General features: G+C 63.4%; 104 protein-coding genes and 2 pseudogenes. 59 read left to right on the top strand and 47 right to left on the bottom strand.

The features are described from left to right. Positions 1–9: 9 nt before the first annotated feature. The 3 genes from TSA1_RS08695 to TSA1_RS08685 all read right to left on the bottom strand — a co-directional run bounded on the left by TSA1_RS08695 (position 10) and on the right by TSA1_RS08685 (position 4358). The gene (locus TSA1_RS08695) at positions 10–1203 is read right to left on the bottom strand and encodes an efflux RND transporter periplasmic adaptor subunit (RefSeq protein WP_100175995.1); all 1194 of its coding nucleotides are present in this window, start codon (positions 1201–1203) and stop codon (positions 10–12) included. A gap of 458 nt (positions 1204–1661) precedes the next feature. Further along, positions 1662–3119: an MFS transporter gene (locus tag TSA1_RS08690; protein WP_161497195.1), complete on the bottom strand. Its 1458-nt coding sequence runs from the start codon at positions 3117–3119 to the stop codon at positions 1662–1664. Positions 3120–3431: 312 nt separating this feature from the next. Further along, entirely contained in the window at positions 3432–4358 is a 927-nt protein-coding gene (locus TSA1_RS08685; protein WP_210421884.1) for a LysR family transcriptional regulator, read from the bottom strand. Between the two features lie 351 nt (positions 4359–4709). Between TSA1_RS08685 and TSA1_RS08680 the strand changes: the two genes are divergently transcribed. Next, positions 4710–5351 (top strand): J domain-containing protein, encoded by a 642-nt coding sequence (locus TSA1_RS08680; protein ID WP_100175993.1) that lies wholly within the window; start codon positions 4710–4712, stop codon positions 5349–5351. Between the two features lie 344 nt (positions 5352–5695). Here TSA1_RS08680 and TSA1_RS08675 read toward each other — a convergent pair whose 3' ends face one another. From TSA1_RS08675 to TSA1_RS08660, 4 genes are all read right to left on the bottom strand, one after another. Next, complete coding sequence (locus TSA1_RS08675) at positions 5696–6760, bottom strand: ATP-grasp domain-containing protein (RefSeq protein WP_145984285.1); 1065 nt, start codon at positions 6758–6760, stop codon at positions 5696–5698. Positions 6761–6781: 21 nt separating this feature from the next. Beyond that, positions 6782–7219: a thioesterase, FlK family gene (locus TSA1_RS08670; RefSeq protein ID WP_100175991.1), complete on the bottom strand. Its 438-nt coding sequence runs from the start codon at positions 7217–7219 to the stop codon at positions 6782–6784. 47 nt (positions 7220–7266) lie between these two features. Then, positions 7267–7638 (bottom strand): hypothetical protein, encoded by a 372-nt coding sequence (locus TSA1_RS08665; RefSeq protein ID WP_145984284.1) that lies wholly within the window; start codon positions 7636–7638, stop codon positions 7267–7269. Positions 7639–7767: 129 nt separating this feature from the next. Next, the gene (locus TSA1_RS08660; protein WP_100175989.1) at positions 7768–8820 is read right to left on the bottom strand and encodes a nucleoside hydrolase; all 1053 of its coding nucleotides are present in this window, start codon (positions 8818–8820) and stop codon (positions 7768–7770) included. Positions 8821–9546: 726 nt separating this feature from the next. Here TSA1_RS08660 and TSA1_RS08655 point away from each other — a divergent pair. From TSA1_RS08655 to TSA1_RS08640, 4 genes are all read left to right on the top strand, one after another. Continuing rightward, entirely contained in the window at positions 9547–10614 is a 1068-nt protein-coding gene (locus TSA1_RS08655) for a hypothetical protein (RefSeq protein WP_100175988.1), read from the top strand. A gap of 18 nt (positions 10615–10632) precedes the next feature. Further along, entirely contained in the window at positions 10633–11499 is an 867-nt protein-coding gene (locus tag TSA1_RS08650) for an aspartate carbamoyltransferase (protein WP_100175987.1), read from the top strand. Between the two features lie 523 nt (positions 11500–12022). After that, a complete protein-coding gene (locus TSA1_RS08645; RefSeq protein WP_100175986.1) occupies positions 12023–13384 on the top strand; it encodes an MATE family efflux transporter in 1362 nt (453 codons plus the stop codon). An 835-nt stretch (positions 13385–14219) separates the two neighbouring features. After that, positions 14220–16232, top strand: coding sequence for a ParB/RepB/Spo0J family partition protein (locus tag TSA1_RS08640; protein WP_174718824.1), 2013 nt, complete (start codon positions 14220–14222; stop codon positions 16230–16232). Positions 16233–16496: 264 nt separating this feature from the next. Here the strand turns inward: TSA1_RS08640 and TSA1_RS38790 are convergent, their stop codons facing one another. After that, positions 16497–16676, bottom strand: a complete 180-nt coding sequence (locus TSA1_RS38790; RefSeq protein WP_145984283.1) for a hypothetical protein — start codon at positions 16674–16676, stop codon at positions 16497–16499. Between the two features lie 266 nt (positions 16677–16942). Between TSA1_RS38790 and TSA1_RS08635 the strand changes: the two genes are divergently transcribed. Both TSA1_RS08635 and TSA1_RS08630 read left to right on the top strand, forming a co-directional pair. Further along, positions 16943–17254, top strand: a complete 312-nt coding sequence (locus TSA1_RS08635) for a DUF736 domain-containing protein (RefSeq protein WP_100181033.1) — start codon at positions 16943–16945, stop codon at positions 17252–17254. A gap of 717 nt (positions 17255–17971) precedes the next feature. Next, a pseudogene (locus TSA1_RS08630) lies at positions 17972–18244 on the top strand (DUF736 family protein); the annotation flags it as partial. An 893-nt stretch (positions 18245–19137) separates the two neighbouring features. Here the strand turns inward: TSA1_RS08630 and TSA1_RS08625 are convergent. The 3 genes from TSA1_RS08625 to TSA1_RS08615 form a co-directional block, all read right to left on the bottom strand. Beyond that, on the bottom strand, positions 19138–19410 hold the full coding sequence (locus tag TSA1_RS08625; protein WP_100175984.1) for a hypothetical protein: 273 nt from the start codon (positions 19408–19410) through the stop codon (positions 19138–19140). A 124-nt stretch (positions 19411–19534) separates the two neighbouring features. After that, entirely contained in the window at positions 19535–20260 is a 726-nt protein-coding gene (locus TSA1_RS08620; RefSeq protein WP_100175983.1) for an SOS response-associated peptidase, read from the bottom strand. Between the two features lie 2 nt (positions 20261–20262). After that, positions 20263–20712, bottom strand: coding sequence for a hypothetical protein (locus TSA1_RS08615; RefSeq protein ID WP_100175982.1), 450 nt, complete (start codon positions 20710–20712; stop codon positions 20263–20265). Between the two features lie 561 nt (positions 20713–21273). Between TSA1_RS08615 and ku the strand changes: the two genes are divergently transcribed. Next, on the top strand, positions 21274–22209 hold the full coding sequence (gene ku / locus TSA1_RS08605) for a non-homologous end joining protein Ku (RefSeq protein WP_100175981.1): 936 nt from the start codon (positions 21274–21276) through the stop codon (positions 22207–22209). A gap of 7 nt (positions 22210–22216) precedes the next feature. On the opposite strand, the gene TSA1_RS08600 is transcribed toward ku, so the two are convergent. After that, positions 22217–22453 carry a helix-turn-helix domain-containing protein gene (locus TSA1_RS08600; RefSeq protein WP_100175980.1) on the bottom strand — a complete coding sequence of 79 codons (237 nt, stop codon included), beginning with the start codon at positions 22451–22453 and terminating at the stop codon, positions 22217–22219. A 95-nt stretch (positions 22454–22548) separates the two neighbouring features. Here TSA1_RS08600 and TSA1_RS39595 point away from each other — a divergent pair, with 95 nt between their 5' ends. The 5 genes from TSA1_RS39595 to TSA1_RS08575 all read left to right on the top strand — a co-directional run bounded on the left by TSA1_RS39595 (position 22549) and on the right by TSA1_RS08575 (position 28578). After that, positions 22549–23004, top strand: coding sequence for a hypothetical protein (locus TSA1_RS39595; RefSeq protein ID WP_174718823.1), 456 nt, complete (start codon positions 22549–22551; stop codon positions 23002–23004). 493 nt (positions 23005–23497) lie between these two features. Further along, positions 23498–24796 carry a T6SS phospholipase effector Tle1-like catalytic domain-containing protein gene (locus TSA1_RS08590; protein WP_100175978.1) on the top strand — a complete coding sequence of 433 codons (1299 nt, stop codon included), beginning with the start codon at positions 23498–23500 and terminating at the stop codon, positions 24794–24796. Positions 24797–25162: 366 nt separating this feature from the next. Further along, positions 25163–25894, top strand: coding sequence for a phosphatidylserine/phosphatidylglycerophosphate/cardiolipin synthase family protein (locus TSA1_RS08585; protein ID WP_245448156.1), 732 nt, complete (start codon positions 25163–25165; stop codon positions 25892–25894). Beyond that, positions 25894–26091, top strand: coding sequence for a DUF2158 domain-containing protein (locus TSA1_RS08580; RefSeq protein ID WP_100175977.1), 198 nt, complete (start codon positions 25894–25896; stop codon positions 26089–26091). The genes TSA1_RS08585 and TSA1_RS08580 overlap by 1 nt, the downstream gene beginning before the upstream one ends. Before the next feature lie 48 nt (positions 26092–26139). Next, on the top strand, positions 26140–28578 hold the full coding sequence (locus tag TSA1_RS08575; protein WP_100175976.1) for a DUF4238 domain-containing protein: 2439 nt from the start codon (positions 26140–26142) through the stop codon (positions 28576–28578). 440 nt (positions 28579–29018) lie between these two features. Here the strand turns inward: TSA1_RS08575 and TSA1_RS08570 are convergent, their stop codons facing one another. Beyond that, entirely contained in the window at positions 29019–29423 is a 405-nt protein-coding gene (locus TSA1_RS08570) for a BP74-related protein (RefSeq protein ID WP_145984282.1), read from the bottom strand. Positions 29424–29754: 331 nt separating this feature from the next. Between TSA1_RS08570 and TSA1_RS08565 the strand changes: the two genes are divergently transcribed. The 3 genes from TSA1_RS08565 (at position 29755) to TSA1_RS41110 (ending at position 31668) form a co-directional block, all read left to right on the top strand. After that, on the top strand, positions 29755–30279 hold the full coding sequence (locus tag TSA1_RS08565) for a hypothetical protein (protein WP_100175974.1): 525 nt from the start codon (positions 29755–29757) through the stop codon (positions 30277–30279). Continuing rightward, on the top strand, positions 30260–30976 hold the full coding sequence (locus TSA1_RS08560) for an AbiV family abortive infection protein (RefSeq protein ID WP_100175973.1): 717 nt from the start codon (positions 30260–30262) through the stop codon (positions 30974–30976). The genes TSA1_RS08565 and TSA1_RS08560 overlap by 20 nt, the downstream gene beginning before the upstream one ends. A 428-nt stretch (positions 30977–31404) precedes the next feature. Further along, positions 31405–31668, top strand: coding sequence for a helix-turn-helix domain-containing protein (locus tag TSA1_RS41110; protein ID WP_100175972.1), 264 nt, complete (start codon positions 31405–31407; stop codon positions 31666–31668). A 46-nt stretch (positions 31669–31714) separates the two neighbouring features. Here TSA1_RS41110 and TSA1_RS08550 read toward each other — a convergent pair whose 3' ends face one another. Beyond that, positions 31715–32041, bottom strand: coding sequence for a nucleotidyltransferase family protein (locus tag TSA1_RS08550; RefSeq protein ID WP_100175971.1), 327 nt, complete (start codon positions 32039–32041; stop codon positions 31715–31717). Positions 32042–32047: 6 nt separating this feature from the next. Next, positions 32048–32269: a hypothetical protein gene (locus TSA1_RS08545; RefSeq protein WP_100175970.1), complete on the bottom strand. Its 222-nt coding sequence runs from the start codon at positions 32267–32269 to the stop codon at positions 32048–32050. A gap of 689 nt (positions 32270–32958) precedes the next feature. On the opposite strand from TSA1_RS08545, the gene TSA1_RS08540 reads away from it, so the two are divergent. From TSA1_RS08540 to TSA1_RS08525, 4 genes are all read left to right on the top strand, one after another. Further along, positions 32959–33381, top strand: coding sequence for a hypothetical protein (locus TSA1_RS08540; RefSeq protein ID WP_100175969.1), 423 nt, complete (start codon positions 32959–32961; stop codon positions 33379–33381). Between the two features lie 123 nt (positions 33382–33504). Then, on the top strand, positions 33505–35382 hold the full coding sequence (gene htpG / locus TSA1_RS08535) for a molecular chaperone HtpG (RefSeq protein WP_100175968.1): 1878 nt from the start codon (positions 33505–33507) through the stop codon (positions 35380–35382). A 128-nt stretch (positions 35383–35510) separates the two neighbouring features. Further along, on the top strand, positions 35511–35792 hold the full coding sequence (locus TSA1_RS08530) for a DUF3551 domain-containing protein (RefSeq protein ID WP_100175967.1): 282 nt from the start codon (positions 35511–35513) through the stop codon (positions 35790–35792). A 7-nt stretch (positions 35793–35799) separates the two neighbouring features. Beyond that, positions 35800–36090 carry a DUF3551 domain-containing protein gene (locus tag TSA1_RS08525; RefSeq protein ID WP_100175966.1) on the top strand — a complete coding sequence of 97 codons (291 nt, stop codon included), beginning with the start codon at positions 35800–35802 and terminating at the stop codon, positions 36088–36090. A 45-nt stretch (positions 36091–36135) separates the two neighbouring features. Here TSA1_RS08525 and TSA1_RS08520 read toward each other — a convergent pair whose 3' ends face one another. Continuing rightward, positions 36136–37116, bottom strand: coding sequence for a Bug family tripartite tricarboxylate transporter substrate binding protein (locus tag TSA1_RS08520; protein WP_100181031.1), 981 nt, complete (start codon positions 37114–37116; stop codon positions 36136–36138). 181 nt (positions 37117–37297) lie between these two features. Between TSA1_RS08520 and TSA1_RS08515 the strand changes: the two genes are divergently transcribed. The 5 genes from TSA1_RS08515 to TSA1_RS08495 all read left to right on the top strand — a co-directional run bounded on the left by TSA1_RS08515 (position 37298) and on the right by TSA1_RS08495 (position 41918). After that, positions 37298–39112: a long-chain-acyl-CoA synthetase gene (locus TSA1_RS08515; protein ID WP_100175965.1), complete on the top strand. Its 1815-nt coding sequence runs from the start codon at positions 37298–37300 to the stop codon at positions 39110–39112. A gap of 140 nt (positions 39113–39252) precedes the next feature. Next, positions 39253–39498 (top strand): acyl carrier protein, encoded by a 246-nt coding sequence (locus TSA1_RS08510; RefSeq protein ID WP_097657361.1) that lies wholly within the window; start codon positions 39253–39255, stop codon positions 39496–39498. After that, positions 39485–40867, top strand: a complete 1383-nt coding sequence (locus TSA1_RS08505) for a class I adenylate-forming enzyme family protein (RefSeq protein ID WP_174718822.1) — start codon at positions 39485–39487, stop codon at positions 40865–40867. Before TSA1_RS08510 ends, TSA1_RS08505 begins: the two co-directional genes overlap by 14 nt. After that, entirely contained in the window at positions 40860–41582 is a 723-nt protein-coding gene (locus TSA1_RS08500; protein ID WP_100175964.1) for an SDR family NAD(P)-dependent oxidoreductase, read from the top strand. Before TSA1_RS08505 ends, TSA1_RS08500 begins: the two co-directional genes overlap by 8 nt. 126 nt (positions 41583–41708) lie before the next feature. Further along, the gene (locus TSA1_RS08495) at positions 41709–41918 is read left to right on the top strand and encodes a hypothetical protein (protein WP_100175963.1); all 210 of its coding nucleotides are present in this window, start codon (positions 41709–41711) and stop codon (positions 41916–41918) included. Positions 41919–41922: 4 nt separating this feature from the next. Here TSA1_RS08495 and TSA1_RS08490 read toward each other — a convergent pair whose 3' ends face one another. After that, a complete protein-coding gene (locus tag TSA1_RS08490; protein WP_100175962.1) occupies positions 41923–42321 on the bottom strand; it encodes a hypothetical protein in 399 nt (132 codons plus the stop codon). A gap of 238 nt (positions 42322–42559) precedes the next feature. On the opposite strand from TSA1_RS08490, the gene TSA1_RS08480 reads away from it, so the two are divergent. Further along, the gene (locus TSA1_RS08480; protein ID WP_100175961.1) at positions 42560–43705 is read left to right on the top strand and encodes a DUF3095 domain-containing protein; all 1146 of its coding nucleotides are present in this window, start codon (positions 42560–42562) and stop codon (positions 43703–43705) included. Between the two features lie 75 nt (positions 43706–43780). Here the strand turns inward: TSA1_RS08480 and TSA1_RS08475 are convergent, their stop codons facing one another. From TSA1_RS08475 to TSA1_RS08465, 3 genes are all read right to left on the bottom strand, one after another. Continuing rightward, complete coding sequence (locus TSA1_RS08475) at positions 43781–44215, bottom strand: DUF2147 domain-containing protein (RefSeq protein WP_100175960.1); 435 nt, start codon at positions 44213–44215, stop codon at positions 43781–43783. Positions 44216–44323: 108 nt separating this feature from the next. Next, positions 44324–45709 (bottom strand): MATE family efflux transporter, encoded by a 1386-nt coding sequence (locus tag TSA1_RS08470; protein WP_100175959.1) that lies wholly within the window; start codon positions 45707–45709, stop codon positions 44324–44326. Positions 45710–45790: 81 nt separating this feature from the next. Then, positions 45791–46318: a GNAT family N-acetyltransferase gene (locus tag TSA1_RS08465; protein ID WP_100175958.1), complete on the bottom strand. Its 528-nt coding sequence runs from the start codon at positions 46316–46318 to the stop codon at positions 45791–45793. Between the two features lie 243 nt (positions 46319–46561). Between TSA1_RS08465 and TSA1_RS08460 the strand changes: the two genes are divergently transcribed. The 11 genes from TSA1_RS08460 to TSA1_RS39590 all read left to right on the top strand — a co-directional run bounded on the left by TSA1_RS08460 (position 46562) and on the right by TSA1_RS39590 (position 54612). Continuing rightward, positions 46562–47158 carry a superoxide dismutase gene (locus tag TSA1_RS08460; protein ID WP_014491764.1) on the top strand — a complete coding sequence of 199 codons (597 nt, stop codon included), beginning with the start codon at positions 46562–46564 and terminating at the stop codon, positions 47156–47158. Between the two features lie 253 nt (positions 47159–47411). Further along, a complete protein-coding gene (locus tag TSA1_RS08455) occupies positions 47412–48023 on the top strand; it encodes a permease (RefSeq protein ID WP_100175957.1) in 612 nt (203 codons plus the stop codon). Further along, positions 48020–48520 (top strand): hypothetical protein, encoded by a 501-nt coding sequence (locus tag TSA1_RS08450; protein ID WP_097657369.1) that lies wholly within the window; start codon positions 48020–48022, stop codon positions 48518–48520. The genes TSA1_RS08455 and TSA1_RS08450 overlap by 4 nt, the downstream gene beginning before the upstream one ends. A gap of 62 nt (positions 48521–48582) precedes the next feature. Further along, positions 48583–48813 carry a hypothetical protein gene (locus TSA1_RS40600; RefSeq protein ID WP_100175956.1) on the top strand — a complete coding sequence of 77 codons (231 nt, stop codon included), beginning with the start codon at positions 48583–48585 and terminating at the stop codon, positions 48811–48813. A 2-nt stretch (positions 48814–48815) separates the two neighbouring features. Next, on the top strand, positions 48816–49571 hold the full coding sequence (locus tag TSA1_RS08440) for a metal ABC transporter ATP-binding protein (protein ID WP_174718821.1): 756 nt from the start codon (positions 48816–48818) through the stop codon (positions 49569–49571). Positions 49572–49577: 6 nt separating this feature from the next. After that, entirely contained in the window at positions 49578–50447 is an 870-nt protein-coding gene (locus TSA1_RS08435; protein WP_100175954.1) for a metal ABC transporter permease, read from the top strand. A gap of 2 nt (positions 50448–50449) precedes the next feature. Further along, positions 50450–51313 carry a metal ABC transporter solute-binding protein, Zn/Mn family gene (locus TSA1_RS08430; RefSeq protein ID WP_100175953.1) on the top strand — a complete coding sequence of 288 codons (864 nt, stop codon included), beginning with the start codon at positions 50450–50452 and terminating at the stop codon, positions 51311–51313. 55 nt (positions 51314–51368) lie between these two features. Beyond that, positions 51369–52409, top strand: a complete 1041-nt coding sequence (locus TSA1_RS08425; RefSeq protein WP_100175952.1) for a CobW family GTP-binding protein — start codon at positions 51369–51371, stop codon at positions 52407–52409. Then, positions 52409–53431, top strand: a complete 1023-nt coding sequence (locus TSA1_RS08420) for a WD40 repeat domain-containing protein (RefSeq protein WP_174718820.1) — start codon at positions 52409–52411, stop codon at positions 53429–53431. Before TSA1_RS08425 ends, TSA1_RS08420 begins: the two co-directional genes overlap by 1 nt. 30 nt (positions 53432–53461) lie before the next feature. Then, positions 53462–54178, top strand: a complete 717-nt coding sequence (locus tag TSA1_RS08415; RefSeq protein ID WP_100175950.1) for an MgtC/SapB family protein — start codon at positions 53462–53464, stop codon at positions 54176–54178. A 101-nt stretch (positions 54179–54279) separates the two neighbouring features. Beyond that, positions 54280–54612 (top strand): hypothetical protein, encoded by a 333-nt coding sequence (locus TSA1_RS39590; RefSeq protein WP_174719289.1) that lies wholly within the window; start codon positions 54280–54282, stop codon positions 54610–54612. A gap of 172 nt (positions 54613–54784) precedes the next feature. On the opposite strand, the gene TSA1_RS08405 is transcribed toward TSA1_RS39590, so the two are convergent. The 5 genes from TSA1_RS08405 to TSA1_RS08380 all read right to left on the bottom strand — a co-directional run bounded on the left by TSA1_RS08405 (position 54785) and on the right by TSA1_RS08380 (position 59606). Beyond that, positions 54785–56227, bottom strand: a complete 1443-nt coding sequence (locus TSA1_RS08405; RefSeq protein WP_100175949.1) for a homospermidine synthase — start codon at positions 56225–56227, stop codon at positions 54785–54787. Positions 56228–56291: 64 nt separating this feature from the next. Further along, positions 56292–56681 carry a RidA family protein gene (locus TSA1_RS08400; RefSeq protein ID WP_100175948.1) on the bottom strand — a complete coding sequence of 130 codons (390 nt, stop codon included), beginning with the start codon at positions 56679–56681 and terminating at the stop codon, positions 56292–56294. Positions 56682–56814: 133 nt separating this feature from the next. Continuing rightward, positions 56815–57402: a GNAT family N-acetyltransferase gene (locus TSA1_RS08395; protein ID WP_100175947.1), complete on the bottom strand. Its 588-nt coding sequence runs from the start codon at positions 57400–57402 to the stop codon at positions 56815–56817. A gap of 134 nt (positions 57403–57536) precedes the next feature. Then, positions 57537–58679 (bottom strand): type III PLP-dependent enzyme, encoded by a 1143-nt coding sequence (locus tag TSA1_RS08390; RefSeq protein ID WP_100175946.1) that lies wholly within the window; start codon positions 58677–58679, stop codon positions 57537–57539. A 672-nt stretch (positions 58680–59351) separates the two neighbouring features. After that, positions 59352–59606 carry a hypothetical protein gene (locus tag TSA1_RS08380; RefSeq protein WP_100175945.1) on the bottom strand — a complete coding sequence of 85 codons (255 nt, stop codon included), beginning with the start codon at positions 59604–59606 and terminating at the stop codon, positions 59352–59354. Positions 59607–59745: 139 nt separating this feature from the next. On the opposite strand from TSA1_RS08380, the gene TSA1_RS08375 reads away from it, so the two are divergent. The 3 genes from TSA1_RS08375 to TSA1_RS08365 are packed head-to-tail and all read left to right on the top strand — an operon-like array spanning position 59746 to position 63586. Continuing rightward, complete coding sequence (locus tag TSA1_RS08375) at positions 59746–61827, top strand: M3 family metallopeptidase (RefSeq protein ID WP_100175944.1); 2082 nt, start codon at positions 59746–59748, stop codon at positions 61825–61827. Next, positions 61827–62468: a DUF1007 family protein gene (locus TSA1_RS08370; RefSeq protein WP_245448154.1), complete on the top strand. Its 642-nt coding sequence runs from the start codon at positions 61827–61829 to the stop codon at positions 62466–62468. The genes TSA1_RS08375 and TSA1_RS08370 overlap by 1 nt, the downstream gene beginning before the upstream one ends. After that, positions 62465–63586 carry a nickel/cobalt transporter gene (locus tag TSA1_RS08365; RefSeq protein WP_174718819.1) on the top strand — a complete coding sequence of 374 codons (1122 nt, stop codon included), beginning with the start codon at positions 62465–62467 and terminating at the stop codon, positions 63584–63586. The genes TSA1_RS08370 and TSA1_RS08365 overlap by 4 nt, the downstream gene beginning before the upstream one ends. 209 nt (positions 63587–63795) lie before the next feature. Here TSA1_RS08365 and TSA1_RS08360 read toward each other — a convergent pair whose 3' ends face one another. Beyond that, complete coding sequence (locus TSA1_RS08360; RefSeq protein WP_100175942.1) at positions 63796–64194, bottom strand: MAPEG family protein; 399 nt, start codon at positions 64192–64194, stop codon at positions 63796–63798. Positions 64195–64276: 82 nt separating this feature from the next. On the opposite strand from TSA1_RS08360, the gene hemH reads away from it, so the two are divergent. From hemH to TSA1_RS08340, 4 genes are all read left to right on the top strand, one after another. Then, entirely contained in the window at positions 64277–65314 is a 1038-nt protein-coding gene (gene hemH, locus TSA1_RS08355; protein ID WP_100175941.1) for a ferrochelatase, read from the top strand. Between the two features lie 10 nt (positions 65315–65324). Then, positions 65325–66293, top strand: coding sequence for an ABC transporter substrate-binding protein (locus TSA1_RS08350; RefSeq protein ID WP_100175940.1), 969 nt, complete (start codon positions 65325–65327; stop codon positions 66291–66293). Positions 66294–66525: 232 nt separating this feature from the next. Then, positions 66526–67521 (top strand): SPFH domain-containing protein, encoded by a 996-nt coding sequence (locus TSA1_RS08345; protein ID WP_100175939.1) that lies wholly within the window; start codon positions 66526–66528, stop codon positions 67519–67521. 55 nt (positions 67522–67576) lie between these two features. Then, complete coding sequence (locus TSA1_RS08340; protein WP_100175938.1) at positions 67577–68020, top strand: NfeD family protein; 444 nt, start codon at positions 67577–67579, stop codon at positions 68018–68020. Positions 68021–68110: 90 nt separating this feature from the next. Here the strand turns inward: TSA1_RS08340 and TSA1_RS08335 are convergent, their stop codons facing one another. After that, positions 68111–68500, bottom strand: coding sequence for a winged helix-turn-helix transcriptional regulator (locus tag TSA1_RS08335; protein ID WP_100175937.1), 390 nt, complete (start codon positions 68498–68500; stop codon positions 68111–68113). A gap of 72 nt (positions 68501–68572) precedes the next feature. Between TSA1_RS08335 and TSA1_RS08330 the strand changes: the two genes are divergently transcribed. Continuing rightward, positions 68573–69130, top strand: coding sequence for a carboxymuconolactone decarboxylase family protein (locus TSA1_RS08330; protein ID WP_100175936.1), 558 nt, complete (start codon positions 68573–68575; stop codon positions 69128–69130). 152 nt (positions 69131–69282) lie between these two features. On the opposite strand, the gene TSA1_RS08325 is transcribed toward TSA1_RS08330, so the two are convergent. Continuing rightward, on the bottom strand, positions 69283–70290 hold the full coding sequence (locus tag TSA1_RS08325) for a KpsF/GutQ family sugar-phosphate isomerase (protein ID WP_100175935.1): 1008 nt from the start codon (positions 70288–70290) through the stop codon (positions 69283–69285). Between the two features lie 193 nt (positions 70291–70483). Between TSA1_RS08325 and TSA1_RS08320 the strand changes: the two genes are divergently transcribed. Beyond that, positions 70484–72241, top strand: a complete 1758-nt coding sequence (locus TSA1_RS08320; protein WP_100175934.1) for an outer membrane beta-barrel protein — start codon at positions 70484–70486, stop codon at positions 72239–72241. Between the two features lie 168 nt (positions 72242–72409). Here the strand turns inward: TSA1_RS08320 and TSA1_RS08315 are convergent, their stop codons facing one another. Further along, a complete protein-coding gene (locus TSA1_RS08315; protein WP_100175933.1) occupies positions 72410–73861 on the bottom strand; it encodes a glutamate synthase subunit beta in 1452 nt (483 codons plus the stop codon). A gap of 157 nt (positions 73862–74018) precedes the next feature. Further along, positions 74019–78764, bottom strand: a complete 4746-nt coding sequence (gene gltB, locus TSA1_RS08310; RefSeq protein WP_100175932.1) for a glutamate synthase large subunit — start codon at positions 78762–78764, stop codon at positions 74019–74021. Between the two features lie 492 nt (positions 78765–79256). Here gltB and TSA1_RS08305 point away from each other — a divergent pair, with 492 nt between their 5' ends. Next, positions 79257–80060: a hypothetical protein gene (locus tag TSA1_RS08305; RefSeq protein ID WP_100175931.1), complete on the top strand. Its 804-nt coding sequence runs from the start codon at positions 79257–79259 to the stop codon at positions 80058–80060. Between the two features lie 143 nt (positions 80061–80203). Here the strand turns inward: TSA1_RS08305 and TSA1_RS08300 are convergent, their stop codons facing one another. Next, a complete protein-coding gene (locus TSA1_RS08300; RefSeq protein ID WP_100175930.1) occupies positions 80204–80974 on the bottom strand; it encodes an alpha/beta fold hydrolase in 771 nt (256 codons plus the stop codon). A 230-nt stretch (positions 80975–81204) separates the two neighbouring features. Continuing rightward, on the bottom strand, positions 81205–81675 hold the full coding sequence (locus TSA1_RS08295) for an Hsp20 family protein (RefSeq protein WP_174718818.1): 471 nt from the start codon (positions 81673–81675) through the stop codon (positions 81205–81207). 219 nt (positions 81676–81894) lie between these two features. Here TSA1_RS08295 and TSA1_RS08290 point away from each other — a divergent pair, with 219 nt between their 5' ends. Then, a complete protein-coding gene (locus TSA1_RS08290; protein WP_100175928.1) occupies positions 81895–82842 on the top strand; it encodes an alpha/beta hydrolase in 948 nt (315 codons plus the stop codon). Between the two features lie 134 nt (positions 82843–82976). Here TSA1_RS08290 and TSA1_RS08285 read toward each other — a convergent pair whose 3' ends face one another. Together TSA1_RS08285 and TSA1_RS08280 are read right to left on the bottom strand one after the other, a co-directional pair. Further along, positions 82977–85736 (bottom strand): di-heme-cytochrome C peroxidase, encoded by a 2760-nt coding sequence (locus TSA1_RS08285; protein WP_100175927.1) that lies wholly within the window; start codon positions 85734–85736, stop codon positions 82977–82979. A gap of 192 nt (positions 85737–85928) precedes the next feature. Next, on the bottom strand, positions 85929–87725 hold the full coding sequence (locus TSA1_RS08280; RefSeq protein WP_174718817.1) for an adenylate/guanylate cyclase domain-containing protein: 1797 nt from the start codon (positions 87723–87725) through the stop codon (positions 85929–85931). A 218-nt stretch (positions 87726–87943) separates the two neighbouring features. Here TSA1_RS08280 and TSA1_RS08275 point away from each other — a divergent pair, with 218 nt between their 5' ends. Together TSA1_RS08275 and TSA1_RS08270 are read left to right on the top strand one after the other, a co-directional pair. Beyond that, positions 87944–88576 carry a LysE family translocator gene (locus TSA1_RS08275; protein ID WP_100175925.1) on the top strand — a complete coding sequence of 211 codons (633 nt, stop codon included), beginning with the start codon at positions 87944–87946 and terminating at the stop codon, positions 88574–88576. 67 nt (positions 88577–88643) lie between these two features. Then, on the top strand, positions 88644–89054 hold the full coding sequence (locus tag TSA1_RS08270; protein ID WP_100175924.1) for a GFA family protein: 411 nt from the start codon (positions 88644–88646) through the stop codon (positions 89052–89054). A gap of 357 nt (positions 89055–89411) precedes the next feature. Here the strand turns inward: TSA1_RS08270 and TSA1_RS08265 are convergent, their stop codons facing one another. Continuing rightward, the gene (locus TSA1_RS08265; protein ID WP_100175923.1) at positions 89412–91124 is read right to left on the bottom strand and encodes an SGNH/GDSL hydrolase family protein; all 1713 of its coding nucleotides are present in this window, start codon (positions 91122–91124) and stop codon (positions 89412–89414) included. A gap of 170 nt (positions 91125–91294) precedes the next feature. After that, positions 91295–92680 carry a lytic murein transglycosylase gene (locus TSA1_RS08260; RefSeq protein WP_174718816.1) on the bottom strand — a complete coding sequence of 462 codons (1386 nt, stop codon included), beginning with the start codon at positions 92678–92680 and terminating at the stop codon, positions 91295–91297. Positions 92681–92885: 205 nt separating this feature from the next. On the opposite strand from TSA1_RS08260, the gene galU reads away from it, so the two are divergent. Next, the gene (galU, locus tag TSA1_RS08255) at positions 92886–93761 is read left to right on the top strand and encodes a UTP--glucose-1-phosphate uridylyltransferase GalU (RefSeq protein WP_100175922.1); all 876 of its coding nucleotides are present in this window, start codon (positions 92886–92888) and stop codon (positions 93759–93761) included. Between the two features lie 134 nt (positions 93762–93895). On the opposite strand, the gene TSA1_RS08250 is transcribed toward galU, so the two are convergent. Continuing rightward, positions 93896–95392 (bottom strand): sensor domain-containing diguanylate cyclase, encoded by a 1497-nt coding sequence (locus tag TSA1_RS08250; protein ID WP_100175921.1) that lies wholly within the window; start codon positions 95390–95392, stop codon positions 93896–93898. Between the two features lie 154 nt (positions 95393–95546). Between TSA1_RS08250 and TSA1_RS08245 the strand changes: the two genes are divergently transcribed. Continuing rightward, positions 95547–95810 (top strand): DUF7662 domain-containing protein, encoded by a 264-nt coding sequence (locus TSA1_RS08245; RefSeq protein WP_174718815.1) that lies wholly within the window; start codon positions 95547–95549, stop codon positions 95808–95810. 40 nt (positions 95811–95850) lie between these two features. Here TSA1_RS08245 and TSA1_RS08240 read toward each other — a convergent pair whose 3' ends face one another. Next, entirely contained in the window at positions 95851–98727 is a 2877-nt protein-coding gene (locus TSA1_RS08240) for an EAL domain-containing protein (protein ID WP_174718814.1), read from the bottom strand. Positions 98728–98866: 139 nt separating this feature from the next. Beyond that, positions 98867–99865 (bottom strand): NAD(P)H-quinone oxidoreductase, encoded by a 999-nt coding sequence (locus TSA1_RS08235; protein ID WP_100175919.1) that lies wholly within the window; start codon positions 99863–99865, stop codon positions 98867–98869. Positions 99866–99981: 116 nt separating this feature from the next. Between TSA1_RS08235 and TSA1_RS08230 the strand changes: the two genes are divergently transcribed. Next, a complete protein-coding gene (locus TSA1_RS08230) occupies positions 99982–100173 on the top strand; it encodes a DUF1192 domain-containing protein (protein ID WP_100175918.1) in 192 nt (63 codons plus the stop codon). A gap of 579 nt (positions 100174–100752) precedes the next feature. After that, positions 100753–101262 carry a protease adaptor protein RcdA gene (gene rcdA, locus TSA1_RS08220; protein ID WP_100175917.1) on the top strand — a complete coding sequence of 170 codons (510 nt, stop codon included), beginning with the start codon at positions 100753–100755 and terminating at the stop codon, positions 101260–101262. 240 nt (positions 101263–101502) lie between these two features. Here rcdA and rpmE read toward each other — a convergent pair whose 3' ends face one another. Next, positions 101503–101730 (bottom strand): 50S ribosomal protein L31, encoded by a 228-nt coding sequence (rpmE, locus tag TSA1_RS08215; RefSeq protein WP_097659924.1) that lies wholly within the window; start codon positions 101728–101730, stop codon positions 101503–101505. Positions 101731–101927: 197 nt separating this feature from the next. Between rpmE and TSA1_RS08210 the strand changes: the two genes are divergently transcribed. Continuing rightward, a complete protein-coding gene (locus tag TSA1_RS08210) occupies positions 101928–103778 on the top strand; it encodes an ABC transporter ATP-binding protein/permease (RefSeq protein WP_100175916.1) in 1851 nt (616 codons plus the stop codon). 10 nt (positions 103779–103788) lie between these two features. Here the strand turns inward: TSA1_RS08210 and TSA1_RS08205 are convergent, their stop codons facing one another. The 4 genes from TSA1_RS08205 to TSA1_RS08190 all read right to left on the bottom strand — a co-directional run bounded on the left by TSA1_RS08205 (position 103789) and on the right by TSA1_RS08190 (position 106584). Continuing rightward, complete coding sequence (locus TSA1_RS08205) at positions 103789–104013, bottom strand: hypothetical protein (protein ID WP_100175915.1); 225 nt, start codon at positions 104011–104013, stop codon at positions 103789–103791. A gap of 72 nt (positions 104014–104085) precedes the next feature. Next, positions 104086–104532 (bottom strand): GNAT family N-acetyltransferase, encoded by a 447-nt coding sequence (locus tag TSA1_RS08200; RefSeq protein ID WP_100175914.1) that lies wholly within the window; start codon positions 104530–104532, stop codon positions 104086–104088. Further along, positions 104532–105560: a peptidoglycan -binding protein gene (locus tag TSA1_RS08195; protein WP_100175913.1), complete on the bottom strand. Its 1029-nt coding sequence runs from the start codon at positions 105558–105560 to the stop codon at positions 104532–104534. Before TSA1_RS08195 ends, TSA1_RS08200 begins: the two co-directional genes overlap by 1 nt. Before the next feature lie 4 nt (positions 105561–105564). Beyond that, complete coding sequence (locus TSA1_RS08190; protein WP_174718813.1) at positions 105565–106584, bottom strand: flagellar motor protein MotA; 1020 nt, start codon at positions 106582–106584, stop codon at positions 105565–105567. A 169-nt stretch (positions 106585–106753) separates the two neighbouring features. On the opposite strand from TSA1_RS08190, the gene TSA1_RS08185 reads away from it, so the two are divergent. Further along, positions 106754–107776, top strand: a complete 1023-nt coding sequence (locus TSA1_RS08185; RefSeq protein ID WP_174718812.1) for an SAM-dependent methyltransferase — start codon at positions 106754–106756, stop codon at positions 107774–107776. 2 nt (positions 107777–107778) lie between these two features. Here TSA1_RS08185 and TSA1_RS08180 read toward each other — a convergent pair whose 3' ends face one another. After that, positions 107779–108120 (bottom strand): addiction module antidote protein, encoded by a 342-nt coding sequence (locus TSA1_RS08180; protein WP_100175910.1) that lies wholly within the window; start codon positions 108118–108120, stop codon positions 107779–107781. A gap of 4 nt (positions 108121–108124) precedes the next feature. Continuing rightward, entirely contained in the window at positions 108125–108418 is a 294-nt protein-coding gene (locus tag TSA1_RS08175) for a type II toxin-antitoxin system RelE/ParE family toxin (RefSeq protein ID WP_100175909.1), read from the bottom strand. 62 nt (positions 108419–108480) lie between these two features. Between TSA1_RS08175 and TSA1_RS41015 the strand changes: the two are divergent. The 3 genes and pseudogenes from TSA1_RS41015 to TSA1_RS08160 form a co-directional block, all read left to right on the top strand. After that, a pseudogene (locus TSA1_RS41015) lies at positions 108481–108588 on the top strand (SAM-dependent methyltransferase); the annotation flags it as partial. Between the two features lie 233 nt (positions 108589–108821). Beyond that, positions 108822–110015 (top strand): efflux RND transporter periplasmic adaptor subunit, encoded by a 1194-nt coding sequence (locus tag TSA1_RS08165; RefSeq protein ID WP_100175908.1) that lies wholly within the window; start codon positions 108822–108824, stop codon positions 110013–110015. Between the two features lie 6 nt (positions 110016–110021). Beyond that, on the top strand, positions 110022–113177 hold the full coding sequence (locus TSA1_RS08160; protein ID WP_100175907.1) for a multidrug efflux RND transporter permease subunit: 3156 nt from the start codon (positions 110022–110024) through the stop codon (positions 113175–113177). A 134-nt stretch (positions 113178–113311) separates the two neighbouring features. On the opposite strand, the gene TSA1_RS08155 is transcribed toward TSA1_RS08160, so the two are convergent. Beyond that, complete coding sequence (locus TSA1_RS08155) at positions 113312–114196, bottom strand: tyrosine-type recombinase/integrase (RefSeq protein WP_100181027.1); 885 nt, start codon at positions 114194–114196, stop codon at positions 113312–113314. Between the last annotated feature and the right edge of the window lie 32 nt (positions 114197–114228).

The raw sequence follows: 114228 nt of genomic DNA, 5'->3' as shown, positions 1-114228 counted from the left end.
GCCATAGTCTTAGTAACGCGGCGCTTGTGCCGGGATGGCCGGGGCCGGATCGGTCGAGATCGCGACCGCCGTGCCCGACTGCAGTTTGAGCTGACCGACGGCGACGACACGGTCGCCCGCGGTCAGGCCGCGGATGATTTCGACCCGGCCGCCGACACGGTTACCTGTCTGCACGAAGGTGCGTTCTGCAGAGAGCGTAGTTTTGCCGTCCTCTGCCGTCTTCTCCTTGATCAGGAAGACAGAGTCACCGTAGAGCGTATAGTCGATCGCGGTCTCTGGAACGGTGACCACCGCCGCCTTGTCAGGCAGTACCACTGTGGTGGTCGCGAACATGCCAGGCTTGAGGATCTTATCCGGATTGGCAATCATCGCCTGCACGCGAATGTTGCGTGTGTCGGTGGCGATCTGCGGCTCGATGGTCGTTATCTTGCCCTCGAAGTCGCGGCCAGGATAGGCGTCGACCCTGATGCGTACGATCTGCCCGACCTGGAGCGCGGCGCTGTCCTTTTCCGTCACGGTGAAGTTGATATAGAGCATCGACAGATCGGTCAGCGACACGATCTGACTGCCGGCCGTGAGATACTGGCCGACCTCCACCTTGCGGACGCCGAGCTCGCCGTCGAACGGCGCGCGCACCAGCTTCTGCGAGATGATCGCTTCGGTCTTGGCGATGCCGGCGTTGGCTTGATCAAACGCGCCCTGTGCCTGATCAACGGTAACCTGCGGGCCAAACTGGCGCGCTGCGAGTTGCTTGGCGCGATCGAGTGAGAGCTGCGCCACCGTTGCCTGCGCTTTGAAGTTGGCCAGGTCGGCCTGCTCGGGGCCGTCGAACAACTGCAACAGGGGCGTGCCCTCTTTCATGCTGGCGCCCGCGGTGAACATGATATCAGTGATGCGGCCATTCACGTCCGAGGTAACGTTGACCTGATGCACGGCGGATAGATCGCCCACCGCGGTTAGGAGGTTCGGAATGACTTCGGACTTGGCCTCGGCGATGCTCACCATCGATGGCGGCGGCTTGTTATTGGCGAAGAAACTTGCGATCATTTTGCTTCGGAAGGCATTGAAACCGACTAGGCCTCCGACCAGCAGCACCAGCAACAGGCTGACGATGATGAACCAGCGCGCCATCCGGACCGGACGGACGTGCGGCTTCTCGTTAATCGCCTGTCCGGAGATGTTGGCCTCATTCACGATGTTCATATGATGCCCTTTCCGAGGCTACGAGCTGCCGGAAATTCGGTGGCGTTTTGCGGGCGAGATGCAGCCGTCGCAGTTTCGTGTCCTATTCGAGGTCATCCACGCTGTACGTGGACAAGCCGGATGCGATCGAACGCCCTACATCGGATAGGGGGCGTTTGCCGCGTTGATCCGCCGTCGTTGCGAGACGGTGCCGGTGGCGAATACCGAGCTCACCCCGACAACGCCCCGGCCATTTCAACGACTGGCCGGGACGTTAGCGTTGGTCTCGCCCGACTGGAGCCGGTAAGCCACCCGCTAATCTCCGGTGGAAACCGCAGGCGGTGAATACCGGTATCTCGCGAGTCTCGTCGTCAAGTAAATGCATCTGACTGCCCGCACTCACGCTGTTGCGATGACCACGATCGATTACCAAAAGGCTGGCTCCGTGACAGTCATCAACGCCGCCAGCCGATCGACCGTCAGTCCGCAACCGCTGCTACCGGGACGTCGCCCACCTCGCTCGACAGCTTGATGGTCGCCTCCGACTGAGAAGCCGGGAAACGATTTGGCATGACCAGGGAAGCGAGAATCGCCAGCGATCCGAACAGCGTCGTGCCCCAGAAAATTCGTTCCGCAGAGGAGGCAAAGACCGATTGGTAGAGGCCGAGCAAGCTGGATTTGACATCATTGATTCCGGAGCCCTGCAATGCGGCGACACTGTCAAGTTGCAGCTTCAGGAAGTACCCGATGATGGCAACGCCGATTGCTCCGCCCAACGCTCGCACCATGATCGGTGTGGCCGTCCCAATGCCGATATGCTCCCGAGGCGCGGTGCGTTGAGAGACAACCGTGACAAGAGGAAGAAGGAGACCGATCCCCAAACCCACCGGGAAGGTGCAGATTGACAGGACGTAGGGCTCGGTCGCGAAATGGCCAAAGAAGAGAGCAACGCCACAAGATCCCAACACCACAAGGCCACCACCTGCGAGCGCGGTCCCCCTGATCCTGCCCGAGGCCCGGAGCGCTCGTCCGCCAATCACTGCAGCAAGCGTAATTCCCAACATCAGTGGGAAAAGGTGCAAAGCCGATCCAAGCGGCGTCTCCTGTAGTGCCGTTTGCAGGTACAGCGGCAAAAACACTACAGCTGCAAAAAGAGCCACCCCGCCGACCAAGCTGACAACCGTCGCAGCGCAGAAAACACGGTCGGAAAAAAGGACCAGCGGCAAAATCGGATTCTTAGCCCTGGCTTCGATGAACAAGAACGTCAGCAGAAGAATTGCAGACAACGCGACCAGGATGGGTGTGCTGACGATGCTCGTGGCTCCGGTCGGGTCATAGCGGGTCGCTAGCAACGTGCAAGCCAGGCCGCTGGCCAGAAGGGCTGCCCCGAGGAAGTCGATACGCTTCGCGCTTTCCGCAGTTGAACGGGGAAAGCGCCTCGCGAGTATCGCGATCGCGATCGCAGCTCCGGGGACGTTGATGAAGAATGCCCAACGCCACGAAAGAGTCTGTACCAGCGCGCCGCCGATCAGCGGACCAAACATCGTTGCAAGACCGTATGACGCGGCGAGCAGGGCCTGGTACTTTGGACGCGTATCGGCTGGATAGAGATCCACGAGGCCGAGCATCGTGAGGGTAAGCAGGCCGCCAGCGCCAGCGCCCTGAACCGCTCTCGCCAGGATGAGTTGACCCATGGTGGCGCTGAAACCGCACAGCAGCGAACCGACAAGGAAGAAGGTCACGGCTGTCACGAGAATGGGCTTTCGGCCATAGACGTCCGCAGCCTTGCCATAGAGCGGGATCACCACGACAGAGGCGATGAGGTACGAAGAGAAAATCCAGGAGAGTTGTCCGCCTCCCGATAGATCACGCGCGATCACCGGGAGCGCCGACCCCAGAATGGTCTGATCGAGCGCACCCAGCACCAAGATCAACATGAAAGTCGCAAGCAGCAGGGAGGATGAAGATCGCATATTTTCCACTTTTCGCTTTCCCGGGAGTCGCCAAGAGCGCTCTCATGCCGGGAGTAGTGGATTTTGTAAATTGCAATCTTTGGAACAAGAAGTTGCATTAGCTGCAACAACTCAGGCGCACGAGAAAGTCTAATCCAAGCAGAGGGTTATTTGGCCGGCGGCGCCGCGAAAGCTGCTAGGATTAGGCACGCGCGACCGGCGCATTTTTCTGTGCCAGAGATGGGTTGCAGAGGCAAATCGCTGCAATCGCGATTGCCTCTTCATTGCAGACCGCCCTTACAACGCAGGCCCGGGACGTCGCTGCCAGTTGGCATCTCCCAACACCGACCGAAAGCAGTTCCGCAATGCTGCGTGAGCTGGATCGGCCGTGTTGCGTGGATGCCACGCCAGCAGCATCGGCACCTTCGGCAATTTGAGCGGCAGATCAAACACTTCCAGACCAATGAAAGCCTGCATCGAAGTAGCCATGGGTTCGACCGCTGTGGCAACCAACTGGGTTCGTGCCGCGACGACGAGCGCTCCATGTGAGCTGTGCACCGTCATGGCGACGAACCGAGGGAGCTTCAATTTAGCCAACGCCAAATCGACAGGGGCCAATTCGGGATGAGGAGTTGTAACTCCAACGTGCCTTTCAGCAGCGAAGCGTTTGGCGGTCATCTTTCCTTTGAGAAGTGGATGCCCAATCGAGACCGCGCCCACGAGATTCTGTTCAGTCAACAGTTCCGTCTCGACCTCCGGATCCTTCTTCTGGATAGATCCGATATCAAGATCGACCCGCCCCTCTCGCAGCGCACTAACACCACCGTAACCTTCGGAAAGAAACTGTATGCTCGCCGCCGGCATGACCTCCTGAAGCGCGATGCTGAACTGAGCCCCAAATGCAACCGAAACACCGTCGGGTGCACGAACAGTAAACAGGCGATTGACTCGCGCAAGCCCAGCGTCGATTTTCGGCGCAAATATAACGTTCGCTTGCGCTAGCAATCTATGAACGGGGTCTTTGAGCTCGAGTGCGCGAGGGGTGGGCACGAGCTGGCGGCCCGCACGGACCAGAATTGGATCGTCGATCAGCTTGCGGATTCTCGCCAGGGTATGGCTCATCGCAGGAGTGCTGAGATGCATACGTTGCGCGGCGTCCGTCACGCTGGCTGTGCTGAGGAGAGCGTCGAGCGCTGCCAGCAAGTTTAAGTCGTAGGATTTCACCGTCGCGCGTCCTGAACTGGTGGGTTGATGTCGACGAGAGCTATCGCCAAAAGGATAACGTTATCAAGCCTTATCGGCCAAGTGTCTTCTTCCCTGCCGGAAGCCTCAGGTCGCGAGCCCCAGCATGATATCGGCCACCGCTTGGGCCGATCGCACACAGAGGCGGTCGCACAGCGCGTCGAGGCCTTCCTGCAAGAAACTTTGACGCTACCGATTCCGGCCTTGATGCTACCTGTGGTGTTAATGTATCGGTGCCTATTCGATGGCAATGTAGTTCGTCGCCCGCGCGTCGGGAAAGCGAGGCAGTCGCGATGTCCGCACGTGAAGCTCCTTGCGCAACCAAGGTCAGCCATGCCGATTAATAACTCAAAGTTCTTCGACTCCATTCGCATCACGCGCAATAAGCCCCGGGTGCAGACCAGGGAAGAATCCACGATGTGCGAACGGCCCGAGTGCCAGAACAAGGGGCCGCATCGAGCGCCCAAGGGCCGCGGCAACGGCAAGGAATACTGGCACTTCTGTCTTGATCATGTCCGTGAGTACAACCAGTCGTATAATTTCTTCCAGGGCATGGATGACGACGCGGTCGCGCGCTATCAGAAGGATGCGCTGACGGGGCACCGGCCGACCTGGAAGACCGGCGTTAACTCGAATGCGACGAACGGCGAGGGCAGCGCCCAGGCCGATCTGGATGCCGCGTTCGATCTGTTCAGCGAACTCAATGGCCGTGGTCGCTGGCGGCCGGGTCCCGGCGTCCATGCCGGTCGGGCCAAGCTCGAAGCCCGAAAAATCTTCAATGCCGAGCGCAAGGCGCTGCAAGTGATGGGGCTCGGTGCCGAGGCGACGCTGCGAGACGTCAAGGCGAAGTACAAGGCGCTGGTGAAGCAGCATCATCCCGACGCCAATGGCGGTGACCGCTCCTCCGAGGATCGCCTGATCGAAATCATCAAGGCATACAACTATCTCAAGACCGTGGTGCGCGACGCTCGCTGATTGCGCTCGTTGCGACGGCGGTGGGAAAGTGCCGTTACCGTGTTGCGGTTTGCGCAACGGCGCGCTTGCGTAAGAGGTCGGTGACGCCGGGTCTACGAGACTGCCGTTGCGGATCGGCCCGGTGACGACGCTGCGTGCCGAGCGGGCGGCGCGGATATTCCTCATCGAGAAGCCAGAATTCTTGATCAAGAAGCTGCGGCAGAACCGGTTCGGGCAATCCTCGGGGTACATTTCAGTCCAAACGATTTCTCCCACAGTCTACAGACGCCGCCGGATGGCTCTGGGTGCGCCCAAAATACATTCGTCAGATCCTGGTGAAGAGGGGCGCGTTCTTTCGGTGGGCCTTAGCGATGCTCCAACACGTCCAGCACAGCATTCGCGTGTTCTCGCAATCCCGCGAGGGAGCTGTTCGTAACCGTGATTCTAGATGACACCTGCACGTCGCCGATTCGTAGCAACCGATGCTTTTGCGAAGCAGAGATGTAGCTCCTTAGAGGGTACTCTATCGACACGCATTCCTTCACGGAGCCTAGATCATGGGGGTAGCGGAGCCCGAGGCATTCGGCCGCAAGAAACTCGAAGGCATTCACTCCGTCAGCTGCCATCGACATTCGGAGAGACGCCGCAAGTCGCGGATTGATTTCAACCAGAAACAAATCCTCCCCGGTGTCTATATACTCGATCTCGACCAGGCATTTCCCATCTATGGCGTCAACGATATCTCTGCTGACTCGCTCAATCCTGCCAACGTCGACATTTGCGAAGCGATGGCCAGGACACACCCTCCGGCGCGCAGCGGCGTGAACCAGGGGGCGGGCGTTCACACCTTTGTAGACCGTTGGATAGAAATGAGCCCGCCCTCCCGCGCCGACAACGTTGACGGACAGCTCATGCCCGATGACGAATGGTTGAAGAATATAGCTTGTGTCGTATTCACTCTCGACAAAAGCGCCGAGCCCTTCTTCAGACTCGAACACAGCTATGCCTCTGCCCTCTGTTTCGCCAATCTTCTTGGCAATTATAGCCCGCCCCGGCCTGCGCCGAATCCACATTTGCGCCTCATGGGCGTCAAACTCCGGAAGCGGCTCAACTCCGGAAACGCCTTCGGCGATGGATGCCATCTTCCTCTTGTCGAAAGCCAAGCTGGCAGCGCTTAAACTCTGTGCGATCGAGTTGCGCCATCTGGGAGCGATTTCAGCGTCGCGCTGTGTCGTGAGATGATGACTGACAAAGATGATCCCGTCGAACTGCCCATCCTGCAGCTCTTCTGGCATTGCGACATCGATGTCCCACGTGCACACAAATGGCTCGTACGCCGCCGACTCGAGTGAGGGGAGGATCCAGGACAACCAGGTTTGCGTTCCGAGCACAAACAGCACGCGCGGTTTTCGAGAGTTGAGAGCAGACATCTTTATCTTCCCCGCCAAAGCCTAGATTGTGAGCGCGCTTCTTGCCTGTTGCCTGTCGCGCAACGCGCCGCGCTCAACGATGAGGCGGCTTTGGTCGGCAACCACAGCGAGCTGCGTTCCCAAGTCAACGGCCACGTGCAGATGGATCATAAGCGACGTCGGGTCGCGGACACATTGTGCGCGGATTCGAACTTGATCACCGTGTCGCACACAGGACAGCTGCCGGACCGACAAACTGACCCCTACGCTTTCCTCGGCGCTGTCGAGAACGCCCCCGGCGGTCGCCTTGCAGGCCGCCTCGATGTAGGACGACAAACTCGCGAGGGAGAGCATTTCATCCCCAGTTTCCGCGTCGTCGAAGGAGGCAGCCGTAACCTTGAATTCGGCCGCGTTCTCTGTGCGGCCGCCCAGGGACGAATTCGAGGCCTTGGAAGTATCTCTTGTTGTCTTGCCGTGCACTGATGGTCTCCTGACTCGAAGCTCGGTGGGATCTCGCGCAGCGCCAATCATTGCTTGGCAATAAAGCCGGTCCTGTTATCTGGACGAATGAAGAGACCACCCTCCTTGAGCAAACGCTCCAGTTTGTCAGCCGCGGGGAGGTTGGACGCGCCTCGCTCCGTCAAGACGATCACGTCAAATTCGGCTGGAAAGTAGGGCAGCGGCTCCCCTTCCTTGACTGCGGTGAATTGGCAACGGTCATAGACCCCTCTTTTGTAGGCTTCGAGGTAGGCGGCAGCAACCGCGGTATGACTGGCGCCGACTGCGCTCAGGAGATGTCCCGCTTCTGCTAGGCTCAGATACGAACTCGCGTCTCCCAGGGGTGGGAGCAGAATGGAAAGCGTCGTTGGACCAAAGCGCTCAAGCAGCAGTTCGTGCAATGCGCTCCGGGTTGGTTGTGGGCCCGTACCCTGCGGCCTTCGCCCCAGTGAGCCGGCGACGTACTGCTGCTTCAGAGCCTTCGAATCTGTCATCACTCTGCCCACCTGATTTCGTCGGCTATGGTTGCTTCAAAAGCCGCCTTGTACGGCGTCTAACGTATATGGGAGAGATTCAAGGAAATGGCTCACGTCGCCGGTGGCTCTGCCCTCCAGACCGTCCAGTTTCGAAAGCAGGGCCGTAGCGGCTCGTTTGGCGTCGATATCGGTCACGATATTGATCGATGATCGTGAATTCCAGGACGTGACGCAGCCTCCTGCATATGACCCAGACTGGACGACGTCGACAGTCGCTGGCTTGGCATCGACCATAATATCGTTATCCATCAGCGCCAGTGCGACGAGATGGTCACATAGGGGCATTGTGGGCCCATGCTGTCGGATGAGGCGGCCAAAGTCTTCGGAGAAGACGCGAGACAGTCGCTGTCGTGGTGATTGGACGTTGCTCGCCAATTCCGGGTCGGATCTCAGCTTCCGGCAGGTTTCATAGGGAAAGAGCAGGGCGTTGCAGCCCGATTGCATAATGCTTGATGCGGCAACCGGATCGTACCAGAAATTGAAGTCGATCTTTGGATCCGCAGAATTGAGCTCGATGTTGCCGCCCATGATCCAAAGGGTGAGCGATCGACGTCTGTCTTCGCTCAGGCTGTCCAGCGCTGTCGCCAGATTTGTCAAAGGAGCGAGGCAGACAATCGTTGTTATGGCTGCGTCCTGCAACAGAATCTCGCTCAGATTTGAGTGGACGTTGCCTGAGAGCTGGTGATCTCTGGGGACCAGCCGGGGCCGCGAGGCCTTCCCGTGAGATCCGATAAAATTTGTGCGTCCGTCAGCAAGCCGTTGCTGCGCGTCGACCCGCCGCGGCTGAAAGTATTCGTGGCCAATCCCCGCGGCTATTGGTACCGCCTGCAAACCACAGAGACCTGCAACCGCTAAAATATTGACGAGCACTTCCTCGGCAAAGGTATTCCCCGCAGCACAAGACAAACCGGATATTTGAAGCCGCTCATCCGAAAGCAGAAGCAGAAGCGCTTGAAAATCGTCGCTTGCGAAGTTGAGGTCTGTATCGACTAGAACTCTCGACATAGCGGGCGCCTGATCCAGATTCGAAACGATGCGTTCGCGCAACAGAACGGATCAGCTCACGTGAATTTCTCGGAATGGCCCCTTCGAGATCGATGGCACTGCAACGACGTGCCGTCTTGGTCGCATGCACTGACTATGAGAGAGCACGGCAGAACTCACTTCCAGAACTTGATCTCACGAGTTCAAACACAACCTTAGATGACTTTCAAGGGGAGGTTGCATATTTCTCAGTTGGCGCTTGGCAACAGACGGAAATCTGCGCAACAATATGCAGGTCCGTATGGCGCACTGAAAGTGCGCAAACAGATTTTGCGGAATTTTGACGAGCTTGATGTGCCGATTATCGAGCGCTCAAGAACACCAGTCTCTTTGCGTTCGGCGCGTCGCAAAAAATTCGTTTGCAACCAAAGAAGGTGTTATTTACTGTCACACCCTGTCGGCGACGTTTCTTAGTTGCTCCGATGCGAGAGAAGGAACGTGCTGATTATGGGTCTGCCGTCGTCGTCGGTGTTTGCATTCAAGCGGTGGGTTGGCCAATTCAGGTCGCGGGCGCGAAATGCTCCAAATGAAGATGGCACGTCCCTGATCGAAGCCGTCGCAATCGCGAGTGTGCCTGATGTGCTTCTTGGTGCTGCGGTCCTTTTGAGTGGCTCGTCGTTCATTGGCCCTTCTGCTAGCTCTCGGTCGCGATCGCGCTCCGGGCCTGCGGTCGCGATTGCGAATTCAGGTTAGGCCAGTGTCCTCTCGGATGTCGAGTTAAGTTGGTCGATGGAAGGGCATGCTGTGATCCTAACCGAAGAGTTGTTTCTGGCGGGAATGAGACTGAAATCCGCGCCTCGGCTTGCGGGTGACGTAGCCAAAAGGCTTTCTGAAATCGAGAGTACGGAGGCGTATTCGCGCTGGGCAGGTTCTGCCCAACAAGCTGCACCATTTCGCATCGAAGACCCGCTCCACACGAACGCGCTGGAGGCAATCGGGCTCGTTGTTGATGGCCGGCTGCGCGTCAGAGTCAACCGCATGCATGACCGTCTGTTTGTGACGGATGGCGTTTGGGTCGACCCACGCTGGCGAGTATTTCCGTTCTGCGACGAGAGCGAAACGTTACTGGCTCACGCCTCGCCAAACATAGGCTGGCCCGACTGGACGTTGGACCTTGCCGCGGGGTGTGGTCACAATATGCTTGGCTTTGACGGCGCCGATCGTCGGATTGGGTTCGATGTAAATCCGCGTGCGCTTGCTTATGCAGTCATTAATCGATCGCTCAACGGGATAGATGCGAAGCGACAGGGGTTCGGTCTCAACGATATTTGCGACGGGATACCCGCCTGCATTGGAAACGGGCTTGACGGTCGTGTGCTGATACTTGCGAACATGCCTTTTGGCCTGGCGCCGGATCGCGATGCCTTGCCACTGACCTCCAACGGCGGCCCTTCCGGCGCCAGCTTGCAGATCGCCACGTTCCTCGCCGTCCGAGATCTGGCTGCCGCCAAGCCAACGCTCGATATTCGCGCTTGCCTCATGGGGTTGACCGTGGGGGATCACAGGACGGACCGTTGGGAAATCGTAGAGAAGGCACGCGAATGTTTCGGTGCCGATCGCGTAACTTGGACGCTTCTCAAGGGCGAGAAGGTATTTCGGGTCAATGGCATCCGCGAGCTGGACAATCCGGTTCCTCTCAGGGGGGCCTTGCCGCGCATTACGGAATGTACCCTTTACGTGAAGGATGCCGAACGAAGCGAACAACGCGCAGCCTACGAAAGGCTCGCCCTTCAGCACGAAGAGATGGGAAATCCTGATATTTCGTACGGAATTGTCGACGTTCGACTGAATCGATAGCAGCGAGAAAGAGGCACAATGCGACATCTTTTGTCCGTCCACGATCTCTCTATTGACGAGATCATGGCGCTTACGAATCCGATCGACAACACCAGTCCTCCGGACGAAAGATTGCGCGGAACTCTGGCATTTCTGTTTGCCCAGCCGAGCCTGCGAACAATGTCGAGCTTTGCAGCTGCAGGTACCAGGATTGGATTGGCGCCCATACAAGTGACAGCGACCGGAGATGCGCTGAAGGATAACACGGACTTCCACGACGAGATTGTTCAACTGAGCCTGACGTCAACGTGCGTCGTTGTACGGGCTTCCAAGGCGCTTGAGCGTGATGCTCTGTCGAGTTGTAAGGCGCCCGTAGTCAATGCCGGCGACGGACGAAATGAGCACCCGACACAGACGATGAACGACATCGCCGTGATGCGGCAAATCGGCCTTGAAGGAGCGACTGTCGCCCTGATAGGCAATCTTAGGAACCAGCGAACGACACATTCTCTCGCGATCGCACTCCAACGGCTTGGAATCAAGTTGCGGCTGGTCAGCCCCACCGAACTGCGGCTGCCGGATCAATATGTCAAAGGAGACGTGGAGATCGTCCACACGGAGAAGCGGCCGGAGGTGGACGAGCTCGTCCGCGACGCGGACTTCGTCTACATGCCGCCACTCGGATATTGGGGGGCAGCAGATATTGACTATTCCCCTGCTTACGGGTTCGATCTTGCTCGTGCGCAAAAGGTACTGAAGCCCACAGCGCGCCTCATGCATCCTTTTCCTCGGTTCGCTGAACTGGACAAGAGCTTGGATGGGAGCTCTTTCGACGCTTATCGGTTGCAGACTATGGTTGGACCTGTGATCAGAGAAAGAATCTTGCGAATGTTGCTTGGATGGTGACGCTGCGCACTAGACGGTCGGCGCAAGACGGAGGGGACGACGTCTACTTCGTTGGGGTGCCGAGATACATGATGTTGGTGGTGCGGCGCGCGAGCAGCTGCTTTTGCGGTGCCGGTGATCACACGGGCGGATGTTACGTCGATAGATCCCATGGCGGGTCGGGAGGACGGTTCGCTGTCATGTGATGTGTTGGGCGCATTCCAGAAAATCCGGGACATCCAGCCCGATCAATACGACGCCGTCGAAACCAACGGCCGCGTGGCGCCGATTCCTGGAGCCCCGGTTTGGCGGTTAAATGCCATGGGAATCGATCCTCGCCGAAATTCAGCCAGGTCGAGCATCGGACCTCGGGGGCACGGAGTGCTGAGGCCATAGGTTCTGCTCATGCTTCCGGTGTGCCACGGCAGGCCCGGGGAGCGCTGGGTGCTGCCGCTGCATCCCTCGCGCAAGGATCGGGCGGGAGGTTGATCAGCGTGACGAACGGAACACAGATTTGGACGGCTAGGTGGGAAAGTGTTGGGGCATGGTCGATGGACTTGTGTTGATTCAGTCCAAGCTGAAGCGAGATGCCAATCGGCGGATCTGGCGCGTTGCCGGCCCTGCCATGCTGGCCAACATATCGGGCGCGTTGGTCAGCATCGTTGATATCTGGGCCATCGGCCACCTCGGTAGTGAAGCGCCGCTGGCTGGCTTGGCAGTCGGCGCGTTCTTTATGATCAACCTCTATGTGTTGTTCAGCTTTCTCTATATGAGCACCGTCGGATTTGTTGCTCAATCCTTCGGATTGGGTCTACGCCGAAAAATCATAGAAGTGACGATGCGCGCCGCCGTCATGGCTGCTGGGTTAGGTTTACTTTTCGTGCTCCTGTCGCCTGTTATTCGGGAAGTGACTGTCAGAGTTTGGAATCCCTCGCCAGAAGCGGCCGAGGCTGCTTCCACCTATCTCCGGATTAGGATGCTTAGCGCGCCGGCAATCTTCGTTAGCATGACGGCTAAAGGATTCCTGATCGGCACCCAACGAGCCCGCATTTCTCTATGCCTCGATCTTTTCCTGAATGCTCTAAATACCTTGCTGACCGTGACATTTGTCATGGGGCTGGGATGGGGCGTTGCTGGGGCGGCAACCGGTAATCTAATTGCCGAATGGGGCGCCGCAGTCGCAGCGGTCGTGTGGCTGGGCTACCTGATTCGCCCAGCCCGCGTGATGGCCACGGTTCGACGCGTCGGATTTTGGCGCGTCGGTCTCTTCCGTGAGCAGGCATCAGTCAATACTTTCCTGTTTATGCGAACCCTGTTTGTCCAGACCGTGTTTGCGATGATGTCAGTGTCTGGTGCGCGCTTGGGTGACGAAGTGTTGGCCGCCAACCACGTTCTGCTTCAGCTCGTCTTTGTTGCGACATTAGCGATCGTAGGTATGAGCAGCGCGACCCAGACATTGGTCGGTGAGGCCAAAGGAGCGGGTAACCGCGCCCTTTTTCACTTCTGGTCGGCACGGACGGCACTCTGGTCCTTCGTAGTCGCAATGGCCATGACGCTTGCCTACGGTATAGGTGGTGGAGCGATCATTGCAGCATTTACCAATGTCGAGGGCGTGCGTGCTGCTGCTGACCAACAGCTTCACCTGGTCGCCTTATGGCCGGTGCTGGCGGTGTGGAGCTATCAGTTGGATGGGATATTCATCGGAGCAACCTCCGCCAAACCAATGGTATGGGGCGCCGGTGCGGGAGCCTCGGTCTTTGTTGTGGCGCAATGGTTGCTCGTTCCCCCATTGGGCAACGAGGGCTTGTGGATCGCCTTCATCCTGTTTTTCATAGTTCGCGGGCTGGTGTTAGCCGCTTGTTACGCACGGCTAGCTAACAAGATTGCGCTTGTTGCGAGGGCATGACGCATTGCATAGGAAGCAGGTGCTGACGGGCAACAATTATCGCAGCATTCCCAATGCCTATTTGGCGATCCATGCGTGCTTGATAGCAATAGGAAAACACACTATCCGGCGCAGCCGCGTTGTCCGCTTGTTTGAAAGTTGACGGAATCTGATGCGGCTATAGTGCTTCGCACGGTGAGCGTTATTGCCCCTGCAGAGCAATCCAGCGCACTTCGACCTCGTCATCGTCGGCGGCTGGCGCGTGCGGCAATGGCCGCACCGGGCTCTCGTGAACCGAGCCGCGTCGCGTCTCGGCCTTCGGCTTCGATCCCTCGCGCAAGCACATATAATGTGTCGCTCGCCGGAGGCACTCGCTCGCGGGCCCCGCCGGCATTCCATGCCGGCGTCGCTATCACTGTCCCGCGTTCGGGTGCCTTGTTAACCGGTCTCGCGACTGCACTCGGTCCCGGGTCCCGCCGCTACGCGTCGGCGCTATGCTGACCCTCCTGCGGGTGCCTCCTTTGATTTTCTCACTCTTCCCTTGTTCTCACCCGCGCTGATTTGCTCAACCGGATCTAATGGGCTCCGCCCCTCGCGCGCGCCAGGGTAAAGCGCCGGCTGTCGCCGGCGCCGCCCCGAGCGGTCTCCCCGGTCTTCCGCGCTTTCGCTGGTCCTTCACTCTCTCGAACGGCTGACATGCGCCCGTGCAGACCCGCTCTTGCGAGCGGCCCTTTCGGGCGGGTGATCCCCCTCCGCTCGGGTCGCCCTGGCACTTGCTACCCCCGGTCTCGCCGACGGGCAGGGGTGCAGGCGCGGAGTGCGCGCTGCACCCATGGAAGCAAAAGGAAGAATGATCATGTCGGCTAAATCAGTTGAAATCGTTCCTGCGAGCGGGACGGAGGTTCTCATTCCGCTCAACAAGCTGAAGAAGTCCCCGAACAATGCGCGCAAGACGCCACATAGCGAGGCGGCGATCGAGGCCTGCGCGGCGAGTATCGCCACGAAAGGCATCTTGCAAAATCTGGTGGTACAGCCGGAATTGGACGGAGAGGGAACGGCCACGGGGTTCTATCTCGTGACCGTCGGCGAGGGCAGGCGGCTTGCCCAGCTTTTGCGGGTCAAGCGGAAGGAGATCAGGAAGACCGAGCCGATCCGCTGCGTTATCGACACCGCGAATGACCCCCACGAGATCAGCCTGGACGAGAACGTCACCCGGGAAAACATGCATCCCGCCGACCAGTTCGAGGCGTTCCGGAAGCTCGCAGACGAGCGGGGTTTCGGTGCGGAGGAGATCGCCGCGCGCTTCGGGGTGACGCCGCATGTGGTGCGGCAACGCCTTCGGTTGGGTGCGGTTTCTCCCAAACTGATCCAACTGTATCGCGAGGGCGATCTGACCCTTGAGCAGTTGATGGCCTTTGCCATCACCGACGATCAGGCGCGGCAGGAAGGCGTCTATGAGCGCCTGTCCTACGACCGCGATGCCAGCACCATCCGCCGTCTGCTCACCGAAACTCATGTCGCGGCAACGGATCGACGCGCACGATTTGTCGGACTCGAGGCCTATATCGAGGCAGGCGGTACGGTCCTGCGCGACCTCTTCACCGAGGATCGCGGCGGCTATCTGGAGGACGTGGCACTGCTCGATTTGCTGGTGACGGCACGGCTTGGCCGGGAGGCGGATGGGTTGCGGGCGGCCGAGGGATGGAAGTGGACGGAGCCCCACCTCGACTTCCCGCATGCTCACGGCATGCGTCGGGCCTACCCGCATCCGGTCGAGCTTTCGGCGGAAGATCAGACCGCCCTTCAGGCCGTTCAAACCGAGTTCGACGAGCTGACCGAACAGCATCAAACGGCCGAGGAACTGCCTGACGAGGTGGATGCCCGTTTCGGTGAACTGGAGACTCAGATCGAGCAGTTTGAGGCGAAACGGCTGGCTTACGATCCCGGTGATGTCGTGCGCGGCGGCGCGTTCGTGATCCTTAATCACGACGGCACTGTCCGGATCGAACGCGGCTTCATCCGCCCCGAGGACGAGAAATCCCACGCGGAAGCGGGGCAGGAAGGCGACGGACAAGCATCGGATGAGGAGGGTGGCGGGGACGATCAAGCCACGCGTGATGGTGAAGCAGAGGAGGAAGAAAACGAGGAAGAAGAGGAGGAACAACGGCTGTCCGATACGCTCATTCGTGACCTCACCGCGCATCGCACCTTGGGGCTGCGTCTCAATCTGAGTGAGCAGCCAGACGTCGCCATCGTGGCGGCCACCCACGCGCTCGCCGCGCAAATCTTCTATATCGGGGCCAACGCCCATGTGGCCGGCATTCAACCGGTCAAGATGGATTTGGCCACGCATGCGCCCGGAATCGAGGACACCCCGGCTGGAAAAGAATGGTCGGATCGCCATGCCAATTGGGTGAGGCAAATCCCCCGGGACGTCGCCGGGCTGTGGGAATTCGTGGCCGAACTCGATCACGATAGTCGCATGGCGCTGTTCGCACATTGCACAGCATTGACGGTCAATGCGGTCAAATTGCCATTTGACCTCCGGCCGCGCGCCTTGGCGGCGGCCAGCCGTTTGGCCGGAGCCGTCGCCCTCGACATGACCGGATACTGGCGGCCGACGGTGCAGAGCTATCTCGGCCGGGTCACCAAGGCGGGCATCCTTGAGGCCGTCCGCGAAGGCGTCAGCGCGGAAGCCGCCGAACGCATCTCGGGTATGAAGAAGGCCGAGATGGCAGCTGCCGCCGAGCAGCTGCTGGCGCCAACCGGCTGGCTGCCGTCTTTGCTGCGGACGGCCTGGACGGCAGCTCAGGTCGGTGCGCCAGACGGGGCGCAGGGATATGATTTTTGTTCACAAGCTGCTGAGTAAGAGGTGAGCCGGGGTCGCAACGTCGGCCCCGGCACGCATCAAATTCCGGCCGCGCCCCTGACGGCTTGCGGCCGGTTCGGTCGAAGCAAAGTGGCGACCACCCGCGCTAGTTCCTTTCTCAAATGAGGGCCATGATCCGATCGATCCGCGCCGTTTGCCGCACCCGGGGTGGATGTCTTGCATCTTCTTTTGCAGGGACGAAGCGATCAGGCCGGGGGCTTTGATCGTGTCCGGACTGCATGTTGCGGCAGCGCAATCGGGCGATCAATTCTGGCCGGAGCCGTCGTTTGCTGATGCGAAAATGCGGTCGGGTTCGCTTGGTTTGTCCGGTCGTCGTTCTTGCGCTTGATGGGCAGACGTTGGCTTTCTTTCTGATCGATCCCGCCGTTTTCCAATGCTGTGATGGGCGGTGGCAGCCATGATCATCGCCGTCAGTTCGGTCATGGGCTCGCGTCCAACGCCCCCTCGATTGGCTGATCAGGCCCGAGGGACGGCAAGAGCCTCGATCGCCTTCCCGCAACAGCTCACGCCTGCTTTTTTCCCCTGCCGCCAAGCGGCGGCATTCCTCGCGCAAGACAAAAAAGCAGGCTTTCGCCGTCCTCCGCTGGCGCTGCGGGCCTTCCGGCTGCGGGCCGATCGCTCCCCGGGCCAAGGATCGCTATCGAGGTTGCGATAGGCGCGGCCCGAACAACAGACAGACGGAGATGACCATGGCGACCATCGGCACTTTCACCGCTTCGGACAACGGCTACACCGGCTCGATCAAGACGCTGACGCTGAACATCAAGGCCAAGTTCACGATGTCCGAAAAGGACAATGACAAGGCTCCCGACTACCGGATTCTCGCAGGGAGCATCGAGTTCGGCGCCGCCTGGAAGAAGACGGTTCGCGACAGCGACCGCGAATATCTCTCGGTCAAGCTCGACGATCCGAGCTTCCCGGCTCCGATCTACGCCTCGCTGGTCAAGGTCGAAGGCGAGGCGGATTTCAGCCTGATCTGGTCGCGCCGCAGCGGCGACTGATCGCTTCGGATCAACGGCCCCGCCTCCTCGGAGGCGGGGTTTTTTTGCGATTTCTGCGCCGCTTTGAAGAATGGCAGAACGGGCATTTTCTTCTTCAAAGACAGGCGCGCCCCTGGGGATTTGCGGTCCACTTCACGCACGTTTTGCGGTTAGAGGTGCGGATTTCGACAAGCTTTTTGGCTTCATTTTCGTTGGGCGGTTCGCGAGCTCAATAGCCGTGTGAGCGGCCGACTGAGTGCGGTGCATTCGACTTATTGGCCGGCACCAGGACCAGGTCTCAGATGTGAAACCGGGCCGCTGTCGAAGCAAAGTAATCTGGTCTGGTCGCGAGAAGCTCGAGGTGATGCTTACGTCGAAGCGTTGCCCAAAGCGCTGCTTTGCACGGTGACCGGTGCCTTGCGGCAAGGCGTAGCTCCTCCGCCCGAAGGGGCGATTCCCTGCTTGTGGCGCTACGACCTATGGCAGCCGTCCCCCATCCGAAACCCTCGCACGCTGCCTTTTTTCCCCGCCGGCAGGCCGGCTCCTCGCGGCCGCTTCGCTGCAAGAAAGGAGCGGGCTCGGGTGCGCCGCTGCGCTTCGCCCCAGGGGTTCGGATGCGGGCCGGCTGCCATGACGGTCTCGCCATCGCAGGGCATCGGCGCCTTGTGGCAACGAAGGAGACAGACCATGACCGCGATCGGATTCGTGACCCGCACAACTTAGGGCGGCTTCAGGGGCCAGCTCAAATTGCTGCCAGTCTGCGCCGACATCGACATCGTGCCGAACCGCGACAAGTCCGCCGATACTTCGCCGGACTTCCGCATCTTCGCCCAAGGGCTCGAGGTCGGATCCGGTCGGATTTTGCGTGGAGAGAGCCGCGGGACAGACTACGTCAGCCTGTCGCTTGCATCACCTGGCCTCGGGGGCCGCAAGCTCTGCGCCAACCTTGGTCGGACGGTAGGTCTCGGCGGTGAAGGCAGCTTCTTCCTGATCTGGAATCCTGTCGACTAGGTCAAAATGTTCGGGCTCCCGCGCATTGCGTGGGAGCCATTTTTCGTCTTCGGGATAGCATGCTTGGAATATCGCCGATGGGTACGGGAGAGCCCTCAACTGGGCTCCCTGTGGGAGTGCGGGCTGGTTGAGCAGCCTGCGAGACGTCTCATTCTGGTCGAAGAAAATCCACTCGCTCGGAGTGAAATTGTGTCTTGAGACGGACGGTTGTTCGATGGTCTTTTCTAAGCATTCCGATGAAGAAAATCGCTCCATCGGCATTGGAATTTGTGCCAATCCATGGACACCTGAGAGGCTTGAATTGATGGCTTGGACGCGTGCCGAGCGCTCGATTTTAGTGCGACAATAGCGCGCTGATCGCATACGGGCGATGCCTTCGGCCCGCGCTCTACTCGTCGCTTCGCTCCTCACCGAGCCACCCTACGGGTGTCTCGGCCCTTCGGGTAACGATCGCTATCGCAAACGAGCGCAAAGCAAAAAGAGTAGTGGGAGTGAGGGCAAGATAAAAGCACTGTCGCCCAAACGTGCCTAAGTCGTTGTCTGCACATCCAAGATTTGGCGCTCTGAGCGTACTCGATGTCGCCAAATTCGACCTAACGCGATGGCGGACTTGCGCAATTGCGTCTGCGTTTCCTCGGCTTCACATATTGCCGGCACTTTGCACGCCCGATGCGAGCCGCGCTAGCGATCAACGACGAATCCGATTTAGAGGGGGGCGCGCGTTGTCTGCACTGCGCTATGTTCGCCGCTCCGGGGCATGCGTGAGAACACGCCGCGCGAACTATACGCCAAGGCCGATCGCATCGGCGCCGGAGCTTGCTGAGCGTACAATCGCGCGGGAAGACCGTGCCGAGCTGTCATGTCCTAAGATTTGCGGTCGGCTTGTCGCAACCTTAGACGATCTCCTCCGTCGGGCACTCCGGGCATGTATCGCCGATCGATTCCAGAACTTCGGCGATCGCAACCGCGGCGGCCTCCGGAGAATACCCCTCCGGTGGATCCTGCCGCGCCACATCGAACGCACGCACGTGGGCATGCGGGTCACCGCGATCCTGCATCCAGCCGTGCTCCCCGCACTCCCTGATGGCTCCGGCCTCGTTGAGGACCGAAACGGCCCAGCCGCGCAGCGTGCGGATCGCAGGTCGTCTTTCCCTAAACGTCAGCATGAATTCGCTCCACCGAGACGAATCCTCGTCTCTCGCCCTCGTTCCGGGCGGTTACCACAGGGCAGGGATTCGAAATCGCCGGCACTGGATCTTGTCCACGTGTTCCGCCCTCTTGTGCACAACACTAGGCCGCGGCCGGGTCTTCCTTCTCGCCGGTCGCCACGATCTTCAGCGCGCCGTCCGGGAGCGGCCGCTGCAGCGCCTTTGCCTCGTCCCAAGGCGCGCGCATCCAGGTGTCGTGTTCTTCGGCCGTTGTGAGGATGACCGGCATCGCCTTCGGGTGGACGCGTTTCACTTCCGCGTTGGGATCACAGGTCAGGAACCCAAATACATCGGCCGTGACCTCGCCTTCCTTTGCCTTTCGCACAGACGTCCAGTTCGTCCAGATTCCACCAAAGGCCAGCAGGGGGCGGCTCTCATCTGGGGAGAACCATACAGGGACCTTCTTTCCATCGATGGTGTCGTACTCGCTGAAGCTGGTGAAGGGGACCAGGCAGCGATTGTCCGGCTCGAGCCACCGCTTCCAGTGGCTGCTCTTCGTATTGCGGATGTTTGTTGTCCCGGAGTCTGGCTCCATTCGGAGCAGCTCCTTGAAGTCGACCTGCTTGCCCTTGGCCTCGAGCTTTTCCGCTCGCTTCTTCGTGGCGTCCATCAAAGCCTTCGAGGACGAAGGCATTCCCCACCGCGCCATCACGACCTCGCGTCCGTCTGCGGCGTTGCGGACGATGGGCGCGGGATAGTCGGGAAAGATGCCCGGCATGCTTGGCAAGTTGCCGACGCGGCTGTTCAAGGCTCCGAACAACTGACGTATTGCATCGACGTTCTTGGTCATCGAGTAGAGATTGCACATCGTCACGTCTCTGAAACAGCAGGGCGGGGTCGGCGCACGAGCTGAAGCAGCGTCGCCAGAGGACGGCGTCCCGCCTTAGCACATTTGTTGCACCGGAGCCTGCCGGCCAGGTCATGGACAAAGGTTGTGGAGGCGTGCGGCAAAATAGCGAGATCGACGTCACGCCGGGTCTTGCAGCGGGAGCATTGGATCTCCACCCAAGGATAGCCACCGTTGATCGCCTGATCGATCGCCGGCGAAGGATCGACCGGCTCGCCATTCGCCCACATGCGCTCGTTCCAGCTCTCACACAGGAGGCGATCCGCCTGTTCGATCAGTGCTTCACCCTTGGCGCGAGCCGCTGTGGACTGCTCGGCCAGGATGGTGGTCATCGCGCGTGCCTTGCCGAGCTCCTTGCCAAGCGCCTTCCGGTCGCCGCCGGAGAGCGGCGTCGGGTGATGCTTCGGAGCCATTCGGGGTGACGCAGGTGATCGTTCAAACGGGCCCGAAGGCCGGCCAGCAACCGTCCTCCTCGTGGCGGCCGGTTCGGTTCTGGCATGTGTTGTCCAACAATCGTTGCCCGACCTCCTTCCAGCTCGCCTGCTGTCCGTAGAGATGGACGGCGTCCACTTTCTGGATCTCAACAATGCGCTCGCACCTGCGGCAGGAAACTCGCAGGACGTGCTGCGGCATCTCGCAGAGGCGCTGGACGGGGCTCGAAATTCCCGAGGCCGCTGTCTGGTCTTGGGCGTCGAGGAGGGCACGCCAGTATTCATCCGGCATGTCGCCTTGGGGGCGAGCGAACGCTCCCTCGCGGCTTCCTTCCCCGTTGAGGCGGCTAGCTTTTCCATCTGTTTCGGGGTGGGCATTCGCCAACTCGCAGGTCGATCGTTCATGATGGAATCAGAACATAAGGAGAACACAAGTCGAGTCCGACTAAAGGAGGCAGGCAGGTTTATTTGCCCCGACATTGTCGGAACCAGCAGCTTTCGATCGTCTTGAGTCCGAGCCGTCCAACATGGAGTTCTGCGTACATGGCCCCCCGCGCCAACTGGAAAGGCTTCCTGCGTCTGTCCCTCGTGACTTGTCCCGTGGCGCTTTACCCAGCGACTTCTGAGTCCGAGAAGATCTCCTTCAATCAGCTCAATCGGCAGACGGGCCACCGCATCAAGTACATCAAGGTGGATCAAGACACGGGCGATGAGGTGCCCAACGAAGACATCGTCAAGGGATATGAGCTGGAGAAAGGGCAGTTCATCGAGGTGACGAAGGAGGAGCTCGAAGAGATCGCGTTGGAATCGACCCGAACGATCGAAATCGATGAGTTCGTCGACAAGTCAGAGATCGACCCGCGCTACCTGATCCGACCCTATTACCTTCGTCCGGACGGCAAGGTCGGCCACGACGCCTTCGCGGTGATCCGCGAGACCATCCGCGAAATGAACAAGGTCGCCATCGGCCGCGTCGTCCTGACCAATCGCGAGCACATCATTGCGCTTGAGCCAATGGACAAAGGGCTGGTGGGAACGTTGCTGCGTTACCCCTATGAGGTCCGCAGCGAGCAGGAGTACTTCGACGAAATCCAGGACATCAAAGTCACCAAAGACATGCTGGATCTCGCCAGGCACATCGTGAACCAGAAGGCAGGTACATTCGATCCCGAGAAGTTTGAGGACCATTACGAAAGCGCCCTGGTAGAACTGATCAACCAGAAACGCGCCGGCAAGATGATCCGCCCCAAGGAGCGGCCAAAGGGTGAGAACGTCGTTGATCTGATGGAGGCGCTACGACAGAGCGTCGGGAGAGAGAAGTCGACGGAGACTGCAAATACTCCGAAGAAGTCGACTAAGAAGCCGCGCAAGGCCGCAAGCGGTCAGAAGGAAATGCTGATGCCATTTGCCGGCAAGAAGCAGGCAAAGGAGGCAGGTGCAAAAAAGCAACCGGCAAGGTCGCAGCGTCGGTCTGCCTAGCTTGCCCCTAACGCTTATTGAGTTTCCGAACGACCTCGGCGGGGTCAAAGCCAATGGCTCGCCCCAACTCGATCAGCTCAACGACGTCTATTCGACGTTGGCCAGATTCAAGATGGGTTACCCAGGATTGGTAGACCCCAAGTTTGTTGGCGAGATCAATCTGACGGAGTCCCGCACCCTTTCTTAGCTCGACCAACATCGCGGCGAGCTTCTTTTGAATGGGCGAAGTAACCGTCTTGGGCATCTAGCCTCCGAAAGGGGGCCAGACACATAGAACGACTTTTCAGATACCGATAAATTAGGTATTTGTGGGAAGGGGACGTTGACGGAGTTAAGGTATTGGCTCTTGCTGCTCGACAAGCAATTGAACCCTTTGCCGAACGCGTGTGCCTCGGAAATGCGCGAACGGCGGATGATCTTTATCGGTTTGGATACAGAGACAGTGAGACCAGGACCGTTGTCGCCGCGATTGAAATTCCTGCTGGGCTGCTAGAAGAAGCAATTTCATCCAACTTGACGTCGTCGTGCAGACTTACCCCGGACGGCAATCTGATTTCTGAGTCATTGTTTGAATACGGTAACGCTTCGGCCGCAATGTCGATTTCCCCAATGCCGCTCGACCAACTCATCCGAGCAACTCTTGCCCCTCAAAATCTACATATGGAGGAAGCAACTATCTCGAATTTGAGAACTATGCTTCAAAGACTGGAAGAAGCGACAAGCGTTGTAAGAGAAACGTTGGCTCGCTATGTTCAGGATGAAGAGTCAAAGTACGGCGGGTGTGCAGTCGAGTAGCGACCTCCTATCGCATCCTCGCCAAAAGAAAGCCCCATCGGCTTGGCGATCGAGCTCCATCGCCGAGCTAATCAGCTCCGCTTGGTAAGTCTTGGTGAAGATGAACTTGAAGTGAGCTGCTGCCGGTTTGATAGACGTCAGGATTTGGTGTTTCATGAAGCCGGCCACTCGGCTTTGAAAGCCACGCTGAGACCCCTAGGACGACCAAGAGTGTTCCGGTCCCTGGCAGCTAATTTGCGGTTCTTCCTCTCCCTCCTTCGGCTCAGAACTGCGGCCGTAAGGTTGGCGGTTGCGGCGGCCTTCAACCCGAGGGTCTCGAAACAGCATCGCCATCGATGTCCGAACGGTCCCATGGGCCGATAAGGGATCCAGCTCGCAAAAGTAGCGTGGAATCCAAATAAACGCATCACGTGCATATTGCCATCAAACAGACTACCTTCGCGGCTTGGGTCGATTCGCTTCTGCTCGGGGCGGATATCGCGGGGGCATCATCATGAAAACAGCTTGGCGGATATTCGAGCGTTTCGCGCACTGGATTGGCCTATTGATAGCCATCGTGGCCATTGTCGCGGTTGGGGTGATCATTGGTCGACCCGCAGAGAAGAGTGGCTACCAGCCAAACTTTGCAAACTTAGAGCAGCAGCAAAAGCGCCTCGTGGTCTTCTTCGACGGCACCTGGAACAGCGTCGATAGCAACACAAATGTATGGCGCATGCGGGCGCTGTGCGCAGCGAAGAGCAAAGATGGAAAATCCCAGCTCGTTTACTATTCCGTTGGTGTCAACGGGTTCTTAGGCGGAGTATTCGGCCAAGGGCTCGATGATAACATTCGTCTCGCTTACGAATGGCTCATTGAAAACTACAACGACGGGGATGAAATCTTCATTTTCGGATTTAGCCGGGGAGCCTTCACGGCTAGAAGCTTTGCGGGATTGATCGCCATTGATGGCATTCTGAAAGCTGGAGCGCCGATTGGCGTGGCTGAGTTGTTTGAGCGCTATAAGAAAGGAAACGAAGAAAGCATCTGGGATTTAAGGGACAAGGAGGCGGCTGGGGAAGCAAGCAAGATGACGCAGCAGGAGAGATGGCTGCTCAAATACTCATTGCCGACAAAAATAAAGGTCGTCGGAGTTTGGGACACGGTAGGGTCAGTGGGATTGGCCGCTGGGGATATTCCCGGCATTAGCCGTTCTTCGTTTGACTATCTGCAAACCGGACTTCGCATCCACATCCTGAACGGCTATCATGCTCTTGCTATCGATGAGCACCGCAAAGACTTTGCCCCGACGCTATGGGACGTTCATCATAAAGACCCGAAGAATCTTTCGCAGGTCCGCCCGCTCTCGGGTGTGGAGCAGCGGTGGTTCGTGGGCGCTCACGCAAACGTTGGGGGAGGCTACGAGACAGATCTGCTTGCGCAAGCACCGCTGCACTGGATGATGAAGAAGGCCGAATCCCAAGGGCTTTCGTTCCGTTCCGAGGTGGACCTTGATGGCGATGATATGACAGGAAAAATTGCTGATTCGTATAAGTCGTTTGGATCGGGAGTCTACGCTTGGATTTTTCCGCCGCTTTATCGCACCATTGGCCAAGAGCCCGACATTCGAGACGATGGAAGTCACGTTAATGTAAATGAGACGATAGATGCCAACGTGTTCAAGCGGTGGCGCGCCGACCCCACGTATCGTCCGGCCAATCTTGTTGAGTGGGCGCAGCGCAAGAAAGTTGATCCGGCTCAGTTCCAGACTTCCGTGCGCGCTGACGATCCTCGCGTTGGCGTATCGGACCCATAAAGGTCGAGGCGGAGGGCATCGAGTTGTATCCTGGTTACCCTATATCGCTCTAGGATGCCCGCGACATAGCCAACCAGCCCAGACGTCCTCGCCGGAGCACCAAAGCGTGCGGTAGGGAGACGGCCGTCCTTCTGCCCTGACGGCGTATCCGCAGGCTCAGGGAAAGCGTCATAGGAACGCTCGACATATGCCGCTCCGAGCTCGACACTGGATTCAAGAGTGGCGCTATGCTGCAATTTTTTTTGATGCAGCGCCGCATACGAAGTTCGTGACCTGTGAATAGCGGTACGAAGTTCCACTATCTCCAGTAGGGCCGCGATCGATATGTCACCGTTGGTGATCCACCGATTCGTGTCAGAGAGCAGCATGGCCTCCGAACTATCGACTGAAGAGCTCTATCGCCGCATCGGTCGAATTATCGAAGAGTGTCCTTCATTCGTAGGCATCGAGGATTTATCACCCGAGCAATTGACGTGGCTTGGTCGCGCCGAAGCGCTAATAGCTGCGAGTGGCGATATGCTTATCCAAGCCGAATTTGCCACCGCTAGGTCATCCCTCTCTCGTTCGACGATGCGCCGATCCGGTTTTCAAAACTTAATGATGGCGCTCTATCGAGCCTTGGCCAAGGCGGAGTTAGCGGCGCCTGCTTCGGCTCAGGGTGCATTCATTCCGGTCGGTGGCAGCTTCGATTCTTACGCCGCACTGTCGAAGGTGTTCTCGCACGCCACCTCTGATATTCTGCTCGTCGATCCGTACATGGACGACTCTGTCCTTCTCGAGTTCGGCGGCGCAGTGCCGGAGACGGCGACGCTTAGATTGCTGTCTGATCAAGCGACGGCAAAACCGTCCCTTGAGCCAGCTGCAAAGCGATGGAAGGCGCAGTACCCAACCCGCGGACTCCAGGTCCGCTTGGCTCCAGCCAGGACGCTGCACGATCGCGCTATCCTGATCGATCGGAAAGATGCTTGGACTGTCACCCAGTCTCTCAAAGATCTGGCGAAAAGATCGCCTGCAGAAATTGTGCGCGCAAGTGATATCGCTGCACTGAAGATAGCAGCCTATGAGCAAATTTGGACTGCAGCTGGAGTGCTGGTTTGATGGCCGATGAAGAAATTAAGGTGGGCAGCGTCGTCCAACTGAAGTCTGGTGGCCCGCACATGACGGTAAGTCAAATCGGTCAGGGGCAATATGATGATTACGTTAGCGCTTGGTGCGACTGGTTCGTTCAAGACAAGCCGCCGTGGAAACAAGAACACGGCGTCTTTCCAATGACGTCCCTGAAGTTGATTGGGTAGGGCAAAAGGACCAGCCAGGTCGCTGCTTGTACCCAGCAAACGCTAAAAATGTTGCCTACCAGAGACAATCACTATGTCCCGCGTTGGTATCAGGCCGGCTTCTTCGAGCCAGGCCGCAACACGCTCGCCTATCTCGATCTTAAGCCGCCTCAGAAGACACTCGATGATGGCCGAGTCATCACCGGCAATTCCCTGATCCATTGGCCAACCTCCCGGTGCTTTCAACAGAAAGATCTCTATTCGACCTTCTTCGGCACCATCGTCAGTGACGAGATCGAGCGCAAATTGTTTGGTGATCTCGATGCCAAAGGCGCGCAGGCTGTGCGTGCGTTTTGCAAGGATGATCAGGGCGGATGGCATCAGCATTTCCAAACGCTGTTCCAGTATATCGACGCGCAGAAAATCCGTACGCCGAAAGGCTTGGATTGGCTGCAGGCGCAGTATCCCGCGCTCACACAGAATGATCTAATGTTTGAGATGCAGGGCATTCGTTCGATGCACTGCACGATCTGGGCCGAAGGGGTGCGCGAAATCGCGTCCGCAGAAGACTCTGATATCAAGTTCATTATCAGCGATCATCCGGTCACCATTTACAATCACGCCGTCCCGCCGGCAGGCGCGCTCTGCGCCTATCCGCTCGATCCGTCGACGGCCTTGAAGGCGTCGCAAACCATCTTCCCTCTCTCGCGCGATTTCTGTCTGATCCTCACAAATCTCGAATATGCGCAGAAACCAGATGTAAATCCGCTGGAGAAGCGGACCTTTGCTCGCAACTACCGCCAATCAATGGTGCGGACCGACGCCTTCATCCATTCGCGTAAGCTCGCCGCGTCCGACGTTGCGCGCATCAACCGCATCATCCGGGCGAGAGCCCGCCGCTTTATTGCCGCCGGTCGTAAAGAGTGGCTGCACCCGGACGAGACCGAAGATTGGCGTGAGTGCCGCCATACGCTTTTGCCGCCAGAAAACGAGCTCTTCCACTATGGTGGCGAGATGTACGTGAAGTACGAAGGCGGTCATGTCCACTATCAGGATGCGTTTGGCAGGACCGAACAGGAACGCGACTACCTGAAGAAGCCTGTATCGGCCAAGCCGTTGCGGCCCAACGATATCTGCGGGTGCGGCTCTGGGCGACGCTTCAAGGATTGTTGTGCGTCCAAACCGCCTACGCTGCGACCGACCTGGACAGAGCGCAGCATTCGCGAACGCAACATCATGTTTTCCAACGCGCTTCAGAAAGTGCTCGGTACCGCAAAAAACGAGAAAGACTGGGTCACGATCCGACGTGAGATGACCGATGAGAAGATCGCGAAGATTTATTCGATGTACGAAGGCCTGTGGCCGGAAGAGACCGACCTTCTGAAACTCCTGCCGAAGCCCGACGGTATGCCTCGCGCGGTCTACACCGGAGCAATACACCCCGATGCCATAGGGGAGTATGCGCTTGGCGCGTCGCTTTATTTTGGAGAGTTGATCATCCAGCACCCCTTCGTGAATGCGCGCACGCTACAGCCCAAATATAACCCGGTCAAAACCCCGAGCGCCTATCGCCAAGAGGTGCTGAAATCGATCGCTTTCCTTTACACGGTCATGCCGTTGGTTGATCTCGGTTTGGTCAATCTGATCCCCGATCCGTGTGACTTTGATATGCATCTGCGCCAGCAGATGTTGTACATGGCGCGATCCCGATCCGCCGGCGTCGACCCCAAGATCTATGAAGACGATCGGACCAGGGCTTTAATGAGGGAAGACACCCAGCGTGGCCTTATGTCGATGCCGCAGCGTGTTCTGCTGTCGCAGATGAAGAAGGCCTTTCCTGACAAGAGCGAAGCCGAACGCGAGGACCTTTTGCAGGCAATGCTTCGGCTTCAGGAACAGGATCCGCTCGCTGTTCTCCAGCAAGAGCCGTTTGAGAGCGGCAAAGTTGGCGGCAGCCTCGGTACGGCAAAGTTGGCACCGAATTTCGAGATGGCCATGTATCTGGCCCAGGCCACAGGCGCCAGTATCGTCACCGATAGCCCTGCGCGTTGGCAAGAGATGCTCATGGCTGCCGCTCGGACTGGACGAATACCAACAGTGGCGCTACCAGAGCTCGCCCGCGCCATGCGTCAGTCCAGCTTCGCGTTTCCGCAAACCTCTTCTGACATTGCCCGATTATCATTCGACGATACGTTTGCCACCTATCGGCAAATCATGCGCGACACGTTCAAATATGTGACGAAACTCTCCGATCAGAGCCGCAAGCCGAATGTGGAGCAGGGGCTCGCGAGCCGCTTTACGCGCATGCAGGCCCGCGCGCAGCAGGTTTTGCAGAAAGCGAATATTCCGCTTGAGCAAGCACGAATGATCGGGATGCTGTTCGAGGGTGGAATTCAGGACAACACCGTCAATCGTCTGCTCTTGATGTCCAGTTCAGAGAACCATCTGCCAAATGTGCCGATGGTCTTTCATATTGAGCCCGGCAAGGTGGCCGGCAGCAAAAACTAGGTAATTGTGGAGACGCGATCATCTGAATCTTCTTCAAATCGGCATCTAATCGTTGTGAATGATTGATAATGTGGCTTCAAATGGCTCCTTGCGCCAATTGGGCAGGGTCTCGACTTCACCATCATGACGACGACACGACCAGCTTGAGCGTGAGCTGGAATAGCTAAGGTGCAAGCCGAGGGAACAATTCTGTCCGCCCGGGCTGATGCTCGGTCCGAAAGGCACCAATAGAGGCGAAATGCTCCCCGACCCTTCATTTCATCTCGTAACCCTTTGAAATCACAGCAGATGCGAACGCCCTCTGAGCGCACCATAAACCCACGGACCTCCGAAGGGGCCGACCTCCAGGTGTCGGTGCTGGACGGGATAGCCGCGATGAGCGATGAGCGGCGGAAGCGAGGCCGGTCGGTCAAGGTCGACACGGCAGTGAGAGCGTTCGTTTAGGGGCGAACGGGAATCTCCGATTCCAATTCCGAAGACCATGGGCACCAGAATGACTTCGGCAAGAAGCTTCCTCCGACCTCGTCTAGATGCTGTTCTACGTAGGTGACATTGGCGTCGCAGACTTCGATCTGCATCTCGAACAGTCCGACCGTTTCCGGTACGAGGTGAAACGACCATTCCGGATTATACGCAGCCTTGTGCGGATCGACGACGCCGGACACGTGCCGCTTCGGGCTCGACCGATTGGCGAGCGCGGCACGCATTTCGTCAATGGCGGCGCGGCCGCGGACTTCGAAGGTGAAGTGCTTCACCTCCTTGTTGGGGGCGATCTGTCGGAAGGCGAAATGCGCGATGTCGGGAGAAGGCTGCTGAGCCCAAGCTGTGCCGCCGAAGGCGAGCAATGACGCGACCAGCCATCCAGCGACCGATACATGTATCATCTGCGGCTTCCTATCGATCCTTATGCGTTTCGTCGGCTAGGCGGCAGTAGTAAACATAACCGTGTTATTGTACGGCACTCAAGCGTCGGCGAGCTCCAAGCGTCTAGAGGGGGCAATAATGTGGTTCGACCAACTGTCGGGAAAGTCATGGGCTGGGCTTTGGTCGGGTTACGTCGTGTGCGGAGGAGAGTGTCTGGGCATTCGAGGGGTCGATACCCCGTGTCCGGCATGCGGAGCTCCTCCATTCGACGTCTCGCCTCAGACACTGACGATAGAGGGCGTCGATATTACCTTGCCGTGTGCCTTCGCCGGCGCGGAGGGGCGCTTTGAGGACTACATTTATCTGCAGATGCTCCAGCGCGAGTGGGAACGCCCGGCCGGCGAGTTCGAAATGTTCGGCCATTTCGCCGATGCGGAACGCCCGTCGGCCCGGGCTGCGCTCGTTCTGCTGTTCTGGGGGTACTTCGAGACGCGGATCGAGCGACTTCACCGAACTGCAATGCGCAAACTTCCGCAGCGCGTCCTGGAAGATGGACTTCGCCGCTACAACGGAATCGGATCGCGCCTCCACGGCCTGTACAAGATATTTTTCGGTACGACCTACTTCGACGATCTCCGCGCGCGAGGATTCCCCGCAGTGGCCGAGCTACTTATCGACATCCACGAGCGTAGAAACGAATTCGCTCATGGAAAGCCGCAGGCGATCAACGATGCGACGGTGCAGGCCCTTGTCGAAAACCTCAAAGCCGAACATGAATCGTGGATCGCGGTATTCAACGCCCGGGTAGCTTCCCAAAATGGCCGATGCACTTCCTGAGATCGACCGTGAGCTGTCGAGCGTTATCGCCCGCGGCGCCGAAAAAACGTTCGACAACGCGGAAAGGCTCTACTTCGAGGCCGAGCTCTTGGCGAAGGTCGGGGCGACGGCGAGAGCGCTCTGTCTGCACCAGATATCGCTTGAAGAGTGCTCGAAGATTGAGAGCATGGGCGCCTGGGCGACCGCGTTGGTATCTGGCGCCGACGTCGACCAGAAGGGAGTCCTCAATGCTTTGCGACAGCACGCCTCAAAGAACAGGACCAATGCATACATGATGGAAGGCTCGCAAGCGGAGAAGGATGCCAAGGCGAATGGCGACTGGGAGGCCATGCACGACGAGTTCAAGAAGTTTCAGAAGGCCTTCCACGAGATGTCTAACGACGCGAAGAACGCATCTCTCTACGTAGACTGGGTGGAAGGTGAGTTCATATCGCCGAGCGAGCGGATCACACAGGAAATGTTGGGGGAGATCGTCACCCGCAATCAGATGTTCCTGGGAATCGCGCAAAACGGTCTGAAGATGCTCCAGCGTCTAGATAAGTCTCCGGCGGACCTGCAGGACCTACTCGTCCAATTCATGGATGCAGCAAAGCAGAAGCGCGTGGAGATGCCCGACGATCCGGTGGCAGCAGGCAGTGAACTCGTTCAGGCGTTCTTGGATGCCGGATTGAAGAGACTTAGAGAAAAACGCGAGTGAACTGCTTGAACGAAAAGCGCACGTATCTGGTGCGGTTTCTGGTGCAGCGGCTGCGCAGCCGGCAACGAGAACGACGTAAGCTATTGATCACGTTGGTGGGCCCGGCAGGACTCGAACCTGCAACCAGACCGTTATGAGCGGTCTGGTTGATGCGACCTAACAAAATCCGTGCCTCTCTCGCACTCGCGGATTGGAGAGCAGGCAGGCGGTTTATAACGCTGCTCACGCCTTATTGAACTGTTTCACCACACGCGTCGAAACTTGCCAGAGCTTGACTTACACATGGCGGAACTCGCTGGAAATTGCCGTACATCTGTCCGCGGAAATTTCAGGGCCGTTGAAGTCGCGTCACTGTTGCGCTTTGTATCATCTGATCTGTCCCCCAGCGCGCTGTAACCAAGCGGCTGCTTTCGTGTCCAGGAGAACCGATGACGGATGACGCACTTGGCGATGGACGGACACCGCGTAGAAGCCTCTTGTCGTCTGTGAACGATCACAGAGGGAAGGTAGTCCCTTTTCGCGAGCGACTCAGCTGCACGGTGGACGAAGCTTGCGTGGTAACCGGCTTAGGACGCACAAAGGTTTATGAATTGATAGGATCTGGCCGGCTTGTCACGACAACAGTCGGGCGCCGACGCCTGGTGACCGTGCGATCCCTTCTCGAACTGGTGGACACAAGTAGTTCGGCATGACGTTAACTTGCGAATTCGGTCCATGCGTTGGGCGACACGGGGCGAGCTAGACTTCCTCTCTCCGCCACAAGCAAATTCCCGTCGCGCGAATCTCCGCCTCCATCTCGAAGCCGGTGCCGGTCGCCACCAGGCTAACCGGCCAATCAACTGCGCTTCGGAGCTGCTCTTTCCAATCATCGAAAGACTCAACGAAATTTGCGAGCGCCCAGTTGTCCTTACCAGAGGGCGGCGTCATCTTGAGTGCGATATCGATGTCGCTATCTGGGCGAGCGGTCTCTTTTGCACGACTGCCAAAGAGCCAAAGCTCGTGAATGCTTTCGTTGCTGGTGGCCCAGGTCTTTAGCGCGGCAATCCAGTCCTCGCGCATGTTCATTTTGATCTAGCCGGACTTTCGACCGAAGAGCCTGTTCGCCAGATCAGTCGACCTACTGGCTTGGCCGGCAAAGACGGACAAGTAGCCGCGCACCTTGCCATCTTCCGAAAGGATTCTATCGCCATCGATGCGGTAAACTTCGCCGGTCGCACCGATCAACTTGCCGTCTTTTACCGATGCAATTGCTTCACCGGTCTCAGGATGCAGGATAACGCCATAGGCTTCCATTTGGGGTAGCTCCTCAGACTTAGACGTCCTCTCTTCGATTGCTGGGCGGTACCATTGGCGGCTGCGGTTCGGTCGGCGTGAAGGTTACCGTGTTCATGCTGAGCGCGATGCTGCCGGCGCTGGTTGAGAGAGAACTGCCGGCTGTGATGGCGACCTGAGCCACCTTCTGCACAGGCACAGGAAGGTGGTCCAGATGGCTACCAGCAGCGTAAGCGCTAAAGGCTGCACTAAGAATGACGCCAGTGCACGGGGTTCCACATAGCTTTCTGATCAACATGTCGGACGCTCGAATCGGGGGGCTGTCGACCCAAGAATACGTCCACGCATGCTAGGTGGTGTCACAGGAGTGTGAGGCGCGTGCGTCTTTCGGTGCTGGCCACCTTACGCACAAGCACCAAGGTGGGGCGGATGGTGGGGCGGAAACCTAAAACCGTGAGAAAACCGCAGAAAAAAGTAAGGCGCGACTGGCATCACCACAGTCGCGCCCTACGTCGCCGGCTTATGGGGCAGGGGGGAATAGCCGGCTGTTGAGACGACTCCTGTCTGCGCGAGTCGTTCCGCGGCCTGCGAAATATTTTTGGGGGCTGCCGCCCTTGCCACACACGGTTAAGTGATCGTAACGGCCGAGAACCCCCGGTCCTCCGCCCGCGTTGTTCCCGCGATCGCCATGGGGCGAGGGACCGACAGCCATGTCACAGATTCACAAGGCATTTTTAGGCGCCGCCGCGATTGCGGCAACGCTCGGTGCGGTGCAATTGGCCTCCGGCCACGATCTGGCCGACCGCTGGCAGGCGGTCGCCGATGTGCCCAGTCACAGCTTGAGCTACGCGCCAAGCCATAACGTCAATCGTGCCGGCAAGGCTGACCGCCTTGCCGAGCTCAAGCAGGCCGCGGTTCCCACTCGCACCGTCTCGATGCGGCTGAACGACCTCGCCGACACCTCGGTGCTGCTGCGGGTCCCCGCGGTGATCGAGACCGGCAACGCCAAGCCGCCGGTCCTGCTCCAGAACCAGAACAAGGTGCGCACCAGACCGACCATCGCCTGTGAGCCGATGGTCAGCTCGCTGACCGAGGTCGCAAAGCTGCTCCAACCCGGCCGTTGCGTGACCTGATCTGCGGGCCCCGCCGGGCCAGGCCTCCTTCCGCCGAAGGACTACTGTTCACGTCCACTTGATCCTTCGTCCGCTCGCGTTATATCCCGGGTTTCTTCCCCTTCGTTTTGACCGGGTAAACGCATGACGACGTCAGACACGGCTGTGCATACGCAGCCCTTCCAGGCCGAGGTTTCCGAGCTTCTGCACCTGATGGTGCACTCCGTCTATTCGGAGACCGATATCTTCCTGCGCGAGCTCGTCTCCAACGCCTCTGACGCCTGCGACAAGCTGCGCTACGAGGCGATCGCCACCCCTTCGCTGCTCGGCGAGGGCGACGCGCTCAAGATCCGTATCATCCCGAACAAGACGGCCAATACGCTCACGATCGCCGACAACGGCATCGGCATGGAGCGGCAGGAGCTGATCGACCATCTCGGCACCATTGCCCGCTCCGGCACCAAGGCGTTCGTGTCGAAGCTGAAGGAGGCCAAGGACGGCCTCGGCCTGATCGGCCAGTTCGGCGTCGGCTTCTATTCCGCCTTCATGGTCGCCGAGAAGATCGTCGTGATCAGCCGCCGCGCCGGCGAGAGCGACGTCTGGACCTGGGCGTCCCAAGGCGGCTCCGGCTTCGAGATCGCCCGTGCCAGCGACGAGGAAGCAGCGCGCGTAGCGCGTGGCACCGAGATCGTCCTGCACCTGAAGGACGATGCCAAGAAATATCTCGAGACTTTCGAGATCGAGCGCATCGTCGGGGCCTATTCCGACAACATCCTGTTTCCCATCGAGCTGGTGCCGGAAGAGGGCGAGCCGCGCCAGATCAATTCGGCGAGCGCGCTGTGGCAGCGCTCGAAATCCGAGCTGACGGCGGACGACTACAAGAAGGCCTATCAGCAGATCGCCTCCGCCTTCGACGATCCCGCGATGACGCTGCATTATCGCGCCGAGGGCCGCTATTCCTACGCCGTGCTGCTGTTCGCGCCCTCGACCAAGCCGTTCGACCTGTTCGAGCCGAACCGCAAGGGCCGGGTGAAGCTCTACGTCCGCCGTGTCTTCATCACCGACGATGCCGACCTGCTGCCGGGCTATCTTCGCTTCATCCGCGGCGTCGTCGACAGCGAGGATCTCCCGCTCAACATTTCGCGCGAGATGCTGCAGAACAATCCGCAGCTGGCGCAGATCCGCAAGGCCGTGGCGACCCGGGTCGTGTCGGAGCTCGAAAGCCTCGCGGAGAAGGATCCGGAGAATTTCGCCAAGATCTGGGATGCCTTCGGTGCGGTGCTCAAGGAAGGCATTTACGAGGATTTCGAGCGGCGCGAAAAGCTGCTGGCGCTGTCGCGTTTCACCACGACGTCGGGCGAGAAGCGGTCGCTGAAGCAGGTCATCGCCGACTTCAAGCCGAACCAGACCGAGATCTATTACCTCGTCGGCGACAGCATCGAGCGGCTGAAATCCAATCCGCGGCTGGAGGCCGCGACCGCGCGCGGCATCGAGGTGCTGCTGCTGTCCGATCCGGTCGACGCCTTCTGGACCTCCATGCCCTCGGAGTTCGAGGGCAAGCCGCTGAAGTCGCTGAGCCAGGGCGATCTCAATCTCGACCTGATCCCGCGCGTCGACGACAAGGACGAGGCCAAGAAGGACGAGCCCGCGGCCGACGAAGCGGCCACCATCGCCGTGATCAAGGCTGCGCTCGGCGAGCGCGTCAGCGACGTCAAGGCTTCGACGCGCCTGACCAGCTCCGCCTCCTGCCTCGTCGCCGACAGCCAGGGCCCGAGCCGTGAGCTCGAGCGCATCCTGTCGCAGCAGAACCGCGGCATGCGCACCAAGCCGATCCTCGAGATCAATCTGCGCCATCCGCTGGTCACGGCGGTCACCAGGGCGCAGGCCGGCTCGAACACGGTCGACGACCTCAGCCTGCTCCTGCTCGAGCAGGCGCAGATCCTGGACGGCGAGCTGCCGGAAGACCCGGCGGCGTTTGCGGCGCGGCTGAACCGGCTGGTGCTGCAAGGGCTCGGCGCCTAGCGCCGCTGCCTGCTGCTCTCACCTTGCCGTCATCTGTCCCTTGGAACAGTCGCCTCCGGCCTGATGTTATGCCATAGCAGGCCGTCGGCATCAGACCCGACGACGCCGTCGATTCGAGGATTACGTCCATGCGCTTGCCGATTTTGACCCTCACCGCGATTGCCACGCTGTTCGTTGCGAGCGGTGCCAGCGCCCAGACCTATGATCCGCGCTACCCGGTGTGCATGCACGTCTATATGCCCGGCGGCTTCGGTGGCGGCGGCGGCGACTATTTCGATTGCTCCTTCACCTCGCTGCCGCAGTGCCGCGCGACCGCCTCGGGCCGCTCGGCCAGCTGTGACGTCAACCCCTATTACGCCTTCGACGAGCCGCCGCCGCCCCCGCGCAAGCGTCACAAGAAGGTGCATTAGACTTCCGATGCGGCGTACCGGAATACTGTCCCTCCGCCTCTCGTCCGGCCTGATCCTTGTGGCCGGATTGCTCGCGAGCGCGCCGTCGCAGGCGCAGACCTTCGATCCGCGTTATCCTGTCTGCATGCACGTCTATTCCGGTGCGAACGGCGGTGGCGGGGAGTGGTACGACTGCTCCTTCACCTCTCTGCCGCAATGTCGCGCCACGGCCTCCGGCCGTTCCGCGATCTGCGATCCCAATCCGTATTATCCGGTCCAGGCGCCGCCGCAGCGCTTGCGTCACGTGCATCGCGGTTAGCACCGGACGGACCGGCGCTTCCGTGTTTCGCGTGCGGTGTTGCCGCTAATCTTTCCTGATCCCCGACAGCTCGACCACCTTGCGCCAGCGATCGGTCTCGGCGGTCAGCAGGCCGCCGAACTCACCGGCGTTGCCGTGCAGAGGGATTGCGCCGAGCTCGGCGACGCGGGCCTTGATGCCGGAATCGGACAGCGCAGCGTCGATCTCGCGATTGAGCAGGTCAATGATTTCGCGCGGCGTGTCGTGCGGGGCGCCGACGCCGTAGAACGATGACGTCTCGTAGCCGGGCAGCGTGTCCGCGATCGGCGGCACGTCCGGCAAAATCTCCGAGCGCTCGCGCGTGGTGACGCCGAGCGCGCGCAGCTTTCCCGCTCGCACCAGCTCGAACGACGAGGTGACGTTGTCGAACATGCCGTGGATATGGCCGCTCATCACGTCGGTCAGGCCCGGCGCCGAGCCGCGATAGGGCACATGGGTGAACTGCACGCCGGCCAGCGACTTGAACAATTCGCCGGACAGATGCAGCGAGGTGCCGATGCCGGAGGAAGCGATCGATATCTTGCCGGGATTGGCCTTGGCGTAGGCGATGAAGTCGGCGACGGTCTTCACAGGAAGGTCGTTGTTAACGACCAGCACCAGCGGAATTCGCGCGACGCCGGCGACCGGCGCGATGCTCTTGGCGAAATCATACGGCAGCGCCGGATCGAACGAGGCGTTGATCGCGTTCGCGGTCGAGGTCAGCAGCAGGGTGTAGCCGTCGGGCGCCGAGGAGATCACGGCCTGCGTCCCGATATTGCTGCCGGCACCGGGCTTGTTCTCGACCACGAAGGTCTGGCCGAGCCGGTCGGACAGCCGCTGGCAAATTAGCCGCGACAGCACGTCGGTCGCACCGCCCGGAGCATAAGGCACCACCCATTTTACGCTGTGCGAGGGATAGGAGGGGTTGCCGAGGGCAAAAGCGCGAGGCGCGGCGAGCGCGGCTGCGGCACAGGCGGCGGTCTGAAGGAAATGTCGTCTGGTGATCATGGTCTGCATCCCATTCTCGCTTTGCTATCGCAAGAATCGTGCAACCGCGCACGCCGATCCCGCCGGCTTGGTAAAGGATCGCTAGAGTTAATCGCGTCCTAACCGCGTTTTACCTTGTCTCTTAACACCTGGGCAAAGCGCACGGGCTAAGCTTGGGAAAATAGCAGACAGCCCCGAAAGCATGGACGGGATGACGACCGGTATCATCGAGCGCCCGAAAGTCGCACGCCCGCCTTCGGCTTCAAAGATCTGGCTGAAGGCCATCGAGCTCACCGCGCGGATCGAGACGCTGCCGGGACGTCTGTTCGCCGACGTGGTCGACGATTGGGCGCAGCGGCAGCCCGACCGCGTCGCGCTGGTCACGGACGACGCAAGTCTCGCCTACGCGGGCCTGTCGAGGCGCATCAATCGCTACGCGCGCTGGGCGCGCTCGGTCGGCGTCGCCAAGGGTGATACCGTCGCCTTGATCATGCCGAACGGCATCGACTATGTCGCGGCGTGGCTCGGCATCAGCCGGGTCGGCGGTGTGGTCGCGCTCCTCAACACCAAGCTGGTCGGGCCGTCGCTCGCGCACTGCATCGACGTCGCCAGGCCCGCTCATATCATCGTGGCGCATGAGCTGACGGAGATGTTGGATGGCGCCGCACCGCACCTGAAGACAGAGGCCAAGGTGTGGACCCACGGCGATGCCCGCGGCGATCGCGCCATCGATGTCGCACTTGCGGTGCTGGACGATGCTCCCCTGTCGCAGGAGGAGCGCGGCGAGGTCACCATCAACGACCGTGCGCTGCTGATCTACACCTCGGGCACGACGGGCCTGCCGAAGGCCGCCAGCATCAGCCACCGACGCATTCTCAATTGGGGTTTTTGGTTCGCCGGACTCACCGGCGCCACGCCGCAGGACCGGCTCTATGATTGCCTGCCGCTGTTTCACTCCGTCGGTGGCATCGTTGCGCCGTGCAGCATGCTCGCCGCCGGCGGCTCGGTGGTGATCGCCGAGAAGTTTTCTGCCTCGCATTTCTGGCCCGACATCGTCCGCCACGACTGCACGCTGTTTCAATATATCGGCGAGCTCTGCCGTTACCTGCTCAAGGCACCGCCGTCGGAATACGAGAACCGCCATCGCTTGCGCCTCGTCTGCGGCAACGGCCTGCGCGGCGACATCTGGGAAGATTTTCAGGATCGTTTCGCCATTCCCCGCATCCTCGAATTCTATGCGGCGACGGAAGGCAATTTCTCGCTGTTCAACGTCGAGGGCCAGCCGGGCGCGATCGGCCGCATCCCGCCGCTGCTCGCGCACCGCTTCCCCGCCAATCTCGTCAGGCTCGACCCCGACAGCGGTTCGCCGCTGCGCAACGACGAGGGCTTCTGCATCGCCTGTGCCCGCGGCGAGGCGGGCGAGGCGATCGGCCGCATCGGCACCGCCGACGAGGGCGGCGGCCGCTTCGAGGGCTACACCGACGCCGGCGAGACCGAGAAGAAGGTCCTGCGCGATGTCTTTGCCAAGGGCGACGCCTGGTTTCGCACCGGCGACCTGATGCGGATCGACGACAAGGGCTTCTTTCATTTCGTCGATCGCATCGGGGATACGTTCCGCTGGAAGGGCGAGAACGTCGCGACCTCGGAGGTGAACGAGATGATGCGCGATTTCACCGGCGTGGTCGACGCCACCACCTACGGCGTCAGCATCCCCGGTGCCGACGGCCGCGCCGGCATGAGTGCGATCGTCGTCAACGAGGGCTTTGACATGACGGCACTGCCTGCGCATCTCGCGCAGCGCCTGCCGGCCTATGCGCGGCCCGTGTTCATCCGCATCTCCGGCGAGATCGATGCGACCGAAACGTTCAAGCAGAAGAAGGGCGATCTGTCGCGGGAAGGATTCGATCCTTCCACCATCTCCGATCCGCTGTTCATGGCAGAGCCGAAATCCGGAGCGTACGTCCCGCTGGATGCCGAGGCTTATGCCGCCATCCTGGATGGCTCGATCAGGCTGTAGCCCCGCCAAAATCGACAGATAGGTCCAATTTTATCTGAATTGTCCAAGAAGGCATTTACTTCTCTCGGGTAAACAAGCCGCCATGGGGAGGCGGCCAGCAAGAGCCGCCGCAACGCCAACGATAACAAAGCGAGCCAGCCATGTCGGTAAGGTCTAAGGTCATTGAGGCGATCCGGCAGATCGCCAAGGAGCAGAAGGTCGCGCTTCCGGAGCTGTCGGACGATCTGTCGCTGCACGAGACGGGTTTCGATTCACTCGCCTTCGCCATTCTCGTCGCGCGCCTCGAGGACGACACCGGCGTCGATCCCTTCACCATTTCCGAGGACGCAGCGTTCCCCGCCACGGTGGGCGATTTCGTGCGGGCCTACGAAAATGTCCCCGCGTGAGATTTTCGCCCTCCGCGACCATCTCGGCGCGGAGCTGAAGGGACGCACGATCTCCGATGCGCATGATGTCGTCTCGCTGACCGACATCCTGTCGCAGACGGTCCTCGGCGGCCGCTTGCGCGAATTGTCGGGTCGCGCCGTGCTGCTCAAATTGTCCGACCAGCTCCGGTCGGGCCTCGCCATGATCGAGCTCGACGGCATCGCGCGTCGCATGCTGCTGTGTCCGCCCGATCTCAACCCGGCGCATCTCGACGCGCTGATCGCGGATGCCGGGATCGATGCCGTCGTCACTGACGAGCCCGATCACTGGGCCGATTCGGGCGTGTCGCTCGTCGTCACCGCGCAATTGCCGCCAACAGTCACCGCGCCGGCCAGGACCGAGCGCGCCACGGAATGGCTGATGCTCACCTCGGGTACCTCGGGCGTGCCGAAAATCGTCGGCCACACGCTGGAAGCGTTGACCGGCGCGATCGTTGCCGAAGGCTCCGCGCGCGGACCTGCGCCGGTCTGGGCGACGTTCTACGACATCCGGCGCTATGGCGGCCTGCAGATCTTCCTTCGCGCCATCCTCTCCGGCGGCTCGATGGTGTTGTCCGATCCGCATGAGGCGCTCGGCGATCACGTCGCGCGGCTGAAGGCGCGCGGCGTCTCGCACATTTCCGGCACGCCGTCGCATTGGCGCAAGCTCCTGATGAGCGGTTCGGCCGCGCAATTCGCCCCGGCCTATGTCCGCCTCTCCGGTGAAATCGCCGACCAGGCTGTGCTCGACGGGCTGAAGGCGGCATTTCCCAATTCTTCCGTCGGTCATGCCTATGCCTCGACCGAAGCCGGCGTCGGCTTCGCCGTGAACGACGGGCTGGAAGGCTTTCCGGCCGACTATCTCGGCAATCGCAATGGCGTCGAGATGAAGGTGGTGGACGGCTCGCTGCGGATCCGTTCGACGCGCACTGCACATGCCTATGTCGGCCGCAGCGCCGCGGCGCTCACCGATGACGACGGGTTCGTCGACAGCGGCGACATCGTCGAACGGCGCGGTGATCGCTATTATTTCGTCGGTCGCCGCGGCGGCATCATCAATATCGGCGGGCTGAAGGTCCATCCTGAGGAGATCGAGGCGGTCATCAACCGCCATCCCGACGTGCGGATGTCGCGGGCGAAGTCGCGGAAGAGCCCCATCACCGGCGGCATCGTGGTCGCGGACGTGATCCTGACCGAGGGCACCGATCCCACGCGCGCGAAGGAGATCCGCGACCAGATCCTGGAGCGATGCCGGGCACAGCTCGCGTCCCACAAGGTGCCGGCGGTGATCCGCTTCGTCGAGGCGCTCGACGTCACCCCGGCCGGAAAATTGGCGCGCACCGATGCATAATGTCCTCGTCACCGGCGGCAGTCGCGGCATCGGCCTCGCGATCGGCAAGCGCCTGGCCGGCGCCGGCTATAACGTGATCGCGGCGGCGCGGCGCGAGAGCGACGAGCTCAAGGCTGCGATCGTGGAGTCGGATGGGCGACTGCATTTCCGCGCCTGCGACCTTGCCGTGATCGACGCCATTCCGGCTTTCGCAAAGCTGGTGCGCGACGAATTCGGCCCGGTCTACGGCCTCGTCAACAATGCCGGTCTCGGCACCGAAGGCCTGCTCGCCACCATGCATAATTCCGAGATCCAGGCGCTGGTGCAGCTCAACGTGCTGTCGCCGATCATCCTCACCAAATATGTGGCGCGGCAGATGATGGCGGACGGCGCGGGCCGCATCATCAACATCTCCTCGATCATTGCGACGACCGGCTATAACGGCCTGTCCGTCTATGGCGCGACCAAGGCGGCTGCCACCGGCTTCACCCGCTCGCTGGCGCGCGAGGTGGGCAAGGTCGGCATCACCGTGAACGCGATTGCACCGGGCTTCATCGACACGGAGCTCACGCACAATCTGTCCGAAGAAGGGCGCAAGCGCATCGCTGGCCGCAGCGCGCTGCGCCGCCTGCCGGAGACGGACGACGTCGCACGCATGGTGGAATATCTGCTCGGCGAAGGCGGCCGCAACGTCACCGGATCCGTGTTCACCGTCGATGCCGGGAATACGGCATAGGCGGAACCCGGCCGTCATGATTGCGTTGATCCGGCACAATGACATTCAGCCGGATTTGGTCGTAAGATGCCCCGCAATCGATTGGGTTACGTCAATCGATCTGCCCTAATCGACAGGGAGCAGTCCATGGCCATGCCAAACATGACCGCTTCACATCAGGGCCCGACGGAGCAATCCCGCGCCAGGCTGGACGACGTCCGCTGCCCGCCGATGACGCACCAGAATTCCGGCAGTCACGGCTATGAAATGTACCCGCAGCAATTCGTGCGCCTGGTCGGCTGCCATGACGCGTCCCTCGATGCCTTGCGCAAGCGCCAGGACGAGAAGCTGCATTAGCTGCTCACGTCCCGTGCTTCGGGGAATCCTTCGGCAGGTCGATCCGTTCGTGGGAAAATTCCGGCGGCCCTTCGGTGAGGCGGCGGATGCGTCGCTCACGTTCGTCGGCCGGCAGGGCCGGATCGAGCAGCGTCTCGATCTCGTGGATGGCGATCTCCTCGCTCCTGGTGGCCTCCGAGGCGACCGGGTGTTCCGACGGGAGCACCGGGGGCGCGATCTTCAGGCCCAGCTCGATCAGCTTGCAGATGGCATCCGAACGGGTCAGGCGATGGGCTTCAGCCCAGGCATCGACGGCTTCCGTCAATCTTTCGGGCATCTTCACCGCGCTGATCGGGTCGATGCCCGTGCGCCGGCGGACCGGAGAGGTGGAGTCCTTGCTGCCGAAGTCGGACACCTCGATCATCCCATGAAACCCGTGGAGCTGGACGACGATAGCCGCACTCGCCGGCCGGTCGTTTGATGCCGATCAATGACCTGCTGCGGCATCGCAGCGCGGCCCCATCTTGTTGCCGCCGCATCTTGTTGCGGCATCTTGTTGTCTTGGCCTGTTTCGGCCAATGATCGGAAGGGGCCGCCGACCGGCGAACCCGGATCGATCCTGCCACGTATTTGTTGCGCATTCCAACCATCCGGCATCCCCGATGACCTCAGGCGAATCCTTCTATGACGGCATTCCCGTCTTTCGCGGCTTCACCAGCCTGATGGACCCCGCGCTTTACGCGCCGCTCCCGGATGACTGGAGCATCGGCGTTGCCGATATCGTCGATTCCACCAAGGCGATCGCGGCGCAGCGCTACAAGGCGGTCAACATGGCCGGCGCCGCCGTGATCGCGGCAGTGACGAACGCGTTGGAGGGACGCGAATTCCCCTTCGTGTTCGGCGGCGACGGCGCAAGTTTTGCCGTCGCGCCGTCCGACCTGACTGCCGCGCGCGAGGCGCTGGCCGCGACCGCCACCTGGGTGCGGGAAGACCTCGATCTGACCATGCGCGTTGCACTGGTGCCGGTGAGCGCCATTCGCGCGCAGGGCCTCGATGTGCGTGTCGCGCGCTTCGGTCCGTCGGCCAATTTGTCCTATGCGATGTTCTCCGGCGGCGGGCTCGCCTTCGCCGACGCTGCGATGAAGCGTGGCGAGTTTGCCGTGCCGGAAGCCCCGGCGGGCACGCAGCCCGATCTCTCGGGCCTGTCCTGCCGCTTCGAGGTGATGCCGGCCTCGCGTGGGCTGATCCTTTCGGTGCTGGTGATGCCGGCACGGGACGCCGATCCGCATCTGTTTCGCAAGGTGATCGAGGACATCATCCACCTCGTCGAGCGCAGCCCGGATGGTGCGCGCCCGGTGCCGCCGCAGGGGCCGCCGCTGAAATGGCCGCCGCAGGGGCTGGACTACGAGGCCCGGACCAGGCGCGGCGGCCCGCTGATCGCGCGCCGCGCCACCGTGCTGGCCTACACGCTGTTCGTCTATCTGGTCATGCGCTTCGACCTCAAGGTCGGCGGCTTCGTGCCCAACCTCTACAGGCGTCAGGTCGTCGAGAATTCCGACTTCAGGAAATATGACGACGGTCTGCGCATGATCCTCGACTGTACGCCGGAGCTCGAACGCGCGCTGTGCGATCGCCTGGCGGCGGCCGCACGCGAAGGCGTCGTGCGCTACGGCCTCCATCCGCAGGACGCCGCCATGATGACCTGCTTCACGCCGTCGGCGTTGCGCAGCGATCACGTGCACTTCATCGATGGCGCACGAGGCGGCTACGCCTCGGCGGCGACGGCGCTGAAGGCGATGATGGCGTGAAGTATTCTTGTGTCCCGGACGCGCTGCAATGCGTAGCGGTGCTGCACAGAGCCGGGGCACGAGAGTTCGTCGACCTCACCGTCCCGCGCGCGTCCAGGTCTCGCCGCCGCAGAGCGCGCCGACGCAGCCTTCGACCCGCAGCGAATCCGCGCCGGTGACGCTGATGCTGCTGGCATAGGTGCTGCCGTCGTCGGCGTTGTAGATCTGGCCGGACCATTTGTTCGGCCCCGCGGGCTCCATGCCGCTGAACAGCGGCAGGCCGATCATGGACCGCTTGGCGAGCGCAGGATTGGGATTCTTGCTGTCGGTAGCAGGCTGGCCGGTCGCCGTGTCGTAGGGCTCGCGCAGCCAGACGATGTGGCCGCAGATGCCGCCGCCGCATTTGGTGATCTTGACGCGCGCATCGCCCGCCTGGGTCAGCCACGTCCCGTCGACGTTCTGCGCATGAGCGGCAGACGTCCCAAGCAGCGCGGCGAGGAGGAGGATGAGAGCGGCGAATCTGGAAGTCATGGAAAGGGCCCCGAAAATGGAGCGCCTCCATAGCAGCCCGGCGAGATAGTGCAACGCCGGCCGGAATCACATTCCTGCGTTTATCGATGTGCGTTTACATACCTGCGCTCATTTGCCCCAGCGCGCGAAGGCGACCGAGGCCGCAGTCGACAGGCCGAACACGACCATGGCACCGCCGACCAGCGCGAACAGCGTCCAGGCCGGCGCTTGCGCCGTCATCAGACCGATCCCGCCGATCGCGACGATCAGAAGCCGCGCGGTGGAGGCCAGCACGGGACCGCCGACACGCGCCGCGCCTTGCGAGGAGAAATACAGCGACACGCCCATGCCGAAGAACGCGAAGGCCGGACCGGCCCAGTGGAAATAGCTGTGTGCGGCGGCGGTGACGCCGGGATCCCCAGTGAACAGCGACACCCACAGCGCCGGATCGAGTGCGATGACGAGCCCGATCAGGCCGACGGTCAGCGCGGAGGCCGCCGCCGCAGTCCAGGCCACACGCCGCGCGCGTTTCACCTGTCCCGCGCCCATCGCCATGCCGACCATCGGCACCGAGGCGATGCCGAAGGCGAAGGTGATCGGGATCAGCAGGAATTCGAGCCGCGAGCCGATGCCGTAGCCGGCCAGCATTTCGGTGCCGAAGGTCGCGAGTATTCTTGTGAAGATCAAGATCGTGAGCACGGTTTGGAGCGGCGACAGGCAGGCGACCGCGCCCACTTTCAGAATGTCCAGGAACATCGCGCGCTCGAAATGGAAGGCGCGGAAATCGAGCTGCAGCCGGCTGCGGCCGGACGATAGATACCAGAGGAAGAAGATCGCCGCGCAACTGAACGCGATCAGCTGGCCGGCCGCGACACCCGGCATGCCGAATTGCTTGACGCCGAACAGGCCGAGCCCAAGCGTGCCGCCGAGCGCAATCTGCAGCACGCTCGCGCCAATCAGCGTCATCGAGGGCAGGCGCATGTCGCCGGTGCCGCGGATCACCGAGGCCAGCGTGTTGACGAGCCAGATCGCGACCGCGCCGGAGAACAGCACCTGTGAATAGCCGCTGGCTTCCTCGAGCACGCGCTCGCGGCCGCCAAGCAGCGTGAAGAACGTGCGGCCGAAGACGAGCATCATCACCGTGAAGAACAGCCCGCCGCAGAGGCCGATGATGGCGGCATGCAGCGCCAGCGTCGCGGCGCGGTCGCGATTCCCCGCGCCGAGCGCGCGGCTGATCGCGGACGACACGCCGCCGCCCATCGCACCCGCGCTCATCATCTGCGTCAGCATCGCGAACGGAAACACCAGCGCGATCGCGGCCAGCGGGATGGTGCCGAGCCGGCCGATATAGGAGGTCTCGGCGATCGCGACCAGCGTGCTGCCGACCATCGCGATCATGTTGGGGATCGCGAGCCGGAGCAGCGTCGGCAGGATCGGCGCGGTCAGCAGGCTCGCAATGGGGGAGGCGACCGGTGCGCGCGGCGGGACGGCGTCTAGGGAAGCGTCGATCGTCATCTGTCACCGGGCGGAATATTGGATGATGATCGACATATTAACGGGCGCGCGATGTCGGCGCCACCCCTCGCCATGCAGGTCTCACCAGGGCAGGCCGCAGAGGTCGATGGTGCCCAGGGTCGGCGCGCGGACGATGTGGAAGACATAGGGCGCCATATAGCCGAACCGGATCCGCCCCTCCGGCTGCTCGCAATAGACCTCGCCGTTGAAGGGCAGCCAGCTCCGCGCCGCGTAAAAGGCGGCGTTGTGCGGCTCGCAGAACAGCAAGGCGAAGCGGGCCGCCTCGTTGGCGCGGATCGTATGCACCGCTGCGTCGATTGCCATGGTTGCATAGCCTCGGCCGCGCTGGTCTTCCCGCGTGCAGACGCCGCCGATGCCCCCGATATGCGTCTTCTGCCCGTTCCACGTGATCGTGCGGAAATAGATGCCGACATGGCAGATGAGGCCGTCCTCGGGCGTCTCGATCAGCACGCGAAGATCGGCATTGGCCCATTTGACGTGGGACCAGGGCTTGTCCGCGGCCTGTTGCGGTCCCCAGACCGCCTGATGCAGCGGCTCTGCGATCGGCCACGAGGCGTCGCCGTTCAGGATGTCGATTTCGATACTCATGGCTCGGTCCTTCGGAGCTCCACTTGTCGATGCATTCGTTCTGTCATAAGCGCTTCAAAGGCAATGATATTTTGCGTCGACCGACCTGGCCTGCAGCGAATGTTCGTACTGCGCCGATTTTGTGCAATCCGGCCCAGTGGTCGCATCACGCGTTTTCGCAAATTCTGAGGTATTTAACGGCCGGGGAACCTTCTATAAGAGTCCCCGTTAAGCCAGTTCCCCATCAGTCGCGGACAAGAACCCATGACCTTTACGCTGCCCCCACTCCCTTACGCCTATGACGCCCTCGGCCAGTTCATGTCGAAGGAGACGCTGGAATTCCACCACGACAAGCATCATCAGGCCTATGTCACCAACGGCAACAACGCGCTCAAAGGGACCGAATGGGAAGGCAAGTCCCTTGAGGAGATCGTCAAGGGCTCGTTCGGCAAGAACCCCGCCGTGTTCAACAACGCCGGCCAGCACTACAACCACATCCACTTCTGGAGCTGGATGAAGCCCAATGGCGGCGGCACCAAGCTGCCGGGCAAGCTCGAGAAGAAGATCAACGAGGACCTCGGCGGCTTCGAGAAGTTCAAGACCGACTTCCAGGCGGCCGGCGTCGGCCAGTTCGGCTCCGGCTGGTGCTGGCTCCAGGTCAAGAACGGCAAGCTCGAGATCTCCAAGACCCCGAACGGCGAGAATCCGCTGGTGCACGGCGCCACCCCGATCCTCGGCTGCGACGTCTGGGAGCATTCCTACTACATCGACTACCGCAACCGCCGCCCCGACTATCTCAAGGCGTTCGTCGAGAACCTCGTGAACTGGGAATACGTCGAGTCCCTGTTCGACAAGGCGTAAGCGTCATTCCGGGCGCGCGTAGCGCGAGCCCGGAATCCATTCATCCACTCGGGCTGACGCCCGATGGATTCCGGGCTCGGCGCTGACGCGCCGCCCCGGAATGACAACAAGGGCGGTCGCTCACGCGGCCGCCTTTTTGCTGTGCGGAATTGCCCTGCGCGGCGTGCGCACAGGTCTGTCATCACGCCGTTTGCATCGGGGGGACACCGCCCTTAATCAGGAAGGGCATCACCCTCGAGCCGCTCCACGCCAATTGTCAGAACCCTCCCCGAACAACCCGGCGCCCGCCGAGGACGCGGAATCCGAGCCGCGGCCGGGACGCGTGCGCAAGCCGATCGGCTGGTCCACGATCATCATCGCGGTTCTGGTCGCGGTGAGTGCGGCGTTGGTCTGGCGGCGTGACGGCACCGAGGGCGTTCTCGACATTCTGACCCATGATCTCTCGCTGTTCTCGGGCATCCTGCCGCGCGTGCTTGCCGGCTGCCTGCTCGGCGCCTTGATCTCGGAAATCCTGCCGCATGAGAAGGTCTCGCGCTCGCTCGGGCCGAAATCCGGCCTGATGGGCCTTCTGATCGGCACCGCCTTCGGCGCGATCCTGCCTGGCGGTCCCTTCACCGCCTATCCGGTGGCGAGCGCGCTGCTCGCGGTCGGCGCCGATTTCGGCGCCACCATCGCCATGGTCGTGAGCTGGACGCTGATCGGCTACGGCCGGGCGGTGGCTTGGGAAATCCCGATCATGGGCACCGACTTCACGTTGTGGCGGATCCTCATCTCGCTGCCGCTGCCGGTGCTCGCCGGCGCCCTCGGCCGCTTCGTCTATGTCCGGCTTTATCCGAAGCCCGCCGCTGAGGACGACGAGACTTGAGCGCGGCGCTTCTCATCGACATCCTGCTGTGGGGCTCGGTGCTCGGCGTCGGCCTGATCGCCTTCCGGCGTGGTCCAACGGTGTTCAAGGCCTCGCTGCGCGAGGGCGCGATGGACTTCATCAACATCGTGCCGCGGATCGCGCTCGGGGTGATCGGCTCCGGCTACATCGCCGCCATCATCCCGCAGGAGGTGATCACCGGCTGGCTCGGACCGGACAGCGGCTGGCTCGGGGTTGCCAGCGCCGTGGTCGCGGGCGCAGCCACGCCCGGCGGCCCCGTGATCGGCTTCTCCATTGGGACGGTGGCGCTGAAATCGGGCGGCGGGGTGCCCCAGGTGGTGGCCTATGTCGTGGCCTGGGCCCTGTTTGCCTTCCAACGGGTGATCCTGTGGGAAATCCCGTTCATGCCGGCCCGTTTCGTCTGGTTCCGCTGTGCCGTCTCGGTGCCGTTTCCCTTCGTGGCCGCGGCGATTGCCATGGTGATCGGGAAGCCGTGAGCCGCCCCTGAATGACAAGCCCGGCCGTGGACAGACGTAATGTTATATTATAACATCTGCCAATGGTTCCCGCTGCCTCCCACGCCCACCAACACGACCATGCCCATGGCCACTCTCATGGCCATTCCCACGGGCACGACCACAGCCACGCCCACGTCCATGATGCGGCCTCGCCGCACCCCGCCCAGGCGGCGCCCTGGTCGATTCTGCGCATGACCGTGGCGGGCCGCCTCGCAGCCGCCCTTGCCGTCTGTGCCGTGCTCTGGGGCGTGGTCTTCCTGGCGATGAGGTGATGATGGCGGCCGTGCACTTCCATAACGTCACGCTCGGCTATGACCGGCATCCGGCCGTGCACCATCTCAACGGCGAGGTTGCGCGAGGCGCGCTGGTTGCCGTGATCGGCCCGAACGGCGCCGGCAAGTCGACCCTGCTGCGCGGCATCGTCGGCATCCTCCGGCCGCTCGACGGCAGCATCCATCTCGGCGGGCTCGATGCCAGGGATATCGCCTATCTGCCGCAGAGCGCGGAGATCGACCGCAGTTTCCCGATCTCGGTTTTCGATTTCGTCAGCACCGGCTTGTGGCGCGTCGCCGGCCTGTTCGGGGGTATCGGCAAGGCGGCCCGCGAAAAGATCCTCCGCGCGATCGCGTCCGTCGGTCTCAACGGCTTCGAGAACCGCCCGATCGGTACGCTCTCGGGCGGCCAGATGCAGCGCGTGCTGTTCGCACGCGTGTTGCTCCAGGACGCTGCGCTCATCGTGCTCGATGAGCCCTTCAACGCCATCGATGCGAAGACCACCGCCGACCTGCTCGCGCTGGTCAAGCAATGGCACGGCGAGGGCCGCACCGTGCTCGCCGCGCTGCACGACATGGAGATGGTGCGTAACCATTTCAACGAGACGCTGGTGCTGGCGCGCGGCCCGGTGGCGTGGGGGCCGACGGCGGAGGTGCTGACGCCCGAAAACCTGCTGGTCGCGATGCGGATGTGCGAGGCCTTCGACGACACCGCCGCGGCCTGCGCGGCCGATGACATCAACTCGCGCGCCGCGTGACCACAGATGGCCTATGACGCGCTGATCGGCCCGTTCACCGAATTCGAGTTCATGCGGCGCGCGCTCGCCGCCGTGATCGCGCTGTCGCTCGCGGGCGCGCCGATCGGCGTGTTTCTGATGCTGCGGCGGATGAGCCTCGTCGGCGACGCCATGGCGCATGCGATCCTGCCGGGCGCTGCGGTCGGCTTCCTGCTCTCAGGCCTCAATCTGTTCGCGATGACGGCCGGCGGTCTCATCGCCGGCTTTGCGGTCGCGATCCTCGCCGGCGTGGTGGCGCGCTCGACCGGCCTGAAGGAGGACGCTTCGCTCGCCACCTTCTACCTGGCCTCGCTGGCGCTCGGCGTCACCATCGTCTCGATCAAGGGCACCAATATCGATCTGCTGCACGTGCTGTTCGGCAACATCCTCGCGATGGACGACCAGACGCTGCTGGTGGTCGCCTTCAACGCCACCGTGACGCTGCTGGTGCTCGCGGTGATCTATCGCCCGCTGGTGATCGAGAGCGTCGATCCCCTGTTTCTGCGCACGGTCAGCCGCGCCGGAGGACCCGCGCATCTCGCCTTCCTCGCGCTTGTCGTGATCAACCTCGTCAACGGCTTTCAGGCCCTCGGCACGCTGCTCGCGGTCGGGCTGATGATCCTGCCGGCGGGCATCGCCCGGTTCTGGTCGCGCGATCTCACTACGATGATCTGCATCGCGGTGGTCGCCGCCGCGGTCTCGGGCTATGCCGGCCTCGTGCTGTCGTTCCAGACCCGCGTGCCCTCGGGCCCCGCAATCATTCTGGTAGCGACGGTGCTCTACATCGTCTCGGTCCTGTTCGGGCGTGTCGGCGGCATTGTCAGGCAAATGTTTCCCGGCCGGCATCTGGAAGCGTGACGATGCGGCGGCTCCTGCTTTGCGTGCTCCTGCTGATCGCCTCGCCACTGCACGCGGCCGAGCGGCTCAATGTGGTCGCGAGCTTCTCGATCCTCGGCGATTTCGTCCGCAATGTCGGCGGCGACCGGGTCAACGTCACGACGCTGGTCGGCCCCGACAGCGACGTGCATGTCTACACGCCGGCGCCTGGCGATGCGAAGCGGGTCGCGGAGGCGAAGCTCGTCATCGTCAACGGGCTTGGGCTGGAGGGCTGGATGCCGCGCCTCGTGCAGTCTGCCGGCAGCAAGGCAATCGTCGTCACCGCCAGCGCCGGCATCGCGCCGCTCAAGCTTGGCTCGGTCGCCGATCCGCACGCCTGGCAGTCCATCCCCAACGCCAAAATCTATGTGGCTGATATCGCCAAGGCGCTCGCTGCCGCCAATCCGGATGACGCGGCGTTCTTCGGTGCCCAGGCCCAGGCCTATCTGGAAAAGCTCGAAACGCTCGACCGCGAGGTCCGCGAGGCCGTGGCCAGGATTCCGCCGGACCGGCGGAAGGTGATCTCGACACACGACGCCTTCGGCTATTTTTCCGCCGAGTACGGTATCCGGTTCATCGCCCCCCTGGGCGTCTCCACCGAAACCGAGCCGAGCGCACGCGACATTGCGGCCATCATCGGCCAGATCAAGGCCCAGAAAATCCCGGCCGTATTCCTGGAGAATATCAGCGACGACCGGCTGATCCGGCGGATCGCAGCAGAGACCGGCTCAAAAGTCGGCGGGACCCTGATTTCGGACGGTTTGACCGGCGAAAAGGGGCTTGCACCCACTTACATTGATATGGTCAGGCACAATATAAAGGCCCTGACCAGCGCGCTTGACCATTAGGGCAGGGGGCCACCCCGCCTCGCGTCGCGCGGAAAAGCCCGAAGCCGGAGTTGTTATGTCTGAGACCTCCCAGAAAATTCCCGTGACCGTCCTGACCGGCTATCTCGGCGCCGGCAAGACCACGCTCTTGAACCGCATCCTGTCGGAAAACCACGGCAAGAAATACGCCGTCATCGTCAACGAGTTCGGCGAGATCGGCATCGACAACGACCTCATCATCGGCGCCGATGAGGAAGTGTTCGAGATGAACAACGGCTGCATCTGCTGCACGGTGCGCGGCGACCTCGTGCGCATCATGGACGGGTTGATGAAGCGCAAGGGCAAGTTCGACGCCATCATCGTCGAGACCACCGGCCTTGCCGATCCCGCGCCGGTCGCCCAGACCTTCTTCGTCGACGAGGACGTGCAGAAGAACGCGCGGTTAGACGCGGTGGTTACGGTTGCCGACGCCAAATGGCTGTCCGACCGGCTCAAGGATGCGCCCGAGGCCAAGAACCAGATCGCCTTCGCCGACGTCATCGTGCTGAACAAGACCGATCTCGTGAGCAAGGGCGAGCTCGCCGAGGTCGAGGCCCGCATTCGCGCCATCAACCCCTATGCGAAACTCCATCGCACCGAGCGCTGCTCGGTGGCGCTGGCCGACGTGCTCGATCGCGGCGCGTTCGACCTCGACCGCATCCTCGACATCGAGCCGGATTTCCTGGAGGCCGACGATCATGACCACGACCATGATCATCACCACCACGGCCACGATCATCACCATGATCACGGCCACGGCCTGAAGCACTATCACGACGAGGACATGCAGTCGCTGTCGCTCAAGACCGACAAGCCGCTCGATCCCAACGTGTTCATGCCCTGGCTGCAGAATCTGGTGCAGGTCGAGGGCGGCAAGATCCTGCGCTCCAAGGGTATCCTCGCCTTCCACGACGACGACGACCGCTACGTCTTCCAGGGCGTCCACATGATGCTGGAGGGCAACCACCAGCGGAAGTGGAAGGAGGGCGAGAAGCGCGAGAGCCGCCTCGTCTTCATCGGCCGCGAATTGCCCGAGGAGGCGATCCGCAAGGGTTTCGAGAGCTGCATCGTCTCGTGATGAAAGAGTTTACGCCCGCCCCCGATTCCGCCTCGATCGTCTCCGTCACCGACCGCGTCAAGCCTGTTGCGCTCGGCATGGGCGTGACCGCGGTGCACTTCCTGGGCGACCGCGCCGCTTTCGTCGGCGGCGAGGAGAACGTCGCCTTCGTCGATGCCAAGGGTGAGATCACCAATGTCGCCGTTCACAGCGGCGGCATTCTCTCCACGGCCTCCGACGGCAAACGCATCCTGATGGGCGGCGACGACGGCAAGGTCGTCTCGCTCGATGCCAAGGGCGAGGTGACGCTGCTCGCCACCGATCCCAAGCGGCGCTGGATCGACGCGGTGGCGCTGCAGGCCGACGGCGGCGCGTTCGCCTGGTCCGCCGGCAAGACCGCGACGGTCAAGAGTGGCAAGGCCGAGGAGAAGTCGCTCGAGGTGCCCTCGACCGTCGGCGGGCTTGCTTTCGCGCCGAAGGGCCTGCGGCTTGCGATCGCGCATTACAATGGCGCGACGCTGTGGTTTCCGAACATGGAAGGGTCAGCCGAGTTCCTGCCCTGGGCCGGCTCGCATCACGCCGTCACCTTCAGCCCCGACAACAAATTCCTGGTCACCGCGATGCACGAGCCGGCGCTGCACGGCTGGCGGCTCGCCGACAACAGGCACATGCGCATGACCGGCTATCCCGGCCGCGTCCGTTCGATGTCCTGGAGCGCGGGCGGCAAGGGCTTGGCGACCTCGGGCGCCGACACCGTCATCATCTGGCCGTTCGGCAGCAAGGACGGTCCGATGGGCAAGGAGCCCGCGATGCTCGCGCCGCTGCAGGCGCGCGTGGCGGTCGTCGCCTGCCATCCGAAGAACGACATCCTCGCCGCCGGCTACAGCGACGGCACCGTGCTGATGGTGCGGCTGGAGGATGGTGCGGAGATCCTGGTCCGCCGCAACGGCACGCCCCCCGTCGCCGCGATCGGCTGGAATGCGAAGGGGACGCTGCTGGCTTTTGCCGACGAAAATGGCGACGGCGGCCTGCTCGAGCTTTGATCTGTCATGGTTCCGGCCGTATAGGGGACCATGCGATTTCTAACGACCTTCCAGTTCGCCGACTTCGCCGACACGCTGGTCAGCCTGATCACGGCTTTCGTGCTGGGCACGCTGATCGGCGCAGAGCGGCAGTACCGCCAGCGCACCGCGGGCCTGCGCACCAATGTGCTGGTTGCGGTCGGTGCTGCCGCCTTCGTGGATCTCGCCATGCATCTGACCGGTGCCGACGGCGCCGTGCGTGTGATCTCCTACGTCGTCTCCGGCATCGGCTTCTTAGGGGCCGGCGTCATCATGAAGCAGGGCATGGACGTGCGCGGGCTCAACACCGCGGCGACACTGTGGGCCTCGGCCGCGGTCGGCTCCTGCGCCGGCGCCGACATGGTCGCGCAGGCGGTCGCGCTGACCGTCTTCGTCATCGCCGGCAACACCATGCTGCGCCCGCTGGTCAACGCCATCAACCGCATCCCGCTGAACGAGAAGGCGCTGGAGGCGACCTACTACTTCAAGCTGGCGGTGGCCACCGACGCTCTGCCCGATATGCGCGACCGCCTCGTCGACAAGCTCGAAGCGGCGAACTATCCGGTGGCGGATATCGAGGCGGTCGAGATCGGCGAGGATATCATGGAGATCGTCGCCAAGCTGGTCGCGACGGCGGTCGATCCGAACGAGCTGAACGCGGTCGCGACGGATCTGCAGCATCTGCCGGGCGTGCGCCACGCCACCTGGGAAGCCAGCACCACGGAGTAAGCGCGTCGTTTTGGCGCGTGAAGGGCTGGTTCCCGCCCATTCGGTTGCGGAACCCGTGCCCTCTCATTTCGTTGATCCCGCGGACAAAGGCGGTGATCGACATGCCCGGCCAGAACGATAAGCGAAACCTGAAGCTCGACCTGACGATTGCCGGTGTGCTGTTCGCGGCAGGCGTTGTGGTGTCGGTGATGTCGCTGGCACAAATCCGCGCCGAGAGCCGGATGGAACTGGCGCAGGCAACGCCGCCGCTCCAAGGCACGCCGTCCAATGATCAGAGCAAGGTGCCGGCCGAGGCCAAGCCCGGCGGCGACCGGCCCACCACGCCGGCCCCGGAGCCGGCGCGTCCGGATTCTCAGACGCAGGGCGCGGCGACCAAGCCGGCCTTGCCGCCGGCTCCGGCCGAGAAAATCGCGCCGCCGATCGAAAAGAAGTAGGCGGCCGCCGCGTCCTCGGGGTCATTCCCCGCGAGGGCGGGGGAATCCAGTATTCCAGAGACCATGCGTGGATACGGAGACGTCGCGGCGTACTGGATGCCCCGGTCAAGCCGGGGCATGACAGCGGAATGAGACGGCGCGCCCCGGAATGATGGGCGGAGAGACGCGCGCCTCACCGCACCAAAATATTCCTGAACTGCCACGGATCAGACGTGTCGATGTCCTCCGGAAACAGTCCCGGGCGATCCGTCAGCGGCGTCCAGTCGGTGTAGAAGCCCTTGACCGGGCCCAGATACGGCAGCTGGATTTCCAGCAGGCGCTCGAAATCCATCTCGTCGGCTTCGACGATGCCTTCGTTCGGGTTTTCCAGCGCCCATACCATGCCGCCGAGCACGGCGGAGGTCACCTGCAGGGCGGTGGCGTTCTGGTAGGGGGCGAGTTCGCGGGTCTCTTCGATGGATAGCTGCGAGCCGTACCAGTACGCATTGTTGTCGTGGCCGAACAGCAGCACGCCGAGCTCGTCGATGCCGTCGACGATTTCGTCCTCTTCGAGAATGTGGTGCTTTTCCTGCATCTTGCCGGCGCGGCCGAACAGCTCATGCAGCGACAGCACGGCGTCGTCGGCCGGGTGATAGGCGTAGTGGCAGGTCGGCCGGTAGATTGCGTTACCCGAAGCATCACGTACCGTGAAGTAATCGGCGATCGAGATCGACTCGTTGTGGGTGACGAGGAAGCCGTATTGCGCGCCGCGGGTCGGGCACCAGGTGCGCACGCGCGTATTGGCGCCAGGCTGCATCAGATAGATGGCGGCGCCGCAGCCGGCTTCGTGGGTATGCGCATTCTCGGGCATCCATTTCTCATGGGTGCCCCAGCCGAGCTCCGACGGCTGCATCCCCTCCGAGAGGAAACCTTCCACCGACCAGGTGTTGACGAAGACGTCGGGCTCTTTCGGCTTCTTGGAGCGCTGGGTGTCGCGCTCGGCGATGTGGATGCCCTTGATGCCGGCCTGCCGCATCAAATCCGCCCATTCGGCTCTCGTCTTCGGCTTGGGGGCATTGAGCTTCAGGTCTGCGGCGACGTTGAGCAGCGCCTGCTTGACGAAGAAGGAGACCATGCCGGGATTGGCGCCGCAGCAGGAGACGGCCGTGGTCGAGCCCGCCGGGCGCGCCTTCTTGGCGGCCAGCGTCACTTCGCGCAGGGCGTAGTTGGAGCGCGCTTCCGGGCCCTTCGAGGAATCGAAATAGAAGCCGAGCCAGGGCTCGTTGACGGTGTCGATATAGAGCGCGCCGAGCTCGTTGCAGAGCTCCATGATGTCGGTGGAGCCGGTGTCGACCGAGAGATTGACGCAAAAACCCTGGCCGCCGCCTTCGGTGAGCAGCGGGGACAGCAATTCGCGATAATTGTCCCTGGTCACGGCCTTCTGGATGAAGCGGACATTGTGCTTCTCGCAATGCGCCTTGCGGCCCTCGTCCTTGGGATCGATCACGGTGACGCGCGACTTGTCGTAGTCGAGATGCCGCTCGATCAGCGGCAGCGTGCCTTTGCCGATGGAGCCGAAACCGACCATGACGATGGGACCGGTGATTTTCGCGTAAATCTGCGAGGGAGGGCTCATGGGATGGTTTCTCCGGAACGGGCTGGCAGGCAAAGGGTGGGTGGATCTGGCGCTGCGGCGCTCGTCAGACGCTGCGGCGCTTGGCGGTGACTTCGATCTCGACCTTCATCTCGGGCTTGGCGAGGGCGCTGACGACCAGCAAGGTCGCGGCCGGCCTGATGTCGCCGAGAACCTCGCCGCAGACGGCGAAGTGGGCGTCGATGTAACTCGTGTCGGTGACGTAATAGGTCGCACGGACGATGTCGGCCATCTCGAATCCGCCCTCCTTCAGGGCGGCCGCGATGGTCTTGAAGCAGTTGCGTGACTGGCTCGTGACGTCGGCCGGCATGGTCATCGTGGTGTAGTCATAGCCGGTGGTTCCCGCGACGAAGGCGAAGTCGCCGTCGATCACGGCGCGGCTGTAGCCGACGGTCTTCTCGAGCGGAGAGCCGGTGGAGATCAGGCGACGGGACATGGTTTGGGCCTCGACTGAACGGGAATTTCGTGGGGTTAAAGGGCGTTTCCGGGTGCGGTGCAACCCCAAAGCAACGGCCGCAGCCGACCGTCGCCGCGGGCGCGGCTCCGGTCGTCGCCATCATGGCGATGTCTTAGGCCGCGTGCGCCTCGAGGGGGCGAACTACCCTCCGTTTGGACAGGGCCGCGCCGGTTGGGACGATCATCCCACAGGCGCCATCCAGCACGCCCGCCTGGAATTCAACCGCCAGCAGGCGGTCGCGCTCGAACGGGCCGGGCAGCGTCAATGTGCCGGTCTTCTCCGCCGAGAAGCCGAACCGGGCGTAATAGGGGGCATCGCCGAGCAGGATCACGGCGCCATGCCCGCGCGCCCGGGCGGCGGCCAGCGCTTGTTGCATCAGCGCGGCGCCGATCCCGAGCTCGCGGCAGGCAGGGTCCACCGCCAGTGGTCCGAGGACCAGGGCGGGCCTGCCTCCGGCGCTGACGTGCCACAGCCGCACGGTTCCCACGAGCTTGCCCTCGCGCACGGCCGACAGGGCAAGGCCTGCGGCAGGCGCACGTCCGTCGCGCAGGCGCTGGCAGGTGCGGCCATGGCGGTCTTCGCCGAAGCTGGCATCCAGCAGCGCTTCACGGGCGACGGCGTCGGCAGCACGCTCCGCACGGATCACGAACAGAGCGGCTTTCGAGGTGAGGGCGATCTGTGGCTTCCGAAAAGCAGTCATGGCGCATCAGTCCCCGCTTGAACCGGCGTGCGCAAGGCACGCCTGTTCAAGGCGTCGTCAGACATCGAGATGTTGGGAAGGGAGCCGGCAAGCCGGCTCCCGGGTTCGTCAGGCCTCTGGAAACGAGAGGCGGATCAGATGTGGTAGGTCTTCAGCGGCGGGATGCCGTTGAAGGCCACCGACGAGTAGGTCGACGTGTAGGCCCCGGTGCCTTCGATCAGAACCTTGTCACCGATCTCCAGCGTCACGGGAAGCGGATACGGGTTCTTCTCGTACAGCACGTCGGCGCTGTCGCAGGTCGGGCCGGCGAGCACGCACGGGGTCATGTCCGCGCCGTCGTGACGGGTGCGGATGGCGTAACGGATCGACTCGTCCATGGTCTCGGCGAGACCGCCGAACTTGCCGATGTCCAGGTACACCCAGCGTACCTCGTCCTCGTCGCTCTTCTTCGAGATGAGCACGACCTCGGATTCGATGATGCCGGCATTGCCCACCATGCCGCGGCCCGGCTCGATGATGGTCTCCGGAATCTGGTTGCCGAAGTGCTTGCGCAGCGCGCGGAAGATCGAGCGGCCGTAGGTCACGACCGGCGGCACGTCCTTCAGGTACTTGGTCGGAAAGCCGCCGCCCATGTTGACCATGGTCAGGTTGATGCCGCGCTCGGCGCAGTCGCGGAACACCTGCGAGGCCATCGCCAGCGCACGGTCCCACGCCTTCACCTTGCGCTGCTGCGAGCCGACATGGAACGAGATGCCGCACGGCTCCAGCCGGAGGCGCTTGGCGAGGTCGAGCACCTCGACCGCCATCTCCGGGTCGCAGCCGAACTTGCGCGATAGCGGCCATTCGGCGCCGGCGCAGTCATAGAGGATGCGGCAGAACACCTTCGCGCCGGGAGCGGCACGGGCGACCTTCTCGACCTCGGCGGCGCAGTCGACCGCGAACAGCCGGATGCCGAGCGCGAAGGCGCGCGCGATGTCGCGCTCCTTCTTGATCGTGTTGCCGAAGGAGATGCGGTCGGGCGTCGCACCGGCGGCCAGCGCCATCTCGATCTCGGCGACGGTCGCGGTGTCGAAACAGGAGCCCATGGACGCCAGCAGCGCCAGCACTTCCGGCGCCGGGTTCGCCTTCACGGCATAGAACACGCGGCTGTCGGGCAGCGCCTTGGCGAAGCTCTGATAATTGTCGCGCACGACCTCGAGGTCGACGACGAGGCAAGGCTCGGTGTCGAGGCCATCCTGGCGGCGGTTGCGCAGGAATTCCTGGATACGTTCGGTCATGGCACTCTCCCAAACGGCCCAGCGACGGGCCCGTTCAAAACATGACGTCGGATAAGAGTGCTCTGGCCGGATCGCGCGATGGAGGCGCGACGAAGCCACAAGACTCAAACCAGACTGTGCTGCCGTGGATTGGTTGGGAGTGTTCCCGCCCGCACACCTGGCAATGAAGGACAAGCCTTTTCAGTAGCCCGCGCCGGCGTTGGAATGCCGGTAGAGACCAAAAAAGCCCGATCCGTCGTTGCTTTAAGTCGCGTCCCCCGTTGAGAGCGGGGTGCGCCGGTTCGCCTCCGGCTGCCAGTCACGGTTGCAAAGAGTGAAGTCACCTTCGACATGGCATCTCTTGAGAGAGATGCTGGACGCTCCGGGTTTGCTTCTTCGTTCGACCTCTCGGTCTCGCGACTTCCGCACTTCCGAAGAGCCCCTCGGCTTCTTCACCCCTTGGCGGCTGTCCGGCCTCTTGTCCGGATACCTACCGACTGACACACGACCACAGGCACGTGCGAAATTGGGCAAGAGCGCACATAAGCGTTTTGACTCTGCTTCGCAAGAATTTTTTTAGGCTGCGAACAGAATTGCCTAACATCTGCTTGCGCAGTGTTGCGCGAGCGACGCGGAAGATGAACGGGCGTTAAGTTTTTGAGACCAGTGTGCGCGTCACGCGCGCGAGCAACTTCAGCCGCGCTTCGTGAAAGGCTCGACGCGCTGAGCCGCGCGGATGAACGCGGTCATCACGAGCACGCCGAGCGCGAACAGCACGGCCTGCAGGATGTGCGTGCCCTGATCGCCGAGCCCGAACAGGATCGCGAGCGCCCAGCCGCCGGCGAACGCCGCGCCGAACACCTCTGCGCCGATCAGGATGGCGGCGCTGATGACGGTGATGACGCTGGGCCAGACGATCCGGCGGGAGGACGTGGAAGACGCGTTCATGAGCTCTGGGGTCCGTGGTCTATCGAGGGCCGCAATCTCCCCGAAAAGGCGGCCGGGAGCAAGGCCAAATGGCTCAAAAAAGCCCCATCGCGTGCTATAGCTGGCCGCAACAATCGACCCATGAAAATCGGGACTTGTGATGTCAGAACCCCGCCGAACTACGGACTCCGAGGCCAATCCGCTGCTGAAGGCCTGGGTGACGCCGTTTGCCACCCCGCCCTTCGACGAGATCAAGCCGGAGCACTTCCTCCCGGCCTTCGAGCAGGCCTTCGCCGACCACTCCGCCGAGATCGCGGCGATCACCAATGATCCGGCTGCGCCCGACTTTGCCAACACGGTCACGGCGCTGGAGCGCTCCGGCAAGCTCTTGAGCAAGGTCGCGGCGGTGTTCTACGACCTCGTTTCGGCGAATTCCAACCCGGCCATCCTGGAGATCGACAAGGAGATCTCCTTGCGGATGGCGCGGCACTGGAATCCGATCATGATGAATGCCGTGCTGTTTGGTCGCATCGCCCAGCTGCACGAGAACCGCGCCAATCTCGGTCTTTCGCCCGAGCAGCTTCGCCTGCTGGAGCGCACCTACACCCGCTTCCACCGCGCCGGCGCCGGCCTCTCCGAGCAGGCCAAGACACGGATGGCTGAGATCAACGAGCGGCTGGCCCAGCTCGGCACCGGCTTCAGCCATCATCTGCTCGGCGACGAGCAGGACTGGTTCATGGAGCTTGGCGAGGCCGACCGCCAGGGCCTGCCGGATAGCTTCGTCGCCAGCGCCAAGGCTGCGGCGGAAGAGCGCGGCATGGCAGGCAAGGCCATCGTCACGCTGTCGCGCTCCTCGGTCGAACAGTTCCTGAAGAGCTCGGCGCGGCGTGACCTGCGCGAGAAGGTCTACAAGGCCTTCATCGCGCGCGGCGACAACGGCAACGCCAACGACAACAACGGAACCATCGTCGAGGTCCTGAAGCTGCGTGAGGAGAGCGCCAATCTCCTGGGCTATCCGACCTACGCCGCCTACCGGCTCGAGGATTCCATGGCCAAGACGCCGGATGCGGTGCGGAGCCTGCTGGAGCGGGTCTGGAAGCCGGCGCGCGCCCGGGCGCTCGCCGACCGCGACGAGATGCAGGCGCTGATCACGACAGAAGGCGGCAATTTCAAGCTCGCTCCCTGGGACTGGCGCTTCTACGCCGAAAAGCTGCGGCTTCAGCGCGCCAATTTCGACGATTCCGCGATCAAGCCGTATCTGTCGCTCGACAACATGATCGCTGCCGCCTTCGACTGCGCCACGCGCCTGTTCGGCGTCACCTTCGAGGAGCGCAAGGACGTTCCGGTCTGGCACCCCGACGTCCGGGTCTGGGAGATGAAGGACAGGGACGGCAAGCACAAGGCGCTGTTCTATGGCGACTACTTCGCCCGGCCGTCGAAGCGCTCCGGCGCCTGGATGACCTCGCTGCGCGACCAGCAGAAGCTCGACGGCGACGTCGCGCCGCTCGTTCTCAACATCTGCAATTTCGCCAAGGGGGCCGATGGCGAGCCCTCGCTGCTGTCGCCCGACGATGCCCGCACCCTGTTCCACGAGTTTGGCCACGGCCTGCACGGCATGCTCTCGAACGTGACCTATCCCTCGCTGTCGGGCACCTCCGTGTTCACCGATTTCGTCGAGCTGCCATCGCAGCTCTACGAGCACTGGCAGGAGCGCCCCGAGGTGCTGCAGAAGTTCGCCCGTCACTACCAGACCGGCGAGCCGCTGCCGGACGATCTGCTGCAACGGTTCCTGGCCGCGCGAAAATTCAACCAGGGCTTTGCCACGGTCGAATTCGTCTCCTCGGCGCTGGTCGACCTCGAATTCCACACCCAGCCGGCCGCCGCCGCGCAGGATGTCCGCGCCTTCGAGCGACGCGAGCTCGAGAAGATCGGCATGCCCGAGGAGATCGCGCTGCGTCACCGTCCCACCCAGTTCGGCCACATCTTCACCGGCGATCACTATGCGGCCGGTTATTACAGCTACATGTGGTCCGAGGTGATGGACGCCGACGCCTTCGGCGCGTTCGAGGAGGCCGGCAACATCTTCGATCCCGCCGTGGCCAAGCGCCTGCACGACGACATCTATTCGAGCGGCGGCTCGGTCGATCCGGAGGCCGCCTATGAGGCTTTCCGCGGTCGTCCTCCGGAGCCCGACGCACTGCTGCGCCGGCGCGGTTTGCTCGACGACACCAAGGCGGCCTGATGGACACGATGCGCCGCCTGTTTGGACTGCTGCTGGCCGCCAGTCTCATGCTCGCAGCGGGCGCGGCGAGCGCGCATCCGCATGTCTGGATCACCGCGACCAGCGAGCTGCTCTACGCCGAGGACGGCAGCATCACCGGCGTGCGCCACGCCTGGACCTTCGACGACATGTTCTCGGCCTATGCGGTGCAGGGGCTCGAGAGCAAGACCAAGGGCACCTATACCCGCGAGGAGCTCGGGCCGCTGGCGCAGACCAATGTCGAGTCGCTGAAGGAATACGCCTACTTCACCTTTGCGCGAGCCGACGGCAAGAAGGAGCGATTCCAGGAGCCGGTCGACTATTTCCTCGACTACAAGGACACGGTGCTGACCCTGCACTTCACGCTGCCGCTGAAGAACCCGGTCAAGCCCAAGCAATTGGTGCTCGAAGTGTTCGACCGCTCCTTCTTCATCGACTTCCAGATGGCCAAGGACAATCCGGTCAAGCTGGTCGGCGCGCCCGCCGGCTGCCAGATGAAGCTGGACCGGCCGAACGACGGCTCCGCCACGGCCCAGAAGCTCAACGAGCAGACCTTCCTGAACGGCGAGAACTCGAATTTCGGCATGATGTTCGCCAACAAGATCACGGTGGATTGCCCTTGACGCCAAAGCTCTCCCCGCTCGCGCGCGGGCTTGTGGCCTGCGCCGCCGTTCTCTTCATCATCGGTGTGGCCGATGCCGCGCTTCACGATGTCTTCGCGCAGAATCCGTTCGGCGCGCCGAAGCAGGCGCAAGCGCCCGAGCCCGAGGCCAGCGGGATCATCGGCTGGCTCCTGGCAAAACAGTCGGAATTCTATCGCCAGATGTCGGCGACTATCCGCGCCGCGAAGTCCGACGGCTCGGCGGTGTGGACATTGCTGTTCATCTCGTTTGCCTACGGCATCTTCCATGCCGCCGGTCCCGGCCACGGCAAGGCGGTGATCGCCTCCTATCTCGTCGCCAACCGCGAGACCGCGCGGCGCGGCATCGCGCTGTCGTTTGCGTCCGCGCTGATGCAGTCGCTGGTGGCGATCCTGATCGTCGGCATCTCGGCCTGGATCCTGAATGCGACCGCCAAGACCATGTGCAAGGCGGAAGGGGTGATCGAGATCGCGAGCTACGCCCTGATTGCGTTGTTCGGCCTGCGGCTGGTCTGGGTCAAGGGCCGCACGTTCATCCGCGCGCTGCAGGCGGTCCAGCCGGTGCCGGCGATCGCCGGCGTGCCGCACCATCATGATCATCACCATCATCATGATGCCCACGATCATCATGGCCATGATCATCATCAGCACGATCACGGTCATGACCACGCGCACGCCCATGCCCACCACGGACACGACCACGTCCATGACGAGCATTGCGGCCATTCCCACGGTCCCACGCCGAGCGAGCTCGCCGGACCCGGCGGCTGGCGGCGCGGCTTCGCCGCGATCCTCACCGTCGGCATCCGCCCCTGCTCGGGCGCCATCCTGGTGCTGGTGTTCGCGCTCGCCCAGGGCCTGTTCTGGGCCGGCATTGCCGCGACCTTCCTGATGGGGCTCGGCACCGCGATCACGGTCGCGGCCATCGCGGTCGTCGCCGTCTCCGCCAAGGACATCGCCGCTCGCCTCAGCGCCGGGCGCGACGGCGGCGGTGCGCTGTTCATGCGCGGCATCGAATTCGCGGCGGCTGCCGTCGTGCTGCTGTTCGGCGCGGGCCTGTTGCTCGGCTATGTCGCGGCCGAGCGGACGACGTGTTTCTAGAGCGTTTTCGAGCGAAGTGGACACCGGTTCGCGTGAAGAAAACGCGTCAAAACAACAATCTAGAGCTTCGGTTCTGATTCAATCAGAACCGGATACGCTCTAGGCGAAGGTCTCGTAGCCCGGATGGAGCGAAGCGCAATCCGGGACAGAGTCGCCGTGAAAAGACCCCCGGATTACGCTTTGCTCCATCCGGGCTACGGTCACAAACCTCACACAGGCAGAAATTGCTTCAACGCCGGCATGAAGAAGATCCCGAGATTGATCGCAAAGCCGATGCTCCAGAGGATCGAGCGCAGCGTCGGGCGGTTGCCGAGATAGGTCAGCACATAGGCGATCCGCACGATCAGGAACAGTGCCGCGAGCTCGTCGATCAGCCGCTGCGGCGAATCCCGGTATTCGGCGAGCAGGACCGCGAAGGCGAAGAACGGGAAGGTCTCGATGCCGTTCTGGTGGGCGCCGAGCGCGCGCTGCGACAGGGCGTCCTCATAGAAGGCGGGATCGCGCGGCCGGGAATTGTCGAAGCGGCCAAACCTGATCCATTTGATCGCGGCGATCGTTGACAGATAGAGCAGCAGCGCTCCTAGGACGCACCATTCCGCGAGTGTCATCGTCGCTCCCCGGCCTGGCTGCGACCCTAGCGAAACCGGCCTCATCTTGACAAGTTCGGACCAACGCGCGACCCACAGAGCCATGACCAGCGTCGTCCCCATCGAGACCGGAAGACCGGTCGCCCAATCCGCCTTGCCGCGCGTTGGCGTGCTCCTGATCAATCTCGGAACACCCGACACGGCGGATGCGCCGGGCGTGCGGGTCTATCTGAAGGAGTTCCTCAGTGATGCCCGCGTCATCGAGGACCAGGGACTGATCTGGAAGGCCGTGCTGAACGGGATCATCCTGCGCAGCCGCCCCCGCACCAAGGCGCTGGACTACCAGAAGATCTGGAACACGGAGAGGAACGAGTCGCCGCTGAAGACCATCACGCGGTCGCAAGCCGACAAGCTCGCGGCCTCGCTGTCCGACCACGCCCACGTCGTGGTCGACTGGGCGATGCGTTACGGCAATCCCTCGATCAAGTCGGGCATCGATGCGCTGATCGCGAAAGGCTGCGAGCGCATCCTGGCCGTTCCGCTCTATCCGCAATACTCCGCCTCCACCTCGGCGACCGTCTGCGACGAAGTGTTCCGCGTGCTTGCCCAATTGCGCAACCAGCCGACGCTGCGGGTGACGCCGCCTTATTACGAGGACGCCGCCTATATCGAGGCGCTCGCCGTCTCGATCGAGACGCATCTGGCGACGCTGTCCTTCAAGCCCGAGCTGATCGTGGCGTCCTTCCACGGCATGCCGAAATCCTATGTCGAGAAAGGCGATCCCTATCAGCAGCACTGCATCGCCACCACCGCGGCGCTGCGTCGCCGGCTCGGCATGGACGAGACGAAACTGCTGCTGACCTTCCAGTCGCGCTTCGGCAATGCCGAGTGGCTTCAGCCCTATACCGACAAGACCATGGAGCGGCTTGCGAAGGAAGGCGTGCGCCGTATCGCAGTGGTGACGCCGGGCTTTTCCGCCGATTGCCTGGAGACGCTGGAGGAGATCGCGCAGGAGAATGCCGAGATCTTCAAGCACAATGGCGGCGAAGAGTTTTCCGCGATCCCCTGCCTCAACGACAGCGGGCCCGGCATGGACGTGATCCGCACCCTGGTGCTGCGCGAGCTTCAGGGCTGGATCTGATGGGCGCCCCGTGAACCGCCGTGAGTGTCTGGCGCTTCTTGGGACGATCGCGGTGCAGCCGGTCCCGGTCCTGGCGCAGCAGCCGCGCGCGGTGCGCCGGCTCGGTGTGCTCTCGGTCATCGCCTCCGATGATGTGATCGGCCAGGCTCGCCTGGCCGAGGCGCTCGCCGGCCTCGGCTGGAAAAAGCGCGACAACCTCGAGATCGACTGGCGCAGCGGCGGCGGCGACCGCGCCCGCATCGCGCGGCTCGCCGACGAGTTGATCGCGCTCAAGCCAGACGTCCTGCTCGCGCTCGGAACGCCCTCGGTCGAGGAGCTGCGCCGTCGCACCAGGACCATCCCGATCGTGTTCGCCGTCGTCACCGATCCCGTCAGTCAGGGCTTTGTCGAAAACCTCGCCCATCCCGGCGGCAACGTCACCGGTTTCACCGATTACGACGGCCCGCTGGCCGGCAAATGGCTGGAGATGCTGACGCAGGTCACGCCGAAGGTCTCCCGTGCCTTCGTCGTCTACAATCCCGCCACTGCGCCGTTCGCGCCCCTGATGCTGCGCACCATCGAGGACGCCGCGCGGACGCTCCGGATGACGGTCGAGCCCGCGCCGGTGAATGACGCGGCCTCCATCGCAGTGCTGGCTTCGCGAAGGGACGGTGGCTTTCTGATTCTGCCGGACTTCTTCACCATGGCCAATCGCGGCCAGCTTCTGGCGGCGATCGCGCAGGCGCGCGCGCCGGCGGTGTTCTGGAGCCGCACCTTCGTCGACGAGGGCGGTCTGATGTCCTACAGCACCGACAGCGCCGAGCAGCTCCGCCGTGCCGCGGACTATGTCGATCGCATCCTGAAGGGGGCGCGGCCAGCCGACCTGCCAGTGCAGAACCCCACCAAGTTCGAGCTCACGGTTAACCTGAAAACGGCCAAGGCGCTTGGCATCACGCTTGCCCCGGGTCTGCTTGCAATCGCGAACGACGTCATTGAATAGAGCTCGCGGTGACGGCGCAATTCTTGATCCTTGCCGTTAGGTCTGCGTCTGCTCGCTTTCAAGAGCCTTGTGCAAAATACATATTCGTGACCGTTTCCTCTCGCGGCGCCTTGTGCAGAATTGCGCCGATACCGACGTTACTTGCGACCGCTGAACCGGTAAGGTCGTGATCCCGACCAATGACAGCGCGGGAAAGGGCTTTTCCCGGCTTCTTTCCTGCCTTGGAGGAGCTATGAGCGGTTTCGACATTTTCGCGATTGTTCTGGTGTTACTCGTCATCGTCACGCTGGTTGCCGGCGTGAAGACGGTGCCGCAGGGCTATGACTGGACCATCGAGCGGTTCGGCAAGTACACGCAGACGCTGAGCCCCGGGCTCAATTTGATCGTGCCCTATTTCGATCGCGTCGGGCGCAAGATCAACATGATGGAGCAGGTGATCGACATCCCCGAGCAGGAGGTCATCACCAAGGACAATGCCACCGTGACGGTGGACGGCGTTGCCTTCTACCAGGTGTTCGATGCGGCGAAAGCGAGCTACGAGGTCTCCAACCTGACGCAAGCCATCACGGTCCTGACCATGACCAACATCCGCTCGGTGATGGGCGCCATGGATCTGGACCAGGTGCTGTCGCATCGCGACGAGATCAACGAGCGCCTCCTGCGCGTGGTCGATGCCGCGGTCTCGCCCTGGGGCCTCAAGGTCAACCGCATCGAGATCAAGGACATCGTGCCGCCGGCCGACCTCGTCGAGGCCATGGGCCGGCAGATGAAGGCCGAGCGCGTCAAGCGCGCCGACATTCTCGCCGCCGAAGGCCAGCGTCAGTCCGAGATCCTGCGCGCCGAGGGCGCCAAGCAGGGCCAGATCCTGCAGGCCGAAGGCCGCAAGGAAGCTGCGTTCCGCGACGCCGAGGCCCGCGAACGGTCCGCGGAGGCCGAAGCCAAGGCGACGCAGATGGTCAGTGAAGCCATCTCCAAGGGGGACGTCGCGGCGTTGAACTATTTCATCGCCGACAAGTACATCAAGGCGTTCGGCCAGTTCGCCGACGCGCCGAACCAGAAGATCATCATGCTGCCGATCGAAGCGACCAGCATGCTGGGCTCGCTCGCCGGCATCGGCGAGATCGCCAAGGCGACGTTCGGCGAAAGCGCGGCCGCCGCCGCGCGCCGCCCGGGCTCGGTGCCGCCGACCGGCAGCACGCCGCCGGCGGTGCCGCCGCGGCAGGGATAGTCACTTGCGCATGTCCCTTCAGGCAGGGGCATGCGCTATGATAGAAGGTCGTGTCATGACCGACATGTTCGTATCGCTCGGCACCTGGAACTGGCTGATCTTCGGCTTCATCCTGATGGCGCTGGAGGTGCTCGCGCCGGGTGTCTTCCTGTTCTGGCTCGGGCTCGCTGCGCTGCTCGTCGGCCTGATCTCGTTCACGGTCGTCCTGTCGTGGCAGATCCAGCTCGTGATGTTCGCAGTGTTTGCCGCTGCCGCCGTGCCGGTGTGGCGTCGGCTTGCGCGGCCGAAGCCGGATGCGAGCGCCAGTCCGTTCCTCAACAAGCGCGCCGATGCGCTGCTCGGGCGCGAGTTCACGCTGGAGAAGCCGATCGTCGACGGCAGCGGCACCATGCGCATCGGCGACACCGTCTGGCGCGTCGCAGGTCCGGATACGCCGGCCGGAACGCGGGTGAAGGTGGTGCAGGTGGACGGTGCGAATCTGACGGTGGCGGCGGCGTGAGGATTCTTCGTCTCTCCCCGCTTGCGGGGAGAGGCCGGATTGCATCGCAGATGCAATCCGGGTGAGGGGGAGTCTCCGCGAGTCCGTCTCTCACCGTCTGCGCGGAGGCCCCCCCTCACCCCGACCCTCTCCCCGCAAGCGGGGAGAGGGGGACGAGCTCCTCCACCGCTCTGCAAACCGGTGTAGCGGCATAAACGTCTCGCACAGCTCCCGCCCCAGCGCCGTCAGCCCATAACCTCCGCCCTCTTCAAGCTCCACGAAGCCCGCCTCGCGCAGCTCCGTCAGCCGCGCCTGCAGCACCGTGGGCGAGGCGTCGTCGCAGGCGGTGCGCAAGGCGCGGGAGGTGAGGGGCTCGCCGCGCAACTCCCAGAGTATTCGCAGGCTCCAGCGCCGGCCGAGCAGGTCGAGCAGCACCATGATCGGGCGGCCCGTGCGCGAGCCGCGGACGCTACGTGTCTTGGAGTCGGCCTGTTTCGCCATCGGCGGTCCCTTGCGTGTCGCTACAGATAGTGTAGCGTTGTGCTACGATAAATGTAGCAAGGGAATTGGCCCATGTCCGAAGCCATACCGCGCATCGCCCCGCTCGCGCCGCCTTATCCCCCGGAGATCCAGGCGCAGTTCGATCGCATCATGCGCGGCGCGCCGCCGCTGATGCTGTTCCGTGTGATGGCGGGCCACGGCCGTGCCTGGGACAAGTTTCGGGCCGGCGGCCTGCTCGATCCCGGCCCGCTCTCCCTGCGTCAGCGCGAGATCGTCATCGATCGCACCTGCGCGCTGAACCGATGCGAGTACGAGTGGGGCGTCCATGTCGCGATCTTTGCCGCGCCGGCGAAACTGACTGAGGAAGAGGTCAGGGCCACCGTGCAGGGCGATGCGACCTCACCGTGTTGGTCGCCGGCCGAGCAGGCGCTGATCGCGGTGGTCGACGCGTTGCATCGCCGCGCGACGTTGAGCGACGAGGAGTTTGCCGCTCTGTCGGTGAACTACGACGAGGCGCAGATCCTGGAGATCATGCTCTTGTGCGGTTTCTACCGCACGGTGTCGTATCTGGCGAATGGGTTGCAGCTGCCGCTGGAGGAGAATGCGGCGCGGTTTCCGGTTGCGCTCTAACCGACGATGGGGAGGCAGTTGCAGGCCACACGCACACCGTCATTCCGGGGCGCGCACTTGGCGCGAGCCCGGAAGCCATAGCGACAGAAACCCCGCGGCCCGATGGATCCCGGGCTCATCGCTTCGCGCTGCCCCGGGATGACGGGTAAACCTTACGCCACGCCGGCCCGCAGCAGGTCGTGCAGATGCACGATGCCCACCACCTTGCCCGCCTCGGTCACGACCAGCGTCGTGATCTTGCGGGTGTTCAGCACCTCGATCATCTCGGTGGCGAGCATCGAGGGCGGCACCGTCTTCGGCTGCTTCGTCATGATCTCGTCGACTGATGCCGTCAGGAGGTCCGGGCGCATGTGGCGGCGCAGATCGCCGTCGGTGATGATGCCCGCGACCTCGCTCGCGTCGTTGACGATGCAGACGCAGCCGAGACCCTTGGCCGACATCTCGACCACGGCCTCCGACATCATGGTGCCGAGCGGCTTGACCGGGATCTCGGCGCCCGTACGCATGTAGTCGCGGACGAATTTCAGCATCGCGCCCAGCTTGCCGCCGGGATGGAAATGCGCGAACTCGAGTGCCGTGAAACCGCGGCCTTCGAGCAGCGCGATCGCGATGGCGTCGCCGACCGCGACCTGCATCATGGTCGAGGTGGTCGGCGCCAGATTGTGCGGGCAGGCCTCGCGCGCCTTCGGCAGCTCGATCACGATGTCGGCGGCTTGTCCCAGCGAGGACGCCGCGTTCGACGTCACCGCGATCATGGGAATCGCGAACCGCGCGGAATAATTCACGACGTTCTTCATCTCCGGCTGCTCGCCGGACCAGGACAGCGCCATGATGACGTCGTCGGTGGTGATCATGCCGAGGTCGCCATGACCGGCTTCGGCGGCGTGCACGAAGAAGGCGGGCGTGCCGGTCGAGGCCAGCGTCGCGGCGATCTTGCGCCCCATATGGCCCGACTTGCCGAGCCCGGTGACGATGACGCGGCCCTTGGCGTTGCGGATCAGGTCGACGGTCTTGGCAAACGCCTCGCCAAGCGGACCGCGCAGTGCGGCTGCGAGCGCGTTGATGCCGCCGCTCTCCGTCTCCAGGGTGCGGAGCGCGGATTCGACGCTGTCGGGAATGGGTCCGGATGATGCGGTCATCAGCGGTTTCGAACTCGGCATGTTCTGGTCCAGGGAGGAGGGGGCATTCGCCCGGTCGGCGCCTGCTTAGCACGCCGCGCCTCCGGACGCGACGAGCCCGCCGGGGCCCTCAACGGGTCATTAACCATAATTGTTTTAACTCCATTAACGATGGTTCCCGCGTCGTCGTGGGGATGATCGTGAAAGTGTTTGATTTCGTTGGAGTTATTCCATCGTGGGGTCGTCTCCAGGCACCGGCCGGAGCAAACGCGCGCAAGTTCTGCGCGCTGTTCTGCCGTGCCTTGTGCCGGGTCTTGCGCTGACGGCCCTCACAAGCGCTCCCGCAGCCGCCCAGAGCCTCACGCCCGACCTGTTCAATCCCAACCGCGGCGGCTTCGCCTCGCCCGAGACGCTGCCGACGCGCCGCACGGCGGGCGTGCCGCAGGCGCCGTCGGATGCGTTGCCGGCGCTGCCCGATCCCAGTGCCGATCCGCGCAAGGCCCGCGAGAAGCCGGCGGCCTCGCGCATCGGTCAGGTCCCGACTTACGGCCTGCCGGCCGCCACCGGCGCGAGCAGCTCCGGCTACGATTCGCTCAACCGCAAGCGACAGCAACCCAAGCTCTATCCGGGTCAGCCGAAGCCGAAGCGCGCCGCCGGTCCCGGCTCGCCGGCGCCGACCACAGCGCCGCCGCCGTCGACGCTCGGCCTCCCCAAGATCGCGCCGCCGCCATCGGCCTCCGCGAACAAGGCGCCGGTGCCGGCAGCGATGGCGGGCACCGTGCCCGGCCAGCCGCTGCGCCGCCGCCTCAAGGCGGATGACGATCCGTTCGGCGCCGTCGGCGACTACGCCGGCAGTTTCCTGATCAAGGGTGGGCTCGAGCTCTCAACCGGCTACGACACCAATCCCACGCGCCTGAACAAGCCGGTCGGCTCCCCGGTCTATGTCGTCGCTCCGGATCTGCTGGTGGCATCGGACTGGGAGCGCCACGCGCTGGTGGCTGATTTGCGCGGCTCGTTCTCCGGCTACACCAACAACATGCCGGCGACGATCGACGGCTTTGCCTCGCCTTCGCCGGTCGAAGCCGATCGCCCCGACTTCACCGGCCATGTCGACGGCCGCCTCGACGTCAGCCGCGATCTCAAGCTGACCGGGCAGGCGCGCCTGCGGCTCGCCACGGACAATCCCGGCAGCCCGAACGTGCAGGCCGGCCTGCAGAAATATCCTGTCTACGCCGCCTACGGCACCACTGTCGGCTTCGACCAGACCTTCAACCGCTTCCAGGTCGCCGCCGGCGCCACGGTCGATCGCACCGCCTACACGGACTCCAAGCTCACTGACGGCTCGACCTTCAGCAACAACGATCGCGACTTCAACCAGTATGGCGGCATCGGGCGCTTCTCCTACGACCTCAAGCCGGGCCTGAAGCCGTTCGTCGAGATCCAGGGCGACACCCGCGTCCACGACCAGGCCGCCGACCGCAACGGCTATTTGCGCGATTCGAACGGCGGCTACGCCAAGGTCGGCTCGTCCTTCGAGTTCTCGCGCATCCTCACCGGCGAGATCTCGGTCGGCTATTCCGCGCGCAATTACACCGATCCGCGTCTCAGCCAGCTGTCGGGCTTCCTGACCTCGGGCTCGCTGATCTGGAACGCGAGCGGCCTCACCACGGTGAAATTCGTCACCGACACGCAGATCGCCGAGACCACGGTCCCCGGCTCCTCGGGCGTGCTGGTGCGCACCTACGCGGCCGAAGTCGATCACGATTTCCGCCGCTGGCTCACCGCTGTCGGCAAGTTCACCTACGGCACGCTCGACTACCAGGGCCAGAACCGCAACGACAAGACTTACTCGCTCGAAGGCAATCTGATCTACAAGCTCAACCGCAACATCTGGGTCAAGGGCACGCTGCGCCACGACATCCTGGATTCGAACCAGCCGGGATCGAGCTCGCAGGGGACGGTGGTGTTGGTGGGGGTGAGGCTGCAGAATTGAGAGCGGTACGCTTGCGCGTCTCATGAGACAAAGCCGAAGGCACGGCTCTCTCTCCGATCGTCATTCCGGGGCGCGCGAAGCGTGAGCCCGGAATCCATTCATCCATGAGTGCTGGGGCCTGATGGATTCCGGGCTCGCGCCAAGTGGCGCGCCCCGGAATGACAGACCCTACCGCGGCAGATCCGTCTTCCCCATCAGGAACGTGTCGATCGACCGCGCACACAGCCGGCCCTCGCGGATGGCCCAGACCACCAGCGACTGGCCGCGGCGCATGTCGCCGGCGGTGAACACGTTCGGGCGCGAGGTCTGGTAGTCCAGCGTGTTGGCCTTGACGTTGCCGCGCGGGTCGAGCTCGACCGAGAGCAGCTTGAGCAGACCCTCGTGCACGGGATGGACGAAGCCCATGGCGAGCAGGACGAGCTCGGCCTCGAGCTCGAACTCGGTGCCGGCAATCGGCTTGAACTTGTCGTCGACGTGCACGCAGTGCAGCTTCTTGACCTTTCCGTCCTCGCCGGAAAACTTCTGGGTCAGCACGGCGAACTCGCGCACCGCGCCTTCGGCCTGGCTGGAGGACGTCCGCATCTTCAGTGGCCAGTTCGGCCAGGTCAGGCCCTTGTTCTCGCGCTCAGGAGGAGCGGGCATGATCTCGAGCTGGGTCACCGAGAGCGCGCCCTGGCGCAGCGAGGTGCCGATGCAGTCGGATCCGGTATCGCCGCCGCCGATGACGACGACGTGCTTGCCGCCCGCAAGAATCTCCTGGACGCCGCCGAGCGGCTCCTCGGAGACGCGGCGGTTCTGCTGCGGCAGGAAGTCCATGGCGTAGTGGATGCCGGCGAGGTCGCGGCCGGGGATCGGCAGGTCGCGCGGCGCTTCCGCGCCGCCGGTCAGCGCCACGGCGTCGTACTCGTTGAGCATCTCGCGCGGATCGACATTGCCGTCAGCGCCGACATGGCTGTTGTAGTGGAAGGTGACGCCTTCGCCTTCCATCTGCTTGACGCGGCGGTCGATGACGCCCTTCTCCATCTTGAAGTCGGGGATGCCGTAGCGCAGCAGGCCGCCGGCCTTGGCGTACTTCTCGAACAGGTGCACGTCGTGGCCGGCGCGGGCGAGCTGCTGCGCGCAGGCCATGCCGGCCGGACCCGAGCCGATCACGGCGACCTTCTTGCCGGTCTTCACCGCAGCGACTTCAGGCTTCAGCCAGCCATTGTCCCAGGCGCGGTCGACGATCGCGCATTCGATGGTCTTGATGGTGACCGGGTTGTCGTCGATGTTCAGCGTGCAGGAGGCTTCGCACGGTGCCGGGCAGATGCGCCCCGTGAACTCCGGGAAATTGTTGGTCGAGTGCAGATTGCGCGAGGCCTCTTCCCAATTGCCCTGGTAGACGAGGTCGTTCCAGTCGGGGATCTGGTTGTTGACCGGGCAGCCGGGCGTGCCGGGCGCGACCGAGCCGGTGCCGTGGCAATAGGGAATGCCGCAGTTCATGCAGCGCGCCGCCTGGTCGCGCACCTCTTTCTCGGAGAGGGGAACGACGAATTCCTTGTAGTGCTTCACGCGCTCGGCGACCGGGGTGTACTTGCGGTCATGCCGTTCGATTTCCAGAAAACCCGTGATCTTGCCCATTAAACCCGAAGTCCCTGCCGCTTAAGTTCTTTGTTCTCTCACTCCTCATCCTGAGGAGCGGCGCGCGTTTCGCGCCGCGTCTCGAAGGATAGAGGCCCGGATGGTGACCTCATGGTTCGAGACGCGCCTTGCGCTCCTCACCATGAGGGCCTTTTTCTTACGCCCCGATCGCGATTTTCGGCTCGGCGTCCGCGTTGGCGGCCATTTCGCGCAGCGCGCGCCGGTACTCGACCGGCATCACCTTGCGGAATTTGGGCAGCCAGTCCTTCCAATTGGCGAGAATGTCGGCGGCGCGCTTGGAGCCGGTGGCTTTCGCATGGCGCGTGATCAGGACGTGCAGCCGCTCGACGTCGGAGGCGAGCAGATCCTTGAACACGTCGACCCGGCCATGGGCCTCGAGATCGCCGCTGGCGTGATAGGTGCCGGCGTTGATCAGTTCTTCCGACAGCACCGGCTCGAGCTCGACCATCGCCATGTTGCACAGCTTGTCGAAGTCACCGGTCTCGTCGAGCACATAGGCGATGCCGCCGGACATGCCGGCCGCGAAATTGCGCCCGGTCTTGCCGAGCACGACCACGATGCCGCCGGTCATGTATTCGCAGCAATGATCGCCCGCGCCCTCGACCACCGCGACGGCGCCCGAATTGCGCACCGCAAAACGTTCGCCGGCAATGCCGCGGAAGTAGCACTCGCCCTGAATGGCGCCGTACATCACGGTGTTGCCGACGATGATGCTCTCTTCCGGCACGATCGCGGAGTTCTTCGGCGGCTTGACGATGATCTTGCCGCCCGAGAGGCCCTTGCCGACATAGTCGTTGCCTTCACCCTCGAGCTCGAAGGTGACGCCGTGGGCGAGCCAGGCGCCGAAGGCCTGGCCGGCGGTGCCCTTGAGGCTGACATGGATGGTGTCATGCGGCAGGCCGGCGTGGCCGTAGATCTTGGCGACCGCGCCCGACAGCATCGCACCGGCGGAGCGGTTGGTGCTGTTGATCGCAGCCTCGATCTTCACCGGCGCGCCGCGGTCGAGCGCAGGCTTGGCCTGCTCGATCAGCGTGCGGTCGAGCACGGCTTCCAGATGATGGTTCTGGCGCTCGGAGTGATAGATCTTCTGGCCCTTCTCTTCCTTCTGCTTGACGAACAGCTTGGAGAAGTCGAGGCCCTTGGCCTTCCAGTGCGCGACCAGCTTGGTCTGGTCGAGCAGCTGAACCTGGCCGACCATCTCGTTGAAGCTGCGGAAGCCGAGCGAGGCCATGATCTCGCGGACTTCTTCCGCGACGAAGAAGAAGTAGTTGATGACGTGCTCGGGTTGGCCGGTGAAGCGCTTGCGCAGCACGGGATCCTGGGTCGCGACGCCGACCGGGCAGGTGTTGAGATGGCACTTGCGCATCATGATGCAGCCGGCCGCAATCAAGGGCGCGGTAGCGAAGCCGAACTCGTCGGCCCCGAGCAGCGCGCCGATCACGACGTCACGGCCGGTGCGGAAGCCGCCGTCGACCTGGACCACGATGCGGCTGCGCAGCCGCTCGCGCACCAGGGTCTGGTGGGTTTCGGCAAGGCCGATCTCCCACGGAGAGCCGGCATGCTTGATCGAAGTCAGGGGCGATGCACCGGTGCCGCCCTCGAAGCCCGCGATGGTGACATGGTCGGCGCGGGCCTTGGCGACGCCCGCGGCGACCGTGCCGACGCCGATCTCGGAGACGAGCTTGACCGAAACGTCGCCCGTCGGGTTGACGTTCTTGAGGTCGTAGATCAGCTGCGCCAGATCCTCGATCGAGTAGATGTCGTGGTGCGGCGGCGGCGAGATCAGGCCGACGCCCGGGGTCGAGTGACGCACCTTGGCGATGGTCGCGTCGACCTTGTGGCCGGGCAGCTGGCCGCCTTCGCCGGGCTTGGCACCCTGCGCCATCTTGATCTGCATCATGTCGGAGTTGACGAGATACTCCGTGGTGACGCCGAAGCGGCCGGAGGCGACCTGCTTGATCGCCGAGCGCATGGAATCGCCGTTCGGCATCGGCTTGAAGCGGTCGGCTTCCTCGCCGCCTTCACCGGTGTTCGACTTGCCGCCGATCCGGTTCATGGCAATCGCGAGCGTGGTGTGCGCCTCGCGCGAGATCGAGCCGAAGCTCATCGCACCGGTGGCGAAACGCTTGACGATGTCCTTGGCCGGCTCGACCTGGTCGATCGGGATCGGCTTGCGCTTCTCCTCCTCCGCGTTCTTGATCCGGAACAGGCCGCGCAGCGTTAAAAGGCGCTCCGACTGCTCGTTGAGGATCTTGGCGAAGGCGCGATAGCGCTCCTGCGAATTACCGCGCGCGGCGTGCTGCAGCAGCGACACCGATTCGGCGGTCCAGGCGTGGTCCTCGCCGCGGCTGCGATAGGCATATTCGCCGCCGACGTCGAGCGAAGTCTTGTAGACCTGCGCCTCGCCGAACGCGTCGGCATGACGGCGCACGGCTTCCTCGGCGATCTCGCCAAGGCCGACGCCCTCGACGCGGGTATGCGTTCCCGCGAAGAACTTTGCGACGAAATCAGCCTTCAGGCCGACCGCGTCAAAGATCTGCGCGCCGCAATAGGACTGGTAGGTCGAGATGCCCATCTTGGACATCACCTTGAGAAGGCCCTTGCCGATCGACTTGATGTAGCGCTTGACGATCTCGTAGTCGTCGAGCGAGCCGGGCAGGCGGTCCTTCATCGCGATGATGGTCTCGAACGCCAGGTACGGATTGATCGCCTCGGCGCCGTAGCCGGCCAGGCAGGCGAAATGATGCACTTCGCGCGGCTCGCCGGATTCGACGACGAGGCCGACCGAGGTGCGCAAGCCAGTGCGGATCAAATGATGATGCACGGCGGCGCAGGCCAGCAGCGACGGGATCGGCACACGATCGGTGCCGACCATGCGGTCGGACAGGATGATGATGTTGACGCCCTCGCGCACCGCGCTTTCCGCGCGCGCGCAAAGCTCGTCGAGCACCTGGTCCATGCCGGCCGCGCCGAGGCCGGCGTGGAAGGTGGTGTCCAGCGTGCGTGACTTGAAGTGGGTGTCGGCGACGTCGGAGATCGAGCGGATCTTCTCCAGGTCCGCGTCGGTCAGGATCGGCTGGCGCACTTCGAGACGCTTGGTCGTGGCCATGCCCTGCAGGTCGAAAAGGTTCGGCCGCGGTCCGATGATGGAGACGAGGCTCATCACCAACTCCTCGCGGATCGGGTCGATCGGCGGGTTGGTGACCTGCGCGAAGTTCTGCTTGAAGTAGGTGAAGAGCGGCTTGGCCTTGTCCGACAGAGCCGAGATCGGCGTGTCGTTGCCCATCGAGCCCGCGGCTTCTTCGCCCGTGGCCGCCATCGGCGTCATCAGGATGGTGATGTCTTCCTGGCTGTAGCCGAACGCCTGCTGGCGATCGAGCAGCGACAGATTGGAGCGCGCGCCTGTGGTCGGGACCTTCGGCAGCTCCTCCAGCACGATCTGGGTCCGCTCCAGCCACTCCTTGTAGGGGTGGCTCTTGGCAAGCTCGGCCTTGATCTCGTCGTCGGGAATGAGACGACCCTGCTCGAGGTCGACCAGCAGCATCTTGCCGGGCTGCAGGCGCCACTTGGTGATGATCTGGTCCTCGGGGATCGTCAGCACGCCCATCTCGGACGCCATCACGATGCGGTCGTCCTTGGTGACGAGATAGCGCGCGGGCCTGAGGCCGTTGCGGTCGAGCGTGGCGCCGATCTGGCGGCCGTCGGTGAAGGCGATCGCGGCGGGACCGTCCCACGGCTCCATCAGCGCGGCGTGATATTCGTAGAAGGCGCGGCGCTTCTCATCCATCAAGGGATTGCCGGCCCACGCCTCCGGAATCATCATCATGACGGCGTGCGGCAGCGAGTAGCCGCCCTGCACCAGGAATTCGAGCGCGTTGTCGAAACAGGCGGTGTCCGACTGTCCCTCATAGGAGATGGGCCAGAGCCGGTTGATGTCCTTGCCGTAGAGCTCGGAGCTCACCGAGGCCTGGCGTGCCGCCATCCAGTTGGTGTTGCCGCGCAGCGTGTTGATCTCGCCGTTGTGCGCGATCATGCGGTAGGGATGCGCCAGCGACCAGGCCGGGAAAGTGTTGGTCGAGAAGCGCTGGTGAACCAGCGCGAGCGCGCTCTCGAAATCCTTCTCGTGCAGATCGGGATAGTACTTGCCGAGCTGGTCGGCCAGGAACATGCCCTTGTAGATCACGGTGCGGCAGGACATCGAGCAGGGGTAATAGCCGGCGAGGCCGCGGTCGCGGCGCTGGTAGATCGCCTGCGAGATCGACTTGCGCAGGATGTAGAGCCGGCGCTCGAACTCGTCCTCGGTCTTGGCGGTGCCGTTGCGACCGATGAACACCTGCATGCAGGCGGGCTCGGTCGGCTTCACGGTGACGCCGAGCGAGGAATTGTCGGTCGGCACGTCGCGCCAGCCGAGCAGGGTCAGGCCCTCTTCCTTGATCTGGTCGGCGATGATGCTCTTGATGACGTTGCGCCAGGCGGTGTCGCGCGGCATGAACAGCGCGCCGATGGCGTATTCGCCGGGCGCCGGCAGCGCGAAGCCGATTTCCCCAGCCTTGCGACTGAAGAAGGCGTGCGGGATCTGCACCAGGATGCCGGCGCCGTCACCGGCGCGCGGGTCGGCGCCGACGGCGCCGCGGTGCTCGAGATTGCAGAGGATGCTCAGCGCGTCCGAGACGATCGCGTGCGACTTCTGGCCCTTGATGTTGGCGATGAAGCCGACGCCGCAGGAGTCCTTCTCCAGGCTCGGATCGTACAGGCCTTCGGCTGTGGGGCGCGAATTATGCTCTTGAATCGGTGAGGTGATCGGATCGGTCGTTTTCGAGGCGACCGTCGCCGACAGTTCTTCTGCCACGATGTTTGCGCGCTCGAATTGCGACCCGTTCATTGTTCCTGTCCTCTCCGTGCGGCAAGCTGTCTCACCGCCATCAGCGGCGCACCTTGGGCGTTCCGCGGCACCCGCCTCTGGGTCACCGCTCGTCCACTCGCGAGCCGCATTTTCTTAAATTCGGGCCAAGGCGTTCTTCGTCCCCGAGAACGGCTTTGCCCGTTGCCTTATGGTGCTCGAAAGCACCGGTTTTCGCTGCAATCCCTATGCCGGGAACCGCAAGCAAAATGAGACAGTCTTCCTGTCCTAACCATCACCTTGCCAAATTTTTGTCTATCACACAAGCGCGCGGAAGTCCCGATTCCCGATAAGTCAATCGATCGCTTTCCAAAAGTTGCGCAGCCGCGGTTTTGAAGTAAACGCGCCCCGATCCGGCCCTGTGGACGCCGGAATCCCCAGTGAAGCTTCGGATCAGCCCTTCGAAAGGCGCGCCACGCCGCAAGAAGCGAAAGAGCGCGAGGCTTCGGGGGCCTGACAGGAGCGTGTCGATCGATGAAGTTTTTCACAGGATGTGTGGCTGCCGCCACGCTGGCATTCGCCATGAGCGCCGGGCAGCGGCAGGTTTCGGCCCAAGTTCCCGCAAGCGGTATCGCGAGAGGGGCGGTGATCGCGGTGTCGGATTTCGACGGTCCCTATGCGCCGGCCGAAGCCGCGCCGCCCCCGCCGCCTCGTTACGGCCAAGGCTATGGTTACGGCCAAGGCTACAGCTATGGCTACGAGGAGGGCGGCCCGGGGCCGGCGCTGCTGCCGGCCACCGAGGTCTATGCCGTGCTGCGCGACAACGGCTTCTCGCCGCTCGGCATCCCGCGCCTGCGCGGCAATGTCTACACCATCGCGGTGATCGACCGCCGCGGCGACGACGGTCGGCTGGTGATCGATGCCCGCGACGGGCGGATTTTGCGTTTCATGCCCGCCGCCGACGCCTACGGCATGGCGCCGCCCTACGAGGAGCGTGCGGTCGCGCCGTATGGGCCGCAGACCGCGCTGCCGCCGCCGACCGTGATCCGCAGCGGTCCGCCGCGGCCGCCGGCCGCGATCCCGCATGTCGCGAGCCGCACCGTGCCGCTGCCCAAGGCCGCCCCGCGACGCGGCGAGACGCCGGTTGCCGCCACCAAGGCGGTGGAACCCGCGCCGCAGCAGGTGCAAGCGCCTCAGGCCCCACAGCAGACCGCAGCCGCGCAGGCAAAGCCCGCGGAGGCGGCCCCGCAGGCCCCGGCTCCTACCGTCGGCCAGGCCAAGCCGGCCCCGACGATCCTGCCGACGCAGGAGATGCCGGCTGCACAGGGGCTGGATTAGTCCTGCGGGTGTGGTGCGACGGTGCTGGCCCCACCCACGCTGTCGTCCCTGCGTTCGCAGGAACGACATCGGGGAGGAAGCTGAACAAAACAAAAGGCGCCTGAGAATGCGCAGGCGCCTTTGTTGCATGAGGCGATCGTTCCTCAGCTCCGCGGATACCCCGCAGCCTCCAGGATCAGATTCGCGACTTCCTTCGGGTGCGACACCAGCGAGAGGTGGCCGGCGTCGAGCTCGACCGTGGTGGCGTTCATGCGCTTGGCAAGGAAGCGTTCGAGATCGGGATTGATGGTGTAGTCGTTCTTCGACACGGCGTACCAGCTCGGCTTGGCGCGCCATGCCGCCTCCGTGGTGCGGCCGGCGAAGATCGAGGCGGCCGTCGGCCATTGCACCGCGTAGAGCTCCCTGGCCTGCTCCGGCTTCACGCCATTGGCGAAATACTTCAGGAACGAATCCTCCGAGAGCTTGGTGTAACCATCGCGCTCGACAATGCCGGCGCGCACCGGGCCGGTCGGAAACTGCTTCGACAGCGCGACGAAATCCTCGTCCGCATCGGGCGCGCGGGCGGCGACATAGACGAGTCCGGTCACCTTCGGATCGGTACCCACTTGGCTGATCACGGTGCCGCCCCAGGAATGGGCGACCAGCACGGTCGGCCCATCCTGCTCGGCCAGTGCGCGCTTCGTCGCCTCGACGGAGTCGGAGAGCGAGGACAGCGGGTTCTGTACGGACGTGACATGCAGGCCTGCGGCCTGGAGGATCGGGATCACCTCCGACCAGCTCGAGCCGTCGGCCCAGGCGCCGTGCACCAGCACGACGTTCTTCGCCTTCACCGTTTGCGGCGTCTGTGCGTGAGCGAGGCTGAGGGGGGCTGCCAAAAGGCTCGCGGCGACGAAAAGGCTGCGCCAGAAAGTCATGGTCGTTCTCCGTCTTGTTTTGGGTTCGATATCCAAATGACGAGGCGCAGGGCGGTGTGGTTACGCCGGTTCACCGCTCTGTGATGCGGCGCAATAATTCGGCTACGCCGTTCGCAATCGTTGAGCTCCGGCAAGGTATGGAATGTCCGTCGTTCGGTATTCCTTCCGCGCACGAAAAAAACGCCCCGGGGCACCGGGGCGTTTTCTCAAACCTGGAAGTGACGCGGGATTTACGCGGCGGCTTGCGCGGCCGAGTTCTCGATCACCTGCGCTTTCGGCGCGCTGGTATTGATCGCGATCTGGCGCGGTTTCTTCGCCTCGGGAATCTCGCGAACGAGATCGACGTGAAGCAGACCGTTCTCGAGCGAGGCGTCCTTCACCTGCACGAAGTCGGCAAGCTGGAAGGCACGCTCGAAGGCGCGGGCGGCGATGCCGCGATACAGCACTTCGGACTTCGAGTTCTCGTTGGCGACCTTCTCGCCCTTGATCGTCAGCGTATTTTCCTTCGCGACGATGGAGAGCTCGTCCTTGGCAAAGCCCGAAACCGCAACGGTGATGCGGTAGGTGTTCTCGCCGGTACGCTCGATGTTATAGGGGGGATAACCGGGGCTTCCGTCCGAGCTGGCCTGGTCGAGCAGGTTGAAGAGGCGGTCGAAGCCGACGGTGGAACGATAAAACGGGGTGAGATCGTAGCTACGCATGGTCAAGTCCTCCATTGAGCGACTGTTTGGCAACCCGCCCGCCAATCGGGCCGGGCTTTCGTCTGTGTGCAGCCTGATGTTCCGGTTCCGAAACACTGGTAGCGGCCTGCACGAAGGTGATATGGGTGGAGCGAGACGGCGTTCAAGAGGGCGGCATTTGCGCCTTTTCGGCGCTTTGGCCCCTTGATTTGCAGCACTTGCCGCCCAAGCACCTCCAATATGACGCTGGTCTCGATCCCGTCCAACCCCGTTCCCGAAAACGTCGTCAGCGGCACCATCAAGACCCCCGATGGCGTCGAGCTGCGCTTTGCGCGCTGGGCGCCGCCGGCTGGCCGCAAGGGCACGGTCTGCGTCTTCACCGGGCGCAGCGAGCAGATCGAGAAATATTTCGAGACCGTGCGCGACCTGCGCGACCGCGGCTTTGCGGTGGCGATGATCGACTGGCGCGGGCAGGGTCACTCCTCGCGCCGCCTGCGCGACCCGCGCAAGGGCTATGTGCGCGATTTCTCCGATTTCGAGATCGACGTCGAGGCCTTCGTGCAGCAGGTGGTGCTGCCGGATTGCCCGCCACCGTTCTTCGCGCTGGCGCACTCCATGGGCGGCACGGTCATGCTGCGGGTGGCGCATGCGGGCAAGCGCTGGTTCGACCGCATGGTGCTGTCGGCGCCGATGATCGACCTCCCCGGCCGCACCACCTCGTTTCCGGTGCGTGCGTTGCTGAAGACGATGCGCCTGCTCGGGCAGGGCGGCCGTTACGTCCCCGGCGGCAGCGACCGCATCACCGGGCTCGATCCCTTCATCAACAATCCCGTGACCAGCGATCCCGTCCGCTATGCCCGCAATGCCGCGATCCTGGAGGAGGATCCGACCCTCGGGCTGGCATCGCCGACGGTTGCCTGGGCCGATACCGCCTTCCGGGCGATGCACACCTTCAAGGGCGTGAACTATCCCTCGCAGATCCGCCAGCCGATCCTGATGCTGGCGGCCTCCAACGACACCGTGGTCTCGACCGCGGCGATCGAGGAGTTCGCCTATCATTTGCGCGCCGGCTCCCATCTGGTGATCGCCGGCTCAAAGCACGAGATCCTCCAGGAGCAGGACCGCTATCGCTCCCAGTTCTGGGCCGCCTTCGACGCCTTCGTGCCGGGCACGCCGCTGTTCAAGTGAGGGGGCGCGTCAGGTGCTGCAAACTCCGTCATGCCCGGGCTTGTCCCGGGCATCCACGGTCTTTGTGCCGCGGAGCAAGACGTGGATGGCCGGGACAAGCCCGGCCATGACGGCGACGAAGATCTCTGGTCGCCCTACAGCGTCTTCAGATACTCGATCAGATCGTAGCGCTCGGCATCGTCCTTGAACTCGCGGCCGATGACGCCGTCGCGCTTCGGCTCGCCGGGCTTGCGTTCGAAGGAATGGCCGAGCACGCTGTTGCCCTGGATCGGCTGGCCGTCGGATCCCATTGCCGAGAACTCGGTTTCGCCCGTCTTGCATTTCTCGTTTGCGGTGACGGCAAAGCCGACGGTCACGGGATCATAATCGCGGCGGCCCATGCAGAATTTGGTGGGGCGCTCGCTGGCCGGCTTCAGCAGCCAATATAGCGAAGGCACCGAGCCGTTGTGCAAGTAGGGCGCCGTGGCCCAGATGCCGTTCAGGGGCCGCGCGCGATAGCGCGGATCAGGCGCCGGATTAAGACAGTTCTTGCGCGCCAGATTCCACATTTTCGCGCGTTCCGCCTCCGGGACCTTCTCGTCGTCCATCCATTTGCGGGCGACCAGATCGACCACCGTCATGAGGCCGAGCGCATAGACCATCTCATTGGGCGACTTGCTCGCGGTCGGGATGTCGCATTGCCACCATGTCTGGAGGTCGGCCGTATTCACCTTCAGGAAGCTGGGCACATCGACGATCCTGTTGCTGAGCACGAGCGACTGCTCGGGATCGGTGCTGATCTCCTTGAGCGGGATCGTGACGGCGTTCAGCACCTTGCTGTCGCCGCTCGGCTCCCAATGCGACGAGGACCAGAACGCGTCGGTGTTGACGGCTGGCAGGTGACATCCCGAGCACATCTCCTCGTAGATCTTGCGGCCATTTTCGGCCTTCTTCTGATCGATCCTCCAGGCGTCACCGAGGATCTGCGACGGCCATTGCGGCGAACGCAGGCCGCCGAACGTCTTCTTGGGATCGGGCGACTTGAACGGATCGGGGCCTCGGAGCATGTCCTCGATCCAGCCGAGCGTCCTGATGTTCACCGAAGAGCGCCACAGCCGGTCCTCCGGATAGGCGTCGGACAGATTGAGCAGCGCGGTGACGCCGAGCGCTTCGCCGGCATTGCGGATCAGCGGCTGCTCGATCGAGGCGTCATATTGGGCGAACTTGAACCAGGGCACGGTCCAGATCGCGGGGTAGCTGACCGGCGCGTCCTGGGCGTGCAGGTTCTTCTCGAATCCCTTGACCCCGCTGAGCGCGAGGTCCTGCGAGAAGACTTGGTTTCCGATGCGATTGAGAGCGTCGAGGCGGCCGAACCCTTCCTCGGTGTCCTGCTGCTGCCTGCCGTTCCAGGTCTTCTTGCCTTCAACCGTCTTCTGCTGGGTCTTCGCCCAGTCGATCAGGAATGTGCCGATCGCGCTGAGCTTCTGCTTGAGCGCGGCGCGGTCCGCCTTGCTGGCGTCAGGGCCGAGCACGCGGTCGGCAAAGCGGTTGAAGCGGAACGGAACGTACAGCGTGTAGGCGATCGACAGGCCGGTGGAGAGCTCCAGCTTCTTGAGGTCGGTCATCGCCGGGCCGCCGTCGAAGCGGACATCCACGCCCTGGTAATGGATCTGGCCGGTGTGGCAGGCCGAGCAGGTCAGTCCGATCTTGTCCTCCTCGCGACGGCCGGTCGCGGGATCGACGACGCCGGTCATCCGCGCGAAGCCGACCGGCAGGCCGTCGACGTTCTCCGCCGGCGTCCACCTGGTCGACCAGTCCGGCACCTGCGTCGTCTCATAGACGTTGGCGTAACCGAAGCGGCGCAACGTCGTCGTGTCGGTCTGGATCGACTGCGGGCTCGGGATGAAACCGAAGCGTTCGAGATAGGCGCTGTCCTTCATCATGCCCGGCTTCGAGAGCAGATGCAGGCGCGGCTGCTCCAGCGCCATGAACCATTCATAGGGCACCGGGAAGGTCGCGGTACCCTGGCTGGCATGATGGAACCAGTGCCGGTCCTTCAGCGACCAGTTCTGGTCGAGCCAGAAAGCTGCCTTCGTCGCGGGGACCGTGGGCAAGGGCGGCGGCAGAAGGTTCACCAGGATGCCCTTTTGCGGCAGCATGGCGCGGACCTGGTTGGGGAATTCGGCCACCGCGACAAGCGCAACGAGGCCAATGGCAACCAGCAGGGCGGCAAGCTTGAGGGCGCCGCGCACCACGCGCTGGCAGGTCGACAGCGCCGGCGGCACCAGAAGCTGGTTGATCCGCGCGGGGAATTGGCGCTCGTTGAACAGCGTGCGCACGTCGGCGACGCTGAGATAGCGATCCTCGCCCGTACCCTTGCCGATGATCTTCAGGAGGATCGGCCATTCGAACTTCATCAGCAGCGGGTAGTACCAGCGCGCGGCGCTGCCGGCGCGCTTGAGGTTGTCGCGCATGAAGACGTCGATTTCCGAGGCGTTGAGGCCCGGTTCGGAGCCGCCGTTCGGGTCGGTGTAAGTCCGGCCGAAACTGGCGAACCGCGCGATCTCGTCTTCGTTGACCTTGCCGTCGACGCCGAGGATGCGCGAGCCGGCGCCGCGCTTGTCCAGCGGACCGCCGCGCAGCGCGTCGAGCTGTGCGCCCGAGAAGATGCTCTTGAGGATGTGACCGAGACCGTTGGCGATCAGCGCAACGCCGCGGACCTGGAAGCGAGCAGAGGCCTTTTTCAGCCCGGTCTCGCCGGTCGCATTCGCGATGGTCTCGGACAGCTTGCCGAGCGGGACAGTGCCGCCCTCGACGAAGCCTTCGCCGACGAGGCCGCGCAGGAACGGGCAGGGATTGTTCGGCGAGACCTGGATCGACGGGGCGAATGGCGGTTTTGAAGCGGGGTCGTGCATGGCCCAAAATCCTGAAAACGGCGAATCGTGAAATGGCGCGCCGATCAAGCGCGGAAAGTCCTAACAAACCGACAGCAAGCTATACTACTTGAGCGTGTGGCGAAGTGTGGCCGAATTCACTGTCCTGTCAACAAAAGCGGGCGTGTTCCGGCCAAGAATGCGGGACCGACCGGGGGCCTCGCGGCCCGCCCGTCAGGATTCGGCGGCGCGTTTGACGTCGCTCTGGACCAGGGTCAGCTTGCCGAGCGGCACGCCGGCCTTCAGCAGCCCCTCGCGATAATGGGCGAGATTCTCGGGCTTCTTCCAATGGAAGTTGCGCAAGTGACGATCGAGATTGAGGGTCGGGTAATTGCGCATCAGCACCGAGGTTGCCTCGCTCGCCTCGGCGGTCCGCCCCAATTGGGCCAGGGCCGCGGCGCGGATCGCCAGCGCCTGCATGTGGTTGGGGTTGACGTAAAGCTGCTCGCGCGCCCATGACAGGGTCGCGTCATATTGGCGCAACAAATAATGGCTGAAGGCGTTCAGCGCCGCCCATTGATAGCGCGGGTCGCTGTTGTCGCGCTGCGCGGCCATCGAAAACAGCTCGATCGCCTCGCGGTGCTCGCCGATGACGAAATGGCAGATGCCGAGCACGCCGCGTGCGCCGTTGTCATAAGGGTTGAGCGCGACTGCCCGCTTGGCGGCGTCCATCGCGGCCTCGTAATGCCCCTCCATGGCATGCGCCCATGACAGGATCGAGAACGCGAAGGAGGAGCGCGGGTCGAGCCGGACGCTGGTTTCGGCGAGGCTCATCGCCTCGGCCCACATCTCGCGCGTGCCCTTGACCCAGCCGAACTGGATGCTCTGGATCTGGATCGTGGCGAGATAGGCGTGCGCAATCGACAGTTTTGGATCGAGCCTGATGGCCTGCCGGAATAGGTCGACCGCGGCGGCCAGGTCTTCCTTGGTCTGCCTGTAATAATGCGACAGGCCCTTGAGGAAGCGGTCCCAGGCGGTCACGTCGGTCGAGAGCCGCGCCGGCGCCGAGGCTTCCGCCCGGACGATCTCGGTGGCGATGGCGGCGGACAAATTGGTGGTGATCTCGTCCTGCATCGCGAAGAGATCGCCGATGTCGCGGTCGTAGCGGCCGGTCCAGAGCTGCTCGCCGGTCTCCGGGGCGATCAGCTCGGCGGTGACGCGGATCTTGGCGCCGGCGCGCCGCACCGAGCCCTGGATCAGATAGGTGGCGTCGATCTCGCGCGCGATCAGGCGCGTGCTGGTGTTCTTGCCCTTGAAGGCGAAGGTCGAGTTGCGACTCAGCACGCGATAGAATGATTGCAGCGACAGCGCGTGGATCAGATCCTCGGTGAGGCCGTCGGAGAAATATTCGTCCTGGGCGTCGCTGAGATTGGCGAAGGGCAGCACGCCGACGATCGCGGTGCGGTATTGTTGCGAGAGGGTGGATGCCTCCCGGAGCTCGGGCGCGAGCGCCGGTGCGCCCTCGGGCGTCCAGGTAAAGACCCCGAGCGGATCCTTGATGTTCTTGAAGCGATGGTTGCCGGCATCGACCAGCGGCACGGCGAGATGCTTGCTGGCTTCGCGATAGGCCTTGGCCGAGATCGCGAAACCGCCGGGGCTCGCCACCGATTCCAGCCGGACGGCAATGTTGACATCGTCACCGAACACCTCGTCCTCGTCGGCGATGACGTCGCCCATGTGGATGCCGAGGCGGAACTGCATGGCGCGGTCGGCGGGAAGATGGTGATTGCGCTCCGCCATCAGCGTCTGCATCGCGATCGCGGCCTCGGTGGCGCCGACGATGGAGGGGAACTCCAGCAGGAAGCCGTCGCCGGTGTTCTTCACGACGCGGCCGCCGTGATTGAGGATGATGGGGTGGATCGCGGCACGATGAGCCTTGAAGGCGGCATGGGTGCCGGCCTCGTCGTTGCCCATCATGCGCGAATAGCCGGCGACATCGGCGCAGACGATGGCAGCCAGACGTCTTTCCATATTCTCGGAGCTCCAAGGGAGGACAGACCGGCCACGACGTGGCGGTCGCCTCGAATCCCGCATTTCAAGAACCTTGCCTTTATAGAGCAGATGCGGCCGAGCGATAGTAGGATCCGCACTGCAAATTCGAGGTAAATCCTCCGCAATCCCGGTGGTGGACGGAGAGGGACGAACCGACTAAGCCGTGCGCCGGGGCCGACGGTGAGGGCACGTCACATATGTTGGGCATTCACGAAATCTGGCTGTTCATCCTGTCGGGCGTGCTGCTCAACATCACGCCGGGGCCGGACTCGGTCTACGTCATCGGCCGCAGCATGCAGATGGGCTGGCGGGGCGGGGCCGCCGCCGCATTCGGCATCAGTTGCGGCTGCTTTGTTCACGTTGCTGGCGCAGCGATCGGCCTTTCGGCTTTGTTGATGGCTTCATCCACCGCCTTCTCGATCCTGAAGCTGGTCGGCGCGGCCTATCTGGTCGTCACGGGATTGCAGATGCTGTGGTCGCAGCCGGTGCTGACGGCGGTGAAGGATGAAGCCGAGCGGAGCTCGCTGCGGCGGGTCTTCCTCCAGGGCGTCTTCACCAACGCACTCAATCCCAAGGTCGCGCTGTTCTTCCTGGCCTTCCTGCCGCAATTCGTCGCAGCCGATTCGCCGCACAAGCCGATCGCCTTCCTGACGCTGGGCCTGATCTTCATCTTCACGGGAACGCTGTGGTGCCTGGTGCTGGCGGCGTTCGCGGCGAAAGCCGCTCACCGGCTGCGCCAGTCCGAAGGCGCGATCGCCTGGGTCAATCGCGCGCTGGGCGGTCTCTTCATCTATCTCGGCATCCGCGTCGCCATGCTGGAGACGCGGTAGTCTCATTCGAACGAATGAGGCTCGGAGCGCAATCGGCCCAGGAGAGGTCGCGCGGGGGGAGGTCTTGATGATTCGTGGAAGCTGTCTGTGCGGCGCCGTGCGTTTCGAGATCGATCGGGTGCGCGCGCTGACGCACTGCCACTGCACCAATTGCCGCAAGCTGACCGGCGCGGCCTTCGCAACCTACGCCCATGTCGATGCCGACAAGTTTCGCTTCGTGGCGGGCGAGGACGCGACCGTGGCTTACGAATCCGCGCCGGGCAGTTTCCGCCATCGCTGCAAGATTTGCGGCTGCCTGACGCCGGGCAAGGCGAGCTATCTTCCGACCGTCAGCATTCCCGCCGGCCTGCTCGACGATGATCCGCAAGTCAGGCCCCGCCTGCACGTCTTCACCTCGTCACGCGCGCCGTGGTGGACGATCGAGGATGATCTGCCCCAGCATGAAAAATGGGTGCCGGGTTACGAGCCGAAATCCTAGAGCGTTGAGCGAAGTGGACACCGGTTCGCGTGAAGAAAACGCGTCAAAACAAGAATCTAGAGCTTCGGTTCTGATTCGATCAGAACCGAAGCTCTAAAGCGCGATGAGATTTGGATGAATCGTCATCGCGCTTTAGGTTGTTGTTTGCGCATGATCTTTCCGGAAAACCGCTTCGCACTTTTCCGGATCATGCTTTAAGGGCCAGGCGACAAAACGCATTCTGGGTGCCCCGGACGCAGCGCATCACATTGTGGTGCGCTGCTGAGCCGGGACCGTTCTTTGCTGACGTCATCCATGCGGGGCGAGCAACGCCATGAGAGTCCTCATGGGCGGGACGCAAAACCGCAGTTCAAAAAATCACCTGATCACTTCCGCCGCTCGCCCGACATTACCCGGCGGACGCGGCATCGCGGGATTATTCTGTGCCGGATTGCGCGGCCCGGGCGCGGGCGTCAGTTGACGCGGGGGTGGCTGCGGAGAGCCGAAGCCGAAGAAATCACGGATTGAAGGCGTCGCCTGGGCCGGTTGCTGCGGCGCCGGCGGCTTCTTCGGCGCGAGCTTCGGCGGTGCGACGGCTGCGGCCCCTCCCGGTGCTCCGGGAGACGCGACATTGCCCTCAGGCGTCGTCGCGGCCATCGGGGTATCACCCTTGGCCTGCTCGCGGCCGACTTCGCGGCGCGGCCAGGCATAGTCGTCGGCGCGGCCGGCCGGAGCGGCCAGAGGCTCGCCCTTCACCATCGTCTTTGCGGCGAGTGCATCGACGGCGGCGGGCCGCGAGCCCGGGCCGCCCAGCAATTGATCGGTCGAGATCGAGGCCGCGATCAGCGGCACGATCGGTCCCGCCAGCGGCCGCGGCGCGGGCTTGCCCGGCTCGGCGCTGGTATCGGGGGTCGCAGGCTCGCTCGGCAGCGCGATCGGGCCGGAGCGGCCGGCCAGGAGGCGCGTGATCTCGCGCTCGACATAATGCGCCAGCTTGCGCGCGCCGGGCTTGGTGAAATAGACGCCGTCAGAACTGCGGAGCTGGCGGATCTGGCCTTCGAAGTCCGGGCCCTTCTGCAGGAAGCGGCCGGCTTCGTCGACAAAGCCGTCCCAGACGTCGACATAGGTGATGCCGGCCTTGGCCGCGCCCTCGCGATAGAGCGAGTCCAGGAACAGCGTGTCCGCGGTGCCCTTGGGTCCGCGCACCGCGGGCAGGCCGACCCAGAGCACCGGCACGCCCTTGGACTTCAGGATATTGGCGAGCTCCTCGATCTTCTTGCCATAGAGCTCGATCCAGCGCTCGTCGCGGAATTCGTAGAGGCCGTTGGGATTGCGGGCCGTCTTTTCCGGCACGGCCGCCGGCGTGTCGGCATTGTCGGCGTCGTCCTGCGGCAGGTCGGCATCGGCAGGCTTGTCGTCGGGCTTGGCGGCGCTGTCGGTGCCGGGCTTCGTCTCGCCCGGCTTGGCCGGTGGCTTGCCGCGCGCGCCCTTGTCGTTCTTCTTGTCCTTGTCGGTTGCCGCCTTGTCCGTCTTCTCAGGGGCGGGCTCGCGGATCGCGGCGCGGTCGTTGAGGCCGAGCATGACGACGATGACGTCGGGCTTTTCGGTTTCGAGGATGCCCCTTGCCGCCGCCGCCCAGTCCGAAGGCTCACCCTTCGGCTGGTACTTGATCAGGCCTGAAACGGTCTTGTGCTTGCGGATCACGCCCATGTCGGGCTGCTCGGCGTAGGCGTCTTCCAGGCCGTAAGCGAGCCAGTCGGCCATGGCGTCGCCGAGCACCAGCACGTTCTTCTCAGGGACGGTGTCGCGCTTGGCCGGCGCCGGCGCGCGCGAAAAATCCTGGCGCGGCGCCTGCGGCTGTTGCTGCTGGAAGGGGGCAAAGAAGTCGCCGCCGAACCAACCGCCTCCGCCTCCGCCGCCGCCCCGCTGTGGTGGCGGAGCCGAGCGTTGTGGCGGTCCACCAAAGCCGGGGAAGTTGAAGAACTGCGCCGAAGCGGGTCCCGCGACCGAGACCAGAATCGCAAGCGCCGTCCCCAGCGCGATCAACGGGCCGGTCTCGGTCAGCGCCTTGAACAGGGACTTCTTCGACATGCGATCTCGGGCACGCGCAACGGGGATCGGGAATGGCTCAACATAATAACGGAATCGGGCGCCAAACGGGCAAATTCCGTTGCAGATTCTTGCCCCATACACCGGGGAACAGCCGTCCCCGTCAAGGCTATCAGGCAAAATCCACGTTCAGGGTTACTTTCGGGGCGATTTTACCGCCCGCGCAGCCGGTCCAGCACGTCGGACGACGCAAAGCCGTCGGCGGGGACCCCGATCGAGGCCTGGAAATTGCGCAGCGCCTCCCGGGTCTGGCCGCCGAACTGGCCGTCCGGGGTGCCCTTGTAGAAGCCGCGCTGGGCCAGGAGCTGCTGCAGTTCCAGTCGCTCGCTGCGCGACAGCTCGCGCTCCTGGCGCGGCCAGGGCTGCACGAAGGGCTGTCCGCCGCGCAGGCGGTCGGCGAAATGGCCGATCGCGAGCGCATAGGCCTCGGCCGGATTGTACTTCATGATGACGCGGTAATTCTGCAGCATCAGGAAGCCGGGCCCCTGCGCGCCGGCGGGGGCCAGCAGATAGGCTTTCTCGCCCGGATGGGGGAACGGCTGGCCGGTCGCCCGCTTCAGCCCGAGCTTCTCCCATTGCGCGATCGGCATCGCCTTGGCGCGGTCGGCCAGCATGTAGTTGAAGCCCTGGGGCACGACGACCTCAAAGCCCCAGGTCTGGCCGGCCTGCCAGCCGTCCTTCTTCAGGTTGTTGGCGGTCGAGGCGATCAGATCGGTGGGATTGTCGACGACGTCGCGTCGTCCGTCACCGTCGCCGTCGACGGCAAAGCGCTTGAACGCGGTCGGCATGAACTGGGTCGGGCCGAATGCGCCGGCCCAGGAGCCGCGCATCTGCTCCGGCCTGAGATCGCCGCGGTTGAGGATCTCCAGCGCCGACAGAAACTCGTCCTTGAAATAGGCCTGGCGGCGGCCGATGCAGGCGAGCGTCGCGGTCGATTGCAGCACGCTGCGGTCGCCCATCTGCGTCGAGTAATTGGACTCGATGCCCCAGATCGAGGCGATGATGTAGCGGTCGACGCCGGTGGCCTTCTCGGTGGCGTCGAACTGCGCCTTGTCTTTGGCGAGCACCTCGCGCCCCTTGGCGAGGCGGTTGTCGTTCACGAGGATGTCCAGATAGTCCCAGATCGATTTTGTGAACTCCGGCTGCGAATCCATCAGGTCCATGATGCGTAGGTCGGGCGAGAGTCCGGCCGTGAAGCGCTGGAAGTTCTCCTGCGTGACACCGCGCCGTGCGGCATCGGGCCACATCCCGGCGACGCAATTGTTGAAATTGCCAGCGGCCTCGCGGATCGCGGCGGCCGTCATCAGCGGATGGCCGGAGGCGCCGTCTTCGCCGCTCCAGGGCAGGGCGCCGCCGGGTGCCGGCGAGGCTTGCGACGGCGCGGCGTTGGGGCCGGAGAAGATGCCGCCGAACAGGTTGGACAGGCCGTTCTGCGCCTGGGCGTGCGCGCCGACAGGCAGCAGCAGAGCGGCCGCGATCATGATCGCGCCGGTCACGGATACCGCCCGTCTTGCCTGCCCTGTCACCGATTGCATCATGTCCCACCCGTCGGCCGTGAAAATCCGCCATCAGGAGGCCTGGTTACGGTTGCCAATAGCTTAACAAAGGTGAAATTTTGGTGGCGGCCTTTTTCTTAACTCTGCGCGGATGAGGCCCCACATCCGCCTTTGTTGGCGGCTGCAAACAGGCTAGCAAGATGTCATTGCTCCCTTCACGTATCTCCTCAGGTATTCGATCGCTGCCATGAAAATTCGCAAAGCCGTATTCCCCGTCGCCGGCCTCGGCACCCGTGTCCTGCCCGCCACCAAGGCGATGCCGAAGGAAATGCTGACCATCGTCGACAAGCCGCTGATCCAGTACGTCTATGACGAGGCGAGGGAGGCCGGCATCGAGCACTTCATCTTCGTCACCGGCCGCAACAAGAGCGTCATCGAAGATCATTTCGACCGGATGTACGAGCTCGATGCGACGCTCAGCCAGCGCGGCAAGAAGGCCGAGCAGGAGATCCTGGCGCAGAACCAGCCCGAAGCCGGCGCCGTCAGCTTCACCCGCCAGCAGGCGCCGCTCGGCCTCGGCCACGCCGTCTGGTGCGCGCGCGACATCGTCGGCAACGAGCCGTTCGCCGTCGTGCTGCCCGACGAGCTCGTGCTCAACACGCCGGGCTGCCTCAAGCAGATGATCGAGATGGCATCCTCGCTCGGCGAGAAATCCAATCTGGTCGCGGTCGAGGCGGTGCCCGATCATCTCACCCATCAATACGGCATCTGCGGCGTGGGAAAACGCAACGGCAAGATGTTCGAGGTCGACGGCATGGTCGAGAAGCCGGCCAAGGGCACCGCGCCCTCCAATCTCTCGATCACCGGCCGCTACATCCTGCAGCCCGAGATCTTCAAGATCCTGGAGACCCAGGAACGCGGCGCCGGCGGCGAGATTCAGCTCACCGACGCCATGATCGGCCTCGCCAAGTCGCAGAAATTCTACGGCGTCGAGTTCGAGGGCGAGCGCCATGATTGCGGCTCCAAGCCCGGCTTCCTGCGCGCCAACATTGCCTACGGCCTGAAGCGGCCCGAGCTGCGCGAGGGCTTGATCGCGGAGATGAAGAAGTATCTGGGGCAGTGACATCGAAGGCGAACGCCTTCGATGTCATCCCGGGATGGTCCGAAGGACCAGACCTCAGATGCGCAATTGCGCATCGGGGGATCTCGAGATTCCGGGTTCGGCTCTTCGAGCCGCCCCGGAATGACACCCCAAACTCACGCCACCAGTGACAGCTTCGGCAGGCTCGCAACCACCGACTGATTGCGCCCACCCGCTTTCGCCGCGTAGAGCGCCTTGTCGGCGGCGGCGACCAGGACCGCCCAGTCCATGCCGGCTGAGGGAACGAGGCTGGCGACGCCGCAGGACACCGTCGAGATCACCTCGTCGTCGGACCAGCCCTGCACCTTGGCGCGGATCGTCTCGGCGACCTTGAAGGCGTCGGGGGCCGATGTGCTTGGCAGCAGCACGGCGAATTCCTCGCCGCCATAGCGCGCGGCGCAGTCGCCGGCCCGGCTCACCGAATCGGAGATGCAGATGGCGATGCCGACCAGCACCTGGTCGCCGGCCTGGTGGCCGAACGTGTCGTTGTAAGCCTTGAAGTGATCGGCATCGATCATGAGCAGCGCGACCGGCGCCTTCTGGCGCATCGCGCGGCGCCACTCTACGTCGATGACGGAATCGAATTTGCGGCGGTTCTTCAGACCGGTGAGCGCGTCGGTCGTCGCCATCTCCTCGAGCTTGCGCTCGGCCTCGGCGCGCCGGCCGATCTCGCGCGCGAGCACGAGCGTCGATCCCAGCACGAACAGGATGAGCGCAACCACCACGGCCCCGATCCGGTAAGCTTCCTTTCGCCACAGCTCGAACACTGCGCTCAGAGGCTTGCCTGCAACGACGAACAGCGGGCTTGTGCCACTGCTGCGAACATACAGCCTCGGGGTCGTGTCGACGGGGCCTTGGCCCGCATAGGCGCCGCCGGCGCGCAAATTGTCCGCCTTCCAGTCCTGCCGTGTGCCGAGGTTCTTGCCGATCACGTCGAGGTCGAACGGCCGCCGCATCATGATGGTGCGGTCGCGCCTGAGCACGGTGATGCTGTCTTCGGGGCCGAGGTTCAGCCGATCGAACAGTTCATGAAAATAGCTGAAGCGGATCGAACCGGCGACGACGCCCATGAAGCCGCCGTCGGTGTCGCTGACGCGCCGGCTCAGCACGATCGAATAGGCGCCGCGGAACAGCATGGGACGGCTGATGAAGAGCCCGGCTCCGGGATTGTCGCGATGGACACTGAAGTAGTCCTCTTCGCTCCGGTTCTCCGGCGCGGGATCGAGCGTCGAGGCATCGATCGTCAGCTTGCCCTCGGCATTGAACACCTGGATCGCGCCGAAATGCTTGGCGGTCATCGCGTGATCGAACAGGATCAGGTGACGGACCGGCTTGGAGACAGTGGCGAGCTCAGGCAGCAGCAAATTGTTCGCGACCGCCTTCAGCGACAGATCGTAGATCTCGATGTTGCGGCTGATGTCGGACTCGATGGTCGTCGCCAGGTTCTCCAGCGTCTGGCGGGCGAGCGCCTCCTCGCCGCGGCGCATGTCGAGCATCACGTTGACGCAAATGGCGGAAAAGCCGATCACCGTCACCACGGACGAGATGATCAGCAGCTTCGCCGAAATCCGCCACGGCCGGCGGGCCGTGACGTCGCGCCATCCAGACAGCATCGTTTGCTCCCGACATAAGTGGATGCGCCCGAAAGCTTGAGCAGTGTTTAAGGCAGGACGGCGCTGCCGCAGTGAGTTAAGAATCGGTATACGGAGCTCACGGTTTTGGGCAGCCCCGGCGTGAGCAGACCCGGTTTCGGACGAGAGGATTGATGTGAACGACTACGACGCGTTGCGCGACTATCTGCTGCGGCAGAAGCAGGCCGAATTCGTCCTGACCTTCGAGCAGATCGAGGAGATCATCGGCGCGGCCCTGCCGCGCGCGGCCAATCGTGCCTCGTGGTGGGACAGCCTGCGCAGCCCCGACATCCAGATGCCGCAACGCGAGGCCTGCCTCGCCGCGGGGTTCAAGGCCGTGCGGATGCCCGACGGCCAGAGCGTGCGGTTCACGAAGATGAAGAAGGACCGGCGGCGGTAGCGCAGCGGCACCCTGCCGCCCTCCAGGGGAGGGTAAGAGGCTAGCTCGCCGCTTCCAGCCGCACTTCGGTCAGCAGACGCATCGCCGCATCTGCATCCATCGGCTCGCCGAAGGCGAAGCCTTGCGCGTATTCGCAGCCCATCTGGTAGAGCTCGACCGCATCGGAATCGGTCTCGGCGCCTTCGGCCACCACGTCCATGCCGAGGTCGTGGGCGAGCGCGATGATCGACTTCAGGATCACCGGGCGGGTGCCGCGGTTGGTGGTGCGCACGAAGGACTGGTCGATCTTGATGGTGTCGAACGGGAAGCGCTGCAGATAGGCCAGCGATGAATGGCCGGTGCCGAAATCGTCGAGCGAGAGCCCGGTGCCGAGCTCGCGGATCCGCGTCAGCATCTGCGCGGCGTGCTCCGGATTCTCCATCACCAGGGATTCCGTCAGTTCGAGCTTGAGCGTGCCGCGCGCCACCGAGGAACGTGACAGCACGGTACGGATGTCGTGGATCAAATCGTGGCGCAGCAGCTGCCGCGACGAGACGTTGACGGAGGCGAAGATCGGTTCGCGCGAGCGCATCGCGCGCTGCCACACCGAGAGCTGCTTTGCGGTCTGGTCGAGCACGAACATGCCGAGATCGACGATCAGGCCGGTCTCTTCTGCGATGGAGATGAATTCCGACGGCGCCATGCGGCCGAGCTTCGGGTGATCCCAGCGCACCAGCGCTTCGAAGCCGGCGACGGAGCGATCCTCCAGCCGCACGATCGGCTGGTACAGGATGGTGAGCTCCTGGCGCTCGATGGCGCGGCGCAGCTCGCTCTCCAGCGTCAGGCGGTCGGTCTTCCGCGCCCGCATCGCGGGCTTGTAGACGTCGATGCGGTCGCCGCCGATGCGCTTGGAGTGATACATCGCAAGCTCGGCGTCCTTGATGATCTCGTCCGTGAGCTGGGTTTGCGGATCAGACAGTGCGAGACCGATCGAGGCTGTGAGGAAGATCTCGCGGTCGTTGAAGGCGATCGGCGCGCGGATGGTCTTGCGGATGGTCTCGGCGAAGGCGGTGATGCGGGCCGGGTCCTGTTCGGACAGCAGGATCAGGCCGAACTGGTCGCCGGCCAGCCGCGCCAGCGTGTCCTGCGGCTTCAGGATGCGGGTGAGGCGGCGGGCCAGCGTCAGCAGGATGGAATCGCCGACCGCGATGCCGACGGAATCGTTGACCTGCTTGAAGCGGTCGAGGTCGATCACCATCAGCGTCGGCCGCAGCGTCGGCATGGTCTTCGCGAAATGCGCGACCGCGCCCAGCCGGTCCATGAACAGTTTGCGGTTGGGCAGGCCGGTGAGATTGTCGTGCACGGAATCGTGCAGCAGGCGCTCCTCGGCATTGCGCAGCTCGGTGACGTCGGTGAGCGTGCCGACCACGCGCGAGACTTCGCCGTCGGAGCCGACCACGGGCCGCGCCTTCAGCGCGAACCACATGAAATGGCCGTCGGGGGTGCGCAGGCGGAAATCCTGCACGAGGCGGCCGCGGCGCTGATCGAGCACGCTGTCGAGCGCGGCGCGGAAGCGGTCCTGGTCGAGCGGATGCAGCACTTCGAGCCAGGAGGCCGCGGGTCCTTCGAGCGTGCCGCGCTTGAGGCCGAGCAGGGCTTCCGTCTCGGGGCTGGTGAAGACCTTGTCGGCGGAGACGTCCCAGTCCCAGATCAGGTCGCCGGAACCGGCCAGCGCCAGGGCACGCCGTTCGATGTCGGAGACGACGCCGGTGGTGGCACCGCCGCCGGCAAAGGCGTGCTGCATCACCGTGAAGCCGATCAGCATCACGATCAGCACGAGGCCGCCGAGCAGGGCGGGGCCGACGATGTCATTGGTGACGGAACCCGCAACCGTCATGCCGGCCGCGACCACCCACACCACGAGGAGGAACCAGGTCGGGATCAACAGCACCGCGCGGTCGAAGCCGTGGGTGGAGAGATAGACGATCAGCGCAAAGCCGGCGAAGGCGATCAGCACCAGCGAGATGCGCGCGATGCCGGAGGCCACCGCGGGATCGAAGAGTGCGAGCGCCACCAGCGAACCCAGGAAGGCGAGCCAGCCCACCGTGATGTGCGAATAGCGCACGTGCCATCGGCTGAGGTTGAGATAGGCGAACAGGAACACCAGCAGCGTTGCCGCCAGGATCGCCTCACCCGCCGCGCGCCAGATGCGCTCGGCGTTGTTCGACATGTCGAGCACCTTGCCCCAGAAGCCGAAATCGACGCCGATATAGACCAGCACCGCCCAGGCCAGCGCCGCGGCGGCCGGGAACATGATGCTGCCCTTGACCACGAACAGAATGGTGAGGACGAGAGCCAGCAAGCCGGAGATGCCGATCACGATGCCCTGGTACAGCGTGAACGAGTTGACCTTGTCCTTGTAGGCTTCCGGCTCCCACAGATAGAGCTGCGGCAGCTTGTCGGTGCGCAGCTCCGCGACGAAGGTGATGACGGCGCCGGGGTCGAGCGTGACGCGGAATACGTCGGCGGTCGGGCTTTCCTGCCGCTCCGGCCGGTCGCCGGTCGAGGGCGTGATGGTGGCGATGCGCGACAGGCCGAGGTCGGGCCACAACAGCCCCGAGGAGACGATGCGGTAATGCGGGGCGACGATCAGGCGGTCGAGCTGGTCGTCGGTGTTGTTGGCGAGCGCAAACACCACCCAGTTCTGGCCGCCTTCGCGGGCGCGCACCTCGATCCTGCGAACGATGCCGTCGGTGCCGGGCGCGGTGGAGACCTGGATGCGGTCGGCATCGCTGCGCTGATGCTCGAGCACGCCGGTGAGGTCGATCGCGGGCGCGTCACTGCGGACGCTGACGGCGTCGAGCGCGCGCGCGGGATACGCGGCGACGAGAATCATGAGGCCCAGCGCGATGGGCGCGAGGCACCTGATCAGACGCAAGGTCAGTTCTCCGCGTTCGACGCAAACTCTTCGGTGAAGACGATTTCAGACCGAACGGAAGTGGTTCGGTGCGTCGCGATAGATGCCACGAAAGCGAGGAAAATCAAAGGGTTTCCGGCTCGCCCTGTGGGTCAGCGGCCTAGACCTCCAACACAATTTTGCCAATATGTGCGCTCGTCTCCATGCGCCGGTGCGCGTCCGCCGCCTTTTCCAGCGGGAAAGTGCTGTCCATCAGCGGTTTGACGCGGCCTTCACGCAAAAGTGGCATCACTTTCGCCTCGATTGCGGCCACCATCGCCGCCTTGTCCGCATTAGTACGGGGGCGCAGGGTCGAGCCGGTATGGGTCAGGCGCTTCACCATCACCTTGGCGATGTTGACGGTGACCTTGGGGCCGTTGAGGGTCGCGATCTGCACGATCCGGCCATCGACCGCGGCGGCATCATAATTGCGGTCGACATACTCGCCGGCGACCATGTCGAGGATCAGGTTGACGCCTTCCTTGTTCGTCGCTTCCTTGACCACGGCGACGAAGTCTTCGGTCTTGTAGTTGATGGCGCGATCGGCCCCGAGCTTGAGGCAGGCATCACACTTGTCCTGCGATCCGACGGTGACGAACACCTTCGCGCCGAATGCCTTTGCGAGCTGGATCGCCATGGTGCCGATGCCCGAGGAGCCGCCATGGATCAGCAGCGTCTCGCCGGCCTTGAGGCCGCCGCGCTCGAACACATTGTGCCAGACCGTCATCAGGGTCTCCGGCAGCGCGCCGGCTTCCTTGATCGAGAGGGCAGGCGGCACGCTCATCGCCTGGGCATCCTGGGCGATGCAGTACTGCGCATAGCCGCCGCCGGCGACCAGCGACATCACCTTGTCGCCGATCTTGTGCCGCTTGGCGTTGCTGCCGACCGCGACCACCTCGCCGGCGATTTCGAGGCCGGGCAGGTCGCTGGCGCCGGGTGGCGGCGGATAGGCGCCGGAGCGCTGTGCGACGTCGGGCCGGTTGACGCCGGCAGCCATCACCTTGACCAGGATCTCGTCGGGGCCAGGCTGCGGAATGCTGCGCTGTTCCGGGATCAGCACCTCCGGTCCGCCGGGCTTGGAGATGGCGACCACGGTCATTTGCGCGGGCAGCTTGTCCATGATGTGTCCTTGAGCAAAGGTGCGGGATGAACGAGGCCCTTGCTTAGCCAGCACGGTCCGGACTGGCAACTGCCTCAGCCGTGTGGTCCGGTCCGCGGACGAGAGGAGGAACGAGGATGGCGACCGAAGACGACGACCGCCCGCGCAAGAAGATCAGCCATGAAATCGGACAGGATCTCTCACTCTTGTCCGTCGAGGAATTGACCGAGCGCGTCACGTTGCTCAATTCCGAGATCGCAAGGCTGGAAGAAGCAGCCACGAAGAAGCGCGCCTCGCGCGATGCGGCGAACAGTTTTTTCAAGTCGTAGGGGCGCCGCATACCGGCTGTCGTCCCGGACAAGCGCGCCATAGGCGCGCGCAGATCCGGGACCCATACCCAAAGGATGAAGTTTGTCGCGAGGTCGGCCACTCCGAGTCCCTGTCACCACGTCCGCCTGTGGCTATGGGTCCGGATCTGCGCTGACGCTTGTCCGGGACGACGGCTGAATGTGTCGTTGCACCGGCGGACTGCCGATTATGTTCCACCCCCACTCGGCCACTGGCCGATATGGCTAACGAACCTTCAAAAAAACCGTTCGTTTACGGTCGATTAAGCTTTCGAGTTTATGACTGGAACTGTCCTCGTTTGGACACCGAGTGGCTCCTGTCCACTCTGTTTGACGCCTCCCTGTTATCAACTTTCAAAGCCGCCGGTCTCCGGCGGCTCTTTTTTTGCGTCCGCTCCTCGCTTTTGTGCGTCTCATCCCGAGTTGCATTCCGAGGAATGACCCGCGGAAACCATATCCGCGCTTGTCACTGGACTCCGCGTCCCGCCCGCGCAATGATTTGTTCATCATAAGCCGGCGCCAAAGCCGGACAGTCAAACAGTTGCGTAAGAGGCGTTAACCATGGAACGTTTGCAGGCCGACGGCGCTCTCGTTCAACTCAGTGAGCGGTTCACCAATTCTGCGGCGTTCGGCGTCCTGTTCCGCGAGGGCATGGACCTCGTCGAAGAGACCGCGGCCTATCTCGACGGCGCCGGCCGCACCGAGGCCAAGGCCCTCGACCGTGCCGTCAGCCTCACCTACGCGACCGAGAGCATGCGCCTCACCACCCGCCTGATGCAGCTCGCCTCGTGGCTGCTGTTGCACCGTGCGGTGAAGGAAGGCGAGATGACGCTGGTCCAGGCCAATCGCGAGAAGACCAAGGTCAAGCTCAGCGCCGCCGATCCCGGCCCCGCCGACACCATCGAGAAGCTGCCTTCGCAGCTCCAGGACCTGATCCATCGCTCGATGAGCCTGCAGACCCGCGTCCGCCGTCTCGACACCACCATCCACACCCCGCCGGCCGAGCACATCGCGATCGGCAATCCGCTGGTGCCTCACCTCAACGCGCTGAAAGCCGCGTTCGAGCGGTAAGGTTCAAGCAACTCCGACACCGTCACCCTGAGGTGGCCGCTTCTTCAGCGGCCCTCGAAGGGCGACGGCCCGGCTGCATCTCGGCCGTTCATCCCTCGAGGCTCCCGGCGCGATGCTTTGCATCGCGCCACTCGCACCTCAGGATGACGGGTCCGGTAGCAACGCGACGGCAGTCTCCAAAAACAAAAACGCCCCCGGTCTGCCGGGGGCGTTTTTCGTCTCCAACCCTTGCGGGCCGGATCAATCCTTTTTGAGGAAGCCCGAAAACTTCTTCTGGAAGCGCGAGACGCGGCCGCCGCGGTCCATCAGCTGCTGGGAGCCGCCGGTCCAGGCCGGGTGCGACTTCGGGTCGATGTCGAGGTTCAGAGTGTCGCCTTCCTTGCCCCAGGTCGAGCGGGTCAGGTACTCGGTACCGTCGGTCATCACGACCTTAATCGTATGATAATCCGGATGAATTTCGGCTTTCATGACAAATTCCTCGGCGCCCGGCGCCTTGTTGGGTGGCTAGCGAATGACGGATTTGGGCGGCTCTATACCTCACGAAACCCCGCAAAACAAGCCATCCCGGTCGCGAACCGGGGGGTTGCCCCTAAGGGACATCCCGGATTTGCCACTACCCTTGCACCGGCCTATTGGGAGCAAACGAATACAATGGGTCGGATCTCATGAGCGCAGTGGAACGGCTTGATGACCAATATGTCGATCAGCCCGGAATGAACGCCGCGGACACTCCCTCGATCGAGGCCGAGCTGATCGAAGAGCCGGCCAAGGGTCGCGCCAAGCTCCGCCCGCTGCTTGCGCTGGCGCCCTATGTCAGCCGCTATCGCGGCCGGGCGGCGCTCGCCTTCGTCGCGCTCACGGTCGCGGCCCTGACCACGCTGCTGGTGCCCGTCGCGGTACGCCGGATGATCGATTTCGGCCTGACGCCCGAGGGCATCGAGCTGATCAACAGCTATTTCTCGGTGATGCTCGCGGTGGTCGGCGTGCTCGCGCTCGCCAGTGCCGCGCGCTACTACCTCGTGATGACGATCGGCGAGCGCATCGTTGCCGACCTCAGGCGCGACGTCTTCGCGCATCTGCTCTCGCTGTCGCCGGCCTTCTTCGATTCCGCGCGCAGCGGCGAATTGATCTCGCGGCTCACCGCCGACACCACCCAGCTCAAATCGGCCGTCGGCGCCTCCGTGTCGATCGCGCTGCGCAATCTGATGATGTTCCTCGGCGCCACGGCGATGATGGTGATCACGAGCCCCAAACTGTCCGGCTTCGTGCTGCTCGCCATTCCCTTGATCGTGCTGCCGCTGGTCGCCTTCGGGCGCTGGGTGCGGCGGCTGTCGCGCAATGCGCAGGACACGCTGGCCGAGGCGTCGGCCTATGCGGGCGAACTGGTCGGCGCGATCCGCACCGTGCAGGCCTATACCAGCGAGCAATTTGCCGAGAAGCGTTTCGGCGGCGAGGTCGAGCAGGCCTATGAGGCGGCGCGCACCTCGACCCAGGCGCGATCCGTTCTCACGGCCATCATCATCTTCATCGTGTTCGCAAGCGTGGTCGCGATCCTCTGGATCGGCTCGCATGACGTGCTGTCAGGCGCGATCTCGCCGGGCCGGCTCGGCCAGTTCGTGCTCTATGCGGTGTTCGCCGCGGCCGGCCTCGGCCAGCTCAGCGAAGTCTGGGGCGAGGTCTCGGCCGCATCCGGCGCGGCCGAGCGGCTGTTCGAGATCCTGCATGTGAAGCCCGACATCGAGGCGCCTGCGTCTGCGCGCGCTCTGCCGGTACCGGCACGCGGCGAGGTCGGCTTCGATCAGGTCAGCTTCGCCTATCCGGCGCGGCGCGACGTCAAGGTGCTCGATGCCGTGTCGTTCACGGTGCGCCCCGGCGAGAAGGTCGCGATCGTCGGTCCGTCCGGCGCGGGCAAGAGCACGATCTTTCATCTGCTGCTGCGCTTCTACGACCCGCGCAGCGGCGCGATCTCGCTCGACGGCGTGCCGGTCAAATCCGCCGATCCCCGCGACTTCCGCTCGCGCATCGCGCTGGTGCCGCAGGAATCCGTGGTGTTCGCCGCAAGCGCCCGCGAGAACATCCGCTTCGGCCGGCCCGACGCGACCGATGCCGAGGTCGAACGCGCCGCCGAGCTCGCCCATGCCGCCGAATTCATTCGCCGCCTGCCCGAAGGTTTCGAGACTCCGCTCGGCGAGCGCGGCGTGACGCTGTCCGGCGGACAGCGCCAGCGTATCGCGATCGCCCGCGCCATCCTGCGCGATGCGCCGCTGCTGCTGCTCGATGAAGCCACCTCCGCGCTCGATGCCGAAAGCGAGACCTTGGTGCAGACCGCGCTGGAGGAGCTGATGCGCCACCGCACCACGCTCGTCATCGCCCATCGCCTCGCGACCGTGCTGTCATGCGACCGCATCCTGGTGATGGACCAGGGCAAGATCGTCGAGCAGGGCACGCATGCCGAGCTCGTCGCCGCGAACGGGCTTTATGCCCGGCTGGCGAGGCTGCAGTTCGAAGGCGCGTGAGGCGCCGTCTTCACCGGCATTTCGGCGAGAGCGCCGGTACATTCGGCCATGGCCAGTTCTTCCAGCTGCCGTCCTCGCCGACGCAGGCCGATGGGGCAGGGCCGCTCGTTTGCGCAGGCGCGGGCGTCGTCTCGCGCAGCGCGAAGCGCTTGTCGACATAGCTTGTCGACACATAGCCGGCGACGATGACGCCGAGAAAGACCGAGGCCCCCTGGGCCAGATCGCGCAGCTTCATCGATCGTCTCCGTCCGTTGCCATCGTTGAGACAACGACTAGCAGACGCCCCTGGATCCAACCGTGACAGGCCTCACGCCCGCCACACCATCTTCAGCACCGGCCGGCCCGAGGTCGGGTTCACATCGTCGCCGGCATGGGCAAAGCCGTTGCGCTCGTAGAAGCGGATGGCGCGGGCATTGTCCTTGTTGACGAGCAGCGTCACGCCCGAGGGCGACAGCCGCTTGGCTTCATCGACCAGCAACCGCGCCGCGTCCGATCCCCAGTGCGCGGGATCGACCACGAGCTGGTCGAGATAGCCCTCGCCGTCGATCGTGACGAAGCCGGTCAGCGCGCCGTCCTGCTCGGCGACCACGATCTGGGCTTTCGGAACCAGATCCTTGCGCCAGCGCTCGCGCCACCAGTCCAGCCGCGCGGCGAAGTCGATCTGCGGATAGGCCTGCTGCCAGGTGCGATGCCAGAGGTCGATCGCGGCGGCTTCGTCGGAGGTCGCATAGGGGCGGAGGTGGATCGCGCTCACTACCGCTCCGTCAGCTTGAGCTCGATGCGGCGATTGCGCTTGTAGGCTTCCTCGGTGTTGCCGGGATCGAGCGGCTGGAATTCGCCGAAGCCGGCGGCGACGAGGCGCTGGGCGGGCACGCCGAGCGAGATCAGATATTGCACCACCGAGATCGAGCGTGCCGCGGACAGGTCCCAGTTCGACTTGAAGTTCGGGCCGTTGACCGGGCGCACGTCCGTGTGGCCGTCGACACGCAACACCCAGGGGATCTCGCTCGGAATCTTCTTGTCGAGCTCGATCAGCGCGGTCGCCAAGGTGTCGAGCTCGGCGCGGCCCTCGGGCAGCAGCGTCGCCTGGCCGGTGTCGAAGAACACTTCGGACTGGAACACGAAGCGGTCGCCGACGATGCGGATGTCGGGCCGGTTGCCGAGGATCGCGCGCAGGCGGCCGAAGAACTCCGAGCGGTAGCGCGACAATTCCTGCACGCGCTGCGCCAGCGCCACGTTCAGGCGGGAGCCGAGATCGGCGATCCGGTTCTGCGATTCCTTGTCGCGCTTCTCGGAGGCATCGAGCGCCTCTTCCAGCGCGGCCAATTGCCGGCGCAAAGCGCTGATCTGCTGGTTCAGCACCTCGATCTGGGCCAGCGCCCGCGCCGAGACCGCCTTCTCCGAATCCAGCGCCTTGCCGAGCTCGGAGGTCTTGCCCTGCGCGTCGTTGCCGGCGGCAGCCAGGCCGTCATAGAGGCCCTTGATACGGTCGCGCTCGCTCTCGGCCGAGGCGAGGCCGGCCTTCAGTTGCGAGACCTGGTCGTCGAGCGTGAGCTTGCCGAGCTTCTCAAGCGACAGCAGCTCGTTGAGCTGGGCGATCTTGGCGTTGAGCTGCTCCAGCGCCTTGTCCTTGCCGGTGACCTCCTGCGACAGGAAGAACTGCACCACCAGGAACACCGACAGCAGGAACACGATCGACAGCACCAGCGTCGACAGCGCGTCGACGAAGCCGGGCCAGTAGTTGAAGGACGTATCGCCGCGGCGGCCGCGCGCCAGTGCCATGTCGCTAACTCTTCTCGGGCTGGCGGGCGATGCGCTCCAGCAGGCGCCGGATCTCGCGGTTCTGCTCGCCCTGCCCGTCGGCCCATTCGCGGATCATCTGCTGCTCGGTGCGCATGTGCGAGACCAGCGCCTGGATGGCTTCGGCAAGGCTCGCCATTGCCGCCGTGGTGCCGCGGCTGGCGCTGCCTTCCTCGAGCACGGAGCGGAGCCGTTCGACCGCGGCCTGCAGCTCGCCGCTGGCGACCCCGCCGCCACCGGAAGCGACCGCGACCTCGCCGCTGCCATATTCGCGCACGGTGGTGGCGAGCCAGTCTTCGAGGTCGGTGTAGAAGCGGTTCTGCGCCTGGCTCGACTGCAGATCGAGGAAGCCGAGGATCAGCGAGCCGGCGAGGCCGAACAGGGAGCTCGAGAACGAGATGCCCATGCCGCCGAGCGGGGCGGCGAGACCCTCCTTCAACGTGTCGAACAGCGCCCCGGAATCGCCGCCGACCTTGAGCCCGTCGATCACCTTGCCGACCGAGCCGACCGTTTCGATCAGGCCCCAGAAGGTGCCGAGCAGGCCGAGGAAGACCAAAAGGCCGGTCATGTAGCGGGAGATGTCGCGGGCTTCATCGAGGCGTGTCGCGATCGAATCGAGCAGATGCCGCATCGTGGTCTGGGTGATGGTCATCCGTCCCGAGCGCTCGCCGCCGAGGATCGCCGCCATCGGCGCCAGCAGCTTGGGGTGGCGGGCCGGGGCGAGGCCGGGATCGGCGATGCGGAAATTGTTGACCCAGGAGACCTCCGGGTAGAGCCGGATCACCTGCCGGAAGGCCAGGATGATGCCGATGAACAGCACGCCGCCGATCAGAGCATTGAGGCCGGGATTGGCGAAGAAGGCCTGGATGATCTGCTTGTAGAGCACCACGCCCACCAGCGTGCACAGCACCAGGAAAACCAGCATCCGCACCAGGAAGACGCTGGGCGAGGACAGTTTGGTGTACTCGATATCCATGGTGGAGCGGGGCGAGTTGCCTGACGGCATGGCCAGTATCATCCATTCCAAAAGCTTGTTTGCAGTGCGCACTATGGCACAGCGCCGGCCCAAAAAAAGCGCCGGATACGCCGATTTCGGGGTGGGCTCCGGGAACCCGGACCGGAAGCGGCGCTTTGATAGACAGGTATCCGCAGAAAGTTCGCCATTCGGGGTGCGCATGAGCGTCGTTTCCGCGATCATCGGGACTGCCGAACGCGTGCCGCTGCCGGACGTCGTGATCCGCGCCGCGATCCAGCGCCTGTGCTCCCGCACTGCAACGCGCCTCGCCCCCCACGACGCTGCGGCCGATGCCGCCTTCGCCGGCCGGATGATGCTGCGGCCGATCGCCGAGGACGCCGAACCCGGGCGTGATGAGGTACCCGCCGCGTTCTTCGCGGACCTGCTCGGCCCCAGCCGCAAATATTCCTGCTGCTTCTACAAGACCGATGCGACCACCCTGCAGGAGGCGGAGGAGGAGGCGCTGCGCCAGACCGTCGAGCATGCCGGCCTCGCCGACGGCCAGGCCATCCTCGAGCTCGGCTGCGGCTGGGGCTCGCTGGCGCTGTGGATGGCGCGGCAGTTTCCGCACGCAGAGGTGACGGCGGTGTCGACCTCGCAGGCGCAGCGCGCCCATGTCGAGGAGCAGGCGGAGCGACGCGGCTTGCTGAACCTGCGCGTGATCTGCGCCGACATGAACGTGTTCGCGCCGGATGGCCAGTTCGACCGCATCGTCTCGGTCGAGACGTTCGAGCACATCGTGAACTGGCGCAAGCTGATGACGCGGCTGCGGTCGTGGCTCGCGCCCGAGGGGCGCTGCTTCATGCACGTCGCCACGCATCGCACCGGATCCTACCTGTTCGACCGGTCCGATCGCGAGGACTGGATCGCGCAGCACGTCTTCACGGGCGGGATGATGCCGAGCCATCACCTCGTCAGGCAATTCGACGACATCTTCGAGGTCGAGAAGGAATGGTGCTGGAGCGGCACCCACTATCAACGCACCGCCAATGACTGGCTCGCCAATTTCGACGCGCACCGGGACGCGATCGAGGCCTCCTTGCGCAAGGTCCACGGCGAACAGGCTGCCATGTGGATGCGGCGCTGGCGCTGGTACCTGCTCGCGACATCGGGCCTGTTCGGCTATGCCGATGGAACCGAATGGGGCGTCAGCCAGTATCGGATGAAGCCCGCTGATTCCTGAGTCTAGGCGGCCTTGCGGGCTCGCGTTTTCGCTGACCTGCGGGGTTTGCCTGGCTTTTTGGGCAAGGGACGCGCAGTCAAACCCAAGCCAAGCGCACGCAACACCCCCAGCATTGTCGAGAACTCCGGATTTCCGGCTTCGCCGAGCGCCTTGTACAGCCCTTCGCGGCTCAGCCCCGTAGACCTCGCTATCTCGCTCATGCCGCGGGCACGCGCCACCGTATTCACAGCGTCCCGAATGAATGCCGTGTCGCCAGTCTCCAGCGCGGCCGTAATGAACTCGGCTTGTGCTTCCGCCGTGTCCAAATATTCCGCTGCATCAAATGGTGTGGTTTTGAGTGCCATTGCACTACTCCAGTTCGGCAAGCATCGCTCGTGCCCGCTTGATGTCTGCGTGCTGCTTTCGCTTATCTCCGCCGCAAAGCAGGATGATGATTTCTGTGCCGCGTTGCGCCGCATAGAGACGGTATCCCGGGCCATAGTCGATTCTGAACTCAGACAGGCCCGCGCCTAATGACTTCACATCGCCGAGCGTACCGCGTTCGATCAATGCGAGTCGGCTCGCAATGCGCGCAACGGCACGACGGTCGCGCAATCCAGCAAGCCAGCCGCGAAATGCTTCTGTCTGGAGGACATTGATCACGATTGTTGTTGTAATCCATGGTTCACAGGCGGGCAAGTTCCGAATGAGCAAACTGATTGGCCTGGATGCGGCGCTGGCGCTGGTCCCTGCTCGCGACCTCGGGCCTGTTCGGCTATGCCGATGGAACCGAATGGGGCGTCAGCCACTACCGGATGAAAGTTGCGGAGTAATTGCGATCTTCTGTCGCAGCACGCCCTAATGGAACCGGACTCACGATCTGGTGAGCCGGGAAAACGCCCCTGAAATCAGCGATATAGCCTGTGTGACATTGAGCCGCCCGCCACACGCGTTGCGTCGCAGCAAGTCCATTCTATTTTGACGTCATCAGCCGCGCGGTCTTTGTCCAGAACGGGCGCCGCATCGTGCGCGATTCAGTATCAACAACATCGGGGCACCCCACTTCATGTCAGGACTTCGCGCGCGATCGGCATGCGTTGCAATGATGCTCGCGGCCCTAGCGCCGCTGCTCGGCGCTTGCGACGAATCCAGCTCCGCCGTGTCCGCCGCCCCGCCGGCCTATCCTGACGTCAGCGTCGTCATCGTGAAGCCGCAAGCCCGCGCCGTGGTGCGCGAGCTGCCCGGCCGCATCGCGCCGACGCGCGTCTCGGATGTCCGGCCGCGTGTCTCCGGCATCGTGGTCGAGCGCCTGTTCCGCCAGGGCAGCGAGGTGAAGGCCGGCGATCCGCTCTACCGTATCGATCCGCGCCCGTTCGAGGTCGAGGTGATGGCCAACGAGGCCGCGCTCGCCAAGGCGGAGGCTGCCTTGATGCAGGCGAAGCAGCAGGCCCACCGTATCGCCACGCTGACCAGCCAGCGCGCCGCGCCCGAGGCCGAGAACGAGAAGGCGGTGGCAGCCGAGCGCCAGGCCCATGCCGAGGTCGAGGGCCGCAAGGCCGAGCTCGCGCGGGCCAAGCTCAATCTCGACTATGCCACCGTGCGCGCGCCGATCGACGGCGTGGTCGGCGCGGCCCTGGTCAGCGAGGGCGCGCTCGCGGTGCAGAACGAGACCAATCTGGCGACCATCCAGCAGCTCGACCCGATCTATGCCGACTTCACCCAGTCGGTGAACGAGCTCAACCAGCTGCGCCGCGCCTTCGAGACCGGCGACCTCGAGCGCATCGCCTCCGATGCCGCCAAGGTGCATCTGGTGCTCGACGACAACACGCTCTATTCGCTCGACGGCAAATTGCTGTTCTCCGACGCCAAGGTCGACGCCCATACCGGGCAGGTGACGTTGCGCGGCGAGTTCCCCAACCCCAAGCGCGAGCTGTTGCCGGGCATGTATGTCCGCGTCCGCATCGACCAGGGTCTCGACAGCGATGCGATCGCGGTGCCGCAGCAGGCGATCCAGCGCAATGGCGGCGGCGGCAGCGAAGTGTTCGTCGTCAAGGACGACAACCACATCGCGGTGCAGCCGGTGCGCACCGGTTCGGTGCAGGACGGACTCTGGTTCGTCACCGAAGGCCTGAAGGCCGGCGACAAGGTCGTGGTCGAAGGCTTCCAGAAGTTCGCCGCCGGCGACAAGGTCAAGCCGCAATCCTGGTCGGAAGCGGACGCGACCGCGGACAACCGGCACGCTCAGAAGCTCACGCGGTAACGCGCCATGGCGAGCTTCTTCATCGACAGGCCGATCTTCGCCTGGGTGGTCGCGCTGTTCATCTGCTTGATCGGCGCAATCGCCGTGCCGTTGCTGCCGATCGCGCAATATCCGATCATCGCGCCGCCCTCGATCTCGATCTCGACCAGCTATCCCGGCGCTTCGCCGGAAAACCTCTACAACAGCGTCACGCGCCTGATCGAGGAGGAGCTCAACGGCGCCTCCGGCATCCTCAATTTCGAATCGACCAGCGACTCGCTCGGCCAAGTCGAGATCATTGCCAATTTCCAGCCGGGCACGAACACCAACGACGCCTCGGTGGAGGTGCAGAACCGCATCAAGCGCGTCGAGGCGCGCCTGCCGCGCGCGGTGATGCAACAGGGCATCCTGATCGAGGAAGCCTCGAGCGCGGTGCTTCAGATCATCACGCTGAGCTCGACGGACGGCAGCCTGGATGAGGTCGGCCTCGGCGACTTCATGATCCGCAACGTGCTCGGCGAGGTCCGCCGCATCCCGGGCGTCGGCCGTGCCACGCTCTATTCGACCGAGCGGTCGCTTCGCGTCTGGGTCGATCCGGCCAAGCTGGTCGGTTATGGGCTCACCGCCGACGACGTCAACAAGGCCATTGCCGCGCAGAACGCCCAGGTCGCCTCGGGCAGCATCGGCGCCGAGCCCTCGACGTCGAGCCAGCGCACCTCAGCGCTCGTGCTGGTCAAGGGCCAGCTCTCCTCGCCGGACGAGTTCGGTGCCATCATCCTGCGCGCCAACGCCGACGGCTCGACCGTGCGCCTGCGCGACGTCGCGCGCGTCGAGGTCGGCGGTCTCAGCTACCAGTTCAACACCCGCCTCGACGGCAAGCCGACCGCGGGTCTCTCCGTGCTGATGTCGCCGACCGGCAACGCGCTGGCGACCGCGAGCGCGGTCGAGGAGAAGATGAAGGAGCTGTCGCGCTTCTTCCCGGCCAACATCACCTACGAAATTCCCTACAACATCACGCCCGTGGTCGAGGCCTCGATCAAGAAGGTGCTGACGACGCTGGTCGAAGCCGTGGTGCTGGTGTTCGTGGTGATGTTCCTGTTCCTGCAGAACATCCGCTACACCATCATCCCGACCATCGTGGTGCCCGTGGCGCTTCTCGGCGCCTGCACCACGCTGCTGCTCGCCGGCTATTCCATCAACATGCTCTCGATGTTCGGCATGGTGCTCGCGGTCGGCATCCTCGTCGACGACGCCATCGTCGTGGTCGAGAACGTCGAGCGCATCATGGCCGAGGAAGGCCTGTCGCCGAAGGAAGCGACCCGGAAGGCCATGTCGCAGATCACGGGTGCCATCATCGGCATTACGCTGGTGCTGATGGCGGTGTTCGTGCCGATGGCGTTCTTCCCGGGTTCGGTCGGCATCATCTACCGCCAGTTCTCGGTCACCATGGTCGCGGCGATCGGCTTCTCCGCCTTCCTCGCGCTGTCGCTGACGCCGGCGCTGTGCGCGACGCTGCTCAAGCCGATTCCCAAGGGGCACGGCCACTCGACCAATTTCGTCTTCAGCCGTTTCAATCATCTGCTCGAGGGCGCTCGCTTCCGCTACGCGCGCACCGTCGGCTTCTCGCTGAAGCGCACCGGCCGCCTGATGCTGGTCTATGTCGCGCTGCTGGTCGGCCTGTCCTGGGCCTTCGTCAATCTGCCCGGCGGCTTCCTGCCCGTCGACGACCAGGGCTTCATCACCACCGACGTGCAGACGCCGTCGGATTCGTCCTACGGCCGCACCGAGGCGGTGATCGAGAAGGTCGAGAAGTATTTGGCGCAGCGGCCGGGCGTCGACAACGTCACCTTCCTCACCGGCTTCAGCTTCTCCGGCCAGGGCATGAACACCGCGCAGGCCTTCATCACGCTGAAGGATTGGTCGGAGCGCGGGCCGAGCGAGTCGGCCGCGGCGATCGTCAACGACATCAACCGCGATCTCGGCGCGTCGATCCGCGACGCAAAGATCTCCGCGCTGCAGCCGCCGCCGATCGACAATCTCGGCAATTCCTCGGGCTTCTCGTTCCGCCTGCAGGACCGCGGGCAGAAGGGCTATCCGGCCCTGATGCGCGCCGCCGATCAGTTGATCGCGGAGGCCAATGCGAGCCCGGTGCTGCAGAAGGTCTATGTCGAAGGCCTGCCGGAAGCGGGCGTGGTCAACCTCGTGATCGACCGCGAGAAGGCCGGCGCCTTCGGCGTCACCTTCGAGGACATCAACAGCACGATCTCGACCAATCTCGGCTCGAACTACATCAACGACTTCCCGAACCGCGGCCGCATGCAGCGTGTCGTGGTGCAGGCCGACGCCCGCGACCGCATGCGGACCGAGGACATCCTCAACTACAACGTCAAGAACAGCCGCGGCCAGCTGGTGCCGTTCTCGTCCTTTGCCACGGTGGAATGGGCGCGCGGCCCGACCCAGATCGCCGGCTTCAACTATTATCCGGCGGTGCGCATCTCCGGCGAAGCCAGGCCCGGCTTCACCTCGGGCGATGCGATCGCCGAGATGGAGCGGCTCGCGGGCAGGCTGCCGCGCGGCTTCGGCTATGAGTGGACCGGCCAGTCGCTGCAGGAAAAGCTGTCGGGCTCGCAGGCGCCGTTCCTGCTGGCGCTCTCGATCTTCGTGGTGTTCCTGTGCCTCGCCGCGCTCTACGAGAGCTGGACCATCCCGCTCGCGGTGCTGCTCACGGTGCCGCTCGGCATCGTCGGCGCCGTGATTGCCGCGATGCTGCGCGGCCTGCCCAACGACGTCTATTTCACCGTCGGCCTGATCACCATCATCGGTCTCGCCGCCAAGGACGCGATCCTGATCATCGAGTTCGCCAAGGACCTGCGCAAGGAAGGCAAGCCGCTGGTGGAGGCCACCATCGAAGCCTGCCGCCTGCGCTTCCGCCCGATCCTGATGACGGGCCTCGCCTTCATCTGCGGCGTGCTCCCCATGGCCATCGCCCACGGCGCCGGCGGCGCCAGCCAGCAGGCGCTCGGCAGCATCGTAATGGGCGGCATGATCGCGGTCGTCATTTTGGCGCTGCTGATGGTGCCGGTGTTCTTCGTCTCCGTGCAGCGGGTGCTGGCGGGGGACAGGGAGCCGAAGGCCCAGTCGGAGGCCGAAGCATACGGCCCGCCCGCGCAGGTGAAGCCGTAAGCGACGCCGTCATTCCGGGGCGCGCGTAGCGCGAGCCCGGAATCTATCGCGCCACGATCACGGTCGATGAATGGATTCCGGGTTCGCGCCAAAAGGCGCGCCCCGGAATGACACGCTCTTTGTGGGCTATTCAGCTACCCCAGCGAACTCAGCACGTTCGCGCGCGCCAGCGTCGTGCGCAGGGCCTCGTCTGACACATGCGTGTAGATCTCGGTCGTGGAGATCGAGGAATGCCCCAATAGCCGCTGCACGAAGCGAATATCGACCCCGGTCTCGATCAGCAGCGTCGCCGCCGTGTGCCGCAGCATGTGCGGCGTCAGCTTGCGCCGGAAGCCGGCCTGTTCGGCCAATGTGCGGAGCCGGCTGCGCACCGAATGCGGTCGCAGCGGGCGCCCCGCGCGATTGAGGAAGAGCGCTGAGTTTGCCGCGGAGCGCGTGCTCAACGCGACCAGATCCTGGGCGAGCTTTGGATCGGACACATAGGCGATGCGGTCGCGCGAACCCTTGCCGCGAACCCGCAGCGCCGTACCCTGCGAGAGCACATCATCCCGCTGCAACGCGCACAATTCGCCGACGCGCAAACCCGTCGAGACCATCAGCCGGATCGCGATCTCGATCGCCTGATGGCCCCGATTGAGCCGCGGCGCGGCAAGTCCCGACGTCGACAACAGCGTTGACGTCTCGCCGCGCGACAACGACCGCGGCAGCTGCTTGCGCCGCGCGATCCTGATGCGCCAGCCGTCGAACGGATTGGCGAGGCCGTTCGCCTCGCTGGTGTAGCGGAAGAACGCCTTCAGGCACGCAAGCCGCCGCCGCACCGTCGACGTCGACAGCTTTCGTGCCGCCATGTCTTCCATGTACGCCTTCAGATGTGCGGTCGTGATCTCGGCGAGATCGACCGTCACCCACTTCCCGAAATCAGAGAGGTCGAACCGGTATGCCGCACACGTGTGCGGCGACAGCCTCCGCTCGACAACACAGAATTGAATGAAGGCGATGGCGGCAATTGGAAGGTGCATTTTCGCTACGCTCCGGGGAGGGAAGGGAGCGG

The sequence above is a fragment of the Bradyrhizobium nitroreducens genome (assembly GCF_002776695.1).
Classification (GTDB): domain Bacteria; phylum Pseudomonadota; class Alphaproteobacteria; order Rhizobiales; family Xanthobacteraceae; genus Bradyrhizobium; species Bradyrhizobium nitroreducens.
Note: the sequence above shows the minus strand (reverse complement) of the source record. Positions and strands in the feature narration are given on the sequence as shown.

Coding starts and splice junctions, on each gene's coding strand:
- TSA1_RS08625 (WP_100175984.1), bottom strand. CDS start 19,410: ATGCTGACGTTTAGGGAAAGACGACCTGCGATCCGCACGCTGCGCGGC.
- TSA1_RS08290 (WP_100175928.1), top strand. CDS start 81,895: ATGACGCTGGTCTCGATCCCGTCCAACCCCGTTCCCGAAAACGTCGTC.
- htpG (WP_100175968.1), top strand. CDS start 33,505: ATGACGACGTCAGACACGGCTGTGCATACGCAGCCCTTCCAGGCCGAG.
- TSA1_RS08460 (WP_014491764.1), top strand. CDS start 46,562: ATGACCTTTACGCTGCCCCCACTCCCTTACGCCTATGACGCCCTCGGC.
- TSA1_RS08375 (WP_100175944.1), top strand. CDS start 59,746: ATGTCAGAACCCCGCCGAACTACGGACTCCGAGGCCAATCCGCTGCTG.
- rpmE (WP_097659924.1), bottom strand. CDS start 101,730: ATGAAAGCCGAAATTCATCCGGATTATCATACGATTAAGGTCGTGATG.
- TSA1_RS08420 (WP_174718820.1), top strand. CDS start 52,409: ATGAAAGAGTTTACGCCCGCCCCCGATTCCGCCTCGATCGTCTCCGTC.
- TSA1_RS08690 (WP_161497195.1), bottom strand. CDS start 3,119: ATGTTGATCTTGGTGCTGGGTGCGCTCGATCAGACCATTCTGGGGTCG.
- TSA1_RS08360 (WP_100175942.1), bottom strand. CDS start 64,194: ATGACACTCGCGGAATGGTGCGTCCTAGGAGCGCTGCTGCTCTATCTG.
- TSA1_RS08230 (WP_100175918.1), top strand. CDS start 99,982: ATGGCGACCGAAGACGACGACCGCCCGCGCAAGAAGATCAGCCATGAA.
- TSA1_RS08590 (WP_100175978.1), top strand. CDS start 23,498: ATGAAAACAGCTTGGCGGATATTCGAGCGTTTCGCGCACTGGATTGGC.
- TSA1_RS08390 (WP_100175946.1), bottom strand. CDS start 58,679: ATGACCGAACGTATCCAGGAATTCCTGCGCAACCGCCGCCAGGATGGC.
- TSA1_RS40600 (WP_100175956.1), top strand. CDS start 48,583: ATGGTTCCCGCTGCCTCCCACGCCCACCAACACGACCATGCCCATGGC.
- TSA1_RS08180 (WP_100175910.1), bottom strand. CDS start 108,120: ATGGCACTCAAAACCACACCATTTGATGCAGCGGAATATTTGGACACG.
- TSA1_RS08270 (WP_100175924.1), top strand. CDS start 88,644: ATGATTCGTGGAAGCTGTCTGTGCGGCGCCGTGCGTTTCGAGATCGAT.
- TSA1_RS08515 (WP_100175965.1), top strand. CDS start 37,298: ATGGACGGGATGACGACCGGTATCATCGAGCGCCCGAAAGTCGCACGC.
- TSA1_RS08525 (WP_100175966.1), top strand. CDS start 35,800: ATGCGGCGTACCGGAATACTGTCCCTCCGCCTCTCGTCCGGCCTGATC.
- TSA1_RS08635 (WP_100181033.1), top strand. CDS start 16,943: ATGGCGACCATCGGCACTTTCACCGCTTCGGACAACGGCTACACCGGC.
- gltB (WP_100175932.1), bottom strand. CDS start 78,764: ATGAACGGGTCGCAATTCGAGCGCGCAAACATCGTGGCAGAAGAACTG.
- TSA1_RS08210 (WP_100175916.1), top strand. CDS start 101,928: ATGAGCGCAGTGGAACGGCTTGATGACCAATATGTCGATCAGCCCGGA.
- TSA1_RS08335 (WP_100175937.1), bottom strand. CDS start 68,500: ATGGCGAAACAGGCCGACTCCAAGACACGTAGCGTCCGCGGCTCGCGC.
- TSA1_RS08580 (WP_100175977.1), top strand. CDS start 25,894: ATGGCCGATGAAGAAATTAAGGTGGGCAGCGTCGTCCAACTGAAGTCT.
- TSA1_RS08305 (WP_100175931.1), top strand. CDS start 79,257: ATGAAGTTTTTCACAGGATGTGTGGCTGCCGCCACGCTGGCATTCGCC.
- TSA1_RS08575 (WP_100175976.1), top strand. CDS start 26,140: ATGTTGCCTACCAGAGACAATCACTATGTCCCGCGTTGGTATCAGGCC.
- TSA1_RS08265 (WP_100175923.1), bottom strand. CDS start 91,124: ATGTCGAAGAAGTCCCTGTTCAAGGCGCTGACCGAGACCGGCCCGTTG.
- ku (WP_100175981.1), top strand. CDS start 21,274: ATGGCCCCCCGCGCCAACTGGAAAGGCTTCCTGCGTCTGTCCCTCGTG.
- TSA1_RS08195 (WP_100175913.1), bottom strand. CDS start 105,560: ATGGCACTGGCGCGCGGCCGCCGCGGCGATACGTCCTTCAACTACTGG.
- TSA1_RS08650 (WP_100175987.1), top strand. CDS start 10,633: ATGCGACATCTTTTGTCCGTCCACGATCTCTCTATTGACGAGATCATG.
- TSA1_RS08425 (WP_100175952.1), top strand. CDS start 51,369: ATGTCTGAGACCTCCCAGAAAATTCCCGTGACCGTCCTGACCGGCTAT.
- TSA1_RS08395 (WP_100175947.1), bottom strand. CDS start 57,402: ATGACTGCTTTTCGGAAGCCACAGATCGCCCTCACCTCGAAAGCCGCT.
- TSA1_RS08155 (WP_100181027.1), bottom strand. CDS start 114,196: ATGCACCTTCCAATTGCCGCCATCGCCTTCATTCAATTCTGTGTTGTC.
- TSA1_RS08500 (WP_100175964.1), top strand. CDS start 40,860: ATGCATAATGTCCTCGTCACCGGCGGCAGTCGCGGCATCGGCCTCGCG.
- TSA1_RS08480 (WP_100175961.1), top strand. CDS start 42,560: ATGACCTCAGGCGAATCCTTCTATGACGGCATTCCCGTCTTTCGCGGC.
- TSA1_RS08505 (WP_174718822.1), top strand. CDS start 39,485: ATGTCCCCGCGTGAGATTTTCGCCCTCCGCGACCATCTCGGCGCGGAG.
- TSA1_RS08285 (WP_100175927.1), bottom strand. CDS start 85,736: ATGCACGACCCCGCTTCAAAACCGCCATTCGCCCCGTCGATCCAGGTC.
- TSA1_RS08530 (WP_100175967.1), top strand. CDS start 35,511: ATGCGCTTGCCGATTTTGACCCTCACCGCGATTGCCACGCTGTTCGTT.
- TSA1_RS08380 (WP_100175945.1), bottom strand. CDS start 59,606: ATGAACGCGTCTTCCACGTCCTCCCGCCGGATCGTCTGGCCCAGCGTC.
- TSA1_RS08405 (WP_100175949.1), bottom strand. CDS start 56,227: ATGAGCCCTCCCTCGCAGATTTACGCGAAAATCACCGGTCCCATCGTC.
- TSA1_RS08655 (WP_100175988.1), top strand. CDS start 9,547: ATGGAAGGGCATGCTGTGATCCTAACCGAAGAGTTGTTTCTGGCGGGA.
- TSA1_RS08235 (WP_100175919.1), bottom strand. CDS start 99,865: ATGGACAAGCTGCCCGCGCAAATGACCGTGGTCGCCATCTCCAAGCCC.
- TSA1_RS08400 (WP_100175948.1), bottom strand. CDS start 56,681: ATGTCCCGTCGCCTGATCTCCACCGGCTCTCCGCTCGAGAAGACCGTC.
- TSA1_RS08415 (WP_100175950.1), top strand. CDS start 53,462: ATGCGATTTCTAACGACCTTCCAGTTCGCCGACTTCGCCGACACGCTG.
- TSA1_RS08680 (WP_100175993.1), top strand. CDS start 4,710: ATGCCGATTAATAACTCAAAGTTCTTCGACTCCATTCGCATCACGCGC.
- TSA1_RS08640 (WP_174718824.1), top strand. CDS start 14,220: ATGTCGGCTAAATCAGTTGAAATCGTTCCTGCGAGCGGGACGGAGGTT.
- TSA1_RS08545 (WP_100175970.1), bottom strand. CDS start 32,269: ATGGAAGCCTATGGCGTTATCCTGCATCCTGAGACCGGTGAAGCAATT.
- TSA1_RS08160 (WP_100175907.1), top strand. CDS start 110,022: ATGGCGAGCTTCTTCATCGACAGGCCGATCTTCGCCTGGGTGGTCGCG.
- TSA1_RS08560 (WP_100175973.1), top strand. CDS start 30,260: ATGGCCGATGCACTTCCTGAGATCGACCGTGAGCTGTCGAGCGTTATC.
- TSA1_RS08600 (WP_100175980.1), bottom strand. CDS start 22,453: ATGCCCAAGACGGTTACTTCGCCCATTCAAAAGAAGCTCGCCGCGATG.
- TSA1_RS08260 (WP_174718816.1), bottom strand. CDS start 92,680: ATGATGCAATCGGTGACAGGGCAGGCAAGACGGGCGGTATCCGTGACC.
- TSA1_RS08520 (WP_100181031.1), bottom strand. CDS start 37,116: ATGATCACCAGACGACATTTCCTTCAGACCGCCGCCTGTGCCGCAGCC.
- TSA1_RS08585 (WP_245448156.1), top strand. CDS start 25,163: ATGGCCTCCGAACTATCGACTGAAGAGCTCTATCGCCGCATCGGTCGA.
- TSA1_RS08205 (WP_100175915.1), bottom strand. CDS start 104,013: ATGAAGCTGCGCGATCTGGCCCAGGGGGCCTCGGTCTTTCTCGGCGTC.
- TSA1_RS08185 (WP_174718812.1), top strand. CDS start 106,754: ATGAGCGTCGTTTCCGCGATCATCGGGACTGCCGAACGCGTGCCGCTG.
- TSA1_RS08540 (WP_100175969.1), top strand. CDS start 32,959: ATGTCACAGATTCACAAGGCATTTTTAGGCGCCGCCGCGATTGCGGCA.
- TSA1_RS08340 (WP_100175938.1), top strand. CDS start 67,577: ATGACCGACATGTTCGTATCGCTCGGCACCTGGAACTGGCTGATCTTC.
- TSA1_RS08250 (WP_100175921.1), bottom strand. CDS start 95,392: ATGCTGTCTGGATGGCGCGACGTCACGGCCCGCCGGCCGTGGCGGATT.
- TSA1_RS08315 (WP_100175933.1), bottom strand. CDS start 73,861: ATGGGCAAGATCACGGGTTTTCTGGAAATCGAACGGCATGACCGCAAG.
- TSA1_RS08300 (WP_100175930.1), bottom strand. CDS start 80,974: ATGACTTTCTGGCGCAGCCTTTTCGTCGCCGCGAGCCTTTTGGCAGCC.
- TSA1_RS08345 (WP_100175939.1), top strand. CDS start 66,526: ATGAGCGGTTTCGACATTTTCGCGATTGTTCTGGTGTTACTCGTCATC.
- TSA1_RS08645 (WP_100175986.1), top strand. CDS start 12,023: ATGGTCGATGGACTTGTGTTGATTCAGTCCAAGCTGAAGCGAGATGCC.
- TSA1_RS08280 (WP_174718817.1), bottom strand. CDS start 87,725: ATGGAAAGACGTCTGGCTGCCATCGTCTGCGCCGATGTCGCCGGCTAT.
- TSA1_RS08430 (WP_100175953.1), top strand. CDS start 50,450: ATGCGGCGGCTCCTGCTTTGCGTGCTCCTGCTGATCGCCTCGCCACTG.
- TSA1_RS41110 (WP_100175972.1), top strand. CDS start 31,405: ATGACGGATGACGCACTTGGCGATGGACGGACACCGCGTAGAAGCCTC.
- TSA1_RS08330 (WP_100175936.1), top strand. CDS start 68,573: ATGTCCGAAGCCATACCGCGCATCGCCCCGCTCGCGCCGCCTTATCCC.
- TSA1_RS08435 (WP_100175954.1), top strand. CDS start 49,578: ATGGCCTATGACGCGCTGATCGGCCCGTTCACCGAATTCGAGTTCATG.
- TSA1_RS08325 (WP_100175935.1), bottom strand. CDS start 70,290: ATGCCGAGTTCGAAACCGCTGATGACCGCATCATCCGGACCCATTCCC.
- TSA1_RS08510 (WP_097657361.1), top strand. CDS start 39,253: ATGTCGGTAAGGTCTAAGGTCATTGAGGCGATCCGGCAGATCGCCAAG.
- TSA1_RS08165 (WP_100175908.1), top strand. CDS start 108,822: ATGTCAGGACTTCGCGCGCGATCGGCATGCGTTGCAATGATGCTCGCG.
- TSA1_RS08470 (WP_100175959.1), bottom strand. CDS start 45,709: ATGACGATCGACGCTTCCCTAGACGCCGTCCCGCCGCGCGCACCGGTC.
- TSA1_RS08615 (WP_100175982.1), bottom strand. CDS start 20,712: ATGGCTCCGAAGCATCACCCGACGCCGCTCTCCGGCGGCGACCGGAAG.
- TSA1_RS08465 (WP_100175958.1), bottom strand. CDS start 46,318: ATGAGTATCGAAATCGACATCCTGAACGGCGACGCCTCGTGGCCGATC.
- TSA1_RS08490 (WP_100175962.1), bottom strand. CDS start 42,321: ATGATCGAGGTGTCCGACTTCGGCAGCAAGGACTCCACCTCTCCGGTC.
- TSA1_RS08675 (WP_145984285.1), bottom strand. CDS start 6,760: ATGTCTGCTCTCAACTCTCGAAAACCGCGCGTGCTGTTTGTGCTCGGA.
- TSA1_RS08495 (WP_100175963.1), top strand. CDS start 41,709: ATGGCCATGCCAAACATGACCGCTTCACATCAGGGCCCGACGGAGCAA.
- hemH (WP_100175941.1), top strand. CDS start 64,277: ATGACCAGCGTCGTCCCCATCGAGACCGGAAGACCGGTCGCCCAATCC.
- TSA1_RS08190 (WP_174718813.1), bottom strand. CDS start 106,584: ATGCCGTCAGGCAACTCGCCCCGCTCCACCATGGATATCGAGTACACC.
- TSA1_RS08440 (WP_174718821.1), top strand. CDS start 48,816: ATGGCGGCCGTGCACTTCCATAACGTCACGCTCGGCTATGACCGGCAT.
- TSA1_RS08695 (WP_100175995.1), bottom strand. CDS start 1,203: ATGAACATCGTGAATGAGGCCAACATCTCCGGACAGGCGATTAACGAG.
- TSA1_RS08475 (WP_100175960.1), bottom strand. CDS start 44,215: ATGACTTCCAGATTCGCCGCTCTCATCCTCCTCCTCGCCGCGCTGCTT.
- TSA1_RS08620 (WP_100175983.1), bottom strand. CDS start 20,260: ATGTGCAATCTCTACTCGATGACCAAGAACGTCGATGCAATACGTCAG.
- TSA1_RS38790 (WP_145984283.1), bottom strand. CDS start 16,676: ATGACCGAACTGACGGCGATGATCATGGCTGCCACCGCCCATCACAGC.
- rcdA (WP_100175917.1), top strand. CDS start 100,753: ATGGAACGTTTGCAGGCCGACGGCGCTCTCGTTCAACTCAGTGAGCGG.
- galU (WP_100175922.1), top strand. CDS start 92,886: ATGAAAATTCGCAAAGCCGTATTCCCCGTCGCCGGCCTCGGCACCCGT.
- TSA1_RS39590 (WP_174719289.1), top strand. CDS start 54,280: ATGCCCGGCCAGAACGATAAGCGAAACCTGAAGCTCGACCTGACGATT.
- TSA1_RS08295 (WP_174718818.1), bottom strand. CDS start 81,675: ATGCGTAGCTACGATCTCACCCCGTTTTATCGTTCCACCGTCGGCTTC.
- TSA1_RS08275 (WP_100175925.1), top strand. CDS start 87,944: ATGTTGGGCATTCACGAAATCTGGCTGTTCATCCTGTCGGGCGTGCTG.
- TSA1_RS08550 (WP_100175971.1), bottom strand. CDS start 32,041: ATGAACATGCGCGAGGACTGGATTGCCGCGCTAAAGACCTGGGCCACC.
- TSA1_RS08370 (WP_245448154.1), top strand. CDS start 61,827: ATGGACACGATGCGCCGCCTGTTTGGACTGCTGCTGGCCGCCAGTCTC.